We start from the raw sequence: 115343 nt of genomic DNA on the forward strand, positions 1-115343 counted from the left end.
GAAAGAAATGAACAAACAAGGCGGGAACAACTAAAACAAAGGGTGTCCCGTCGACAATGATTGCAACCCGGCCTTCCAGCAGTGCCGCGGACACGGTATCGGGTCGTTCGCTATTATATACTGTTGGGAAAATGGTCCTTGTCTTATCCTGAACCAGCTCTTCGATGTATCCTCCCTCAAGAATGCTATCGATATCAATCTCATCCAGTCTTCGCCTTAGTTCCTGCACAATCTCCTGATCCACGACATGTTCCAGATAGAGCACTGCAACGCGAGTCTTGGTGACTCGACCGATCTCTCTTTCTTCGATCCAGAGATGAGGATCTCGGATTCGTTTGCGAATTAATGAAGTGTTGGTACGCAGATTCTCATTAAAGCCTTCCATCGGACCCCGAACGACAGTCTGAGAGACTGGTTCCCCGATGGACCGGTCTTCCCAACCGGCTGCACCGATTTTCAACCCTCGTACAGAACCTTCAAGCAGAAGTACGGCTGATCCCGACAGCAGGGCATTCAGCACTTCATCTATATCATTGACGAGCAGGACATCACTTGCGATCAGAACATCATTTTGGAGGTAACTAAGATGTTCAGCATCCGCTGAAAAATCTGGAAGATCACGTTTATGTAATAAGGATTCCATGATGGAGTGATTTAGAATTTGTACATCGACCATTCCATCAATGTACAGCATGACGGCAGGCCATTTATGCAAACATTGCAAAGGACGAATCATCAAGTCATTACTGTGTCCCATGACTTGCTTGCAGTACGTTGTATTTTCATTCAGATCTGGAGAGATTCTCTTCAGACCTTGACCGTCCTGTACCGATGCACTCATCATGTATCCTCCTTATACATCCTATATTTGCAAGTTAGTATGACCTGGATGAATTCGGATTATCACAAAAAAGAATGAAAGGTTCTCCTTCCGTTTGGATAACACAAAAAAGGAGCCGCGATGACACGCAGCTCCTTACTTGAAATTATAGATAGACGTTCGTTCGAATTTACTTTTGTCTTTGTCGAACAGTGGTAGGCTTGGACACGGATCTTGCTGCCCATGCTTTGCGGTAACGGTAGAGCACAGCCACGATAAGTAACAGGCCGATTCCTCCCACGATATATGCTGCATATTGATGAGCCAGATGGAATACGGCATTCCACTGGGGGCCAAATATTTTGCCAATGCCCAGAAATAGCACAACCCAGAACAGCGCGCCTGAATAGGCGTAGAGAGCGAATTTGCGAAAAGGAACCGCGGCTATGCCCGCGAAATATCCGGTGAAATGTCTTACCCCCGGAATGAAATAACCGATGAATATCAAGGCATTCCCATACTTGGCAAACCACTTTTGTGTTTTATCGAGCTTGTCCTGTTTCAGCAGAAACCATTTTCCGTACCGAGTTATGAAGGGCAGACCTGCTTTGGCTCCAATAAAATAAGTAATTGTCATGCCAATCGTCGTTCCCAGAAAAGCCAGTATGGTGAGGATACCGAAATCAAGATGTCCCTTATAGGAGAGAAACCCTGCGTAAGCCATCGTTGTTTCACCAGGAAAGGGAAGTGCGATGAATTCAAGCAACAAGCCAAAAAACAATACGCTGTATCCGTAGGACCCAAACAGATGTTGGATCTTCTCAAGCAATTCCAATAGATTTCACTCTCCTGAATACGGGGTGGGAGCAAGAATACTCTCCAAGGTGTTTTAATGTGTTCTGCCTGTTCATTATGCTACCTAATCTGAAGCGAAGAATCAATCAGGCTACATAGCAAATTGTGAAAAAATATTAAACAAAATCGCGTCTTTTTTCCATGTAGTCTCCATATAATTCTAACAAATCTGCTGAAGTCTATCAGCAAATTACTAGAGACGGTGGAGGTCGATTCGTAAATGGTACAGAGACCGGAATTCAGAATCAAGGAATTAGGGGGAAACTCTGCAACAACCATACATATGTTTTTATCTGGACAATGGTATGTCATTCTCATGCGTATTGCGATATTGTTATGTGTATTTGCTGTATATGCAGGCACGGCTTATGCATCTTCTGCTTCCGGCTCAGGTGATCCAATCTCGGAAGATAAGAATACTCAAGACAAGGTAGTCTATCTGAGTTTTGACGATGGACCGGGTAACCATACCCGTGAAGTATTGGATATTTTGCGTAAGGAGAAGGTTTTGGCTACATTTTTTGTGCTGGGTGAGCAGGCAGAGCGTTATCCCGAGTTAATCCGGGGACTTGTCGAGGATGGACATGCTTTGGGCAATCATACTTTTAATCATCAATACGAACAGCTGTATAGTGATTTTAAAGTGTTCTGGAAACAGATTAAGCAGACAGAGGAAGTGCTGGAGCGTATAACCGGTTTCCGTCCGAATCTGGTGCGAGCACCAGGTGGTACCTATGGGCATTTTGACCAGAGTTATTTTGATTTGCTGCAATTGGGCGGGTACACCGTCATGGACTGGAACGTCGATAGTGGGGATTCCAAACGTAAAGGTGTTCCGGCCAAAGAGATCCTCAGCAATTCGACCAAAGTACCTGCGGGAGCACGTTCGGTCATTGTCCTGATGCATGACGGTGGTGCACATGCGGAAACGGTAAAGGCACTCCCGGGTATTATCAAATATTATCGTGATCATGGATATCGTTTTGACACCATAAAAAGTACAGATCAACCAGTTCAATTCCGTGTACATCCAGATGGTAAGTATAAGGCCCGCAAGGCGCCGGGAAAGGCCTGGATCGCGGAACATGTGGAAGTGAACGCGACGTTATGGCTTGCAAGCAAGAAGCTGAAGGTAGAGGTGGGATTGACTGCGGCTACCTTGCAACCGGGTGAGTTCCGCATGGAGGGTCAGCGAATCATGGTGCCTTTGCGTACTTTCATGAAAAAATTCGGGGGCAGCACTCGCTGGGACTCTGAAACAAGGACAGCTATAGCAGTATGGAAAGAAAGAACGATTCAGGCAGACAGTGTGAGCGGGACACTGACAACAACAGGGGCAACTGAAACGGGAGCCGTACAGAGTCAGGGGGGAACCATCTGGGTTCCGTTACGTGAGTTGCTGGAGCAGATGGGGTTGAGGGTGAATTCCTTAACCAGTAATGAAGCAGAGTGGACGGTGAAGGCAGGCACTTCCAGATCCATTTCGGCAATGAACAGTATATTTGAGTATAAAATGATCTGAAGAAAGTCATTCTTGCAGGACTATTCTCTCTACTTCCGGGCAACACTGAATCATAGATTACTATGGTTCAGGAATGCTGATGAACGGAAGGAGATCAGGAGAAATGTCTTATATCCGAATGGAACATGAACATGCTGTTGAATTGTTAAACAGGGTCATGAAGCGTGTTGAGAGTGTGATTATTGGCAAAAAAACAGAGATTCGTTATGTCCTTACGGCAATGCTTAGTGGAGGTCATGTACTTCTGGAAGATGTGCCCGGTACCGGGAAAACGATGCTGGTTCGTGCCGTTGCTTCTGCACTGGACTGCTCCATGGGTCGGATTCAATTCACGTCCGATGTCATGCCGGCAGATGTTACGGGGACTTCAATCTATCATCCACATACAGCTGAATTCAAGTTTCGGCCCGGACCCGTCATGTCCAACGTTGTCCTGGCTGATGAAATAAATCGCGCTTCACCACGCACTCAGTCTGCCCTGCTGGAGGCAATGGAGGAACGACGTATTACGGTTGATGGCACAACCTATGCCTTGCCACGCCCGTTCTTTCTGCTGGCGACACAGAATCCGTTACAGTTCGAAGGAACGTACCGTCTGCCTGAAGCGCAGCTGGATCGATTTATCATGAAAATTGGACTGGGGTATCCCGATCCGGAACAGGAATTGGAATTGTTAACCCGCATGCAAGGTAGAGAAGCGCTTGATGAACTTCGCCCTGTCTTGCTTGCTGAAGAGGTCGTAGCCATGCAGCGTGAAGTCAAACAGGTACATGTTGATCCGGTCGTCAAACAGTATTTGGTGGCCGTTGCTGTAGCCTCTCGCAGCCTTCCTGCGGTCAGATTGGGCATCAGTCCGCGTGGAACACTGGCCTGGATGGCTGCGGCGCAGTCATTTGCCTATCTTCAAGGACGCAGTTATGTCATTCCGGATGATGTGAAAGAGGTAGCTGTGCCTGTCCTTTCCCACCGTATTCAATTGAAGGCCCAGAACAGAGCGGAGGTTTGGGGGCAAGTACAAGTCATTGAAGAAGCATTGTCATCGGTCCCGGTACCTGTACAAATGACATCACAGGGAAGGGGACAGAGGCAATGACTGCGCTGGGACAACGGATTGTGAGTGCAGTCTTGGTGGTGGCTTTTGCTTCCTTGTATCAGTGGCATGGGGGCAAAGCGGCGTTGTTTCTATCCGTTATAGCTTTCTTGATGTTCACAGGAGGTCTGCTTCTCCATTGGTTCGGACCCCGGCGTATTCATATCCGTCGGAAAATACACACGAACCGGATTGAGGCAGGCGAGCAGGTACGGGTTCTGGTCGAGCTGGAATTCAATTGTCGTATTCCATTGTTATGGATCGTACTGTGTGAGAACACACCTGCAGGTGTTCATCGCAAATTGATTTTCCCGGGAACACGGCGACAATTTTCCTATCAATATGAATGTTCCGGGTTACGCAGAGGAGTCTACAGATGGGATACGGGCAGATTGTATTGGGGGGATATGTTTGGCTGGAATACCCTCTCCGCAGAGACCGCAGGAGGTACACCCCTGATTGTTGTTCCTCAAGCAACGGCTTGGGGGAAGGGAGATTCGGTAGAATTAACAGCGATGATCGAAGGGACTCTGTCAGAGCGAAGAAATAGCCAGGGTAACCGTAGTCCTGAGTTCCGTGAATATCAGCAGGGTGACCCACTGGGACGTGTCCATTGGAAAAGTACAGCCAAAACGGGAAAACTTCAAACCTTCCTGCCTGATACCACGGATTTAGCTTCGCTCGGCATCCTTGTGTATGAAGGCGCGTCGGGGTATGACTTGAAACAGCGGGAGAACTTGGATGCACCTGCTTTTGAACGAGTGGTTCGTGCAGCTGCCCGCTGGATTCATACCGCTGAGCGGGATGACATTCCTTATCATCTGTGGATGGAAGGTGGCGATAAGAGCTATGATACACGAAATCAATGGCAACATGGGCCGTTCCATGCAGATGATGAGGATCATGGACTGGACAAGCTAGCGGGGGCGCGAATATCCAAAGCACAATCAGGTTCTGTTTCGCTCCGAACGGAGATGCTGGATGGACTGGCGAGCGGGTCGCGAATTGTGGTTCTCACAGGTAAGCTGGATCCGATTCTGGCCGAATGGATCATAACTGCAATCGGGTCGGGTTATCGTGTCGAGGTGCAATTGACTGAAGCGAACCAGAACCAGTTAGAATCAACAGATAGATTGATGAATGGATTGGGATATGACAGCTTAAGTTTGGAACGGCTTCGTCACAGCGGGGTGCCGATCCACGCGGTTACAGACGTTGCGTTATCTTCATTGGGAAAGGTGGAGGTAACGGATGTGGGAGCGTAATGGTAACCAGCAACCCAATTTCACTGTGGCCGACTTAAAGTCAACGGACCATACGAGAATAGAATCGGCCCATTCTGTATATAAAGCTGTGAACCAGAATTCTGTGACGGACATAAAGGATGAGGGATATGTTAGCGTACCTGTCCTGTACAAAATTGTTATTTCGGCCATTTTACTTATACTGTCTCTGGAGTGGATATATCCTGTTACATCATCAGGTCAGCAGGGCAGTGAACGGTTCTTGTCCGTAATGACGGGATTAACGGGAGCGTTGTTGCTCGCGGGGTTAATTCGTACAGGATGGATCACCGGAGTGCTGATCCGATTATTCATTGCACTCGCTGCTTTATGTCTGATGTACGGAGGAAGTGATCCTGTCCGTTGGGCGGTCGCTTATCCGGGGATATTTTCAGCGGATATGGACACTTTTATAAATAACTGGCGATTTCACTCGATTAGTACAGAAACGAGAGGTTTGTTCATGATGTGCGGCTGGAGTATGCTCATGGCTTCTGTGCAATCTCTCGTATTGTTACGTCGAAGCGTTATGCTGTTTGGCAGTGCAACGCTGCTCTATTTGCTTTTGCTTGAATCCTTTGCGGGGCTGGATGTGTATGCTTCTGTAATACGGTCTGTCCTATGGACTTTTCTTATTCAGGCTCTGCTCCAGCTATTACGTCTCAATGCAGGAGTCACTACTCCGAGTTATCGCGGTAGCCCCTATGGCCGTTGGAGTGCAGTAACTATCGCTGTTTCCGCAGGTATGGTGCTTCTCTCCGCGTTACCTGGCCAGTTGGCTTCCATTCCTCAGCCGGAACGCATATCTTTGGAGCAGATGGGTGAACGCCTAGCTCGCTGGGCAGGTTATACACAGCACAGTAGTATCCCTGCTGCAACGGCAGTCACGGGATATAGCACAGCGGACGCGCCTATGGGAGCACCGTTGGTGCAGGGGAATTCCATCTTTTTTGTCGCAAAGAGTCCGAAAGTAACGTATTGGCGAGGGGAGACCCGTTCATATTATAACGGTAGTACTTGGAGTGACCCGGGTCAAAGCTTCGAAACGGCAAGTCCATCCGGAATGCTGCGTGCTGATGGTTGGGAGAATCCAACCTATTGGAGTCGCATTCGCCAAACCGTTACGATGCAGCGAGAGTGGAAAGGGCCAAATCCACTCTTTACCGGGGGCATACCGGTCAACGTATCGTTCCAGGATAAGAACAAGGATAATCAGGAAAATATGTTTTCTTTGCTGTCTAATCGCGATTCGGCAACATTGTGGCTCGCAGGCTCCGGAAACGATAAGATAGTTAAACATTATTCGACTGACGTCATGGTTCCTGTCGCATCACCTGAACAGTTACGTCTGCTTGAGGAAACGAATAAAGGGAAAGATCCGGCATCCATTCGGAGGGACTATCTGCAATTACCTACAACACTCCCTGATCGAGTGCAGACGCTCGCCAAGAAAATCATTCAAGGCAGTGAGACCCGGTATGACGCTGTGCAAGCTGTAAAGACTTATCTGGCTGCTCATGCCGAGTATACGTTGGATACCCGCATGCCACCGCGAGGAACAGATTTTGTGGACGATTTTCTATTCGTCACCCGGCAAGGGTATTGCAATCATTTCTCCACAGCCATGATTGTGTTGCTGCGTGCAGAAGGCATCCCCGCACGCTGGGTTAAAGGTTTTGGCCCCGGAGTTGCTGACCCGGATGTGCCCAGTCAGTATGTGATTTCACAGGGAGATGCACATTCCTGGGTAGAGGTGTATTTTCCGGGTGCAGGCTGGATGCCGTTCGAGGCCACGCCAGGCTTCACCATGGCGCAAGGCGCAGGCGAAGATGCCGCAGCACTCGCCGGGCCGCATCCTGTTGCGGAGAGTCCGCCGTATATGAGCGGCGGATTGGGTTACGCGGGCGCATGGCTGCTCGCCCGCGCACGGGCCATTGCCGCGGAGCCATGGCTCGCGGCAGCCCTTGTGGCAGCGGCCCTGCTGGGCGCCGCTGCTCTGGTCCGCATGCGGCGGCTACGCCCCGCGCTGCGGTTAGGGCTGCTGCTGGCGTGGCCACGCAGCAGCTTTCCAGACCGCGAGCGGCTGCTGCGCGCTGCCGCTCCGGTCTGGGCCGCGCTCGCGCGCCGGTACGGCCCGCGGCCGCCGGGTATGACGCTGCGTGAATATGCAGCATCACCGGCTTTAGCCGCAGGCGCGGACGGCGCGGACATCGCGCGGTTTGCAGCCGACTGGGAACGGCTGCTGTATGGGCCAGACCGTCCGCTGCGCGCGGACAGTCTGGACTTCCTTCGCCGGGCACTTCGTTTGGCCCGGCGGTTGCAGGCGTTGTAACACAAGGATGTTACAACGTTACACCAGAGATGCGAAGCAGCTGCCATACAATCGCTATCGCTTTCCAATAGAGCTTGGCCACTTGTGGGCAGATGAAGATCGCCATTGGCTGGCGCATTGTTATTTAAATGCAGCGTTTGGTTCATCGCTGCATGCCATACATAAGACGCCTTTCGCGCTTCGCTGCGAACGAGGCGTCTTTCCACGATCATACACTTGAACCAGCATCTTGCTGCCAAGCTTTTCTAATCGAAAATTCATATTTAGAGGCAATTGGTAATCCTGTTTTGATATGTCGAAAAAAGGAGTTTCGCCTTTCCTTGACGGTATGTTTTGTCGTTGCGTATAATTAGTTTCATTGAATTGAGGGAGGCACGGTAATGAATAAACCAAATGAAATTGTGGTTGTCCTTGACTTTGGGGGCCAATACAACCAGTTAATCGCCAGAAGAATTCGGGATCTCGGCGTATACAGCGAGCTTTTGCCGTATAACACACCGGCAGAGAAGATCGCAGAAATGTCACCACGAGGAATCATTTTCTCTGGCGGACCATCCAGTGTGTACGCAGAAAATGCACCACATGTGGACCCGGCTATCTATGATCTTGGACTTCCCATCTTCGGAATCTGTTACGGGATGCAACTTATGGCCCAGCAGCTTGAAGGTAAAGTAGAACGCTCCGAGAAGCGTGAGTACGGTAAAGCCGACATCGAGTTCGCAGCAGGTGCTGCTCTTGCACAAGGTATCGACGGTGAGCACACAGTATGGATGAGTCACGGTGACCACGTGGTTACACTCCCTCCGGGTTTCAAACTGGATGCAGGCACGGAAAGTGCGCCAATCGCTGCAATGAGTAACGACGAGCGCAAATTATATGCTGTTCAGTTCCACCCGGAAGTACGTCACTCTGTTCGTGGTAACGATATGATTCGTAACTTCCTGTTCGAAATCTGTGGTTGCGAAGGCAACTGGAGCATGGAGACATTCATTGAAGATACGATCAAAGATATTCGTGAAAAAGTGGGCGACGGTAAAGTTCTGTGTGCACTGAGCGGTGGCGTGGATTCTTCTGTTGTTGCTGCACTGCTACACAAAGCCATTGGCGACCAACTGACATGTATGTTTATCGACCATGGTCTGCTGCGCAAAGGCGAAGCAGAAAGTGTAATGGAGACATTTGTCGGCAAATTCGACATGAAAGTTGTCAAAATTGATGCACAGGAACGCTTCCTGTCCAAACTGGTAGGCGTCGATGATCCGGAACAAAAACGTAAAATCATCGGTAACGAGTTTATTTACGTATTTGATGAAGAATCCAAGCAATTTGATGATTTTGAATTCCTGGCGCAAGGTACACTGTACACAGATATCGTGGAAAGTGGTACAGCAACTGCACAGACCATCAAATCCCACCACAACGTGGGCGGTCTGCCTGAGGACATGAACTTCAAACTGATTGAGCCACTGAGTGCTCTGTTCAAAGACGAAGTGCGTAAAGTCGGCGAAGAGTGCGGTCTGCCTGAAGCTATCGTATGGCGTCAGCCTTTCCCAGGTCCGGGTCTCGCGATTCGTGTGCTTGGCGAAGTAACAGAGGACAAGCTCAAAATTGTTCGTGATTCGGATTACATTCTGCGTGAAGAAATTATCAAAGCCGGCCTTGATCGTGAGATCTGGCAGTACTTCACAGCCCTGCCGAACATGAAGAGTGTTGGTGTTATGGGTGATGCGCGTACGTATTCCTACACTGTAGGTATTCGTGCCGTAACGTCCATCGACGGTATGACAGCTGACTGGGCACGTATCCCTTGGGATGTGCTGGAGAAAATCTCCGTACGGATTGTTAACGAAGTTGATAACGTAAACCGTATCGTCTATGACGTAACATCCAAACCACCTGCAACGATCGAGTGGGAATGATCTGGGTATTTTTTAATTGATTATTGACTGAGAACCTTGCTGTATAAGGATTTTCAGACAACGATTGAAGAGCACATTTCATTCACCTGCAACTATTGGTCTTCAAAAATTACTCTCTTTTATTTGTGTTATTTAACAAATAGAGGGGAGTTTTTTTGTGTCAAAAATCAATGAATTAATTACTGACTTTAAGCTAAGCCAAGAAATCCAAGGAAGAAAAAAAGAATATATTACTGGCTGTATGTATCGCTTGCATCGTTGGATGGAATTTACTAAGGAGCAACTAGAAATTGAAGAAGTGGAAGAAGTGACTTCAATGCATATTAAGAAATACATTCAGCATTGTCAGAGTAGAGGTAAAGAAGCCAACATTACAATCAATGGTCATATCGCTACGATTAAAGTTTTCTTCCAGACTCTTGTTGATGAGGAATATATAGATGAGAAGGATAATCCTATGCGAAGAATTAAGAACCTAAAGGAAGATAAGAGGGTTATCATCACATTTAATGATGAAGAAGTAAGGCGCATCATTAATGATGTGAATGAAGAGACCTACTCTAATCTAAGGGATAAATTAATGCTTATTATGCTATTTGATACTGGGATACGTGTTTCAGAACTGTGTAACATCAAGAATGATGATATATCAAGAGCGCACATTCTAATCCATGGTAAAGGCTCTAAGGAGCGTCTAATCTACATTAGCAAGATAATGAGAAAGTATATGCGGAAGTATGAGAAAGCGAAGCAGGAACGCTTTAAGCACAGACTAGGTGACGAGATAGAGGATTATTATTTCCTAGACCAATCTGCTGAGCGTTTATCACGTTCACGTATCAATAAGATATTGAAAGAGCATTGCAAAAAAGCAGGAGTAAGAAAGGAGGTAAGGTGTTCACCGCATGATTGCCGTCATTATTTTGCTCAGAAACAATTAAAGAACGGAATCGATGTATACAGCCTAAGCCGCCTCATGGGGCATTTTGATACTCAGATTACTTCTAAATATTTAAGAGGATTAGAACAGCACGATATATTAGAAATAGGTAGAGTGTATAGTCCACTGAATAGAATGCGAATATAAGCACAGTAAACAGTATTATTAAAAAAAGATAAGGGTAGCGGTTTGCTATCCCTTTTTTATTATTCTCAAATGTTCATATCTTGTGCTATTACTAAGTTGTACATTAGCGGTCATCAGAAATTTTTGGAACGCATGGTCTGATTCATCGAATATGCAAATCAGAAGGAGAGAATAAGCTCTGTGATGAATTGAATGGCTTATATTGAGAAGTAGGAAGGGTTAAAGTGGAAGTTGCTCTGTAGTACCGTAGAATGCGTTAAAAATGATATGTTTTTATGGTGCAATTATTAATACAACCTGCTTCCATGGACACCCACTGTGAACTGTTCCGAGAAAAATTGCGTGTCAATTATTATGCGATACGAGAGAGGGGGAATTACACTCTTAGATTGAAATATATGATTAAGCACTAAAACTAACTGGAGCTGGTTAATATTATTTAAAGCTAAGTTGTCTGAGAGTTATTCTATAATTCTTTTCATATAACTACAATTATGTGGAAATGTTCGAAAGTGAGAGGGGATGATTTACAGATGAAAACTAATTTATTTCAAGAATTAGTTCCCGTACACATCCTCTCAGTAATCCGACCTTGATCTGAGAACGAAGGGATATACTGCCACTCACGATAAGTCTCTATCGCAGTGACGAAAAAGCTTCTTGTTAATTCAAAGTGAGCTATGGAAATCATATAATCTATTTGTTTAAAAGGTTTGAAAATCTATAAGATAGATAAGAATATTCGAAAATTCTTGGTTGGCGGGTTATATTTAAGGCTTTTTAGTCAGTTAAGTACGTGAAATGCGCGAAATAAAAGATTAAGCGGATAGAGGTATTGAGGATTTGACCATCATGATCATTCCAATACAATTGAAATGCTGAGAATCAAGTGAAAGGAATGGTCATCTATGGCAAGAAGCCATGATCAAATTGTACACAAATTGAGCGTAAAGAATATAAAGATGCATATAGTCGCTATAGAAGCAAAAAGAAGTAAAGGCTATCCAAATGTAATAATACTTAAAAATGAAATGAACTAAATACTTGGCAAGATTATTGAAAAACAAAGCGAATGCGTGAGCATTCGCTTTGTCATTAACAATCCCTTTAGCAAAAGTTACATAAGCATTTATTTTTGCTTAAATCCTTATGTTCTTGGCTATATATTTATCTTAAAATATTCAAGTATTTTCGCCTTATAGTTTTTTGTCATTATAAAATAATTACATTTATCAATTAACATATTATATTTATCAAAATAATCATTCAATTCACCTTCTTTATTGAGGTCTTCTAATTTTTTCTTTATTTTTGTTTTTATAATATCGTCTGTGTTAAATATCCTATGAAACTGTGTATCTTCAAAAGCAAGAAGAATAAAATCAATAAAGAAATCCTCAATATCAATATAAATGTCTTCACCAAAATGGGACTTGGAAATGAACTTTTTGGATAATAGATATTCTTTAACTTTTGGAACATCTTTAAGAAGATACAAGATAACATGTTTGTTTGCGTAGTTGTAATATTTTAATTTATTCTCAATGAAACTTACGAAGTCATCTTCAAACTTTTTTGTAAATACCTTGTGATGTTCGATCATAAAGGAGTAATTTAGTGACCCAATATTAGATGAGATATACGCAAAATAGCTACTAATAATTTCATCAATATTATCTTGTTCTAGTTTCTTCACTTCTACACGATCAAAATAGTCAAAGGGGAAACGACCTTCACGAGTAAAAGTATTTGAAAAAATAAACCTAATTTTTAAAAATTTAGAATAATTTAAATAGGTGAAATTGCATATATCTTCAAGTATTTGATTGTTAAGATCTTTATTCATATTGGTTAGTAACCAACTTATTAATTCACCATCTACCCTATGCCCAATATTTGTTCCTTCAACTAAGTTACAGATTTTTTTATTATCAATTACACTAAGTTCTGAGTTTGAAAAATATAGATCTCTAAAAAAATCTAACTCTTCTTGCAATGCAGTTTCACTACTACTCCCATAATGTAGTACACAATAAAATATGAAGGCATAAACATAATTTAAATCTAGTGTATTAAGGATAAACTTAATAATTTTTTTTTCAACCTCATTATTCTCATATCCATGAGAGTAGCAAAATTCAAAAATATTGTTAGCTATTGCTCTATTATTAATGTTTAATTCTCTTAAATCAGATCTAACATTATCGTTAGTTATATGAGGAAAATTATCTTTTATTGAATAGGATAATTCATATGAGATTTTATTTAATTCACTTTCATTCTTAATAAAATCAAAATAGTTGCGATTATTCATAACCTTGAGAAATAGTTGCAAGTTCTCAGCTGATTTAATCTCTGATAGAATATCATGAAAAGGTACTAGCAAATTTTCATTATTTATTAAACACTCTTTAAATATGGTATTATTTTCATGGAATATTGAAAAAGAATTTAACTGATCAATCTCATTTTTTAGAATGGTTATTTTCTCTCTTGTAGACAATTCTTTGACATGTTCCCATCGATTATTTAAAAAACTATAAAGCGATAATTTGCTTTTTTTGTGGTAAGAGTAAAAATCTTGTCTTGCTTTTGGTATCTTACTGAGTATGTGTTTTAATACCCCATTAAATATAAATTTTGTAAAGTCAAATAATTGGTCTTTCTCAATATATTTTTTGTGGTAATCAAAGTATGCCCAAAAATATCTTTTTTTCAGATTCAATAAGGCTTGTTTCAGAATATAATTTTTAATTTTATTTCTGATCTTCCAATCAGAATTGTTTTCTATTGCAAAAACTAAAAATAATCCAATAAGTGATTGTGTTAATAGAAAACCAAACATAATAATCAAATATAAAAAGCTAACTTCCCACACACTATTCAAAATTGGAGTTATGTCCGACGAGAAGTTCGATTCCAAATTATCTATTAAAGTTATAATTATTGGAATTAATATTAGAGTTATTAATGCTACTCTAGTTACAAACAAATTAACTAAGCGATAAATTAATTTATTTAAAATAGAGAATTGTATCTTGTTTATTCCCCAAAATGAGAATTTTTCTGTTTTATTGCCGATTAAAAATTGTAGAAAAGCAAAGAAAATTCCGTATAATGTTAACAGATAAATTGTTAATGAAATGATACTTTGAAAATCTTTTACATCTACATGGAAATCTATATTATTTTTTTGTATTAAATATACACAATAAGATAATACCAAAAATATAAAAGTATTAATGAAAAAAGCAAAAGTATTAAATTCATATATTAAATATAATTTAAATTTATCCAACAGGAATAAAGGTCTTTTTCTCAACTTAATCGCCCCTTAAAAACACTAATAAAGACATTTTTCACTTTTAATATTAACTCAGTGGATTATTGTAATATTGCTAATATAATCGTATTTCAAAAACATATACAAAAAGTGACAATATCAGAATAATCACTTTTCTAGCTATTGGCAAGAATTCTTATAGCAAGGGAAATACGTATGTATATTTTTATTTACTAATAGTAAGGAAAAATGTATACCTTTTTTAACTGCATAATCTATAAAACAACTCCCACCCGTTGAATACGAATGGGAGTTGTGCTAGTTTAGGTTGTCATATGTGCCTAAAACATCTTTAGCAAGACGAAGCACAAGTTTTACCTCCTCAATATTTCTGCCTAATAAGAACGAGTTAAGAGCATCAGTCAATTCTCGTCTACTAGATCTTTCTTCTAGACCTTCAATTCCCTCTATCCTGAACAGTTCAACTGGATTAACATCCAATGCATTTATTATCTTTTCGAGTGTTTCCATTGAAATATTTCTTTCACCCCGCTCAATGTCGGATATATAAGTAGAATGGATGTCTGCTTTTTCAGCGAGAGATTCCTGTGTAATGTTTCGTTCTTTTCTCAAAGTTCTAATGCGGTAACCAACCATCTTCATGAAATCTGAAGTCACTAGCGCTCACTTCCCTTCTATACAAGCGTATGGAAGGGGATGTTCGGTTTACAGGGGTTCGAACTAGAATTTTATCCTAAAACTTATACAGGATTAGGGATTTTGTGATAGAATATAATAGAGTGAAACTAGGGAGGTTCGAACGCTTGAAAATAAAGAATTACATAGTAGGTTTTACATGTATTTGTTTTATTCTAATGGGTACAGCTTGTGAATCGGAGAGCGATAAAAGAAAGGCGAGACTGAAAGAGTTGGATAAAGAAATAAATTTTTTAAAGGAAGAAAACAATTTACTAAATGAATATCTTGATGTTTGTGAAAAGGTAAGCAAATGTTAAGTATACAGCTTAGGGGGAAATGCAAATGTATCTCGGTTTTGGAGGTGTACTAGCAGTTATTTCTTTTTTGATGCTCATCTTCGCCCTTAGTGGTGGTGGTGATTATCCATTTTTAATATGGGTTTTACTAGTTGTATCTGGGCTTGGTTCGTGGCACTGCTTTCAGAGACATAAACAACTTGAAGAAGAGAGAATGATACAGAAGCAAGATGAAATGGATCATAGATTAAAGCAAATTCCTAATTATAAACCATCTCAAAGGTACACCTCACTAAATGGAAATGATACATTATCAATAGACGAGAAGAACAAGCGGATATCATTTATATCCCTAACTACATCCGAAAATAGAGTATATAGCTATCACGACATTTTAAAATCAGAAATTTTGACTGATGGCATTAGTGTTACTTCTACAAATAGAGCGAGTCAATTGGGTGGTGCATTGTTAGGTGGTTTACTTGCTGGCGGTGTTGGGGCAATAATAGGAGGACTTTCTGGCTCTACGACAAGTAAAGATAAAGTGAAAAAGATCGAGCTAAATGTAATCGTTAATGATACTGTGAACCCAGTACATAAAATTACCTTCTTAGATTCAGAGTTTTCTACATTTTCAAAGGACAGTCAAGAGTATAAAGATGGTTACAATACAGCGTATCACTGTCATCAGCTAATTGGGGTTCTTATTAAACAAGCTGATAATGAAGATAAGCGAAAAGAGCAAATTAATAAGCAATCACAAGATTTTTCGGTTGCTGATGAATTGAGAAAACTACAACAACTAAAAAATGAAGGTATACTGACTGAAAGTGAATTTGATATGCAAAAGAAAAAGCTAATTGGAGGTTGAGGATGGAACAGATAATTCAAGATAAAGCATATGGCATTGATAAATCCTATACATATCATTGCTTTCAGAAAGAGCGAAGTGGCTAATAGAGCCGCCTCGCTCTTTTTTTTAATAATTTTAAGTCTGTACTTTATTCAGTTTCTATAAGAGGAGGTGAGTCTTGTGTGAGTATTGTTGGTTGCATTGTGTTGGAATATCGCAATTGTTAATTAAACAATTATATATGAGAGGATGTTTAGAATGATTAGAAATGAAGATCAGAACAGAAAAAGAAGACAAGGTTCTAATATGCTTCTTATGAAGCCCAAAGAATTTGAAGAATATACTCAGCAGTTAAATGAAAAGTTCCAAAACAATTATGTTAATTTGAAGATCAATAATTGCGTATATTGCAATAATGGTGATGTACCTAATATGGAAATAGATGTTCCGCTGTTTTCAGAGATGAAAACAGTAATTAGCCTTAAGGTTAAGGGTGCAAAGTGCTCAGCTTGCCAAAGAGAATACTTCAGTAAAGGAAGCGAGATACTAATTGCTAGAGTAAAGGCGGCAATGGATGAACCTTTGCCCCAAGTAACTGAAACTCACATTGTATAGTATTGCATACTCAGTTATGAGTATATGAAACGCTGTTTTAGAGACTCCTTATATAAACAGAATAGGGGTACTCATTGTGGGTGCTCTAATCTATTCGCTGTAAGGATAATGCTCATTTGAGCATAATTGACGACATTTAACTTTTGTTGAATGTGAAAATCACAAGTTGAATAAAGTGAAAATATGAAATTGGAGGTAAGAACCTTGATTAATTTTCCATGTTCAATTGAAGGCATTCCACTTTTCGAGTTAATTGGTAAAGAAGTTATTGTGAACTACGTTAATAATAAAAAACCAGCATATTTCAAGACAAAAAATGATTCTAAACGTATATCTGGTGATCGAAAGCCTGAGATCCTTTTAGACATTGAAAGTATTCCACAAACTAATGACTACAAAATCATTATCCTTATTCTACATCAACATAAAAAGTATGATGATGGTACTATCTGCAATCCATCCAGATATGAGTCCCGAAGGTATGTATGCAACAGCTCGAATGTGAAAATCAGCCAAGTTGAAGGTGGCAGAATCCTTAATATATGCACACCTGATTGGCATGAAGTGATTAATTTTTTTCGCTATTACACAGAGGAATCACAAACGAAACTTGATGAACTTTTGGAATCAGAATTAGCAGAAGAGTAATTTAATGAATACACTCAATGGAATCGATATTTTATTGACAGTAATAATGAATGATGAGGTGGAAAATTGAATATAGATGATAAACTTGAAAATAAGATTAACCAACTTACTGAAGAGATTAAGATTCTCTCTCAAAATGTGAATTCAACTTCTTCAACTATGAATGAGAGAATTATTGCCGTAGAGAAATTGATGTGGAAAATTGAAAGAAAACTGGTAGATCAGGATAGATTCTTAAATTTATTATCAAGAAACGAACTTATAGATAGATTGGTAACGATGAAGTATTACGATAGCAAGATAAAGCCTTTCCATTTACAAAGCGAAGAATATCAAAGGTCAAGTGCTGAGGCTATGCACGACAATGAGGATGATTAAGCCAGTTTTAAAGCTATAGTATTGATTGATATTAAGTAGGCACTCTGAGACTCCACTAATTGGAGTGCCTATTTTTGTATGAATAGGGTACAGAGGTAGAAATGACAGCAAAATTGCTGTTAGAGCATAACGCGCAAAAGTTTCACAATTTTTTGTTCAATAAAATTGTGTAATCTTCAAAATATATGAACAAATTTAAGTGGAAGTAGTTTTCGGGAATTTTCTATTCTGATACAATATTATTCTAACTGATAGAAAGGAGGTCATATTTTTGGGAATACTGTATTGATTCGTACATTTCTTTGATAAAGAGTGTAGGGATTTATACAAAATGCAATTGAAATTCAAATAATATGTATGCTCACGTACAATTTCTTTAAAGTAGATACCATAAAAAGAAATAACATAAAAACATAAACTAACATAAGAACATGAGAAGGAGTGGTGCTGTGCGCAATAAGGAGTGCGATGTTATTAATGAAAGAACCCTATGTCCCTATACCCATGAAGATGTTTGCCTATGAAACTCACTACTTTGCTTCTGACGATGAGTTCCTTGTTTTTTTTCATATTGGCAGATTAGTCAGTGCTAGGAATCCACTAGTTGCAATTGTGAATGTTGAATTACTCCATTCTATAATTCAATTCGATAAAACAAACGACTCTCGAAACAAAAAGCGAATTGTAAACGCAATACTTGGTTTACAATCTAAAGGTTATATTAACATTGATCCTATAAGTGATTTGAAATATACAACATACTTGGAAATCACTCTGCCGCATCTTGATAATAACATTTATACTACTCCAGTTTATAGCGGTGGATCTAATTACAGAGGTTACTTATCTGCAACAGATACGATGTTTACTAAAACCGATTCAGCCAGAGAATTTAAAGTTTTAATATACACCGCTTGGCGACAGAATATTAAATATAGTATTCCATTCAGTGAATGGGCAAGTGTACTTGGGATTTCAAGTCAAACTGCTGTTACTTTAATTGAAACATGCAGAGAAAAAGGAATTATTTCAAAGCAAAGAGGAGAATATTATACTAAACCAGACGGTTCAATACGACAGGAAACGAATAGGTATTCTGTTCAAACTAAAAATAAGGACGAATGGAATTCTAACAAAGAGATGAACAAAGCATTGAAATCTATGTCCTCAGAACAGAAATCATTTGAAACAAGAACGCACAATTGGTTTACTGATAAATACCTAGACAAAGATGATATGTATGTATATCTGACTACCAAGTGTGAGATTCTTGAAGAACATGCGTTAGCAAGAATTAAAGGGATTTCAAAATCCCCATCAGGTAAAGCAAAAATGGATAAACTTTATAGTTTGGGTATGCAGAAAATTCAACAAGAACAACAGGCTATGTTCGTGCAAGATGCTGTAAGCACAGAACAAATTAGATATATTCTTGATAGTGAGATAGATGATAGGCATGTGCAAAGTTGGAGAGAAAACAAGGAGAGACATGGTACCACAGATTATAGCTACCTGCTAGGAAATGATTAAATTCTCTTTACATAAGCAGTTTTTCAGGGGAAAGATCAAATTAGGTTAATGGAAAAAAGAATTAATTTGTAGTGCGTAATTAACAAGCAAGGGGTAGAAATTTTGGATTTCAATAGTATCAAATTTTTCCACTCACAGAGCGAAGAATATCAAGGGTCAAGTGCTGAGACTATGTCCGACTAGGATGATGATTAAGTGATTGAAATATTTATTTCCAGATACATGTGTGTGTAAATAAAGTAATAACAAACAAAGATGAGTCCATCTCTTAGATCTAGGGGGTGGACTCATCTTTGTTTGTGCTTATGCAGTCTCGAATATATTCATTTTTAATGAAAAGAGTAACCCTCGTACTACGTACATCATCAGAACAACAGTGCATCGATTTAGTATCCAGCATCTTATGAAATGCTAAACTGAGAATGCTCAGTTTTGTTATTATCAAAGGAAATTGTTTGATAAAAACAAATTTTTATTATAAATTAACAGGTGGATATAAGCGATGAATATGTTAATAATATAAGTAGTATAAGTGGTAAAGAAAGTGTGATAAATATGGATTATAGTTATTTAAATAAATTTTTCACAAGGAAGGCTCTTTTTGATGCAGTTTTATCGGTTAATTTTGATTCTAACACTTATTTAAATGACGTAGAAAGAAATTATCAAGTATTAAGTGAAAGTTATAGGAATGAATTTTTCTTTAAGAATGTTTTATTTAACAAGCTAGTTTTAGGTAAGTACAGTCTAAATACATCTGCGGCTTTTAGCGAGATGGTTATTAACAATTCCAAAGCCGATTTCGTGTTAATCAATCATTCTAATGGAACTGTTTTTGAAATAAAAACTGATCTAGATAATTTGGATAGATTGATTTATCAGATTAATGACTATTATACTGTATTTAGCGAAGTGTATGTTGTAACATCAGAGAAAAACTATTATCCAGTTTACAGGCTCTTAAAAGAAGTCTGTCCAAATGTAGGAATTATTGTGTTAAATAAGAGGAAGTATTTAAGTGTTAGAAAAAAGGCTATTATGGATGATTCATTATTAAATTATGAATCGATCTTCAAGTTACTACGTAAAAAAGAGTATGAAACTATACTACTAAACCAGTTTAAGTTTCTGCCTGAAACAAAGCCAGTGTATCACTTTAGAGCATGTCTTACACAATTCAAAAAGTTAGATATTGGTACAGCTCAAAAATCGACATTTCAACAATTAAATAATAGAAATAAAATGCTTGATTACGGAATGTTAAAAAAATTGCCCGATTCACTCAGGTGGCTGATTTATTCAGGCAATTTTTCTATACAACAAATAAATGAAATACTTATTAAACTAGATCGTGAGGGGGGCTAGGTATGTATTATCCGATTATTAGAGGTAGACAGTATGATTTACTTGCACTTAGAGAATTAAAAAGTAAAGGAAGGTTGAGTAATAAAATAATACCCATTATTGAACCGATTAAATTAAGTCCCACTCTAGTATCAACTGTTAATATTTTTGTGGAACAAGGAGATAAGATTATTGTAATAAGTAATCCTAAAGTAGGCTCACTATTAGGAGAATTAGAGTTATCTACTAGCAAAGTCAATTTTGAAAACATACTAAGAAGTGAAGGGGTTGTTGTAGCCCATCACTTTAATAAGAATTCTGATAGTCAACTAAGTTCATTAATTCATAATTTGGATATAGGTTTGAATAGTATTGTTATTATTCATTCAGAAAAGAACCTTGTTAACTTATACAAAGATAAGTTTGCTGATAACAAACCATTTTTAAATTTGATCCCGACTGATAATGCCTTTAAAAGACAATTAAATAATGTAAATATAGTCGGGTTAGATGATAAGTTTAACAAACTTACACGAAATGTGGATTATTTAGAAGTGGAAAATGAGTTTTTTTCTGAAGAACATTTGTACTTCCATGAGGAAGGATATATAGGATTTTCAGATTACTCAGTTGTTGGAGCGGAATATAACGAGGGTGGGTTTGCTCCATATGCAGTAGCAATTCATATTGTATACCCTAACCAAGAGAATGCGTTAGAAATAAGACATTTTGTCTCTGATTCTAACGATGATACTAGTGATCCAGCGGGGAAATTTTCTGAAGCATTAGAGAAATTGATAGCATGGTATTCTAAGTATCTAGAGGATTCTAGAATGAATACCATAGCGATGGGTATTTTCAGTGAACATTATAAAAATGGAACATACCCGGGCTTACCCACTTTAAAAAAGTTATCTATTATGCACCACTTAGAATTGATAGGGAACCTTCTTGAGGAGGGGGACTAATGAATTGTTGCGAAAATTGTTTCTTGTCTGAAGAGATAAAAAGCATTATTAAAAGTTTGAAGAATATAGGAAATTGCCATTTTTGCAATAGTGTAGAAGTACACGTATATAATATCCCACAAGACTCAGGTCTTGATGAAAGATTTAACGATATAATCAGCATATTTAAACTTGCATCTGAGCTAACTACATACGATTATTCACAATATAAACTGATTAGTATTAAAGATGATTTCGAAAAGAACTGGAGTATATTTAATAATTTGAGTAGTACTAAGATTCATGAGTTTTTACATGTTTTATTGGAGGCAAATTATCCCGATAAACTACCCTTTTTAAGTAATCAAGTTGGGATACTAGAATGGAAGAATGAACAGTATCTTAATGATTATGCAGTTTTAAAAGGGAAGTCGTGGAATGAGTTTGTTCAATATATCAAACATGAGAACAGGTTCCATTCAAAACATATAAATTACAATGTGTTAGAGGAGTATTTGAGAAGACTAACTTCAACTTTAGATGATGATGTTTTCTTTCGTGCGAGAATTTCTAATAGGTCGGAGCTAACACTTGATAAAATGGGAGCTCCTCCAAAAGAATTTGCTACTGCTGGTCGAGCAAATTCAGAAGGTATAAGTCATTTATACCTTGCAAGTGATACTTCAACAGCAATTTCCGAAATCAGACCTAGCAAGGGTGACACAATATATTTAGGTAAATTTCCTATAAGGAAACCTTTAAAAGTAGTAGATTTTAGAATTTTAAAGAAATTAGATGTATTTGTATTTCAAGATCCTGTTATATATGCAATTAATCTTGAAACTTTTATTCTAATGAATAAAGATATTTCGAAGCCTGTGAGAAGTGGTGACAGCAAATTGGATTACCTCCCTACACAATTTATTGTAGACTTTATCAAAAGTCTCAATGAGACAACAGGGGTAGGGTACGATGGAATTGTCTTTGAAAGTACTGTGAGTACCACAGGATATAATCTTATGCTATTCGATCCTGAAATACTTAGTTGTAACCGTGTAGAAAAACGAATTATTGAATCTTTAAGCTACAGTCATGTGGAGGTACAAAGATAACCAATGTTTTGCAAACAACAAAGTTGAATTCGTATCATATACATCACGCATGAATGTCTGTAATAACGGACGATTGTTTCAAAGTTTCGAACAGTATTTTTATTTACATGAGAAGAAATCTCTAGAGGGAGGAGGGGATCTGATGTTGTTGAGTTGCTCAACTTCAGCAGTAAGCTCTCACTAAAATTCACCTAAACTATTGATATTGACGATCGCAATAGTAGATTTCACCATTGATTCGTTATATTCTCGAAATAGAATACTTCTTGACTTTGATTCGTAACCATCTAACCGTAACCTGAGACTGACAAGTATAGCATCGCCGTAATTTCCTTTACCGCCATGAGCTGTCTAAGGTCTTTTTCAAACATCACTGCTCATCAGTCATTTATCACCAATTTATTTTCTACTTTTATTTCTAATCTATTGGGATATGTTAGTTCTTTATGATTACACATAAAAAGGGGGAAACGTTATGTCGAATTTTGAGGATATTGATATTGAAGATACTTCTGGAGAACGCTTATTGTTTAAACTTCCTAAACAAGGGGAGAGGCTATTCAAAGGAACAAGCGAGTATTATCACTTCTCTCATTTTGGATGGGGCTTGAAATCTCAGTTCTATGGCTATATTAAAGGTTATAAATCGGTTAGTGATGCCGCTGTGGAATTGGCGGTCACTTCAAAAGATATAGCTAAACTGGATACATACGTCTTTCCAATAATATTTAATTATAGGCAGTTCTTAGAATTATCGTTGAAATCACTTTATTTGGACTATTCGGATGACGAACCGAAAAAGAGGTTGGAGACAATTAATAAAGTAAGCCATAATTTAATTAAAATATGGAATAAGGTTGAGCCAATCTTATTGAGCACAAGTAATACTGTCCATCATAAAGAACTGGTTAGCACAGTTAAATCCTATGTTAAAGAATATCACGATATGGACGAGGGTTCTTTCAACTTTAGGTATCCTATCACTAAACATTTGAATCCAGTATTCAATAAAGAAGAACGAATTGATATTGTGAATCTAAAACAACGTATGGAAGAACTGAGTAACTTTTTTGATGGCATGGATGGGGCATTAGATGACTTGAAGCAACAGAAGGCTGAATGGAAAGAAATTCAAAGAGAGATGGAAGCTGAATGGCTTGCTGAAGCAAGAGCTAATATGGAACGTGAATATGAATAAGTGTTGAACTGTCTGATACTTGATGGGGTGGTTTCTAGTGGATGGACAAAAATGAAATTCTGAGTGAAAATGGGCAGATTAGCAGTTGATTTTACCGTGTTCACCCGCTACAATTGATCTATAAAATAACACAATAATAGACATGTAATGACCAAATATTGAAGCTGGTTATGGGTGATGCGCGTACGTACTCCTACACTGTAGGTATCCGTGCTGTAACATCCATCGACGGTATGACAGCTGACTGGGCACGTATCCCTTGGGATGTGCTGGAGAAAATCTCCGTACGGATCGTTAACGAAGTTGATAACGTAAACCGTATTGTGTATGACGTAACATCCAAACCACCTGCAACAATCGAGTGGGAGTAGGGTATACACCAAACAATATTTTTTAAAAAGCTCTCTTTTATCTGCGGCCTATCGTAGATAGAAGGGAGTTTTTTATTGCATATATTATGATTAAACTTTTATCAGGGGACTGTTCTCACTAGTAATAAACTCTCGAATTTCATCCCATTTTAAAGTTCACTTCATGATCCTTTCAGGTCGGGCCTGTACAATAGGTATATACTAAGAGCTATATGGCTACTGAAAGGAGATTGAATGTATGCGTAAAACCGACTATATGAGCAAATGGAAGATGGGCATTGGAAGTGCGTTTCTGATGGTGATGCTGGCAGGATGCGGTTCAGGTATGCAAGATCTGGCTTCCGGTTCGGGGGACTTTCCATTTGTGAATTTAGAGGCAGCGGATGCTTCTTCCGATCAGACCAGAAACCAGGAGTTATCCTCTGACTTAACAACAAACACGAATCAGGAACAACAAGAGATACAGGATGATGCTCCGCAGACAGAGATATAATTAACATAGGACTGATCCGGTAAAAAAATGCTCCGGAACATGTCGCAATTTGCTCCATATACCTAATGAGTATATGCCTTCGGAATACGAGACATCGTTATTCCTAGATCATCATTCACCTGATTGCTAAAACACATCAGAAACATAAGCTAGCCTGATTAGAGTGCTTCTCGCCCTCTGATCAGGCTAGCTTTTTATGTTATCCTGCGGAACTTTCAGTCTGAAAGAATGGACATATCCCATTGAGATTACACCGAAAAAAGCGTATTCAATTGGGTTGTAAACCGCTGAACTGGTTCAATCTGTTAAATAATACGAACGATATTCTTTAAGCGTGATATTAATATTCGTTTTTCTCATTGACAAAAACATACTGCCCTCCTAAAATAGTGATGGGAAACAAACAAATAGCGCATACTTATTCGTATAATCCTGGGGATTGGCCCGGGAGTCTCTACGAGATCACCCTAATGATCTGGCTACGAAGAGGAGAAGGCTAAGCACATGAATTCTACATGATTGCGGGGACATCACGCACATTAGAATTTTTTTTGTTCTTAGTAAAGGCGTCATGCCACTCCTTGTCAGCTGAACCCTGGGTGAAGAATCTTCATCAGGGTCATTTGTCGTTTTTCAATATGGCTTCAACATCTCTAAGGGGGAGTTAGTAATTATGGATCGTTTCTTTAAATTAAAAGAAAACGGAACAAACGTTAGAACGGAGATTGTTGCGGGTCTCACTACGTTTATGACAATGGCTTACATTCTTTTTGTAAATACGTTGTTCTTGGGACAAGCCGGTGCGGGGATGTCGGATAATGCAGTATTCTTTGCGACAGCCGTCGGCGCTGGATTAATGACTATTATTATGGGATTGTTCGTGAATATTCCGATCGCACTTGCACCAGGTATGGGATTGAATGCGTACTTCATGACTGTCGTTCTAAGTTCGAATGGAGCGATTACTTGGCAGGCTGCTCTCGGAGCGGTATTCCTTTCCGGTATCGTGTTCATTATTTTGACCGTGACAAAGATTCGGCAAATGCTGCTTGTAGCAGTTCCGGAGTCGATCAAAATGGCCATAACGGTGGGTATCGGTCTCTTTATTACCATTATTGGTTTCAAACTTGCTAATCTCGTGGCTGTAACAGTTAATGTTGCACCAGACGCAGATCTGAGTCAGCCGATTCCAGGTAGTAGTTTTAACCTGTCATTGGGTAACTTTATAACACATCACGATGCATTGCTGGCTCTGATTGGTTTGCTCCTTATTGCTATACTGATGGTTATGCGTGTCAAAGGCGCTCTGCTGATCGGGATCGTAGCAACAACGCTGATTGGTATTCCGATGGGCGTTACGAATCTGAGCGGTCTTTCGGGCGCAAGCTGGTTACCTAACTTCAGTGATTTGGCGGTTGGACAGCTGGATTTGAAAGGTGCCATTAGTCTCGGATTGTTCGAGATCATCTTCATCTTTACCTTCGTTGAATTGTTCGACACGTTTGGTACGATGGTAGGTACTGCAACACGTATGGGGATTATGAAGGATAAGAAAAAAGGCGAGAAAACAATCGGTAAAGCAATGCTCGTCGATGCAGTTGGTGTCAGCGCAGGTGCTGCACTGGGTACAAGTACCATTACAGCATACGTTGAAAGTGCTTCAGGCGTTGAGGCGGGTGGACGTACAGGACTTACTTCGGTAACGACAGGTTTGTTGTTCATTTTGGCCCTGTTTATCGCACCGCTTGCGCTTGTTGTTCCATCCGCAGCGACGGCTCCGGCATTGATCATCGTGGGTGTGCTTATGATGAGTCAAGTGCGCAGCATTGAGTGGGATGATTTCCTGCAAGCTTTCCCTGCGTTCCTTACGATTGTATTGATGCCTTTCACAGGTGGAATCGCGAACGGAATCTCGGCAGGTATCGTATCTTATGTGATTCTGGCGGTATTCAGCAACTTGGTTACAGAACGCAAAGTGAAAATTCACTGGCTCATGTGGATCTTGGCGCTCATCGTAGTCTGCCGATACGTATTTATTGGCGGGGAGTAAACTTAATTTAGTTTTATGAAGAGTACGGAGATAAGTTTTTATCTTATAAAATGAAAGGAAGCGGAAGCTACGGGATTCAAACCCGGAGCTTTCGCTTTTTTTTGTTTTCCTTCTTGAGTAAAATGAATCTCAAAAATGTTTACCTTCTATAATAGAAGGAATGAGTATAATGTTCTAAGATCTGTTGGTTGTTTAACCGATGAAATCATCGGTTTATAAGTTCTATAGCGTGTTGAGTCTGTACTGTATACAACATGAGTTTCTATATAAGTTGGATTAAGGATCATGCGGGAAACCTTTTGCGTATGTAAGTTAATTACTTCGATCATTAAAGTTAGTGCGGAGATGTATCAATTAGCTGGTTATAAGGAGATACTTGTTAAAAGGTCTATAGGGTGCTCATTTTATAAGAATTAAATGTTTATCGAAAAAAGACTTGCGTTCCATAACTGTACATGGTATATTATATTTCTGGCCAAAAAAACACGAGATACACGGTGCGGCAAGCGATTGAAATAAGCTTCGAAAGAAACTTAAAAAAATAGCTTGCAAAGTTGGTTCGGACATGATATTATATAAGAGTTGCTGAAGAGAACGACATTCGGTAACGAAACAAGTTTGATCTTTGAAAACTGAACAACGAGTGAGTAAACATTCTGCTTGCAGAATGAACGCAAAAGTTGAAGACAAGCCTTGGCTTGAATCGACTGGAGCACAAATGAGATTTTTAATCTCGTCAGATTCAAAATGAGCTTATCGCTCTTTTCAATACTTTATTGGAGAGTTTGATCCTGGCTCAGGACGAACGCTGGCGGCATGCCTAATACATGCAAGTCGAGCGGAGTTGATAGGAAGCTTGCTTCCTTGATACTTAGCGGCGGACGGGTGAGTAACACGTAGGCAACCTGCCCTCAAGTTTGGGACAACTACCGGAAACGGTAGCTAATACCGAATAGTTGTTTTCTTCGCCTGAAGGAAACTGGAAAGACGGAGCAATCTGTCACTTGGGGATGGGCCTGCGGCGCATTAGCTAGTTGGTGGGGTAACGGCTCACCAAGGCGACGATGCGTAGCCGACCTGAGAGGGTGATCGGCCACACTGGGACTGAGACACGGCCCAGACTCCTACGGGAGGCAGCAGTAGGGAATCTTCCGCAATGGGCGAAAGCCTGACGGAGCAATGCCGCGTGAGTGATGAAGGTTTTCGGATCGTAAAGCTCTGTTGCCAGGGAAGAACGCTTGGGAGAGTAACTGCTCTCAAGGTGACGGTACCTGAGAAGAAAGCCCCGGCTAACTACGTGCCAGCAGCCGCGGTAATACGTAGGGGGCAAGCGTTGTCCGGAATTATTGGGCGTAAAGCGCGCGCAGGCGGTCATTTAAGTCTGGTGTTTAATCCCGGGGCTCAACCCCGGATCGCACTGGAAACTGGGTGACTTGAGTGCAGAAGAGGAGAGTGGAATTCCACGTGTAGCGGTGAAATGCGTAGATATGTGGAGGAACACCAGTGGCGAAGGCGACTCTCTGGGCTGTAACTGACGCTGAGGCGCGAAAGCGTGGGGAGCAAACAGGATTAGATACCCTGGTAGTCCACGCCGTAAACGATGAGTGCTAGGTGTTAGGGGTTTCGATACCCTTGGTGCCGAAGTTAACACATTAAGCACTCCGCCTGGGGAGTACGGTCGCAAGACTGAAACTCAAAGGAATTGACGGGGACCCGCACAAGCAGTGGAGTATGTGGTTTAATTCGAAGCAACGCGAAGAACCTTACCAGGTCTTGACATCTGAATGACCGGTGCAGAGATGTACCTTTTCTTCGGAACATTCAAGACAGGTGGTGCATGGTTGTCGTCAGCTCGTGTCGTGAGATGTTGGGTTAAGTCCCGCAACGAGCGCAACCCTTATATTTAGTTGCCAGCACTTCGGGTGGGCACTCTAGATAGACTGCCGGTGACAAACCGGAGGAAGGTGGGGATGACGTCAAATCATCATGCCCCTTATGACCTGGGCTACACACGTACTACAATGGCCGGTACAACGGGCTGCGAAATCGCGAGATGGAGCCAATCCCAACAAAGCCGGTCTCAGTTCGGATTGCAGGCTGCAACTCGCCTGCATGAAGTCGGAATTGCTAGTAATCGCGGATCAGCATGCCGCGGTGAATACGTTCCCGGGTCTTGTACACACCGCCCGTCACACCACGAGAGTTTATAACACCCGAAGTCGGTGGGGTAACCGCAAGGAGCCAGCCGCCGAAGGTGGGATAGATGATTGGGGTGAAGTCGTAACAAGGTAGCCGTATCGGAAGGTGCGGCTGGATCACCTCCTTTCTATGGAGAATCGTTTCCTGCAACGGAAACATTCAAATCGCAGACTAGATCTGCACAAACTACTCACTCGTTGCTCAGTTTTGAGAGCTCAAACTCTCAAACAGCTTGCTTTTGCATGGAGCTTGTTCTTTGAAAACTAGATATCGAAACGAAACAAACGCGAATTAGAACATTCCTTTTTAGCTGAACTTGTGTTAAACAAGTCAAGTGTATAAAGGTAGTTAAATTGCTTTTGTGATGGTATCGGGTGAGAGCGACTTTTGGCTTTGCGCAAGCAAAACAAGGGAAGCGAGCGGCCGAAACCGGAACAAAATGGTTAAGCTACTAAGAGCACACGGAGGATGCCTAGGCGCTAGGAGCCGATGAAGGACGTGGCGAACAACGAAACTGCCTCGGGGAGCTGTAAGCAAGCTTTGATCCGGGGGTGTCCGAATGGGGAAACCCAGCTGGGGTAATTTCCAGTTACACCTAACTGAATACATAGGTTAGTGTGAGGCATACCAGGGGAACTGAAACATCTAAGTACCCTGAGGAAGAGAAAACAATAGTGATTCCGTCAGTAGCGGCGAGCGAACGCGGAGAAGCCCAAACCAGAGAGCTTGCTCTTTGGGGTTGTGGGACGTCTCACATGGAGTTACAAAGGAACCGGTTAAGCGAAGAGGTCTGGAAAGGCCCGCCAAAGAAGGTAAAAGCCCTGTAGTTGAAAGTCTGTTCCCTCCGAGACGGATCCCGAGTAGTGCGGGGCACGTGAAACCCCGTATGAATCCGGCAGGACCATCTGCCAAGGCTAAATACTTCCTAGCGACCGATAGTGAAGCAGTACCGTGAGGGAAAGGTGAAAAGCACCCCGGAAGGGGAGTGAAATAGAACCTGAAACCGTGTGCTTACAAAAAGTCAGAGCCCGTTTTAGGGGTGATGGCGTGCCTTTTGTAGAATGAACCGGCGAGTTACGTTCCCGTGCAAGGTTAAGGTGAAGAGCCGGAGCCGCAGCGAAAGCGAGTCTGAATAGGGCGACTTAGTACGTGGACGTAGACCCGAAACCGGGTGATCTACCCCTGTCCAGGGTGAAGGTGCGGTAACACGCACTGGAGGCCCGAACCCACGCATGTTGAAAAATGCGGGGATGAGGTGGGGGTAGCGGAGAAATTCCAATCGAACTCGGAGATAGCTGGTTCTCCCCGAAATAGCTTTAGGGCTAGCCTCGGAAAACAGAGTCGTGGAGGTAGAGCACTGATTGGGTGCGGGGCCCGCAAGGGTTACCAAGCTCAGTCAAACTCCGAATGCCATAGACTTACTTCCGGGAGTCAGACAGTGAGTGCTAAGATCCATTGTCAAAAGGGAAACAGCCCAGACCATCAGCTAAGGTCCCCAAGTGTGTGTTAAGTGGGAAAGGATGTGGAGTTGCACAGACAACCAGGATGTTGGCTTAGAAGCAGCCATCATTGAAAGAGTGCGTAATAGCTCACTGGTCGAGTGACTCTGCGCCGAAAATGTAACGGGGCTAAACACACCACCGAAGCTATGGCTTGATGCTTTGCATCAGGGGTAGGGGAGCGTTGTATAAGGGTTGAAGGTGTACCGTAAGGAGCGCTGGACATTATACAAGTGAGAATGCCGGTATGAGTAACGAAAAGATCAGTGAGAATCTGATCCGCCGAAAGCCTAAGGGTTCCTGAGGAAGGCTCGTCCGCTCAGGGTAAGTCGGGACCTAAGGCGAGGCCGAAAGGCGTAGTCGAAGGACAACAGGTCGAAATTCCTGTACCACCGTAAGCCGTTATGAGCAATGGGGGGACGCAGTAGGGTAGTGACGCGGACTGATGGATGTCCGTCTAAGCAGTGAGGCTGATGTGTAGGCAAATCCGCACATTGTAAGGCTGAGCTGTGATGGGGAGCGAAAATTATAGTAGCGAAGGTCATGATCTCACACTGCCAAGAAAAGCCTCTAGCCAGGTGATGGTGCCCGTACCGCAAACCGACACAGGTAGGCGAGAAGAGTATTCTAAGGCGCGCGGAAGAACTCTCGTTAAGGAACTCGGCAAAATGACCCCGTAACTTCGGGAGAAGGGGTGCCCCGGTAGTGTGAATAGCACGAGGGGGCCGCAGTGAAAAGGCCCAAGCGACTGTTTAGCAAAAACACAGGTCTGTGCGAAGCCGTAAGGCGAAGTATACGGGCTGACGCCTGCCCGGTGCTGGAAGGTTAAGGGGAGTGGTTAGGGAGTAATCCCGAAGCTGTGAACCGAAGCCCCAGTAAACGGCGGCCGTAACTATAACGGTCCTAAGGTAGCGAAATTCCTTGTCAGGTAAATTCTGACCCGCACGAATGGCGTAACGACTTGGGCGCTGTCTCAACGAGAGATCCGGTGAAATTTTAATACCTGTGAAGATGCAGGTTACCCGCGACAAGACGGAAAGACCCCATGGAGCTTTACTGCAGCTTGATATTGAATTTGGGTACGATCTGTACAGGATAGGTGGGAGCCTTTGAAGCATGAGCGCCAGCTTGTGTGGAGGCAACGTTGGGATACCACCCTGATCGTATCTAGGTTCTAACCTGGTACCGTAATCCGGTGCGGGGACAGTGTCAGGTGGGCAGTTTGACTGGGGCGGTCGCCTCCTAAAGAGTAACGGAGGCGCCCAAAGGTTCCCTCAGAATGGTTGGAAATCATTCGAAGAGTGCAAAGGCATAAGGGAGCTTGACTGCGAGACCTACAAGTCGAGCAGGGACGAAAGTCGGGCTTAGTGATCCGGTGGTACCGCATGGAAGGGCCATCGCTCAACGGATAAAAGCTACCCTGGGGATAACAGGCTTATCTCCCCCAAGAGTCCACATCGACGGGGAGGTTTGGCACCTCGATGTCGGCTCATCGCATCCTGGGGCTGAAGTAGGTCCCAAGGGTTGGGCTGTTCGCCCATTAAAGCGGTACGCGAGCTGGGTTCAGAACGTCGTGAGACAGTTCGGTCCCTATCTGTCGTGGGCGTAGGAAATTTGAGAGGAGCTGTCCTTAGTACGAGAGGACCGGGATGGACGTACCGCTGGTGTACCAGTTGTTCCGCCAGGAGCACCGCTGGGTAGCTATGTACGGACGGGATAAACGCTGAAAGCATCTAAGCGTGAAGCCCCCCTCAAGATGAGATTTCCCAGTATGTAAGACCCCTTGAAGACGACGAGGTAGATAGGCTGGGGGTGGAAGTGCAGCAATGCATGGAGCTGACCAGTACTAATCGGTCGAGGGCTTATCCAATAGCAAGTGATAATTCGCATGTTTCGTTTCGAATCTAGTTTTCAGAGAACAACACTCTGAAATGTAAGCTACGCGTTTGGTGGCGATGGCGGAGGGGTTCCACACGTACCCATCCCGAACACGACCGTTAAGCCCTCTAGCGCCGATGGTACTTGGACCGCAGGGTCCTGGGAGAGTAGGACGCCGCCAAGCAATAGAAGACACACTTGAGGATATCGAGTGTGTCTTTTTTATTTTATCTAATCTGATCTATGAAAGAGGAACAGCTCACATTTGTTGGGCTTTTTCTTATTATTGCCCTCTCACTTAACTTACACGGTTGTAAGGCAATTGTAAGTTAGATCAATACAATCAATCTAGTGGCTCCTGTATACTAACCCTATCCATCGATGAGGTTGATTTTCAGGGGGAGTTGGCGTGAGATTTATTGAAATTTTATTATTCTTCTCAAGTGTTTGTTTATTGGCATTTTTGTTCATTCCCAATGAACGTATACGAAGAATTGCTGTGCTCCTGACAAGCGGAGCAGGCTCCATTTTTTTAGTGATACATCTTCTTGTCGAAAGATACAGAATTCAGCTTTTATTTTTATACGGATTTACGACCCTGATGTTCATGTTTTCTCTTATAAAAGTGGTTCGAACGCACAAAGGCGTGTGGCCAGTCTCCCGAATTCTTAGAGTGCTTGGTCCCATTTTCATTGCAATTGGGCTGATCGCAACAGTCTGTTTCCACTATGTGTTTCCGGTTTTTGACCCTCCAGCACCAACTGGCAAGTTAAAAGTAGGCACACAAGTCTTTCATTTCATCGATCCAAACCGGGAGGAGACATTCGGGAAATCAGAGACAGGCAAGAGAGAATTAATGGTTCAGGTATGGTATCCGGCTGAAGCTGGTACTGGGAAGTATACTCCATTTATACCTAATCCCCGAATTTTATCTTATATGGCGGAGAGTTATGGCCTTCCTGGGTTTACTTTTCAACACCTGAAGTATGTATCCAGTCATGCTTACTTGGCGACTGAAGTCTCTTCAGCTCAGGACTCATACCCATTGGTTCTTGCAAATCCCGGCTTTGGTTCCTCCAGGTTTCTTCACACGTCACAAGCCGAAAATTTGGCGAGTCACGGATATATCGTGGCAGTGATCGACCACACCTATAATACATTTGCAACCGAGTTTCCGGACGGTCAAATCACGACCAATACAACCAGCGATTTGTTTTCACCCGAACATGATTACAGAACAGAAAGAGAAAAACGTGACGAGTTGGGAAAAGTGTTAACCGCCGATGTGGTGTTTGCGCTGGACCAATTCGAACTGATTCAATCGGGGAAAATTCCAAGTCAGCTAAAAGGGAGGGTGGATCTGGTTCATATCGGAGTGTTCGGTCATTCCATTGGAGGAGCGACGGCCTATGATGCTTCTTACGATCCACGAATAAAAGCTGGGATAGACCTTGATGGAGGACTTTATGGTCTGCATGACAAAGAGGGCCTGCGGAAGCGGATTTTGTTCATGAACTCGGAAAGTGGATACGAAAAATTAAAAATGTTGATCGATCACCGAGTCTACACGGACGCTGAACTTAAGCGTATGGGTAATACAAGAGAGTGGGTGGATCAAGAAAAGAAAGACAAACAGTTGGAGCTTGATCGGATGCGTAAAACAGTTGCCGAAGGGGGACAAGTTCTATATATCGATAATGCGGAGCATTTAAATTTTGCAGACGTGCAGTTCATTTCTCCAATTTTCAAAATTCTGGGCATTACAGGGAAGATTGCGCCCGATAGAGCGAATTTCATTATTAATTCCTATATGTTGGATTTCTTTGACATGTATCTGAAAGAAAAGGACGGAATCTTAATGAACGGACCGAATAGTCGGTTCCCGGAAGTGAAGTTCATAACCCCGTTATTATAATTATGGAACAGGTTGTCGATATTGCGACAACCTGTTTTTTTATGTGATTTTGTATCCGTTTCTTCAAACGTAGCTAGCAGAAATGTCAATTCCCCGTCCCCTTTATTGAGGTTGACCTTAACCTGTAATTTTTAATTCGATTGATGTAACCCTTTTATAAGGACAAAGTGTCTATAGAAAGCTCGTAAATAGGGTAATGGTTCAGTAACTTCTCTTCACTCGGATAAAAGTAATGCGGATTCCGAGTATAAATTGAGTAAAGATTATAAAAAAATTAGTACCAAGTACTAAGACTTAGTGCTATAATAGAAAAAAACAAGTGAGGTGACTACCGGTATGAATCATCAATCAAAGGCAACCATCACGGCAATGGGGACGTATGTACCGGATCGAATATTAACGAATGCTGATCTGGAGAAATTAGTCGAGACAAGTGACGAATGGATTGTGCAGCGTACTGGGATGAGAGAACGGCGAATTGCAGCTGAAGATCAATTTGTATCTGACCTGGCTACGAAGGCTGTAGAAGATATGATACGTCGTTATGATGTAAGTGTGGAAGATGTGGATATGATCCTTGTGGCTACAAGTACACCTGAATATGCTTTTCCAAGTACGGCATCCCGGGTACAGGCTAACCTTAAAATCCCACACACGGGCGTACTGGATTTAAATGCTGCATGCGCAGGTTTTACTTACGGGCTACAGCTAGCCGACAGTCTGGTGACCAGTGGAATGTACCACAAAGTACTGGTTATTGGAGCAGAGACATTATCCAAAATTACGGATTACACAGACCGCACGACTTGTGTACTGTTTGGTGATGGAGCGGGGGCCTTCTTGGTGGAGAGATCATCGGGTGCTGAAGGTGACTTTATGGCAGCCATATCAGGTACACATGGAGAAGGCGGTCTACATCTCTATAAGAGCGGTCTTTCTTCGGAGATGAATGGTGTGCCTTTACAGGGAGAAGGTTGTTTAGTTCAGAATGGGCGAGAGATCTATAAGTGGGCTGTACGGACGATTCCAGAGCAATTGGGTAAACTTATAACGAAAGCTGAATTAAGCCCTGACCAGATTGACTGGTTTGTCCCGCATAGTGCCAACATGAGAATGATTGAAGCTGTTTGTGAACGTGGTCCGGTTCCTTTGGAACGTACTTTAACCAGTGTCGAGTATCGTGGGAACACATCTGCTGCTTCCATTCCGCTTGCTTTACAGCTTGCAGTGGATGAAGGGAAATTGAAAGAAGGACAGAGCGTAGCTCTCTTTGGCTTTGGCGGTGGTCTGACGTACGCAGGTCTGGTGCTGAAATGGGGCGTGCCGGACAAGGTTCAGGAATGAGTAACATACGACTGTATGCAACAAAAAAATAAATAGAGAAAATAAAAGAGACCACCCAAACTTCATGTAGTCATGAAGAGGGTGGTCTCTTTAGTGGGTTAACTCGTTTCAAAAAAGTGATATGATTGCATCTGTTTTTTGAAACGAGTTAACCGGAATTGCTTAATCCCATAAATATTTTACGGCGTAAGCTTAGGGGCTTGGCGGTGATGAGTTCCTTGTTCGTAGCTGTAAGCAAGCTTGATCAAGGTACCCTCATCAAAGGCACGACCCAGGAACTCCATGCCTACTGGCAGACCTTCTGTTGTGAAACCAGCAGGGACCGTGATCGCCGGGAAGCCGGAGAAAGGACTCAATCGGTTGTTACCCCCAGAGTTTTGTCCTTCGCCAATAACACCAGCGGCTTGTGTGGACGTAGGATAGATGATGGCATCCAGATTATTATCTGCCATAACTTTCAGCAGGGACTCACGTGTAACTTGGGTACGTTTCAGGACGATGTCCTTGTACTCTGTAGTCTCCAACGTTTGGCGTGCATCCCGAGTTTTCATGGATTGCTCCTGAGACTTGTCGAACTCTCCGGAAGCGATGATCTCGGACAGACTGTGATATGGAGCATCTGCGCCCAATGAGTCCAGATAGTCATTCAGTTGGAACTTGAATTCATATCCGCTGAGACTTGGGTATTTATTGATCTCAGTCAAGTTCGGGATAGAAATGGGGACTGCGGTAGCACCCAGTGACTTCAATTCTTCCACAGCCGTGTTGATCACGTCAGCAACGGCTTTTTCTTCAGCTTTGGTACTTGGGATGAGTTCTGTGGCCACACCGATGCGTGCACCTTTCAACCCGTTTACATCCAAGAAATCAGTGTAGCTGGAAGGGATTTTTCCAACCGCATAAGCTGTAGCGACATCCTTTTTATCATAGCCGGCTGTAGCATCCAGCATGATTGCAGCATCACTTACTGTACGAGCCATAGGTCCACCGACATCCTGTGTCAAAGCCAATGGGATAATACCTTCACGGCTGGACAGTCCAATGGTTGGACGGATACCCACAAGGCTGTTGAAGCTGGAAGGGATTCGGATCGAACCGCCAGTGTCTGTACCCATACCGGCTGCGGCAAAGTTAGATGCAATGGCTGCACCTGTTCCACCGCTTGATCCACCTGGATAGTGGTCCAGGGCGTAAGGGTTCAATGTTTGTCCACCCAATGAGCTGGATGTCGTGATGCCAAATGCGAATTCATGCAGGTTTGTTTTGCCCAAAATAATGGCGCCAGCTGCTTTGAGTTTCTTCACTTGTTCAGCATCGTGAACAGGGACGGAATCTTTCAGACAGATACAGCCTGCGGTTGTTGGCATGTCATTGGTATCGAAATTGTCTTTCACCAAAACCGGAACGCCATGCAGAGGTCCACGAGAACCTTGAGCTGCACGTTCTTCGTCCAATTGCTCCGCAATTTGGAGTGCATCCGGGTTCAGGGTTAATACGGCGTTGATGCTTACACCTTGATCATCGTATTTCTCAATGCGGTCCAGATATTTCTGAACTAGCTCTTTTGATGTCAGTTTTCCTTGCGTCATTGCGGCCTGGAGATCCATAATGGTTGCTTCCTCCAGCACAAACGGTTTTATGTAGTTATAAATGCGGTCTTTCAGTATGGAGAGGTCATTCTCGGTAAGTACAGCGTTTGGAAGGAAGAGGGAATCGGTATAACCTTTCATTAGCCCTGCGGTATTCAATGCACCAACAGCACCTGCGAAAGTGGCTTCATCCGGGACATCCTTGAATGATTCGGAAGTCGAATCAAGTTCGAGCCATTGTTGCAAGGCGATCGCAGCATCTTTACGTTGTACGGTTGTGCCGGAGAGTTTGTCCATGGTAAAAGGAACACCTGCAAGTGTAGCCGCTTCTTCCATGGCCTGAACAAATGCGGCCGGAGTAACAGGCGCTTTTCCTTTGGATACCGCAGCTACTGTTGTTTTACTCGTAGGCGTTGCCGTTGCGGCTGATGCCGAAGGAACCGTTCCTCCCCAAGTTGTGGCAACAACAGCTCCCGCCAGTAACAAAGCCCCACTTTTTTTCAATACAGATCCATGATAAGTCATGCATCCACGCTCCCTTCTGTGTCTCATTGATGTGTGTAGCAGCGATTCTGTTTCTATGCTTTGACACATTGTATAGTTATGTCAGATAATCTTACAAGGTTTATATTTATCCAAAATAACGTATACATCAATACATTACAGTGTTAATACTTATTCATACTTCTGTTTACACGTACTCAGAAAAACTATTACATATTATAATGTAAAGAAATATAACATATGTTTGATATGTTGATTAAACATGAGGTTACAGGATGCGAGCAGATTAGGAAGTAGAGATGACAGAGCATACCTTTAGTGTGAAATGATATAATGAAAAGATAGGAATAAAAGAGACATAACGTTCTACCAGAGAGGAAGAGATATGAAGTGAAGACATTGGTACTCGCAGAAAAACCATCTGTAGCACGCGAAATAGCCAGAGTTATGGGTGCGCGTGATAAACATAAAAGTTATATGGAAGGCCCGAAATATATCGTTACCTGGGCGCTTGGACATCTGGTTGGATTAGCTGAACCCGAGGATTACGACAAAAAGTATGCAACATGGAATCTGGAGGACCTGCCCATTCTGCCAGATCGTACGAAATTGAAAGTACTTAAAGAGACCAACCATCAATATAAAGCCGTGCAGCAGTTGATGAAACGTCAGGATGTAGGCGAACTGGTCATTGCGACCGATGCAGCACGTGAGGGAGAATTGCTGGCTCGTTGGATCATGCAGATGGCGGGGTGGAAAAAACCTTTTAAACGCCTGTGGATCTCATCCCAGACAGATAAGGCGATCAAAGACGGATTTGCTTCGCTGAAGCCAGGCAGTCAGTTCGACCGCCTCTATGAATCTGCACGTTGCCGGGCGGAGGCTGACTGGATGATCGGACTTAACGTGACCCGTGCATTAACCGTTCGTTTCAATGCCCAGTTGTCTGCTGGACGTGTACAAACTCCGACCTTGGGCATGATTATGGACAGGGAAAATGAAATTAATGGTTTCCGCTCGCAGGAGTATGAGACGTTAACGGCGGATTTGGGAGGTTTTCAGGCTGTGTGGCGGGCAGCTGGGGGAGATTCACGAATTTTCGACCCTCAGGAAACGCAAGAATTGAAGAAACGGGTGGACGGGCGCAAGGGCACGATTGCCCAAGTGAAGAAAAGCGAGAAAGTAGAGCCACATCCACTGGCATATGATCTGACGGAACTGCAACGGGATGCCAACCGGAAATATGGTTTCTCGGCGAAGCAAACATCAAATGTCCTGCAACGTCTGTACGAGCAACACAAGCTTGTGACATATCCGCGTACAGACAGTCGATACCTGACTTCGGACATGACAGCTACATTGAAAGAACGTCTGGACAGTGTAGCCATTGGACCTTATGCGTCTTTGGCACGTCCATTACTGCGCAAAAATCTGAATATCACCAAACGTATTGTGGATGACAGCAAAGTTACGGATCACCATGCGATTATCCCCACGGAGCAGACGGTGCTCCTGAATCAATTGAATCCAGAGGAACGCAAACTGTACGATCTGATCGTACGTCGTTTTATCAGCCTGTTCTACTCGGCAGCGAAGTACGATTCGGTTGCGATCACGGTTCAGGTGGGGAATGACTCCTTCCATGTTAAAGGTACAACAGTGAAAGAAAGTGGATGGCGTGAAGTATACGGCGGTGATTACAGCGATGATGACGATGACCGTGCTGATGATGCAGCAGACCATGAGCGTGCGCTTTTGCCAGATGTGCAGCAAGGACAGTCCGTGACGGTTCAGCGTTGCCATATCAAAAGTGGACGGACGATGCCGCCCAAACGGTATACCGAAGCCGCTTTGCTTTCCCAGATGGAAAAGCATGGACTCGGAACTCCGGCTACACGTGCGGATATTATCGAGAAGCTGGTCAGTTCCGATACAATAGATCGTCAAGGCAACAGCATGCACCCGACTGGCAAAGGAAAACAGTTGATTGAACTGGCTGCTCCGCAGCTTCGTACACCGGATCTGACTGCTCGCTGGGAAGCTGAACTGGAACGCATCGCTCGTGGGCAAGGGAAACCGGGGCCGTTTCTGGATAGTATCCGATCCATGGCAAAAGAGCTGGTGTCTACGGTAAAAGGCAGCAAAGCAGAGTACAAGCCGCATAATGTGTCCAATAGCCATTGTCCGGACTGTAACGCACGGTTGTTGGAGAAGAAAGGCAAGCGCGGTAAGTTTCTTGTATGTCCTACCGAGGACTGTGGATTTCGTCGTTCGGCAGAGAAAAGATTGTCCAATCGTCGTTGTGCGCAGTGCCACAAAAAGATGGAAATTAAAGAAGGCAAGGCGGGGTTATATGTACAATGTCTGCCTTGCGGCATTACAGAAACGCTGGATAAGGACAAACAGCATGTGAACAAACGCGATCAGCAAAAGCTGGTGAAACAGTATGCGAAGCAGGAGTCCATTGGGTCAAACCTTGGAGATCTGCTGAAGGCGGCTATGGAGAAAAAGGGAGAGTAGAGCAAGCTCTGAGTTAGCGTATCACGCATGTAATGCTAGTTGTGAATAACTGACGTTATGGAGAGGGATTGCTGCGCGTATCCCTAATCATACATGTGATGCGGTATAAGATCCTCTGTTTTCAGGCAACGTAAGCCAAGGAGGTGATACCCACATGCCGCATAACAAACCCGAAAAGATCCATAACCAGCAGAACAAAGATAGCATTCGGGAAGAAAACATCGCTGTTCGTCCAGCCAAAGCAGCCAAAAGAGTACCAAGTCTGAACGGTATTCCCAAGCAGGAGTCCTAGGTCAGAGTGAGTTAGCGTTTATACACCAATTTCCGGTTCCCTACCCGGTGCGTTGAACATGTCTCGAATGAGGACTATAATGGAGACAGGGAGATGTCCCGGGACAGGGGGATCGCTAGAATTATATGCAAACCGGACTTATATTGTGGTTTTTATTTATTAATGTAGTTGGTTATCTGGTGATGTCGGATGATAAGAGGCGTGCACAACAGCGTCGTGACCGTACACCCGAACGGACGTTATTCTTATTAGCCTTTATAGGCGGTGCTTTGGGAGTCTGGATCGCAATGTATCGGAAAAGGCATAAGACTAAACATCCCAGCTTCACCATTGGTATTCCATTGTTGTTATTCTTGAATGCGGTAATCTACGGTTACTTTATTCAATGAACACATGCGTAACCGTTCATACTGTGGTCTCATATGTAAATTCATTCTTATAAATGGTTCATTGTGGCTCTGGAACGTTTAAGGAGTTACATGGTTCTGTTATTTAACTGTTAGTTTATTACATGTCAGACCGAAGCTTGCTTCGCGTGCTCTACATATAAAGGAAGGGACGGGATTCACATGTTATTTTCCAAAATATTAGTGGCTTATGATGGTTCCAAAGCTTCAAATAAAGCACTTGATCGTGCGATTGAGCTAGCGAAAGTGTCCCCGAATGCAGTGCTGGATGTCATTCATGCTTTTGATTTCCCGCGTGTATTCATCGGTGAGGGGTTGGCTCCACTGCCACCTTCCCTTAATAATGACTATTACAATCTGGCAGTACAGACGACAGATGAAGCGAAAGAACGAATTCAGGCTGCGGGTGTAACGGCCAATGTGGATCTGATTCAAGGAGCGGCTGCGGAAGTATTGCTTGATTTTGCCAAAGAAAATGATTCTGATATCATTATTATTGGTAGCCGCGGACTGGGTGGTATTCGGGAATTTGTTCTGGGTAGTGTCAGTCACAATGTGGTGCAGCATGCGCAGGTTCCAGTACTGGTCGTAAAATAATAATGGATGAAGTGTGTACGCACTGAAAAGCAGGAAGCCGGTTGTCTTCGAGAGATTGAAGAGGAGCCGGCTTTCTTTTATGGGATGAAATGGATGACTAAGCGAATCTAAAGAAGCAATTCCCGAACATTATATTTGTCAATATGTTAAATGTTCGTCTTTAAGTTGACATTAGCTGTAGGGGATTGTTAGAATGTTAGATGTGTCGATCAGGTAAGAATAAGGTCGAGTAGGAACGAAATATGTAATAAGAGATAACAAAAATGAACGATGATAGTTTGATAGATATTTGCTCGTATAACGCCGGGAATAGGGCCCGGAAGTATCTACCCGGGAACCGTAAATTTCCGGACTACGAGGAGATACGGCTGAGAGTCGCATGCAACCAGATGCGGACAGCAAGCCCCCTTTTGGCATGCCCAAATGAGGGATACGTATTTCTTGGAGTCCGGTGTCCGGAGAAAATGTGATGTTTTCGCGGGTAGCGGATTTTTTCATTTCACACGTAATAAGAGTCACTTAATAGTCAGATGTAATCAAAAAAGCTCAGACGGGAGTTGGATGTATTCATGTCACTGCAAGTCGCTGTAATTATGGGCAGCAAGTCGGATTGGGAAACGATGAAACATGCGTGCGAGGTGCTGGACGAGCTGGAGATTGGGTATGAGAAAAAGGTGGTCTCCGCCCATCGTACACCGGATTTGATGTTTGAATACGCAGAGCAAGCAATTGATCGAGGATTCAAGGTGATCATTGCAGGGGCAGGCGGGGCAGCACATCTACCCGGTATGGTTGCCGCCAAAACGATGCTTCCGGTCATTGGCGTTCCGGTTCAGTCCAAAGCATTGAACGGTCTCGATTCCTTGTTGTCCATTGTTCAGATGCCTGGTGGTATTCCCGTCGCAACTGTGGCGATTGGCAAGGCAGGGGCAACGAATGCAGGATTGCTGGCAGCTCAAATGATCGGTGCTTTTGACCCGGATGTCCAACGTCGCTCTGAAGCTCGCCGAGAGCGCATCAAACAAGAAGTACTCGAAAGTAGTGAAGAACTATGAATAGAGTCGGGAACCAATCCGGTATAGCAGGAGAGCTAAAAAAAGTCCTGTTGCCCGGGAAAACAACCATCGGCATTCTTGGAGGCGGACAGCTCGGACGTATGATGACGCTCGCAGGAACGGCAATGGGTTATCGATTCGTTACTCTTGATCCGGCTGCGGATGCACCTTGTGGTCAAGTTGCTCGTCAGATTGAAGCTGGTTATGACGATGCCAAAGCTGCACTTGAACTGGCTCGGCAATGCGATGTCATTACGTATGAATTCGAAAATGTGGATGCAGAAGTAGCTGGGCTGCTTGAACGTGAGTCTTACGTTCCGCAAGGAAGTGCGTTACTGTACACCACACAACATCGGTTGCGTGAAAAACGTGCGATCGAAGCCGCCGGAGTAAGGGTAGCGCCTTATCGGGAAATCACAAGTGCGGATACAATGCTTGCAGCTGTAAGCGAACTTGGTGTTCCATGTGTACTGAAGACGGTGACTGGAGGCTACGATGGCAAAGGCCAACGGGTCATCCGGGAAGCGAGTCAGGCTGTTGCGGCATACGAAGAACTTGTAGCTACAGGTGCGGAACTGGTACTGGAACAATTCATCAAGTTTGAATGCGAGATTTCGGTCGTTGTAGCGCGTAGCACAAATGGGGAGATCAAGACGTTCCCGCCAGCGGAGAACATTCATGTGAACAACATTTTGCATGCGTCAATCGTGCCGGCTAGAGTCGCAGCAGACGTCCAGATAGAAGCACAGAAACTGGCAGCTGCGGTGGCGGAATCGATGAAGGCTGTTGGACTGCTGGCTGTGGAACTGTTTGTAGCGGCGGATGGAAGGCTGTACGTCAACGAGTTGGCACCAAGACCTCACAATTCTGGACACTATACGATGGAAGCCTGTGCAACATCACAGTTCGAACAACATATCCGTGCCATCTGCGGGTTACCACTTGGGGACACTTCGTTATTGAGTCCGGTCGTTATGGTCAATGTGCTTGGAGAACATCTGGAAGGCATTATCGCCAGAACAGGGCAACCTGATGCAGAAGCGATAGAACTCGGTGTGATTCCCAAGCTTCACATATATGGTAAAACTGAAGCAAAAACAGGACGGAAGATGGGGCATGTGAATCTGCTCTGTCAGGATGTTGAAGAAGGATTGCAATGGATTGAACAAACTAACCTCTGGAGGAATACAAATTCATGATTGAACGTTATAGCAGACCCGAAATGAGAGCCATCTGGACCGAAGAGAACAAATTCCAATCGTGGCTGGAAGTTGAAATTTGTGCATGTGAGGCGTGGGCTGAACTGGGTGTAATTCCTAAGGAAGAAGCAGCATTGCTTCGTCAGAACGCATCTTTTGACATCGACCGGATCTATGAGATTGAACAGGAAACACGTCATGACGTTATCGCATTTACACGTACAGTATCTGAAAGTCTGGGTGCGGAGCGGAAATGGGTGCACTACGGACTGACTTCCACAGATGTCGTGGATACGGCTCTGGGTTATGTACTGCGTCAAGCGAATGAGATTCTGGAAAAGGATATCGTGAACTTCATTGAAATTCTTCGTGAAAAAGCTCTGGCTTATCAGCACACACCAATGATGGGACGTACGCACGGGGTGCATGCGGAGCCAACGACATTTGGACTGAAAATGGCATTGTGGCATGAAGAGATGAAACGGAACCTGGAGCGTTTCCGTCATGCGGCAGACAATGTACAGTACGGCAAAATCTCTGGCGCAGTAGGAACATACGCGAACATCGATCCGTTTGTCGAAGAGTTTGTCTGTGAGAAGCTGGGCACGAAACCTGCGCCGATCTCGACTCAAACATTGCAACGTGACCGTCACGCAGAATATATGGCTACACTGGCATTGATCGCAACGTCCCTGGACAAGTTTGCTACAGAGGTACGTGCACTGCAGAAGAGTGAATTCCGTGAAGTGGAAGAAGCTTTTGCTAAAGGTCAAAAAGGATCTTCTGCAATGCCGCACAAACGTAACCCAATTGGTAGTGAAAACATCTCAGGTCTGTCCCGCGTTATTCGCGGACACATGGTATCGGCATACGAGAACGTAACGCTCTGGCATGAACGCGACATCTCGCACTCTTCCGTAGAACGTATCATTCTACCGGATGCAACGATGCTGCTGAACTACATGCTGAACCGTTTTGGTAACATCGTGAAGAACCTGACGGTTTTCCCTGAGAACATGAAACGCAACATGGAGCGCACCTACGGGGTACCGTTCTCCGGTCGCATCATGACAAAACTGATCGACAAAGGCTTCAGCCGCGAGCAAGCGTACGATACCGTTCAACCACGTGCGATGCAAGCATGGGAAGAACAACGCCAGTTCCAGGATATCGTGAAATCCACACCGGAAATCACAGAAGTGCTGAACGAAGAGGAAATCGCAGATGCATTCAACCCGTCATGGCACCTGAAGCACGTAGACACCATCTTCAAAAAGCTCGGCTTGAACGACTAATATAATAAAGTTTTGTATTATTCTACTCCCTAAAAGTATAGGTTGATTATGTGTTTACGCTGGAACGGAGAAGGCAGGAAAAACCTGAAGAAGCAAAGCGCTCGCCTTTATCCCCGGATTTTCACTTTGCAAAAGTGGAATCAAAAAATCTGGGGATAACAGCGATCGGAAGGTTGTTCTGCATTCGTAGTGGCCCCGCGTGAAGAGGGGAATTGGACGTATACTTTACATCTCCTGAAAGAAGGTGAGCCCATGGCACTGTCCACTGCGGCAGATCTCGTTAAAGCACCTCTGTTATATAAAGGAAAAGTACGTGAATTGTACGATCTGGGTGAACATTTTCTGATCGTGGTTACCGACCGAATCTCGGCATTTGATTACGTGCTGGACCCGGCAGTTCCCGAGAAAGGAAACGTATTGAATAAACTCAGCAGCTTCTGGTTCGAACTGACGGGTGACATGATGGAGAATCACGTCGTTCATACCGATGTGAATCAACTGGGTGATCTCATCACAGACCCTGAATTGCTCAAAGACCGCATCATGGTAACCCGCAAAGCAGAACGCATTGATATTGAATGTGTCGTGCGTGGATACATCACTGGTGGAGGATGGAGACAATACGAGACGAGTGGTGAAGTGAATGGCATTAAACTGCCTGATGGACTTCGCAAAAACGCCAAGCTTGAAGTTCCCATTTTCACACCGGCAGCCAAAAACGATGTTGGTCACGATGAGGACATCCCAATGGATCGCATGAAAGAACTGGTGGGAGACGCACTCGCAGTGGAGCTTCAGGAAAAAAGCTTGCGCCTGTATGAATTCGCCCGCGATTACTGTGATCAACGTGGCATCATTCTGGCAGACTGCAAATTCGAGTTTGGCATCGTGGATGGCAAGGTCATCCTGATTGACGAAATCTTCACCCCAGATGCTTCTCGCTTCTGGGCCAAAGAGAATTATGAACTCGACATCGAGATCGACAGCATGGATAAAGAGCCAGTGCGCACCTATCTTGCCGGAACCGATTGGGACAAGAACAGCAAACCCGATCCACTCCCACAAGCGGTAGTTGAAGCAACAACCGCTAGATACGTCGATATTTATAACCGTTTAACGAAATAATAACGTTTGAGGAGACTAACGTTTGAGCGGGCTACGAGAAAGTTTGGCTTTCGATCGCTGTTGCCCCCGGAATGTTTTGATTGGAATCCTTTTTTTAAAAGGAAACATTCCGGTTGCAAAGGCGAGCACTTCGTTTCTCTAGCTCAAATCTTTCCCTCCGCCAGTGTTAAAACTGGTGGGTGAGGCAATTAAAGACAAAGACTTCTCTTCACATACAGGAAGTCTACAAATATAAAAATAATAAGGTTACTAAAGTAACTTAAAGACCATTCACCATTCACTGTTTTGAAGGAATGGTCAGGCTAGACCATTACCCACCGTGCAACGTAAAAGGTTTAGGCCTTTAAGAAACGTCGCATGGACTAGCGGAGGGGCGGAATTGTTCTTAAAGGAGCGATAGCGCTCGCCTTTGTCCCCGGGTTTTGACCGCACAGTGGGCCAAAACAATCAAAAAACCTGGGGACAACAAGCGACCGGAAGAACAATCCGCCCCGGAGCAAGCGCCCCAAGTCACCTTTTTTAACAGCGTAAAGCATTTATCCCGTTCATTACTGAGGAGGAACATAAGGATCATGATCAAAGCAACCGTATATGTCACTATTAAGCAAAGCGTACTCGACCCGCAAGGCGTAGCTGTTCAAGGAGCCCTGCATTCCATGGGATTCAACGAAGTGGAAAGTGTACGGATCGGTAAAGTCATGGAATTGAACCTGGATACAACAGATCGTGCGGAAGCGGAGAAACGATTGAAAGTCATGTGTGAAAAGCTGCTGGCCAACACCGTTGTTGAAGATTACCGCTACGAATTGGAGGGTTAATCTCATGAAATTTGCAGTTCTTGTGTTCCCTGGCTCCAACTGCGACATCGACTGTTATAAGGCAGTGGAAGATGCCATTGGGCAAGAGGTTGATTATGTATGGCACACGGCTACAGATCTATCGGCTTATGATTGTATTTTAGTTCCGGGTGGTTTCTCTTATGGTGACTACTTGCGTTGCGGAGCGATTTCCCGCTTTGCACCGGTAATGAACGAGGTAGCGAAAGCTGCTGAACAAGGTAAATATATTTTGGGTATTTGCAACGGATTCCAGATCTTGACGGAAGCGGGATTGCTTCCAGGCGCATTGATCCGTAACACTTCCCTGAAATTCCGTTGTCACGATACGGTATTGAAAGTGGCAAACGCAGATACACCATTTACACGTGACTATGCACCGGGCGAAGAGATTATCATCCCGATTGCTCACGGTGAAGGAAACTATTATTGCGACGAGGAGACGCTCGCGAGTCTGCAAGCGAACAACCAGATCGTATTTACGTACGGGACCAACCCGAACGGTTCTCTGGGTGATATTGCAGGAGTCTGTAACGAGGCTGGAAACGTGGTCGGCATGATGCCGCATCCAGAGCGTGCAGTGGACTCACTGTTTGGTTCGGAAGACGGCAAACGTATGTTTACATCTATTTTGAAAGCATGGAGGGATCGGCATGACGCAGCAGCTATCCGCTAAGGAACCAACAGCAGAACAGGTCGCAGAACATAAACTTTACGCACAAATGGGCGTATCTGACAGCGAGTATGAGCTGATCTGTGAGTTCATGGGGCGCAAGCCAAACTACACGGAAATTGGTGTGTTCAGTGTAATGTGGTCCGAGCATTGTGCTTATAAAAACTCCAAGCCATTGCTGCGCCGTTTCCCAACCACTGGACCACGTGTCCTGATGGGACCTGGTGAAGGTGCCGGTATCGTGGATATCGGTGATAACCAGGCCGTTGTATTCAAAATTGAAAGCCATAACCATCCTTCCGCGGTTGAGCCTTATCAAGGTGCGGCAACAGGTGTGGGCGGCATTATCCGTGATATTTTCTCCATGGGCGCAAGACCGGTAGCCTTGCTGAACTCCCTTCGTTTCGGCAAGCTGGAGAGCGATCGCGTTAAATATTTGTTCGAACATGTTGTAGCGGGTATTGCTGGATACGGTAACTGTATCGGTATTCCTACGGTTGCAGGCGAAGTGATGTTTGATGAGAGCTACGAAGGTAATCCACTGGTTAACGCCATGTGTGTGGGTCTGATTGATCATGACAAGATTCAGCGCGGTGTAGCTAAAGGTGTAGGTAACCCGGTTTACTATGTGGGCCCACCAACAGGCCGGGATGGTATTCATGGAGCAACCTTTGCATCGGTTGAACTGACGGAAGAATCCGAGTCCCAACGGACAGCGGTTCAGGTCGGTGACCCGTTTATGGAAAAACTCGTCATGGAATCCTGTCTGGAATTGATCGACACGGGCATCGTGCTCGGTATTCAGGATATGGGTGCTGCGGGTCTGACATGTTCAAGTGCAGAGATGGCAAGTAAAGCGGGTAACGGTCTGGAACTGTATCTGGATCAGGTGCCACAGCGTGAAGAAGGCATGACGCCTTACGAGATGATGTTGTCCGAGTCCCAAGAACGCATGTTGTTCGTTGTTGAGCCGAAGGATGAGGCGCAGGCGATGGAAATCTTTGAACGTTGGGGCGTAATCTGTGCCAAAGTCGGTAAAGTAACGGATGATGGACGTCTGAAATTGATCCACCACGGCGAAGTTGTGGGAGATATGCCGGTAACGGCTTTGGTTGACGAATGCCCAGTGTATGACAAACCTTCTTCTGTACCTGCATACTACGAGCAAAGTGCTTCCATCGACACGCTTCGTTACGACGAAGTGTCGGATCTCGGCGGAGCGTTGAAACAAGTATTGGCTTCACCAACAGTAGCTAGTAAAAAATGGGTGTATGATCAATATGACTATATGGTGCGTACAAGCACTGCCGTTCGTCCGGGTTCGGATGCAGCTGTAGTTACGATTCGTGGCACACGCAAAGGTCTCGCGATGACAACCGACTGTAATGGACGTTATGTGTATCTTGATCCTGAAGTTGGTGGACGGATTGCCGTAAGTGAAGCAGCGCGTAACATTGTATGTTCCGGTGCTGAGCCGCTGGCGATTACCGACAACTTGAACTTCGGTAACCCGGAGAAGCCGGATATTTTCTGGCAAATGGAGAAAGCGGTAGACGGTATGGCGGAAGCTTGTCGTGTGCTGGATACGCCGGTTATCGGTGGTAACGTAAGTCTGTATAACGAAAACGCCAAAGGCTCCATCTATCCAACGCCAGTTGTCGGTATGGTAGGTCTCGTTCATGATACGGATCATATCACGACACAAGCATTCAAGTCCGAAGGTGATGTTATCATCCTCCTCGGTGAGACAAAAGCTGAACTGGGTGGCAGCGAGCTGCAATATGCGATTCATGGTCAGACGGAAGGTCGTCCACCAGAACTGAACTTGCAAACGGAAAAAGCGTTGCTCAGCACGGTGCTGGAAGCTATTCAATCCGGTCTCGTTCGCTCGGCACATGACTTGTCTGAAGGCGGCTTGGCTGTTGCACTCGCAGAGTCTTGTATCGGCGGTAACGTAGGAGCACAGGTGAATGTGGAGACTGCACTGCGTGCAGATCACGCCCTGTTCAGTGAGAGCCAATCCCGTATCTTGTTGTCGGCTACGCCAGAGCAAGCGGGTAAACTTGAAGCATTTGTACGTGAGCGCGGTGTACCTGTAGCTGTGATTGGACGTGTAGAAGGAAGTAACCTGACGATTGAATTGAACGGAACATCAGCCGTGAGCGAACCTGTAGGAGGTTTGGCTCAGGTCTGGGAGGATGCGATTCCATGTCTCATGAACTGACGACAGGACCGTTGTGGACAGGCGATTATTATAATGAAGGGTCCGGCAAGGAAGGACTCGACAAATTGAAGGAAGAATGTGGCGTGTTCGGGGTGTTCAGACACCCTGACGCGGCTTCACTCTCCTATTATGGACTGCATGCGCTGCAACATCGGGGCGAAGAAAGTGCAGGCATGTGTGTGAGTGATGGCAGCCAGTTTAACTATCATCGCGGCATGGGTCTGGTGAAGGAAGTATTCACCAAAGACCTGATGCAGACGTTGACCGGGGATATTTCCATTGGACATGTCCGTTATTCAACAAGTGGTGACAGTAAACTGACGAACGCACAGCCATTGGTATTCAAATACCGTGATGGTGATCTGGCAGTAGCAACCAACGGAAACATTGTGAATGCACCAACGATTCGGCGTGAGCTGGAGCAGAGCGGGTCCATTTTCCAAACAACAAGTGATACCGAGGTTATTGCGCATCTGATTGCACGATCCTCCAAAGGGCTTGTGGAAGCGGCAAAAGAGGCATTCCAGCGCATTGTGGGTGGTTATGCGTTTCTGATCATGACCAATGACAAGCTGCTTGTGGCTTCCGATCCACACGGACTTCGTCCGCTGACGATGGGTAAGCTGGGAGATGCGTATCTGTTTGCATCCGAGACGTGTGCACTGGAAACAATCGGCGCAGAGTTAATCCGTGACATTGAACCGGGTGAACTGCTTGTGCTTGATGCAGATGGTCTGCACGAGGATCGCTTTGATCATCACAAACACCGCAAGGCATTATGCGCGATGGAATATATTTATTTTGCCCGTCCGGATAGTGATATGAATGGTACGAACCAGCATGCTGCCCGTAAACGGATGGGAAGCCGGATGGCGATTGAGTCGTTTGTGGATGCGGACTTGGTTACGGGGGTACCAGATTCCAGCATCTCGGCGGCCATTGGATACGCTGAACAGACAGGCATTCCTTATGAGATGGGTATGATCAAGAACAAATACACTGGACGTACGTTTATCCAGCCAAGCCAGGAATTGCGGGAGCAGGGCGTGAAGATGAAGCTGAGCGCTGTACGTCGCGTTGTGGAAGGCAAACGTGTGGTCATGATTGATGACTCCATCGTACGGGGAACAACCTCCCGTCGGATCGTTAACATGCTGCGTGATGCAGGAGCTACCGAGGTTCATGTGCGAATTACATCACCACCTTTCAAAAACCCGTGTTTCTACGGTATTGATACGCCTGACAGCCGCGAATTAATTGCTTCACAGTTGTCGGTGGAAGAAATTTGCCGTGAAATTAATGCGGACTCCCTGGAGTTCCTCAGTCCCGATGGACTGATTGCATCGATACAGGGAGATAATCAGGGTGATCCCAAGGGCGGGCTTTGCCTCGCATGTTTTGATCATGATTACCCAACCCGCCTCGACTTTGGCGGCGAGGAAAAATTCGGCTGCAGCTGTTAGCCCCAAGCCCCGCTTTGCGGAGCAACAGGGGCCCAGGTAGCGGTGCGAAGCCAGCTGCCCCCGGGCCAAGCCCGAACCCTTAAGCCCCGCCTTGCGGAGCAACAGGGGCTAGGGCAGCCAGGCGAAGCAGCTGCCACCCGGGCCAAGCCCGAGCCCTTAAGCCCCGCTTTGCGGAGCAACAGGGGCCTGGCAGCCGAGCGAAGCAGCTGCCCAGCGGGCTTGCCCCGCAGCGTAGCTGAGCGGGGTTCGCCGACCGATGGCTTGCAGCCAACGGAATCGGCGAACAATCCCGCGAGATCACGCACGAATCAACCATAGCAAGATCACACCAGCCACCTCTGCACCGCTTTTTTGGCGGGTGTCCAGAGGGCCTGCCAAGGTCCTATGGGGTCCTCCCGGGCGGGAGGATTTAGGTGGGGCGAAAAAAAAGGAGATGATTCCACTTGTCCGAAGCATATAAAAAGGCCGGCGTTGATATCGCGGCAGGTAATGAAGCGGTTGAACGGATGAAAAAACACGTGAAGCGTACCTTCCGTCCGGAAGTGATGACGGATCTGGGTGGATTCGGTGCCCTGTTCGGTTTGAACAAAGATAAATACGATGAGCCGGTGCTTGTATCCGGTACGGATGGCGTAGGTACCAAGCTGAAAATTGCATTTGCCATGGACCGTCACGATACCATCGGAATCGACGCGGTAGCGATGTGTGTGAACGACATTGTGGTACAGGGTGCAGAACCACTCTTCTTCCTTGACTATCTGGCATGTGACAAAGTCATTCCAGAGAAGATCGAAGCTATTGTTGCGGGAATCGCTGAAGGCTGTCATCAATCTGGATGTGCGCTGATCGGTGGCGAGACGGCGGAGATGCCAGGCATGTACAGTGAAGGCGAATACGATATTGCAGGATTCACGGTGGGTATTGTGGACAAAGCGAAGATCATCAATGGTACAACCATCGCATCTGGCGACACAGTGATTGGATTGGCCTCTAGTGGTGTGCATAGTAACGGATTCTCGCTGGTACGCCGACTTTTGTTGGAAGAAGCGGGACTTGATCTGCATGATGAAGTAGCGGAACTGGGCGGTAAGCTGGGTGATTCCCTGCTGGAACCTACAAAGATCTATGTTAAACCTCTGTTGTCCCTGCTGGAAAAAGTAAAAGTAAAAGGCATGGCACACATTACAGGTGGTGGCTTCATCGAGAATATCCCACGTATGCTGCCTAGCAACGTGAACGTGGATATTGACTACGGCTCTTGGCCAATCCTGCCAATCTTCAACCTGTTACAGGAAAAGGGTGCTGTCTCGAACCGTGACATGTTCACCACATTTAACATGGGTGTTGGGCTTGTACTTGTCGTTAATGAAGCAGATGCAACAGAAGCACTGCAACAACTGAAAGCATCTGGTGAAGAAGCGTACATCATTGGCCGAGTTACTGAAGGAGATGCGCGAGTAACCTTCACGGGAGCGGATGTTTAATGGGGAACTACCGCATAGCTGTATTTGCCTCGGGTGAAGGGACTAACTTTCAGTCATTGGTCGATGCAGTACGAAACGGTGGGCTGAATGCATCCGTAGATCTGCTCGTGTGTGATAAACCGGCTGCACGTGTTGTGCAGCGGGCACAGGATGCAGGCGTGGATTGTCACCTGTTTACTCCGAAAAATTACGCTTCCCGTGAAGCCTATGAGGCAGAGATCGTGGAAGTGCTTGAATCCAAAGAGATCGACTTGGTTGTTCTTGCGGGATATATGAGATTGTTGACTTCGGTTGTGGTGGATCGTTACGCAGGTCGGTTGATTAACATTCATCCGTCCTTGCTGCCGGCATTTGCAGGTAAGGATGCGATTGGACAGGCTCTCGAATATGGCGTGAAAGTTACGGGTGTGACCGTGCATTTTGTAGACGGAGGCATGGATACCGGACCGATTATTGCCCAGCATCCGGTTCCCATTTTGCCAGAAGATACGCCTGAATCCATTAGCCATTCCATTCATGCGGCTGAACAGCAGTTATATCCTGAAGTTGTTTCCTGGTTCGCGCAAGGTCTGGTTCAGTTAGACGGACGTCATGTTACTATTAACAAACCGGTTTGATATAGTTTTAAACTTTTTCACACATTAACGGAGAGGACAGAAAAAACCTGAAAAAGCGAAGCGTTCGCCTTTATCACCGGATTTTCCCTTTAAGAAAAGGGAATCAAAAAATCTGGGGATAACAGCGATTGGAAGGTTGTTCTGTCATCGGAGTGTCCCGTGTAAACATCTTGGTTCCACTTATATAACAGAAGTCGAATATTGGTACGCATTTTGTGATATTTCTCGGGAAATAAATCGGCTGTGTTTCGTCAGGAAACGCGAAGCCATGGGACATTAAAGGAGGAGCATATTGTGAGTATCAAAAGAGCGCTGGTTAGCGTATCGGATAAAACGGGCATCGTGGACTTTTGCCGCGAGCTGTCGCAAATGGGTGTGGAGATTATTTCGACAGGAGGTACAAGCAGCCTGTTGTCGAAGGAAGGCGTACCTGTCATCGGAATTTCGGATGTGACCGGATTTCCGGAAATCATGGACGGACGTGTCAAAACATTGCATCCGGCAGTTCATAGTGGGTTGTTGGCTGTGCGTGATAACGAAGAGCACACACGCCAGATGGAAGAACTCGGTCTCGGCTATATCGATCTGGTTGTCGTGAACCTATATCCATTCCAAGAGACTATTGCGAAACCGGACGTGGCATACGAAGATGCCATCGAGAACATCGATATCGGTGGTCCAACGATGCTTCGCTCGGCAGCCAAAAACCATGCCTTTGTCAGTGTCGTTGTAGACGCATCTGATTACAGCCAAGTGCTGGAGGAAGTGCGCAACGATGGAGATACCACTCTCGAAACTCGCAAACGGCTTGCGGCAAAAGTGTTCCGCCATACAGCGGCTTACGATGCACTCATCTCCGACTACCTGTCCAACGTAAATGGTGATCCACTGCCAGAGCGTCTGACGGTTACTTACGAAAAACTCCAGGATTTGCGTTATGGCGAAAATCCACACCAGCAGGCGGCATTTTACCGCAAACCGCTGGCTGCTCAAGATACGTTGACAACAGCCGAGCAATTGCACGGCAAAGAGTTGTCTTATAATAACATCAACGATGCGAACGCAGCATTGCAGATTGTCAAAGAGTTTGAAGAACCAGCCGTTGTCGCGGTTAAACATATGAACCCATGCGGCGTGGGCATTGGCGCAAGTATCTATGAAGCTTACAGCAAGGCATATGCTGCAGATCCAACGTCTATCTTTGGTGGCATTGTGGCAGCAAACCGCATTATCGACAGCGATACAGCAGGCAAATTGAGCGAGATTTTCCTGGAAATCGTACTTGCTCCTGACTTTACGCAAGAGGCTCTCGATATCCTGACGAAGAAGAAAAACATTCGTTTGCTCAAAACGGGCGAACTGAATGCTGCTCGTAAACGGGAGAGCCAATTCGTGGTTACGTCCATCGACGGCGGTATGATCGTGCAACAGTCCGATGTGCACTCCATTGAAGCGAGCGAGCTGAACGTGGTAACGGATCGTGCGCCATCGGAAGAAGAACTGAAACAGCTGTTGTTTGGCTGGAAAGTAGTTAAACATGTGAAATCGAACGCGATCGTACTTGCTGCGAATGATATGACGGTAGGTGTGGGCGCTGGACAAATGAATCGTGTGGGTGCAGCCAAAATTGCAATTGAGCAAGCTGGCGAGCAAGCAAAAGGTGCTATTCTAGCATCTGATGCGTTCTTCCCAATGGGTGATACGCTGGAACTGGCAGCAAAAGCCGGAATTACAGCAGTGATTCAACCTGGTGGTTCGATCAAAGATGAAGAATCCATCAAAGTAGCGAATGAATACGGAATTGCCATGGTCTTCACAGGCGTTCGTCACTTCAAGCACTAGAGCGAAAAAGGTTTAATAAGGGGTGTCGCCAGTCATATTTATGACTTATGGTACACCCCCTCTTTTTTAGGCTTATCAACACGCAATAACGTAACAAATCCAGTTATGCACGGAGGGGGAACAGAACGAATGGATATTCTGGTAGTAGGCGGCGGTGGCCGGGAGCATGCAATCATCTGGGCGCTGGCAAAGAGTCCAAAGGTAGACAAGATTCACTGTGCACCGGGAAATGCAGGCATTGCTCAGCTCGCTGAGTGTCATGCCATTGCGGTAAATGAATTCGATAAACTAACGGCTCTTGCTGTAGAGCTTAAAGTGGGTTTAGTGGTTATTGGTCCGGATGATCCACTTGCGGATGGGATCGTGGATGCATTTGACGTGACAGGTATTCCGGTATTCGGACCCCGTCGTAATGCAGCAGAGATCGAGGGAAGTAAAACGTTCATGAAGGATCTGCTACACAAATACAACATTCCAACCGCAGCCTATGAGAAATTCGACAACTACGAACAGGCTCAATCATATCTGAATGAGCAAGCAATTCCGGTTGTCATCAAGGCAGATGGACTGGCAGCGGGCAAAGGTGTTACGGTAGCTTATTCGCGTGAAGAGGCTGATCAGGCACTTCACAGTATCATGGTGGATAAAGTGTTTGGTGAAGCAGGAGCCAAAGTGATCATCGAGGAATTCCTCGCAGGTCAGGAAATGTCGATTCTGGCTTTTGTCGATGGGGAGACGGTTCGTCCAATGGCGGCAGCACAGGATCACAAACCTGTATTCGACAACGACCAAGGGCCAAACACCGGCGGTATGGGTACATATTCACCTTTGCCACACATTCCTGCATCCATTATTGAAGAAGCCGTAGAGACGATCATCAAACCAACAGCCAAGGCCATGGTATCCGAAGGGCGTCCGTTCCAAGGCGTGTTGTTTGCTGGACTGATGATTTCACCAGATGGTAAACCCAAAACGATTGAGTTCAATGCACGTTTCGGTGATCCCGAGACACAGGTTGTTTTGCCACGATTGAAGAGTGACCTGTTCGATATCTTCTGGGCAACTGTTCATGGTAAGCTGGCAGACATTGAAATTGAATGGAGCGATGAAGCCGCAGTATGTGTGGTGCTTGCTTCAGGAGGTTATCCGGGTCCTTATGCCAAAGGCGTAGTCATTGAAGGTCTCGAACAAGTGCAAGATGCCGTGGTATTCCACGCAGGTACAGCGCGTAGTGAAGCAGGAGACTGGGTCACGAATGGTGGACGGATCCTTGGCGTAGTTGGCCTTGGCGCGGATATTGCAGAAGCTAGAAACAAAGCCTATGCACAGGCGGAATGTATCCATTTTGATGGCAAACATCAGCGGACGGATATTGCTGCCAAAGCACTGGTGTAGAATGAATATTAAGAGCCCGTAAAGATGTGCGCCGTAAGGTTGTTGCATCCTGCGGGCTCTTTACTACGTATATAGATGTATCTTGTGCAAATGGCCGGACTTGTCCATATGGGGAAAGAACATGGGAAAGATACAAAACAGGATTAAATTAGGGAAATCAGGCATGTTTAATGCCCTAAAGTAAGGGGTAGTATTTTTATAAATTGGACTATACTAAACATGTGAAGATTATCACATTATAAGGTAATATCAATCATATTATATAGAGCACGTAACATACATAGAGACTAATTTGTGAACATTAAACTGTAAGCTTGTGCCAAACCATAACGTGCAACTGGATGGTTGTGCTGGAATCATGGTATACTTTTTGGAAACAGGAATGCGTATGAGGGGAGGTGGATATCTATTGGGTAGGCGATATTGTAAATTGTCCAAATGGCGAATCTAGGTGGAGTTAAGCGAGGAACAATTGACAGCATGAGGGGTAACCCGATTTGAATGAAGAAGTTTCTGCAAGTCATTGACTTCATCTTGAATTCCTGTTTTGTATTTTACAAGGTCAAACCGTATGACATATACAAATATGATCATTATTCGATTTCATATAAGGCATAAGCCATGATGAACGACAAACAGCGGATGAATGGTTAACGTAGTTAACGGATCACGCTGTAACTATCTCTGGAGGTGAATCCCTGAGAACCGGGGAAATCATTGGACATAATTACCATATTGAATATCGCTTTACTTATTATCTTGATTGCATTGACTGCATTTTTCGTAGCATCTGAATTTGCTGTAGTCAAAATTCGTACATCAAGAGTGGATCAACTGGTCGCGGAAGGCAATAAAAAGGCTGTACTCGCCAAAAAAGTTGTCTCGGACCTGGATTATTATCTGTCAGCCTGTCAGCTCGGTATTACGGTCACCGCACTGGGACTGGGTGCACTCGGAAAACCGACGGTTGAGAGATTGTTATATCCGGTATTCAATTATTTAGACATACCTGCTTCAATCTCGTCGATTGCTTCTTATGCGATCGCCTTTATACTCGTCACGTTCTTGCATGTGGTTGTAGGTGAGATGGCGCCCAAAACGCTGGCGATTCAGTTTTCGGAAAAACTGACGTTGATGCTCTCCCCATCGCTATACTGGTTTGGTAAAGTCATGTACCCATTCATCTGGGCGCTTAATGGAGCCTCCCGTGTTCTTCTACGGGGATTCGGTGTGAAGCCTGCTGAACATGATCAAGCCTACTCGGAGGACGAGATTAAAATCATCATGAACCAGAGTTATGAAGGGGACGAGAACAACAAGACCAAGCTTTCGTATCTGGAAAATGTATTTGTGTTCGACGAACGTGATGCCAAAGACATCATGGTACCACGTACGGAACTGGTGACATTAGATCAGGATATGACCTATGACGATATTATTCCTATATTGGATGAACATAACTATTCACGTTACCCTGTCATCGAGGATGGGGACAAGGACCGCATTATCGGCGTTGTGAATGTGAAAAAGATTTTGCCTGACATGGTAGCCGCAAGATCGTATCAACTAAGCGAGTTCGTTCGTGAGATCCCATTTGTTTCCGAAGTTACAAGTATCCAGGATGCGATGATTAAAATGCAGCAGGAACGTGTACACATGGCTGTAGTCGTGGATGAATACGGCGGCACCTCGGGAATCATTACGATGGAGGATATTCTGGAGGAACTGGTCGGTGAGATTCGTGATGAATTCGATGCCGATGAGGTGGCGGATATCCAGGAAACCGGAGAGAATCAATATCTCATTAATGGCCGGGTACTTTTGGATGAAGTGGAGCGGCAGTTCGGACTTAGCTTTGAAGGTAATGAAGAGATGGATACCGTTGCTGGATGGATTCAATACCAGAAGGGTGTAGGTGTGGAAAAAGGAGACACGGTAGAACACGGTGATTATGTCTGGACCGTTGTGGACACCGAAAATTATCACATCAAGCAAGTTCTTCTGGAACGAGTGAGCGGCGCGCATGTTGAGGAAGCTACAAGCGATCTGGCGTGATCTTGGTTGGTTCGATCTGACTGTAATCTAGGGTTTGACTGCCTATTTGGCTACTGCCCTAAGAATTTGAAACGTTTTGGCAACGTAACAGTGTAGGAGACGGAATCGATTCTGAAGAAGCGTAGCGTTCGCGTTTGCAAACCAATTTTAAACCCTTGAAAACAACAATCAGGAAAATTTGGAGGCAATGGCGATCGGAAGAACGAGCCGTCACCGGAACATCACTCGTGCAACCTTAATATAAATTTTACTTGGAGGTGAATCCCTCAACCTGAGGGAAATCATTGGACGGAATAATAGCCTTGAATTTATTTTTAGTAGCCGTATTTATAGGTCTGACAGCCTTTTTTGTTGGAGCCGAATTTGCAATTCTTAAAGTACGGATGTCCCGAATCGATCAATTGATCTCGGAAGGGAACAAAAAGGCAGTACTGGCCAAAAAAGTGGCGCACAACCTGGATTATTATCTGTCGGCATGTCAATTGGGTATTACCATCACGGCGCTGGTATTGGGAGCCTTGGGTGAACCTACCGTTGAGAAAATGCTGCATCCGCTGTTTGAGCGCATGGAAGTGCCGGCGGCATTGTCTACCGTTCTTTCCTACGGTATCGCTCTGGCGATCATTACGTTCCTGCACGTGGTTATTGGTGAATTGGCACCAAAAACCCTGGCGATCCAGTTTGCAGAGAGAATGACGTTGTTGTTGGCACCACCACTGTACTGGTTCGGTAAAATCATGAATCCGTTCATTTATGCATTAAATGGAGCTGCTCGTCTGTTGCTTGGCATATTTGGTGTAAAACCTGCCGGGCATGATACCGTTCACTCGGAGGAAGAGTTGAAACTGATTATGGCAAAGAGTTATGAGAGTGGCGAGATCAATCAGACGGAGCTGGACTATCTCAAAAACATTTTTGCTTTTGATGAGCGTCTGCTTCAGGAGATCATGATTCCACGTGATAAAATTGTTACGTTGAATAAGGAAATGCCGCTTGATCAGATCATTGAGACGTTGAATCGACATGAATACACGCGATACCCTGTTATTGCAAATGGGGATCAGGCGCATTTTGTGGGCTTTATCAACACCAAAGAAATGCTGACGAGTGTAGCTGCGGGCAGAGACTTCAATATGGAGACATTTGTTCACAATACGCCAAGTTTCTCCGAACGTTCTCCAATCAAGGATGTACTGATCCAGATGCAGCAAAGCCGTGTACACATTGCAACCGTGAAAAACGAGGCAGGTGCTACGGTAGGTATGGTTACGATGGAGGATATTCTTGAAGAGATTGTCGGAGATATCAAGGATGAATACGAGCATAAAGATTTGGTGAATCCACCAAAAAGAATGAAACTGGTTTAACAAGCAGTAATACAAAAGTAATACAGAAATACGAAGCAACCTAATCAATCGTTATAACGATATGCAGGTTCCCGGAGTGATCGGGGCCTGCTTTTTGTATTAAATCTTAATTTTAAAATAAAAGCTTGCATATTGAGGTCCAATGGATTAATATAAATTTAAAGAATCTTAATTTAAAGATAAATAACGAAAAGCAATAATAAAAGAAGCAAAAACAACCTATGATACAACTAAAACCAAGGGAGTGGAGATTATGTTCAGAACTTCAGGAATTCATCATATTACAGCTTTTGTTGACGATGCGCAGAAAAACGTTGATTTTTATGCAGGTGTGTTGGCGCTCAGACTGGTGAAAAAAACAATTAACTTTGATGCACCGGACGTGTATCACTTGTATTACGGGAATGAGCAGGGTGCACCGGGCACAATCATTACCTTTTTCCCACAGCAAAATTCAAGAAGAGGTGTCATTGGTTCCGGTCAGACTGGAGTTACCGTATATGCGGTTCCGGTAGGAAGCCTGCCTTTCTGGAAAGAACGTCTTGCTTCCTTCGATATTCCATATGAAAATAAAACCAGATTCGGTGAGCAATACATTCGTTTCTTCGACAAAGGCGGTCTGTTGCTTGAACTGGTTGAGCGTGAAGGTGGTCAGCCAAGAAGCTGGACTTTCAACGGTGTGACACCGGAGCATGCCATCAAAGGATTTGGCGGAGCCGTATTGTTCAGCCACGTTCCTGAGAAAACCATGGACGTCTTGGTGAGTAAACTGGGTCTGGAGCAAGTCGGTGAAGAGAACGGACTCCTTCGTCTTCAGGCAAGCGGCGATATCGGTCAGATCATCGATATTCAGTCCACAGGCATCCAGCGCGGGATTGGTGGAGCCGGAACGGTCCACCATATTGCATGGCGTGCCAAAGATTACGTGGAACATGAACAAATTCAGCAGGATCTTGAACAATCCGGATATCATCCAACGCCAGTCATTGACCGTCAATACTTCAACGCTGTGTATTTCCGGGAGCCGGGTGGTATACTGTTCGAACTGGCTACGGATCCTCCAGGATTTTCACGGGATGAACCAGCAGAGAGCATGGGTGAGAAACTGATGCTGCCTGAATGGTATGAACCACAGCGTGAGCAGATTGAACAATTGTTGCCACGAATTGAAGTACGTGAATGGAAAGGAGAGTCCAAATCATGACCACAACCAATACAATGAAACATATCTATAAAGCAGGTGCTCAGCCGGATGCGCCAACAATCCTGTTACTTCACGGTACAGGCGGAACCGAGAACGATCTGATCGGTCTGGCGGAGATGATCGCACCAGGAGCTGGCATACTTGGGGTGCGGGGTAATGTATCGGAGAACGGGATGCCCCGTTTCTTCCGCCGCCTGGCCGAAGGCATTTTTGATGAAGAAGATCTGATTGCTCGTACGGCAGAGCTGGGATCTTTTGTCGATGCAGCTGCGGTGGAATACGGTTTTGATCGGTCCAACGTGTATGCACTGGGTTACTCTAACGGTGCCAACATTGCGGCAAGTTTGATCTTCCATCAAGCAGATGTATTCAAAGGTGCAATTCTGCATCACCCGATGGTACCGCTGCGCGGACTGGAACTGCCGGATCTGAAAGGTCTGCCTGTGTTCATTGGTGCGGGCGAGAACGATCCGATTGTACCCAGACGTGAAACGGAGGAACTTGCTTCGCTGCTGAGCGGTGCAGGTGCCGATGTAAACACACATTGGGAGCGTCAAGGTCATCAGTTGACTCATACCGAAGCAGAAGCTGCGGCAACTTGGTTTAAGACACAGGCATAAATTGTTGTTTCCTTATAAATGAGCGATATGTTTAATCCTGGGTATCGTGAAGCTCAAGCAGTTAAAAACAGCCCTGATGGAAATTGAAATCGGGCTGTTTTTTATATATGATGGCCAGCCGCATAGTGGCTGGGGCAGTTACCCGATCTGATCATGGATCGGGTCTTCTTTTTTCATAAGGAAAAAGGAGGCTTAGCAGAACGGCGGGGCAGGGAATGATCCTTGAAACGTGATAGAAGCGACAGAACGGCTGTATCTTGCTGAAGCAACATGGTTGTCGTAAAGCATGGATTATTCTATAATGAAGTAATTGATAATCATTTTCAATTAGATTCGGTGAAAGATGACTATGCACGTAATCAGGAGGGGAATATGAATCCTAACCCTAGCTCACATACATTTGGTTCAAGTGAGTTTGTTCAGACCCGCGATGGTCGCAAACTACATTATATGTCCAGGGGAACAGGAGAACTGACAGTTGTATTTGAGTCCGGTATGGGCGCCTCCAGATCGAACTGGGGACTGGTTGCACCAGCCATTGCTGAGCATGCACGTGCTGTTGTGTATGATAGGGCAGGCGCAGGACGAAGTGACGTCGACTCGGCTCCGCGCAGTCTTGAACGTATTGCAGGAGATCTAGGGGATCTGCTGACAGCTCTTGGTTCGGGCCCATTCATTCTGGTTGGACATAGCTGGGGAGGTCCGATTGTACGGGCTGCGGCAGCTGCACATCTATCTCGATTACGTGGCATTATTCTGGTAGATCCATCAGACGAGCATTGCGAAATGTATTTCTCCAAGCTTACTAGAAAGAGCTTTGCCATCAATGGTTTCATTATTCCAATCATGGCGCGGACTGGCTTATATAAGAAACTTGGCAGCAAAGCTGGAAGTGTTCAGCCTGACGATGTGGCAGCGGATCACCTCAAGGAGGATTTCACTGTACGGGCAGCCAGCACGATGCTTGCGGAAGGTAAAACATTTCTGGATGACATGGCAGCGCTGCTGGAACATCCTCCGGCTCTGGGTGATCTGGAAGTTAGCGTGATCTCGGGTACGAACCCGGGCAAGGGAGAGGGGAAAATCAGACCTGCCCTCATCACGGCGCATCGCCAGACGGTGAGCCAGCTATCCAATGCGAGATGGATTGGGGCCGATCAATCGGGACATTTGGTTATGTATACAGACCCTCAGGTCATTATTGATGAGATTGTACGAATGATAAATGACGTGAGCTCAGGCGCAAGAACAGAGCAAAAGTGATACAATACAAAGAAAAGCAGTGCGCGACATTGCTAGACCATAAAAGCGGAGTGTGGAGACAACATGAAACCAGTTGAACAAGAACCAACGGGAACCACAAGTCCCGGTCGTGCCAGTGTTGGCATGGAAGATATCGTACGCGCACATCATGTGCTGCGTGAGGTCATTGTAAGAACGCCGTTACAGCGGGATGCTGTATTGTCGGCCAAATATAACTGTAATGTGTATCTGAAAAGGGAAGACCTTCAAGTGGTGCGTTCGTTCAAAATTCGAGGCGCCTATAATATGATTCGCAGTCTGACACCAGCCGAGATGGAGAAGGGTATTGTCTGTGCAAGTGCGGGTAACCACGCTCAGGGTGTTGCTTTTAGCTGTAATGCCCTTGGAATTAACGGCAAAATCTTCATGCCGAGTACAACACCGAACCAGAAGGTGAAGCAAGTGAGACGTTTTGGCGGCAGCAACGTTGAAGTGGTGCTGATCGGAGATACGTATGATGATGCTTATGCTGAAGCGATGCGTGCATGTGACGAACAGGGCATGACGTTTATCCATCCTTTTGATCAACCCAAGATTATTGCAGGTAATGGTACGGTAGCGATGGAAATCATGGAAAGTCTCGATGAGAATGCCGACTATGTATTCGTGACGATTGGTGGCGGAGGGCTGGCAGCCGGCGTGGGAACCTACATGAAGACCGTGAGTCCAGAGACACGCATCATTGGAGTTGAGCCACTTGGTGCAGCTTCCATGAGTGAGGCGATGTTCCGCAAACAGGTTGTGACGTTGGATGATATTGATAAATTCGTGGATGGCGCAGCGGTGAAACGTGTTGGCGATCTCACCTTTGATATCTGCAATAGTATACTTGATGACATTGTGAAAGTACCAGAAGGCAAAGCCTGCACAACTATTCTGGAGTTATATAATGAAAATGCGATCGTTGTGGAGCCTGCCGGTTCCTTGGCTGTTGCGGCGCTTGAGCAGTATCGTGAGCAAATCGTGGGCAAGACGGTGGTTTGCGTAATTAGTGGCGGGAACAACGATATCGACCGGATGCAGGAGATCAAGGAACGTTCCCTGATCTATGAAGGTCTGAAGTATTATTTCATGGTTAATTTCCCGCAGCGTGCAGGAGCTTTACGTGAATTCCTGGAGGAAGTTCTAGGGAAGAATGATGATATCACCCGGTTCGAATATACGAAAAAGCATGATAAGGAAAATGGCCCTGCCTTGGTGGGCATTGAGCTGATGTACAAGGAAGACTACCACCCGCTCATTGAACGCATGAACCGCAAAGGTATCGCCTATACCGAACTGAACAAAAATCTAAATCTGTTCAACATGTTAATCTGATGAGACATTCTAGTATGCAATCAGATCACCACGAAACATCTTCTCTGATCAGACCTGCGCGCATAGAAGATGAAGATCAGGTCATTCCGTTATTGTATCAGGCGATCGGGGACATTGCTTACTCGCTAGCGGGTGAGGCGGATCATGAGAAGGCGATGCAGATTTTGCAGGCGTTCTATGTACAGGAAGACAACCGGATTAGCTATCGTCATGTGACAGTGATGGAGCAGGATGGGCTGATTGCGGGGATTCTGGTAGCCTATGATGGCGGAGAAGCAGATCGTCTGGACCAGCCGATTCTGGATCGACCTGGACGAAGCCAGGAAAAGAAGTATGCTTTGGTTAAAGAAACCCGTCCGGGGGAGTATTATCTGGATACTCTCTCGGTAAGTGAAGCTTATCAGGGGCAGGGCATCGGCCGGGCACTGATGGCTGCTTTAGAGCAGCAGGGCAGAGATCTGGGTCACTCACAGGTATCCCTGATTGTAGAACGAGACAACGGCCGTGCGCTAATGCTGTACGAACGGCAGGGATATGTCAAAGACGATGTGATTGTCATCGCTGGACACGAGTATAATCATATGGTCAAACCGATTCAATAGCACAGGCGCTGACGGGTCAAGTCAGTTTTGATTATAGAAGCAAAAAGAAACCGCGACAGGAGCAAACCCTGTCGCGGTTTCTTTTGTGGTTATCTGTTGGGAATTTAGCCTGATTTCGAACAGGATATTAACCATGGAAGCGGATTAACTCAATAATTCGCGTAGTCGCTGACCGGCACATTCTGCTCCAGCCATTTCTCGACAGCAGCCGTTTTTTCATACTGCGCTTCCTTAACCACGTCCATAAAGGCATCCAGCTTGGTGAGGAATTCACTATCGACGGATGCAAGACGCTGCAAGACGCCGTTGTAGCCTCTTTGGGCGTTCGCAACCATTTTGTTCGTGTCATAATCAAACAGCGGTGTATTGTTCAGTCCATAAAAGGTATACAGGGTATAACTGTTTAACAGATTCTGCACCTGCTTGGCCCGATTTGATTTTGAATGCAGCTCCAGGAATCTTTCCTGGCTCAGTGCTCGAAGGAGAATTTCCTGATAGCCAATGACCAGAGCACCGTCATCCGCAGGCAAGTTTTTTGTTTCCTTTGTCATGATACTGATGTAGCTAGAGATGTCCTCTTTAATTACAGAGGTATATTTCACGAATGCCGCATAATTCATTATGGGATAGAGAGAGCCTTCGAGCATGACGAGGCGGTAGCCGCTGTCACGGGCTTCTTTTAACAGTGCACGCAGATCGGAGTCCTGGGTACGCTCCATGAGTTTGGTGAAGCTATCATTCAACTTGTAAGCCTTGATCATCTTGTCCTGAACGTTAGGAACGAGCAGGCGGTCTGTCATGGCGCTTAGCGCCTTCAGGCGAGCATTCTCCAATTGAAGCACCATCAGGGTGGCGTGATGCTTTGTTACTTTTTTGATATGAGATTCGAGATAAGTATCCGCGGCAGGCAAGCCGTTCTTTTTGTAGAGCATGGACTGAAATGTTTTATATATCGTTGTTGAACTGGCAGTTGTGACTTTGGTATCTGTACTGGAAGAAGCGGCAGCAGCGACTCCGGATAATGGAGCGACAGCCGTTTGGAGCAGCATGAGGATGGCGGTGGCTGTAATGAAGGTGCGCATGCCTTTACGATTGGCAGATTGGAACAATGATGTCATAGATATGAACCTCCCGTAGTTGAGAAAATGATAGGTGTTGTTCACTAGTCACTATACCTTAACCCAATTGGTGCAGGATGTGGTTGCGGAATGGTGACAAATTCTTCTGTTATTTTTAACTTTTGGAGGGTGGAAGATAGAGGAAGTTTTCTGCGAAAATATTTTTTGTACAACTGGAAACTTTTGAGCCGATCGGAACGTCTTAGTTGTGCATAGGAAAATACAGGAATTAATGAAAAGAACAGCGAATCTATTTCGATGTTAACTAAATGCGAGAATGGGGATATGGGATATGAGGAAAGCGGGAGGAAAACAAGTGAAGAAGGTAATGTCAGCGCTGGCTGTATCGGCCATGCTGATGTCCGCACTTCCAACATCGGTCATGGATGCAGCCGCGAGGATCAGTATATATATTAATGATGCAGAGTTATCATCTGCTCAGGCACCTGTGATGAAAGGTGGACGGGTACTCGTTCCACTTCGGTCCATTTTTGAAGGATTGGATGCGAAGGTATCGTACACCAACAGAACCAAAACGATTGTTGCAACTCGCGATGATCAGGAAGTTAAATTGACACTCGGTTCCAAAACGGCATACATCAACGGGGAAGCGATCTCGCTGGATGTACCTGCAAACACGATTAAGGGTAACACGATGGTTCCAATTCGTTTTGTCAGTGAAGCTTTTGGAGAGAAAGTGTTCTGGAACTCACGCAATCAGCGTGTAGATATCAAAACAACGGCAACGCCTCCAGTGGATGAGACACAATATGCTGCATGGAACATCTACGGTTCGGTATCCGGAAGTAACGGAGATGGTCGTGACCTGACCGTGAGCTTCACACGTCCAACTTCAGAGAAGGCGGTATCTGCTTACCGGATTATGCTGGTGAAAACACGCGATGTGAATAGCTTTACGGAGTCCTCAGCAACTGCCGTACCTTCTGCGAACTATACATCGGTTACACCAAATGGCAGCAACCCGAAACTGACACTTAATGCACAGACGCGTGACGTAAACGGGGATTTGCTTAACAGCAATGAAACGTATCGCCTGTATGTACTGACTGTTGGAAACAGCAGCAATAATTATAAAAATGCATTGAACTGGTCTTCCCAAGCATTGAAGCTCAATAATGTGAAATCCACAGTACAGGCGGTTACAAGTCTGCGTGCCGCAGATATTAGTGACTATGGCGATGGCCGCGATCTGGAGATTAACTTCACGCAGCCGAGCACAACATCGAATATTACGTATTATCGTGCTTTTGTTGTTAAAGCGAAGGACTCTTCTGCATTTAATCTGGCTGCAGCGAACAAAGTTTCCAGTGCCAACTCCACGATCATATACAAAGGAAACAGTACCGCAGTGAAAAGCCAGTTGACTTCTTCGACACGGGATACGTCCGGCGAATTGATCAAAAGCGGTACAGCGTATGTGGTCTACATCTTGTCGGTAAGCACGAATACAACAACAGACAGCAAGCTGTCCGCAGCATCATCTTCACTTACGCTGTCCGTGAACACAGCAACGTCTCCGGTAATTACCCAGGTGAAGGATAACTCGGATTATGGAGATGGTCGTGATATTCAGGTGAGCTTCAACCGTTCATCGGATGAGTCCAAGGTGGCGAATTATCGCGTCTTCGTGGTACGCAACTCGGTTGCCAGCAGCTTCAATCTGACAACGGCGAGTAACCTATCCTCCAGTCTGTACTATACGGTGAATAAAACAGGTAACAACATTACAACGACTTTGCCTTCATCCATGAAGGACACAAGTGGTTATAACGTAACGAATCTGCAAGATTATCGCATCTTTGTGATGGCGGTGGGCAATCAGCAAAATGGATACACCAATGCGCTGTCAGCTTCCTCCACAGCTCTGAGACTGACAACGACCGGTAACGCGGGAGTCATTAGCAACCTGGCTGTTGCGGATATTGGTGACAACGGTGATGGGCGTGATCTACGGGTTTCTTTCAACAAAGCCGCGGATGAGTCCAGAATCTCTGCCTATAGAGTGTATGTAGTCCGTTCCGCTAATGTGGGCAGCTTCACACTAAGCGCAGCTAATGCGTCAAACAACTATACGCAGGTGAACAAAACGGGTGGTAACTTGTCCGTTACGCTTCCTAATGCATATGATACAAGCGGTTCCCTTATTTCCAATAACGTTTCCTATCGTGTATTCGTTATGTCAGTAAGCAATAGCGGAAACTCAAGTCAAAATGCGTTGTCTTCATATTCTTCTCAGATCACACTGACTGCGAACACGGCTGTTACCGCTCCGACCAGTGTGACTGCGAAGGACATCGCGGATAACGGAGATGGACGTGATTTGCGTGTGACATTTAATCGATCGTCGAATGAGACGAACGTGTACCATTACCGTGTATTTGTAGTCAAAACTTCCAACTTGAGTGGATTTGATTTGTCGGAAGCTAATCGGAACTCCAACTTTAAGGTGGTAAATAAAGCTGGAGGAAGCGGAGATTACACGGTGACTTTAGACGATACCAAGGCAACAGATAGTACAACTATTCGCAATGATGAGAACTATCGCATATTTGTACTTGCGGTAAGTAATACAGGTAATTCATCTAATGTGCTGTCAACAGCTTATGCAGATGTTAAATTGTCAGTAACTAGTGCAGTAGGAGCAGTTACCATTACTAAAATTGATTTCAAGAACGAAGATCAAGCAGCTGGTGATGTAACGGATGTGACTTTGAGATATACCGAACCAGCTTCCAAAGCAGGCATTGGACGTTATGTTGTTATGATTGCTCCGACAGGAAGCGCATTTGGGCTCAATGTAGCGAAGAATATAGCAAAAGAAAACAATTCCACTACAATAAAATCTGTGGAAACATCTGGTGGAAATGCCACACTTCCGGGTGTACTGTCTGATATCAATGGTCAAAAAATTGAAGCAGGCAAATCATACACAGTGTATATTTTATCTGAATCAAACGACAATAATCGTGAATCAAGTTTGGCTTCATATACATTCACGATTAATGCGAAGAAACAGACAGTGACACCAGTGCAAACGGTAACTGCTTTAGATGCAAAAGTAACTGATAATTTAATCAATGTAAGTTTCGATAAGCCAAATGAATTAGGGATTATTCGTTACGATGTGTACATTGTTAAAGAAGGAAGCGGTTCAGGAACTGCTGGGAAAGCTTTAAAAACTGTTGATACGGGTGGTACTTCTTCAGGGACAGCAATAGTGGATATTGGAAATTCCGCCAATGATTCAAATAATATGGCTTTTGGAGCGGGCAAATACAAAGTTTTGGTAGTCTCAGTGGTGAGTGAATCGACGAAATATACATCTGTCAGTGCAGAAAGAACATTTGATATTCCGCCAGCTTCTTCTGGCAATGGTCAGGGAACTGACAATAAGGGTGCGGGAACTTCAGGTGGTAATGGCACTCAATCATCTGCTGCAGACCCCTCTACGCCAGGTTCATGAATCCAGATAGACAAATGCGGTTGAAACGCATACTGGGTAATTAATTTTTAGGAATGACAGATTGTCAAACCAAGTGCGACAGTTCCTCTGTGAAAGATTCGTGAGCGGTTCTCCAACCCAAGCATTTTCGTGGTCTGTGGTTTATTAGATCTAGTGAACTGGCAAGATCTTCATCCTCGACTTGAGCGAGATCGGTGCCTTTCGGGAAAAACTCTCGAAGCAATCCATTCGCATTCTCATTGGAACCGCGTTGCCAAGACGAATATGGATCAGCAAAATAAACGTGCAGGTCATGGCTTGTTTCCAGATTGGCATAGCATGCAAACTCCTTTCCCCGGTCAGCCGTGGCTGTGAGGAAAGTGCCTGTGGGATACTGTGAGATGGCTACACAAGCGCAATTTCCATAGACAGAGCAGTGCGATCAGGCATGAGAATGGCGGTATATAGACGGGTTTTGCGTTCAATGAGCGTGGCTATGCATCCTTTACTTTTCCCACGACTAGATACGACGGTATCCAGTTCCCAGTGCCCAAACGTTTCACGAGAACGAACCTCTTGGGGACGATCCGAAATGGATCTGCCAATGGCAAATTTACCGCGAGTTTCTGCGGGTTTCTGACGCTTTCCTTTGTGCCGAAGAACCTGTAACGTGCCTTGAACCAGTCGACCTGCGTAGATCCAGCGATAGATCGTTTTGAAGGATACTGCTTGCAAGCCTTCGGTACGGAAGCGTTGATTGATCTGTTCCGGAGACCACGTTGCCTTCAGTTTTTCCTCCAGTGAAGCAGCTAAGGTGCTTGACCATTTACCTGAAGAAACAGAGGATTGACGACGCTTCTCATAAGCGTTCTGAGCGTGTTCTGCCTGATAGGGATACGATGAATTAGCACGATCTAGTTCGCGGCAAATCGTGGACGAATGTCTCCCCAGTTCTTTTGCAATAGCTCTTGAGCTTTTGCCTTGTCTGTGGAGGATTTCTAGCTTGCTGCGTTCGATTATGCTAAGATGTGAATAACTCATGGACTGATTCTCCTTGTGTGAATGCTGGTGTGGTAACTTTCATTCTACACGAATCAGGCTGTGAGCCATTTTTTTATTTCAGTAGGGTGTCGCACTTCATATTACAATCCGTCGAATTTAAAGCCATTAACTCCCTTTCCAACCGGAAAGGGAGTTTTTAATATTCCCGCGTAGACACCGCTTAACATCCTCGCGGCAATTCACTTGATAAAAAATTTGTCGTCAGAACGGTTCCTTAGACCAATGTTGCATTTGAACCAATTATTGGATAATAAAGGGAAGTTGGCTATATAGATTGAACTAACATTTACATGAAACGGAGTGGCCAGTGTAAATATCTTTAGTTCACCTTATGTAGAAGCCTATGAGCCGAAAGGAATGATGGAATGCTTGCATTTCGTTTGACGGGCCTGCCGGATTCCCGGTTGCCGCTGTACCTGTATTGTGTGGGCACGCAGGAAGAGAAAGTTCTGAATAGACCGAATGGATTTCCGGTGTATCAGTTGTTTTTGTCACACGGTGGGGGAGGGCAGTTCAAGATAACGGGAAAAGGGACATGGACGATGGGAGCAGGGCAGTTATTCATCGTGGAACCCGATATTGCGCATGAGTATGTGCCTCATACCAAATCCAAAGGGGAACTTGGTTATATCGGTATTGGCGGTACATCGGCTGGATCGGTACTACAATCCACGGGTTTGCTTCAGAACGAACCGTACCATATCTCGGGTTTTGAAATCATCTGGTCACGGATGACCAATCTCTGGCATGCGCTGGATCAAGGAGCAACGGAGATGTGGAACACATCAGCCCTTATCTACCAGCTTATTTTGGATATAGCACAATCGAAAATTCCATCTGATGTCGGCATAGGAGGTATTGGATCATCTAGGGCACAGGATGGCACTGTAAAACACTCTAATCGGGAGTCCGATCCGAGCAAGGATGCACTCATCCGAGCAGTAGCATTGATGCATACGCACTACCAGGATGACCTGTTATTGAAGCATGTTGCTGACGCAGTGGGTTATTCGGTGCAGCATCTCAACCGACTATTTCACCAGCATTATGGCGTGACAGGGCATCAATATATGCAGCGATTACGTTTGCAGAAGGCTTCGGACTGGATGGACAAGCATCCACGAGCAAGTGTGCGAGAGGCGGCAGAGACCGTGGGGATGGAAGTGAACTATTTCATTCGGATGTTCAAGCGGGAGTTTGGAGAGACACCTGGCAAAGGAATCAAACATCGGAACCAGCTCCAAATGGAAAAAGACCTCACGAATTCGTGAGCGTTCCCGTGCCCATGTCACGTGTACCTAATATCAGAAGGGTTTAAATTCGTCAGAACATGAAAAAGGGACCCTCAAGGCCCCTTAATCGCTTATATAACGTGTTATGCAGTTTTCTTTTGTCCAAATAAAGGTCTTAACGTTGCAAGCCCCACAACTCCAATCACCGCACTCACCCACGGAGCCAGTGCAAATACCGGCAGTTTATCACGCAGTGGATAACCTACAAAGAGCACAAGGACCACGATGACGATGTAGATGATGATTCCCTTAAGGTTAACCTTAGGTACGGTGTTCTTGTCCGCTCCTTCATCGTCGGGTCGCTCAGCAAGGCGGCGAAGCATCTCCACCAATGCGATCCCGCCAACTGCCGCAATGATCAGAGAGAACAGACTGATGTGTTGGAAAGGCTCCGTATCTCCGCCAGTCCAACCCACGAACAATCCCACACATCCTTGAATCAACATGACAAAAGACAAAGCCGCCCAAGCGATCATGGCATACCACTTTGGTGTCCGTTTCACAGGCTCTGGATTCTCGGTTGGCTGTGGTTCTACAGCGTTGGCATTCTTTTTCGATGAAGCTGTTGGACTATTACCGCGGGTTGGGCTGGATTCGCCCACCTCAACGGCAGCCGTCTTCTCCGGTGCTGTATTTGTAATCCCGAGCTGTGCATGGATGTCTTGTTCCAGATCAGGTCCGTATAACTCGCGAGCGGATTTGTTATCCAGCTGAGCCTGTACGATTGCTTTTCCTGCGGAGAGTATCCACTCTTCCTGTGTTCTCTCGTCCGCTGGCGCATGACGCGCAATTGTGCTGATCTGGTCATACAATTTCACATGTTCAGGTGTCATTCGACTCATCTCGGTTATTTGCCGATTCTGTATTTCTTTAAGCTTCTTATAGGAAATCCCCAATGATTGCTCCCCCTGTCTACACACGTTCTGATCTTCCAATGGTCTGAAGACCCTGACGGTATTTTAGTATACGGGAAGGGCTCTCGTTTCGCAAAGTTATTCCTTATAAAAAAGCTGCTCATGGTGGACCCATATCCATACACAGGCCAGTATAACACAGGTGCATAACAGCACCAGTTTACCGTGATGTTGAATCCATTCCAGTAGATGTTCCATGAATTCATTCCTTTCGGCAGAAGGATTCCGAGGCATATGCTGCCTATGTTTGTTCGTTTATTTTCCCCTGTTCATGTAAAAAAATACCCTCACGCCTCCCAGATCTAACGATTGTGTGAAGGATGCATAAAGAGCAGCCGATTCCATCACAATAGTAGCATTTCCAACAGAAATCCAAGATTGGAGTGTGCTTGTTATGGATAAACAAACAGAATTGACGCGGAAGCTGCTACTGAACAGCAACTCCCGTGGAGTCGTGGACGAAGTTGTATCCTTTGAAGAGAACCTGGAGGATACGGAGTATGCAGAAGAACTGACAGATGGCAATTTGAAGGGAAGAAGTTTCTGGGACAATAGTGATTCGGGTCATGAGCATGAGTGGAATGGGCGGGTGGAGACCCACGAGATGTTCCGTAGAAGCTACGAATAACGATCCTGCAACACTTGTTAGAATTCCAAATGATATCCGGGCCAGCTGTTATCAGCGTGGCTCATTTTTTTGCGGTCATCAACCGATAAAATGTAGAATAACAGTCGACGTAGAAAGGATTCTTACGTACGTTGACTTGAAGGTTACGGGATGATAATATATGAATAACATCTTAATACACACTAAACTTATCGGATTATATATATTTAATAAATGAAGCTCAACAGGCTAAGCGTGAAAGGGGAAATCGGTATGGAACGTCAGATCAGTATCCGTCATGGGCAGGAAGAATTAACAGCCACGATTCATTATCCGGTTGTGAAAGATATCAAGGAGGAGAAGAGCCAGCAACGGGTCCCTCTGGCGGTCATCTGCCACGGCTTTGTTGGTAGCCGGATCGGCGTGGATCGTTTGTTTGTAAAGACTGCACGGGAGCTGGCTGAAGACGGTTATCTGGTCCTGCGTTTCGATTATATCGGTTGCGGAGAGAGCAGTGGGGAGTACGGAGCGGAGGGACTGGAGTCCATGGTGCTGCAGACCCGATCGGTGCTGGATTACGCGGTGAATTGCAGTGATGTAGATCCTACGCGTGTTACGCTGATTGGTCATAGTCTGGGTGGTGCCGTTGCATTACTAACTGCTGTACGTGACAAACGTGTCAAAAACCTGGTTATGTGGTCCTCCGTGGGTTATCCATTCAATGATATCGTGAAGATTACGGGACGGGAAGTATACGATGAAGGCGTGAAACTGGGTGCGGCTGATTATCTGGGATACAAATTCACACCGACGTTCTTCGAGTCCCTAGCTGAACAACAGCCATTCCAGGAAGCAGTTAAGTTTAGCGGAGATGTACTCGTCGTGCATGGCACGTCAGATGAGATTATTCCTGTAGACTACGCATTCCTGTATCAAAAGGTATTCTGGATGCGCCAAGAGGGCCGCTGTGACAAGGAGATCATCTTCCAGGGCGATCACACCTTCTCTTCAGGTAAAGAGCGGGAACAGCTGATTACGCGTACCAGAGAGTGGCTTGGCGAACGTCAGAAGATCGAGCAGGATTGGCAGCACTGGATGATATAAGTGGCAGGATTACAACTGTTTGGGATGTCAGCTTGGAAAAGCGCCTTCTTAAGGGTAAAATAGAGGAGTAAGCATTCTATCCGTGTCTGGAGGTTGGCAGCAATGACATTACCCGCACTTTTCATTGCGCATGGTTCTCCCGCTCTGGCGGTGGAGAGCAATGACTACACTCACTTCTTGAACCAGCTTGGAGACAGGCTGCCGGCTCCGAAAGCCATTGTCGTATTTACGGCGCATTGGGATTGTCCTGAACCGTCCGTGACGATGGATGATACACATCAGACCTTGCATGATTTTTACGGATTTCCTTCTACGATGTATACGATGGAATACCCTGCATCTGGGCAGCCAGATTTAGCGAACGAGATATGTGCTTTGTTCACCCGCAGCAATCTGGCACATCAGCCGATTCGAGGCCGAGGGCTGGATCATGGCGTATGGGTACCGTTGCTCCATATGTATCCCGAGGCTAACATTCCTGTGATTGCTGTATCTGTAGACTCACTGCGTACGCCGCAGGAACAGTATGATATTGGCCGAATGCTGGAACAGCTGCGGCATGATGATGTGTTAATCATTGGCAGCGGTGGAACGGTTCACAATTTGCGATTGCTGGGCAATACGGATGAACCGCAAGAGTGGGCGGTGGAGTTTGATAACTGGATCGGGGAGCGCTTGCAGCAGTGGAACACAAGAGAACTGTTTCAATATGAGAAAAAAGCCCCTCATGCACGTACGGCGGTTCCGTCGTATGGTACAGAACACATTGCACCTTTGTTCTACGCCATGGGTACAGCGGATATGTCCCGATCAGCGAAGCGTCTATTCCAGTCTTACCCTTATGGAACGCTCAGTTTGAACTGCTGGCAGTTTGGAGACGGCGTGTAACTTGGAACAGACAACAGCCTGATTATGGTGCTTGAAGCCAGTTTCGTACGAATAACGTGTATTAATGCATACAATTACAATATATAAACAAAAAAGAAGGTTACTGTACACCCTTGATGGGCTACAGTAACCTTTTTTCAATACAAGGACTTATTCATGCAATAGATCTTTATTTGCGGATTTCGAACAATTCACAGTCTGTACGCGAATGATAAGCGAGCTCACTGACACTGGATTGTACCACTACGGTGTTGCTGTCAAAACGGATAATGATGCCACCGGAGTCAATCTGGTGATTATCTTTAAAAACTCGAACCTTATACTTCATATTCATGGCTTCCTGGAAGTCCGCATCGGTCTCGAGACGTCGCTGGGTCGGCATATCCTGTACTCCTTTGAAGTTCAACTTTATTTCATCATAATACGATTTTCTGTGGATGGGCAAGTCAGTCAGGCATTCGGGCTGATTTTGAAAAGTAAAAAGCCCTGCTCTCCAGGGGGATTGGGAGCAGGGCCGAGAATTCTATGAATGATTGCTTAAGCTGTTTTTTGAGTAGGGCTAATCGTTGGTGTGTCTTTAGGAAGATTTCCTTTGTTGTTACGAGTGAACAATCCGCGAAGGTAAGGCAGTACCCAGTGATCCAGACCAATTTTACCTGCATTTGCACCAGCAACGACAAGGAAGATTTCCATTACAACCAGTTGAGCATTCGTGCTTACTGTTCCCGAGAAGAGGAACGCGAAGTTCATGACCATAGCCATCAGTGCTGCTAGTGTAGTGAAGCAACCGAGGATGAGACCCAAACCTACAAGGAATTCACCCAGTGGGATAACGAAGTCGAACAGTCCTGCGTTTGGTACTGCGAATTTCTCAAGGAACGTTGCCCACCAAGCTTGGACAGCCGGGTGATCACCTGTTGCTTTTTCTACCGCACCGGCCAAGAACCCGCCAGCTTCGAATCCGCCGGTCAATTTGCTCCATCCGTGAGTCATCCAATCATAACCGATATACACCCGAAGTACTGTCAAAATCCACATTGCCACTTTGTTTTCTCTAAGCCATTGGTTGAAGCTGAACATATGAACCACTCCTTCATGGAATTTAGTGTGTGTTGTTTTTTTCTTTTTCTAAGTGATCACCTTTGATGTCTTTATTGTATAGTTCAAAAGTCGTTTTGTTTGTGATTAAAATCACAATCTAGTTCAAATTTTAAGTAAGGTTTGAGAAGTTCACATTTAGGACATATTTTTCTCGCAATACACTGTTTCAAATGTGAATTACACGCTGTATCAAGGCCTTCTAGGCGCAGACAAATCGGATGGGGTGTGATTAAATGGAAAGAAATACGTGAAATGGTTGCCCACATGAGACATATATCACAACTTAGAACCAGGCCATATCGTTCAGGAGGTCCTATATTGAAGCTTTTTAAATGGAACAAAGCAGCATCGGCTGCATCTCTCTTTATTCTCTCATTGAGTCTTGTTGCCTGCCAAAACCAGGAGGCGACCCATATGCCACTTCAGCCAGAACCGACACCCGCACCTGTTCAAGAAGAACAGAACGTGGAGGAATCCAACACGTCTCTCTATACAGCACCTCTGACGGGTCTGCCTGTAGATGAAGCGATTACGCGTCGACCACTCGCCGTAATGATTAATAATGCACCAGCAGCTCGGCCCCAATCGGGTCTTAGTTCAGCCGATATCATTCTTGAAGTCCTCGCTGAGGGAGGCATTACCCGTTTCATAGCCATCTTCCAGAGTGAAGGCGGTGCGGAGACGGTTGGACCTGTCCGCAGTATACGTCCATATCTGATTGAGCTGGGCGAGAGTTATGATGGGGTACTTGTTCACGCCGGAGGCAGTCCGGAGGCGTATTCCATTTTGCAAAGGCAGCAGAAACAGCATATGGATGAAATTTCGAATGGTGGACCATATTTCTGGCGTTCCTCTGATCGTAAAGCTCCGCATAATCTATATACTTCAGCGGACAAGCTGAGAGAAGGATCAGATATCAAGGGTTATAGCCATGACTTCAAGTCTCCCGTATACATCTATAACGAAGAAGGCGCGACATCCGCAGGAGAGGCAGTGAAGCAATTCGATATCCATTATTTATTGGATAGTTACCGGGTGACGTATGATTATGATGAAGTTAGCGGACGATATATGAGAATGGTGAATGGCAAGGCAGATCAGGATCTGGATAATGGCACTCAACTTGGCGCAGCGAACATCATTGTGGCAGGTGCAGATCACAAGGTGCTCGATAGTGTAGGTCGGTTGTCCGTTAATTTGGAACAGGGCGGGGAAGCCATGTTGTTTCAGAAGGGCAAGATGATTCGTGGGCAGTGGGTGAAGAAGCAGGGGGATATTATACGATTTGCTCAGGGTGGTAATGAAGTTGCTCTTGTGCCGGGTAAAACCTTTATCAGCATTGTTCCCAATCAACCGGAATTTTCCAGTCACGTGAAGCTGGCTGTGCACCAATAAAAGGATGTAATGAAAGAAAACAATGAAACATGTATCCATTTTGTTGTCAAAAAGGCATTATAACTTACCTTATCGTGAAAAGTAGAATCGTGTCGATTCTGTATTTTGATGTCGAATTGTAAACGCAGTGTAAAATCTTGACTTGAATTTACCATTATTCCAAATAATTAAGATTCATTTCAGATTAATGTGATAAGAATATAAAAAAGGATCACACCTTTTGTACAAACCATGAAACAAATATGATAAGATATCAAAGGTTGTCATTTCATGTTTCATCGGTTATCAGCAATTTTTCTCGTAAAGGGGATAGAGCTATGAAGCTTAAGAAGAAGAAGGATATATTTTTTGAGACACTGGAGAACATGGCAGATACGGTTGTTCAAGCGGCGGATTATTTCTCCCAGCATGTTTCCAACCTTCAGGATGTGACTCTTTTCGCTAATGAAATGAAGAAGTACGAGTCGAAATGTGATGATTTCGTGCATACGATTATTACAGAACTCAACAAAACATTTATCACGCCGATCGAACGCGATGACATCATGGAGCTGACAACAACACTTGATGACGTATTGGACGGACTCGAAGCAACGGCTTCCCGTTTCTATATGTACCAATTGACTGAACCGGATGAATTTATCGTTCAGTTCTCTGAAATTTTGCGCCAATCGGCTTACGAAATTCAGAAGGCGATCCATCTGCTGTCCCAGAAAAAATTGCTGGCTATTCGTGAGTACACCATTCGTTTGAATGATCTGGAAAACCAGGGCGACGAAGTGCTTCGCATGTGTATCAAACATCTCTTCGCTACCGTGTCTGATCCGATTGAACTGATCAAGCGTAAGGAAATTTACGAGCGTCTTGAGACAACAACGGATGCTTGTGAAGACGTAGCGAATGTGCTTGAATCCATCATTATGCGTAATTCTTAAGGAGCCAGAGAATAATGGAAACAACGATTTGGGTATTAGGTATAGTCGTCTTCCTTGCACTGGCGTTTGACTTCATCAACGGTTTTCACGACACGGCCAATGCCATTGCGACTTCGGTCTCAACCCGAGCGCTGACGCCACGTCGAGCTATTCTTATGGCAGCGGTGATGAACTTTGTCGGTGCGATGATGTTCACAGGTGTTGCGAAGACGATTGGGGGGAGTGTGACCGACCCCACCACGCTGGATAACGGGATAGAGGTCGTCATAGTCACCTTGATATCAGCGATTATCTGGAACCTGGTTACATGGTGGTTCGGTATTCCGTCCTCATCCTCACATGCACTTATTGGAGCCCTTGCAGGTGCCGTACTCGTTGGCGCAGGATCTGATAAAGTGAAATGGAGCGGATTCATTGATATCGTCGGTGGTTTGTTATTATCACCTCTGATCGCATTTGCGATAGGTTATGTGGTCATGACGATTCTCAAATATATTTTCGCCAAACGCAGTCCGCATAACGTGAACAAAGGTTTCCGTACGGTACAGATTTTCACGGCAGCACTGCAAGCATTCACGCATGGTACGAATGATGCACAGAAAGCGATGGGGATTATTACGTTTGCTCTGGTTGCAGCAGGTGTGCAGGATAATCTGGATGTTCCGCTGTGGGTTAAAATCTCAGCAGCAACTGCGATGGCTCTGGGTACATCCATTGGTGGTTGGAAAATCATCAAAACGATGGGTACCAAAATCTTTAAAATTGAACCGATCAACGGTTTTGCCGCGGATCTGTCAGCTGCATCCGTTATTTTCACAGCAACGTTGCTTCACCTTCCAGTTAGTACAACGCACGCGATCACATCAGCTATTCTGGGTGTGGGCTCCGCGAAACGTTTCTCTGCGGTGAAATGGGGACTTGCTGGACGTATTATTATTACGTGGTTCATTACGATTCCGATTACTGGGGCACTGGCAGGATTATTGTACTGGATTATTTTCTAAAAAGAGAAGTTATCCCGAACAAATTCGGAGTTACCAGACAATCTGTTCATAACTGTGTGAATATCGGGATATGTGGATAAATATACAACCAAAATCAAGAGACGCCTGTGCATGAACGTGTGGACAGGCTGGATATGTGGATAGCCATCCGTGGAATGATAAACCAAAAGAAGATATTCCTGTGGATACAGGGAACTGTGGATAGGGAAATGAGAGAAGCCAACAGGGTTGGCTTTTTTTGTTGTCGAGTTTGAATGCGTCTGTGGATATTTTGGACACGTGGGAGACGTACCTATGGTTAAAGTTGTACAATGACGTAAAGATACAGGACAAGGACGTGGTCTAATTTATGATTCGTACACTCGCCATTACACGAGAACATCAAGTCTCCGTTAACGTACCACTTACACAGCTGGATCTGAACGATTACGCCTGGGTATGGGCCGATTTTAACCAGCCAACGGAAGAGGAAAGCCGTTTGCTGGATACATATTTTCATTTTCACCCTTTAGCTATTGAGGACTGTCTGCATGTATTGCAGCGGCCTAAGCTTGATTATTATGATAATCTGCAGTTTCTTGTGCTCCATGCATTGAACCCGTCCACACTGGAAGCCGAGGAGGTTGACTTGTTTCTCGGATCAAACTTCCTAGTGTCTTTTCATCATGGCGTATTGGAGGAAGTGGATGAAGCGTGGGAGCGCTTGTTGCACCATGCACATGAACGAACCATCTGGGCGCGAGGTCCGGTGGCAGCAGCCTATACGGTGATGGACAAGCTGGTCGATCATTATTTTCCGTCTTTATTTGCGATTGAGGATGAACTGGCTGAACTGGAGAACCGGGGTGGACAGGAGTCAGTTGAAGACTTGATGAACCAGGTGTTTGATCTGCGGACTCGATTGCTGAAGCTGAGACGAACGGTAGTACCGATGCGGGATCTGCTCTATCGGGTGGTCAATTCCCAGCATGTACAGCGAACAGGTGAACATACGGCTTATTTTACCGATATCTATGACCATTTATTGAAGCTGACGGATATGATTGAAGCTGATCGGGAGATGACCGCTGACCTGCGCGACAGTTATATTTCCCTGAACTCCAACCGGATGAATCAGATCATGAAGACACTCACGGTGATTACGACCGTATTTATGCCACTCACACTGATCGCGGGTATTTATGGCATGAACTTTGCCTATATGCCTGAGCTTCAATGGAAGTTTGGGTATGGTGCGGTGCTGCTGTTAATGTTTGTGCTTGGCGGGAGCATGGTGGCCTGGTTTGTAAAACGGGGCTGGTTTAAGTAGGAACAAGTGTAATCAGATGTTAGTAACATGAACTTGTAATAACGTGTATCCACAGGTAAAATATAACGATATGTGAATAGATTCTGAATGAATTATCCATACATATCATTGTGGAAGGATGGGATACGATGAGATTGGCAGAGGCTCTTGTACTGCGAGCAGATGAGCAGAAGAAGATAGCTCAACTCAAGCAACGTCTGGAACGCGTAGTTAAAGTTCAGGAAGGTGAACAGCCAGCAGAGGACCCGCAGTTGCTTATGATCGACCTGGAGAATACGATCAGGAACCTGACGGTATTGGTTAAGAAAATTAATAAGACCAATGCACAGACTGACTTCACAGCTGGAGTTACGCTTGCAGATGCCCTTGCAGAGCGGGATGGAATCATGCAAGAAAGAGCATCGTTTAACGAAGTTTTGCAGAATGCGTCCATTCGCCAGGATCGGTACAGTCGTTCTGAAGTGAAGTATGAGCGAACCGTGAACATAGCAGATATTCAACATAAAGTGGATAGTCTTTCGAAATCCTACCGGGAACTGGATTTTAAAATTCAGGAGAAGAACTGGACCATAGACTTAATCGAGGAATAAAACTGCGTCGGTAACCCTATCCAAATGAAGCGAGCATAACCCACCAACGGGAAGTTGGAAACCTGGTAGACGCTGGGCCATGTCTAACCCACATCATCATTTAGCCCAATATTGTTACAAGAATGCGCAGCATGGATGTATCGTGTATCTTTCTAATTGTTACGACCATATGCAGGTCTTTGGATAGCGGTGAGGGTGGGTAAGGGGATTTGCAGTTGAACTACATATGAAGAAGGCCACTGGGCCATGATCTCGGGCAGAAATAACTGTCGGGAGATGATGCTTGCCAGGTGGCCTTTCTGATTCTTCTATTAGAAGTTTTGAAAAAAAAGTATCCACATGTGAATAAGTTTTTGCTGAAACGAACTGTGTATAACTTATGATGTCTTCCTGTTACTCCACTTCAAGAACAAAAGAAGTCGTTGCTGCCTCTTTACCATTCACAACAATCGTTAGTGTATGTAGTCCAGCATAATATTTTCTTGTTGTAATGATTTTGAACGATTGTTTAGTGGCTACCTTGGTTCTGTCTGTCGGGTACATTTTATCGGAGCATTTGAATCGTTTGGGAGCCTGCTTGCCGTTTGCCTTCATATAACCCATCTCATATTCAATTCGCAGCATCTGTGACTCGCCGCTCTCATTAACGACATCAAACGAAAAGTGAAGATCCTCGCCAATGCTAATCGTATCCTGGACAAGCTGAAGCTGCTCAATGTGAATCGAATCCTGCTCGTTATAACCAAAAAGACTTAGTGCTTTACTATGTCCTTTCTTCAGCAATGACCTGCTGGCATGCCGGACAATCCAGTCTGTGTGTACATGTTGTCCGTACCAGGTCGTGGCCAGATCCATAACCAGTTCAGGGTGGTCCTTGGAGATGTCATTTAGATGATTGGCGACACTTTTGCGAACATAGAGGGACTCGTCCTGTTTCAATGCATGCAGAATCGGAAGTACAGGTGTTGGATCAGTGATAAAGTTCTGGAGTTTCGCACCCCATGGCAAACGTGGCCGGCTGCCCTCACTGGCAAGTCTGCGGATATGCTCGTTGTTGCTCTCTGCCCACGCCATCATATGTTTCATCGTTTGGATTGGATAAAGTTCAATAAACGGGCGTACCGCGAACTCCGAGCTGGAATAAGGTGTGAAGAGGGTCAGATACTTCATGGATAACTCGTAATCCTCTGGGTCAAGTCCGTTCACTTCGATAAAATCCGGTACAAACAGATATTCAACGCCTCTCATCGTAGGGGCGGCTTGTTCGATAATATGTAATGCTTCCTCATAATTGTCCGGCAGTACCTGGGTCAAAGCCAGTGTGATTCTGCGAATGCGCGCTTTGAATTCCAACTGTTCCCAGCCTTCGGCGAAAACCAATTCATGAAATTGCTGTGTATCCAGCTTAGGGTAGAATTGACGCATCTGTTCGCCGGTCCGATCGATTAATGCGGGAGTGTATTTGTCTTTGATAAGTTCCATGGTCCGCCTCCTTTAGTTACTATCCAGTATACCTCAAATTACAGAAATAAGAACGTAAGTTCCTGAAATTTATTTGTATACGGATGAACGGTGTTAAGGCACCCGCCTTCTGTAAGGGGGTGCCTGAATTTTTTTTAACCTTTGCGACTTTTGGGACGGCGCTTTGTGGAATTGGATTTGCGACGGACTGGAGTTGGATTGCGGCGACGTGTAGCATTCGTTGTTTTGTTCCGACGTTTGTTTTTGCGTTTGCGGGACGGCTTATATTCTTCATAGTCTGCATCGGCCGCGCTGCTATCCGTTTTTCCTTTTCCAAAAGGCAGAATGCCCATAACGAGTTTCATCATCGGAGCCATCTGCTGGATCCCACCGACGACCTTTTGCATTTTGCCTATTCCACTCATGATTCCATCAATACCGCCGAAGCGGTCGATCATTCCTTTTAACTCACCGATGTTGGCTAATGAAAAGCCGGAACTGCCAGTAGCAGGCGCCGGTACCGGAGCTGGGGGAAGAACCTGAGCTGCACCTCCATAAAAGTTTCCGCCAGCCACACCCTGCCCATAGGGTACGACTGCAGAAGCTTCGACTTCACCAAAGCCCGGGTAGTGTGGTTCTACGCCAGGATACATCGGTTGAATCTGAGTTTCATTTAAAGACCGTGGAACCACACCGGGCGGCATATAGGCAGAAGTATGCGCCTGCCGATGAGCATGAGAAGACGGACGCTGCCCTGGTGCTGGCTGGCGGTGATAATAATGCTGTGGCATGAACAATCACGTTCCTTCTATTGGATTTCGGAATTGCGTTCCATGAGTTGCATGACAGATGTACATCATAGACCCTTGTGGAACTCCCTTTTGTTATACTGTATGTCATTCGCGGAGAGACGGCGTAGGCGGGTATCCCGGAAAACGGGATATTTGCGGATTTGGGCGCATGTAAGATGGCAGGTTCACGAAGAGTAAAATGAAGTTTAGACACAAAATTGTAACATTTAGGAGGATTGAAATCCTACATAAGTAATCGGATATATACAGGTGAAAACTGGGAAAAAGCGCGGAAATTTCGCCCGATGTACACGAGGGGAGGACAATAGTACCTTTTGTAAGCGGTAACATGTATTTTTATTCTGTAGTGCGTGAAATCGGTAACGCTTGAAATACCAACTCAGGGTGAGTACAATGTAGGTACACAGTAACCGCTAGGGGATGATGATGAAATGCAGCTGAAAAAGCTAAATGATAAAAGCATTGAACAACTATTCGAGGCTATTTTGACGCTAAAAGATATTGAAGAGTGTTATGTTTTCTTTGATGACCTCTGCACAGTTAACGAGATCCAATCCATGTCCCAGCGGCTGGAAGTGGCTCGTATGTTGGGTAAAGGCAATACGTATAACCAGATTGAAGCAGAGACAGGTGCGAGTACAGCTACAATTTCACGTGTGAAACGCTGCCTGAATTACGGTAATGATGGTTATAAAATGACGCTGGAACGCCTGGGACGCTAACATGAAGAAGCCGGGTGTACTCATCATCAGTCACGGTTCACAGGAGCAGACCTGGGTGGAATCCGTCGATGACGCGATCTCCCGGTTGAATCTGCCTGTTCCATTACCGGTTGAAGCCGGTTTTCTTGAACTTGTGGAAGGACGCCTGATCCAGGACGGTATCGACCGACTGGAAGCACAAGGCGTAACCGATATTCTGGTCGTACCTCTATTTGTTTCGTCCGGCAGTACACATGTGGATGAAATTGAATATGCCATTGGTGCAAAGGAAACACCTGATCGCGAAACGGATCTGGAACCGTTCGATGTGAAGGCTCGGGTTCACTTCGGTTATCCGGTGGATAACGATCCGGATATTGCCGTGATGGTGTGGGACAAAGTCCGAGTACTGTCGCAGCAACCGGAGGAAGAAACGATTCTGCTGGTTGGCCATGGGAGTATTCATGATGGTTTTCGCGAGCGTTGGGAAGCCGGAATTTCTTCCCTTGCAGAGCGTGTGCAGGAAGTTAGTGATGTAGCCCATACGGATTATGCATTGCTGAATCCGGAGAGTGTGTACGACAAAGTGAAGTATTGGAGCGAAGAGCGGGGGAACCGAGTCATTGTGGCGCCGCTGTTTTTGAGTGCCGGTTATTTCACGAGGAACGTTATCCCGGGTCGGTTGCAAGAACTGAACTATGTGTACAGCGGTGAGACACTGTTGCCACATCCATTGCTTGGGCAGTGGCTGGAGCGCCAGATCCAGATTTTGCTGGAGAGATGTAATGAAGTTAAAGCTTCTTCTTGAAGTGATCGCTTTGGCATAGGTGTGTGATCGCATCGCTCGTAGTAATGCAGTATCAATTGATTTGAACTCCATAGCTTCATAAACAATCAAACCACGTCGAAGGACGTGGTTTTTGTTTGTTGTAGATCACTTGAAAGAGATTGGGTTATCCATTAATGGGTGCGTGCAATTGCAGATGTAGCTCCAGTAAATTTATTAATTGGTCAACGATCTCCTCGGCCGGATAAGGCATGGAATTCATAATCCACCACTCCAGGAGGCCCACAGCAGCGGAAGCAAGAAACTGTATGGTGATCTCTTTTTTCATACCTTCCTGGATGCCACAGGCATCCATCTGTTCCTCCACTCCCTGGACCAACAATGTCATCAACTTACTACGGAACGCTGGAATACCTTTTTTAGTTAGAAGTGTGGTATAGGTAGAGGCATGCTGTTCCAGATAACTGAAGGTTCGGAGCAACGCATCCTTGGCCGTAACGGGTGTTGTAGTAGGGCTTTCGATCATACAGGCATCCAACAACCGCTGCAAATAGGTCTCAATGCATTGATCCAACAGGTCGAACTTGTCAGCGTAATGCAAATAGATGGTTCCTCGGTTTACATTAGCCCGATCAGCAATATCGTTTATCGTAATTTGCTCAAAATCCTGTTCCTCCAGTAACCCCACAAAAGCTTCAATTATTGCCTTTCGTGTCTTGAGTACTCGTCTGTCCATGGCCCCTCCTATGATGGTTTTCAACAATAAGGAATCATTCGTTGATTATTCAACAAAAACGGATATTTTAACGATTGAAGCACAGTAGGTGCTTTGTTACTCTTATTTTATCAACAAATGTTGATAAAACAACGATTATTTATAAACTATGAAATTGAGGGATAACCAATGAAGATATTAGTGTATGGTGCGGGGGTTTTGGGCAGTCAACTGACGCATGTTCTGGTGCGCGGCGGCAATGAAGTCACCATTCTGGCCAGAGGGAAGCGGGCAGAGGAGCTGGAGAAGGATGGACTCGTCATCCGGCATTTTTTTCAGTTCAAAACGACAGTTGATCAGGTTCGGGTAGCCAGAACGTTGGAAGTGGATGACCAATATGATCTGATTTTTGTTGTCATGAAGTATAACGATTTTCCTTCAGTGTTACCTATTCTGGCAGACAATCAGAGCAGCAATATTGTGATTGTGGGAAACAACGCAGATGCACGAAGCATGCAAAACTTTTTGGAGGAAAACAGCAGGGTAGCAAAACAGGTCGCGTTTGGATTTCATGTGAGTGCAGGGAAGCGGGAAAAGGACCGCATGTTATCGGTCGGTGGAGGCAGCGGACAAATGGTAATCGGCAGTCTGGACGGAGAGATAGGCTTTAAACCTTTGCTGGACCAAGCTTTCCAACATGTGAAATACAAGTTGAATGTTCTGAGTGATATTGATGCCTGGCTGAAAAGTCATATCATCCCGATTCTGATGCTTAATGCGGTGAGCTTTAATGAGAAGCGTGAGTTGATCAAGTTGGACGGGAACAGAAAGCAAATCCAACATATGATTAGGGCGATGGATGAGGGCTTCAGCGTGCTTGAGGCTATGGGCATAACGATTATACCGGAGATTCAGGCTAAAATGATTCGCAAGCATCAACGGATGTTGCACCTTCTGTTGAAGATCTATAGTGTGCTTCCAATTCATAAGCTGATTGCGGGTTCTTTTGGAGAGATTGAGGCGTTAAATAATGCATTTAACGATTGGAAAAAGACAACAGGCACCCCGACTCCCCATTGGGATGTATTGAAAAGAGATTTTACTCCCCTTAAATGAAGTGTTGCTCATTCCCTGCATACCGACTACAATAAAACCAACTAATAAAATGGGGATAAGGAGATATACAGATGCGGGAAGTACCTATGCGCTATGTGAAAGCGAATCAGGTCGGTATTGTATTGTTTGTTTTACTCTCGTTTGTGTTTAATCCGCTGGTAGTTCTGGGCTTGCTGTGGATCATTCAGGTGGTGGGGCTGGTTTCCAGTGGCAAATTGAATCTGTTTGTGCAAATTGGCAAAGTCGTGCTGACTGGTAAAGGTACAGAGACGCAGGCGGTGGAGCTGCAGCGATTCAACAATATTCTGGCTGTACTCTTCCTGTCTCTGGCACTCATCTCGTTCTCGCTTGGCTGGGTAGCTGCAGGGTATGTATTCTCCGTCATGCTTCTCGCGGCTGCAAGTGCGGCCCTGCTGGGTTATTGTGTAGGCTGCACCATCTATTTCTGGTATAAACAGCTGCGTGCAGGCAGAAAAATCGGGTTTTGAGGGTTGGCTGAAGAGCGATACGATGACAGAATAACTTATTCTTCGAGTAAGGATAAAGACGAGTCATGATCCGAGGAGCTTTCTGGCGGGAAGCTTTTAGCTGGACCTATATGGCGATCGGAATACGATCGCATTATAATGAAATCCCCCTCAAGTGAACTGTTCACTCGAAGAGGATTTTCTTTTTTTATCTAAACCAGGCCTTGTTCAAATTGTTCGTGAAATTGTTATCGTTCATAGGCACGTTGGCACTGCCAAAGTCCGTGGTGTTGAGCGCATTACGGGCTGCTGGAGTCAGGTCATCCCATCCGATTAAAGGCTGAGTTCCGCCAACAGCATTAGTAACGCCAAGCTCATGGTTTAGCGGCCATGTACTATTATAGGAAATCAACGGATGGTTACCTTGTGTATTGTTATTGCTCGGTGTAACTTTGGTAAACTGGCCGTGACCGGAATAGGCGATGGAGAGGATTTGTGGATTGGCAGCTGCCGGATTATCGACCCACACGACGATTCCTTCCCAATCATGACGATGGCCGAGTCCAGAGGAAGGGGAGTCTTTGGGGAAATACCACGAATACATGATAGCCCACACCCCATTGTGCCATGCGGAGCGGGAGTAGATCTGCCCTGTATTTGAGCTACAGTTCCCATTCGATGACCCGGACGTATTCAAGCCAGCGCTGGTATTGCCCTGTTGATCCACTGCGGGATGCTTCAACAACGGTGACCCAAGGAATACAGGCCATAAGCGAAACCATGAGCATTAACACGATTTTTTTCATTTACAATTCTCCTTCAAGGGTATGATATGGTGCTAAGTTGAGGTGCACTAAAACTATATTGGAAAAAGGTTTATGTTATTTATCTTTTTATCTTAAGATTTGTAAATTTGTAGCATATCTATGTCATAATCATATGAAGATCATCGAAATCGAAGACTAATTCCTGTCCGAGCGGGCAGAATGGTTGATTAATGAGACTATTTTACATAAAAGGTAGTGGGGAAGATTCAGGAGCGGTGCGTGAGGTTTATTGGGTAATGGATGGATTAGTAGGTACCTATATGAAAAAATATACTTATGGATTACAGGCTAGGACATCTTTACATTTGATGATATGATAGGAGTTAAAGGCTTTGGAATGAGACGGAATTCCTGATGCATAGATATAGGTAAGACGAAAGATTAGAGCAGAATGAACACAATTTCATTATTGTGTAAAAAATATGCCCTTTTGTGGACTGATGCAACGTAAGAATATGAGGTCGTTTAGACTCATGGATAATGTGGAATAGGTGGCGTATGAGATGAAAAAAGCTCGCTTAATATATAATCCGACCTCAGGCCGGGAAGAAATGAAGAAACGTCTGGCTGATATTTTGCAGCGTTTGGATCAAGGTGGTATTGAAGCTTCATGTCACGCAACAACGGGTGAAGGTGACGCAACCCGGGAAGCTGAACTAGCAATTGAGCGCGGATATGACATGATTATTGCTGCTGGTGGCGATGGCACGTTGTATGAAGTGATTAACGGTATGGCTGAGCGGGAGAACCGTCCTCCGCTGGGTGTGTTTCCTTTGGGAACGACGAATGATTTTGCGCGTGCTCTAGGCATTCCGAGACAGTGGGAAGACTACGTGGATCTGGTCATTAACCAGCAGCTTCGTCCATTAGATCTGGGCAAAGCGAATGATAAATATTTTATCAACATCGCCGGCGGTGGATCACTGACTGAACTGACCTATGAGGTACCGAGTCGTCTGAAAACGATGATTGGGCAACTGGCCTATTATATGAAGGGTATTGAGAAAATGGCGAGTCTGTCTCCACAGGAGCTGATTATTCGTGCTGACGGTCAGGAAGAAATCCATGATGAATTCATGTTATTCCTCATCGCCAATACCAATTCGGTCGGGGGATTTGAGAAGTTGGCTCCAGGTGCAACCATTGATGATGGTCTGTTCGATGTGATCGGAGTCCGCAAGTGTAATCTGGCCGATATGATCCGCCTCGTAACGCTCGCGCTGCGTGGGGAGCATCTGAACGACAAGAAAGTGGTTCATTTCCAGACGAGTCATATGGAAGTTACGTCCCCGGGATATGTACAATTGAACCTCGATGGAGAGTTGGGTGGCACATTGCCAGCTACATTTACGAATTTGCGTCATCATCTGATGTTGTATCGCTAAATACTAAAAAGAAAGAAGTGAATGTACGTTGTCTAATACGAACCGCAGCGGTCGTGGAAAAAACCGCCGGAATTCGGCTGCCTCTCAGGGGCAAGGGAACGCTTCAGCGTCCCGTCAGCCAAGTCAATCATCTCGTCCATCTACACGTCAGCAGGGAAAAGAGGTGCGACCACAAGGCGCATCTCTTTCTGCCGTTCGTCCAAAGGGAAGAACGCGTGAATCTGCACCAATCGAAGGACTGCCCGTTAGCAAAAATGAAGAGACCGTCATCGACATCATTGGCATGAACCATGACGGTGAGGGTGTAGGTCGTGCCAACGGATACACGCTCTTTGTGCAGGGGGCGCTTCCAGGTGAAACCGTTCGTGTGCGTGTGTTGAAAACCAAGAAGCAGTATGGCTACGCCAAATTGCTGGAGATCGTGAAAGCAAGCCCAGATCGTGTGTCCGCGCCTTGCCCGATCTACGATCAGTGCGGCGGCTGCCAGATCCAGCATATGAGTTATGCCGGACAGCTTGCGTGGAAACGCCAGTTGGTAGTCGATAATTTGCAGCGGATTGGCAAGTTGAACGTGATGGTGGAGGATGCAGAGACGTTGGCATCCAACGTGCAGGATGATAATGAGGGCGCCGAACAGCACGTGCAAGATGACGTTTCAGTTGGTGAGGCGAAGCTGGAGGAGCGGTTGGTACAGGAAGAGAATGAGCCAACTCAACCTGGACAAGCATCTTCTAAAGCACAAATGATTGGAAGCAATCGTATTCGTTTTCGTCTCGAAGGTGTCATGAACGAAGAGGATACGGAGCAGGGCATTCGTGTACTGCCTACGATGGGAATGGACGAGCCATGGCGCTATCGGAATAAGGCACAGGTGCCGATTGGCGTTACCGAGGGTGGTCTGGTAGGTGGTTTTTACGCTAAAGGAAGCCACCGGATCATTGACATGGAGACTTGTCTCATTCAGCACGAACATAATGATGAAGTGGTTGCGAAGGTGAAGGAGATCGGCAGTCATTTTGGAATTAGTGCCTATAACGAAGAGACAGGTCGCGGCTTATTGCGCCATGTGGTTGTGAAGAAGGCATTCCGTACTGGCGAGATGATGCTCGTACTGGTCACGAATGGTCGAGACATTCCGTACAAGAATGAATGGATTGGCAGTATCCGTGAAGCAATTCCGCATGTGACGAGCATCTGCCAGAATGTGAACAAGAAACAGACCAACGTCATCTTTGGCGATGAGACCCGCGTACTGTGGGGCCGTGATGTAATCTATGATTATATTGGTGATGTGCAGTTTGCAATCTCAGCGCGTTCATTCTATCAGGTGAATCCGGTACAGACGGAAGTCCTGTATGGGAAGACGGTAGAGTACGCAGGACTGAGTGGCAAAGAGACAGTCATTGATGCCTATTGCGGCATCGGTACGATCTCTCTTTTCCTCGCGCAACATGCGGATCAGGTGTACGGGGTTGAGATTGTGCCTGAAGCGATCGAGGACGCGCGTAGTAACGCGATGTTGAACGAGATGCGTAACGTGAAGTTCGAAGTTGGTGCGTCCGAGGACGTTATTCCACGCTGGAAAGAACAAGGTATCGAAGCCGACGTGATCGTTGTCGATCCACCGCGGAAGGGCTGTGATCCACGTTTGCTGGAAACGATTCTGGAGATGAAGCCGGAGCGAGTGGTGTATGTGAGCTGTAATCCGAGTACGCTGGCACGTGATCTGCGTGTGCTGGAGGATGGCGGATATCGCACGGTTGAGGTAACGCCGGTGGACATGTTCCCGCATACAGTGCATGTGGAGAGTGTAGCGATGTTGGTTAGAGTGTAGTGTTTTGAAGCTACATTTACCTTTTTAATAAATAGCTACTTTGCCCGAAGCTTCTAAAGCTCGGGCTATAGTTGTTATAACCATTAGTAGAGTTGATGTTGGTCTGAACAATATCCAGTTTTCAGTTTATCATTTCTCAATAGCTTTGTGTTGTTGCTCAGTGTTTGCAAATTCCGCAGTAAGCCGTGGTGAAGGCATACCTAACTTTTTTGCTTCTCTCACAACTTCTTGTACTGCAAAGCCGGCTTTACTATTGTTGTATTCAATGAAAAGTCGCGGCAAGCTGCCCTTTGCAAAAATAACCTTGTTAAACAGCGTGCCGAGAAGTGCTGATGGAATTTTGGTCAACAGTAGAGTAATAGCGTCCATCTTTGCGCCTCTTGCTTTAAGTACAGGTGCCATTTCACGCATATTCTTACCAACATTTGCGAATGATTCACGATGATTCATAAGTGCTGGAAAACTTCCCCGTTTTAACACCTCGGTCTCCATCGCCGCATTCATGGCAAAGTGATTCCATAGCCAGCTTTGCATATCCTGTATCCAATTGATTTTAAAATGGGCGCTTTCAAATAGTTCTTTGACCTTGTTGTTTATCTGTTCCGTGCCTACCCGTGGTTTTTCCAGAAATATCATTTTTAAAAAGCCGCCCCTAAGCTTATTGTCCTCAATGCCGCCTCCTGCTCCTGGGAACCCAAAGACAACATTGTTCATAGACAAGGGCAAGATCGATGATTTTAAATTTTGCCAAATATTATTGAATATTAGGATCGGGGTGTTACCAGCGGTAGTCGATAGTAATTGTGCTGCTTCGGGAAGTTGTTTCGTGTTGACACTCGCAATAATGAGATCGTAATTTGGGCTTACCTCCTCATGCAACTTGACTTTCCAGCTTTCCTGGATTAACTGTTTCCCTCTTCGCGCATCCCACATTTCAAGCGTTATATGACTTCCGAAGGTTTCTTTTCTCCCTTTTCTAACGTAAAACTCAACGGTATGCCCTGCCTTTTCGAAAGCCCATGCGTATTGGGTCGATATTACACCTCTACCGAAAAATAAAATTCTCATCTTAGCCTCCTAATAATCCATATTCATCCTTGTTGATGATCCAACAACGTGTTGTATAATGTTATTGTATTGATTCACTATACGCTCATCAACCATCAGATTTTTAATATCTGTCGGATAATTGATCGAACAGCAAACGGAGGCAAATAATGAAAAAGCAACCCGAAATTACGGACAAAACAAGGCAGACATTCATAAATGTATTCTGCGATTTATATAGCCAAAAACCCATCGAAAAAATATCCATTCAAGAGATTGCTAACCAATCAGGATATAATCGAAGTACATTTTATCAATACTTTACAGATATCTATGAGTTGTTGGACTGCATTGAAGAGCGTGTTTTGAAATCCATTAACGAGGAAATGGCAGGCAGAGAGTTTTCTACACATACGTTCCAGGATGCACTTCAATGCTTGGAAAATGCAGAGGACATTTCAGTTCTGAAAGCGCTCTTGGGCGACTATGGTTCTGTTCATTTTGTGGAACGCTTGAAAAGAGAAATTCCCTTTGAGCGATTGATTGTGGATTTACCAACAGATGATGTCTTGGCACCATATATCATTGAGTTTTACATTTCAACATTAATATCTATGTTTCGTCTTTGGATACGCAACGACAAAGATCTATCGTCAGAAGAATTGGTCAAGCTGATCGATAGTCTATTTGCAAAGGGGATAACACCGTATCATATTTTTGGCACGGTCAATCCGCGTTCTGATTCGAATTAAAAGTAAAGGGACGAGGAGAAAGAAAATGAGGGACTTACTGTAACAGAATTCCTGATTCTAGGGTCGCTTCCCTAATCATTTTGTAAGAGCCTTTTCTGGTGCGACATCTAAGGATAGGGTAAAGTATTCAACAATCGGAAGACTGAGTGAAAGCGGCTGATATAAGATTGCTTGAATAGGTGGATTCAGCCACATCGTATTAGTTTATTGCACCGTCAGCATGCATCCCATGTGGAGAGTATAGCGATGTTGGTTAGAAGCTAAACATAAACAGAAGGGGTTTGAGAATTTATACATAATTCTCGAACCCCATCTTGTCTTTGTTTTAATACCATCCATTAACTATGGTATTCTAAAACTCCCCCATCATCCCAGCCGGTAATTAATATACGTGCACACCCGTACCAAGCACGGATTTGTTTTGTACGGCATTGCCGGATAGATATACCTTTTGCAGATTAGGCAGCTGGCTTAGGGTCTCTATATTGGAAATGGCATTGTTCTCGAGATGAAGCTCTTCTATGGCCTGCCAGTTACTCATAAATTCGAGAGAAGCCAAATTGCTGTCTTGTAGAGTGAAGGAACGTAGAGCGGACATTTTGGCAAAGTAAGGCATCATCTGGTCAACTTCAGTAACTGAGGTGTTGTTTATGCTGAAATATGGCTGCTCTAAGGTCAAATGTTCAAGTACGCTGTTCTCCGCGGCCGCTTTTTGTTCAAAATTCAGCCTACACTCGGAGCACACCAAAGATTTCACCTGCTTCAAACGAAATAAGGCATCGCTTTCTTTGAACAGTGACGAGTCGTAAATGTTTAAGGTCTCTAGGCGGGACAAGGCGTCCAGGGCGGCAAGACGGGTTATTTCATCGATCTCCCAGAGCGAGAGTTGCTCCAGTTTCGGGAATTTCCCCAGCGCAGCCAAGTTCAATTCCCCACTTCCGCCACGGAGCGTCAGACTGGTTGTAGCCGGGGCCTTTAGCCCGGGGAGAAAGGAGCTTGGAATTTCCACTCGCTCTACTTTAGGCAGTGTCAGCGCTTCTGCATTCTCGTAGTAGCCGGACAACGTTAATTCCCGCAAAGAGGACAGGCTATTGATGGCTTTTACCGAACCAAGTTGACTTAGAGAAGCCAGGCGTAGTGTAGTAATAGAGTTTTTGCCGGTCAAGCGCTCCAGGCTCGAGATGTTTACATTTTCAATATCTAGCGTTTGTAGAGCAGGCATATTTTGCACAAAGTCGATGGACTTTACGTTCGTTAAATAGGACAACTGAAGCTCCTGAAGCTGGGTCAAGGCATACAGCGGCTGCAGGACTGTGGTTTCACTGTACTGTATAGACAAGGATGATAGCCCGGTCATGGACGACAACCATCCGAGTTCATTGACAAAGGTGAGCGACAGGGACTTGATTGGCAATTGGTTTAACAAGTGAAGATCTGTTACGGACTCATCCACATAGGTAATGGATAAAGAGTTCAGATTGGGGAATTCCAGTAGTAGGGCCAACTCCTGATTGCTGCGAAGCTGAGTGGAAAGCTCCGTAATTTTAGACTTGTCGCCAAAGTAGCCCGAAAATGTACTAAAGGATTCGTTAAAAGCGCCACCATAACTTTTTAATCCGGGCATATGGGCCAAAGTGGTTTGGTCCGTCTGGGATATTTCATAGGTATTCGTCAGGTCCAATGCCGTCAGTCCCTTAAAAGCTTCAAAATCTCGCTGATCAATCCGCTGGCTATTCAGTTTCTTGTCCTGAGTAATATAAGTGATCTTCTCGGCCTGTTCATCGCTGAAGGGATCGGAGAGGCTATATGTAAACTTCCACTGATCATTCTCCGAATGCTCTACGGTTAAATAGCGAATACGAGCCAATTCCTCCTCTGTTGGCAAGGCGGACCCTTTATCAAAGATATCTCGCAAAAATGAGAGCAGAACCTCGCTTTCAGGCATCTTTCGTACAGGCAGATTGGCTTCTGTTTTTGGATAGGTGGAGCTGTTGCTATAATAAAAATATGTACCGATCGCGCCAGTTAGGACTAACATCAGTATCAGCATTACCTTTACGGAGGCAGTCTGCTTCGGTGGTACTTTAGGGGGCGTTCCATGGTAATGATTAATAGTCTGGTCTACGTAATAGACATGATTTTGCTTCAATAAAAGCTCTGTTTCACAATAGGGACACTTTAAAACTTCATCTTTCTTGTATTCAATTCTTCCGTTGCAATTGGGGCAGTTTAGCGGGATAAACGCCACGAATGTCCCCTCCTTCATTATGATGGTCATAAGATCATGCTGAACGGTCATCTGATTTCATTATACCTTGTGAATTTACGTTTGATGAGAGAAAGAAGTTTCACATAACGAAGGAGCAGGGAAATCCTGCTCCTTTTTGACCTTTTTTAAGTATGGTCTGTGTGGCAGATCTTAATAAATAAATCATCAAGCAATAGATGTAATCGGATGTTTAACGTGCACAGGGTAGAGGTGTTCACCATAGGTTCTTACAAATAAACCTTCATTGATGATCGAACTTTTTAGAACGATATCATCTGTTGCATCTGGAGTGAAATGAAAGGTTACTTTTTCCGTATCCTCATCTGCAATCTTATCCAAAATATCTTTCATATTCATTTCGTTTAAGCTAACAACGTCGAAGAGCTCAATATGATTGTCTTCTTTCTGATAAATAACAATGACGTTTTCGTTTTCCAAGTAATAAATATCATCACTAAAGACATTCAGGCAATAAAACATGAGTATTCCTTGAGCATGATGGGTTGCGAAATGGCGAGAAACAGGCAATCTTTCCGATGCCAATTTTTGAATAAGACGTAAATCATCCGCGTTAGTAACATCGAGTTTCTGAATGTTCGCAGGCTTGGATGATTTTTTTGCCGTATAATTCATTGAAAAAAGATGTTCTTCCACAGGCTTGAACCCAAACTTGGGGTAAAAATCAAGCACCGATTCATTGGCAAAAAGGTACATGTAATCGTACTTGTTCTCGTATTCCTCTAAAACTTTGTTCATTAAATCTGTAGAGAGTCCTTTCCCCCGATAATCAGGATGTGTCATCACCGTGCCGATTTGAATCGCTTTTTTCTTCTCACCGTGAATGATGAGCTCAAGGATGTTAACAGAAACGTTGGCAATAACCTGGTCTCCATCGACATATGAATAAGGGATGTAACGCTCGCCCCAGTATCCTTGTTGATACCAATCTTCAAAATTGATCTCAAACGTGTTGACAGCAAGCTCGAAAAAACTCTTGCGCAGTACTTCATTGTTTTTATAATTCTTCATAAATATTAATTCTTGCATGGTATACTCCTCTGCTCTCGATAAGTTTAATATTAAGTGATCTAACTTACAATTCTACCAGATATTATTCGACAAAAGTTTCTGATCCCCCTTTTGAAGATATGAATCTTTCAGTCAATAAATGTTGAGAGTAAAATCAGATAGAACGCTTGCTCCCAGAGCAAACCATTAGCATATACAAAGTCCCTGGCTTTATCTATGGATGCTGGCATATAATGACCTCCATTTCTGACTCGCAATAGGTGATCGTTAATGCATTAATTGTATAAGTTTCTGTGAATCCCGTTAAGCTGCTCCTTTGTAGTGAATGTAATTTATAAAAATTACGAAATTATAGTATTGATTTTCTAATTTGAATTTGGTAAAGTGTACACATTCAATAAAACTTAATTTAAGAAAGGCAAGAATACATATGATAAGACTGGATCATATAGTTAAGTTCATAACTGGATCTCCGCAGTTCAGGATTGCCGAGGCAATCGATTATAAAGCACCACTTTATACGTATTACAGGCAATCTGAGATTGAAAATGATCTTGTTGGTATGGATTCTAATCCTGGTGATCGGAAACAAGTACGAACCTTTGATCAGCTGAACACGTTATGTCAGGGCGATCTTGTGTTTAGTTTAGTATCGGGAAAATCTACAATCGTTAGTGCAAGACACGAGGGTTATCTATACACACAAAACTACGTTAAGCTAGTAACGGGTGAGAACGTGGACTCCAAATATCTTGCTTACTTGCTTAATGAAGATAAATTCGTAAGAAAGCAGTTACTATTGGGTTTACAAGGTTCTCAAGTTCTAAAATACACGCTAAAACAATTGAAAGAGCTTGAATTATTTAATATTCCTAAATTAGAAAAGCAGCAAATGATTGGTGAGCTTTATTTCAATCAATTACGGTTGGAAGCGTTACGAAATCGTAACTCAAAATTGGAAACGATCCTGGTATTAGAGGGACTTGAGGAGGCAAATAATAAATGAACGAGACTCAGTTTGAGACTGAATTAATTCAATACCTTACAAGCGGAACAATTACACAACCCGAATATCTAGAAGGAATAAGTGACTTTGTTGTAAAGGAATCCAATACGGATTACATAGTGAAGACGAAACGGTGGAAATATGAATCGAAGATTAAAACGAACGAACAACTCTGGGACAACTTCAAAGGCATTCTGGAACAACACAATCAGAATACACTTGAACGTCCCCTGAGTGTTGTGGAGTTTAATCAGGTTAAGAAAATTATCTCTGACATTCAATCCCCTTACGAAGCAGGACAGTTTTTATATGGTTTAAACGGAGTTTCGCAAATTGAGATTGACTTGGACGATGGACGTCATGTGTTCCTTACTGTATTTGATCAAAAACAAATCGGAGCTGGGGATACCATATATCAAGTGGTCAATCAGATTGAACGACCAGCCGTTATTGCTGGGAAACAAACTCGATATTTTGACACGACTCTGTTAATTAATGGTCTGCCTATCATTCAAATTGAAGAAAAGCGTGATACACGTGATGTCAATGAAGCGCTTAATCAAATGAATCAATATGCTGATGAAAATCAATATCGTGATATTTTCTCAACATTGCAAATTCTGGTTGCCATAACACCTAGCAATGTGAAGTATATGGCGAACACAACGTCAGATAAATTTAATAAGGATTTTGCTTTTAACTGGCAACGTAAGAGTGACAATACGATTGTACGTAACTGGAAAGAGTTCGCAGATTCTATGCTTTCAATTCCAATGGCACACCAAATGGCCACCAATTATATGATTTTGGACGGAACAAAGAATAAACAGATGTTGAAAGTCATGCGTCCGTATCAAGTGTATGCTACTCAGAATGTGATTGAGGGCTTGAAACGTTCAGATTTTGAGCTTGGCACACATAAGATCGGCTACATATGGCACACGACTGGAGCGGGCAAGACCATCACAAGTTTCAAAACAGCATGGCTGGCAAGTCGTATGCCAAAGGTGGACAAGGTGGTCTTTGTTGTGGACCGCATTGCGTTAACCAAGCAAACCAATGAAAATTACAAAGCCTATGATCCTGATGCTACAGAAGATACCTTTGGCAGCGTTCAAAACACGAACAATACAACTGATTTGAGCAGAAAGCTTAAAAGTAAAGACAATAACATCATTGTGACTTCTGTCCAGAAACTGGACACATTGGTGAAACGCAAAACATTTACAGCTCCAGATAAAAATATTGTGTTTATTGTGGATGAAGCTCATCGCTCAACAGGTGGTGACTCGTTCAATAATATTCAAAAAGCATTTAAGAAGTCAGCTTGGGTAGGGTACACAGGAACGCCTATGTTTGATGAAACGACAACGGGTCTTCGAACAGAAGATATTTTTGGGCCCCTATTACATGCCTATACGATTCGTGAAGCCATTGCTGATCGCAATGTACTAGGGTTTAAAGTAGATTTTGAGACCACTATTGATGAAAAACAAATGAAGGAAAAATATCTTCCTGCATTCTACAGTGAACGTTATCCCAAGTGGAGTGAAGAACGAATTCAGGAGAAAATCGACAATCTCTCCCAGGAAGATATGGATGATGCGGTTGAACCGAGTTTCTACGACGAGAATGTGGATCATGTCAGATTGGTAGTCGAAGACATCTTTAAGAACTGGCGCAATCGTTCGAATGAAGGGAAGTACAATGCTTTATTTACGACTCATGTGGGTGGTGGTAAAGCGAGTACGCCAATGGCAATGATGTATTTTGATGAGTTTCAGCGTGTTAATGAAGAACATAAAAAGAATAGTGGACAAACACTAAAAGTTGCTGTGACATTCAGCCTAAATACAACGAATAATGACGGTATGCTTGCCTCCAATCAAGGTTTGTTCAGGGCGATTACTGCGTACAATGCTGAATTTGGTACGTCATTTGGTATGGATGATATCTCTGGTTATACGCAAGATGTGGCTTCACGCTTGAATAAATCTTCCTATGATCGTAATTATCTTGATCTTGTTATTGTGGTTGACCAATTGTTAACTGGTTTCGATGCGCCTGAGCTGAATACGCTATATGTGGATCGAACACTAAAAGGTGCAGGGTTGATTCAAGCTTATTCAAGAACAAACCGGATTTCGGATATGCAATTGAAACCATGGGGACGTGTGGTGAACTATCGCTGGCCTGCTCAGAATGAAAAGCTGATGAATAAAGCTCTTGCGATTTATGCTAATAAAGACTCAGCGATTTTATCCGATGAACTAATGCGTGAATTTAATCAGCAAGATGGAATTATTGCCGAACCATTTGAAAATGTATTTAATGAAGTGGAAAAAGTAGTTAATAAGTTGAGTGACCTAACATTTGATTTTCAACAGCTGCCTCCATCGGAAAAGAAAAAGGAAGAAATGCTTGATTTGCTTCGAGAATATAACAAAGGTATGGCCAAATTAAAACAATATGATCCAGATGAAGTTGATGGTGAAACAGTTGGATTTAATTATGATGATCCCGAGGAGCTACTAGAGAAGCTAGGAATGACGTCAGAGCAAGAAGTCATGCTAACAACGGTCTTAACGAATGAACTCAAGTCGCATATTGCAAAAGAAAAGAAAATCCCTGTATATCAGATCGAGCTGAGAATGACACATGTGAAGGATGTTAAAGTGGATTATGATTATCTCACTGAACTCGTTGAAAAACTACTAAATCAGGTTCACGAAGGTAAAGATCAGGAAGCCAAAGAGACACAAGAAAAAATCAATCAATTTGCCAATGGATTGGATGACCGTAACTATGCTACCCAGATTATGAATGCGGCTTCGGCTATTGTTGAAGGGTATTTCCCCCCTGCCGGTGCTAACTTCAAATATCCTGCGGATCTAAACGGAAATAGTGAACAAATTATCCAGCAAGCGAGCAACATCAGCTTGGATCGTATGTTTCTTGATTTTCGAGTGAAGTGGGGAATCACGGATATAATTACGAGCGCTCAAATGCGGGAATTGTTCAGCCGACATCGCTATGGTGTGCAGGACTTGGATGATACAGGGCAGATACGTGACATTATTGTTCAAGCCGCTTCTAACTATACAACACTCGCTCATGATGAACATATACAGTCCTTGTCCAAAATGAAATATCGCAATGGTTTGCGTGACGCAATTTATGAATTGGCAGATACTTTGGTGGAGAATTAAAGTTAATAAAGTCTAACAGGTTTAATCACGTGCATAGATGGGAGATCCTGATGAAAGAAATCCAATTTTTGATGTATGATGGGGATGAGAAAGTAGAAGTTCTTGTGCAAGATGATACGATCTGGGCAACGCAGAAGATTATTTCACAGCTTTTTGATGTTGGAATCCCGGCAATCAGTAAACATCTGAAAAATATTTTTCAAACTGGGGAACTAGATGAGAAAGTGGTTGTTTCCATTTTGGAAATAACCACTCAACATGGAGCAATAGACGAAAAAACTCAAACCAAACCAGTGAAATATTATAATCTGGATGCTATTATTTCAATTGGCTATCGTGTCAATTCACAAAAGGCTACGAAGTTCCGAATCTGGGCAACAGATATCTTGAAAGATTACATTCTTAAAGGGTTTAAAATTGATGTTGAACGCATGAAACAAGGGGAGCATGTTTTTCGCAAGGACTACTTCCGTGAGTTGATTGAAACAGTCCGTTCCATTCGCGCAAGTGAACGGCGGATATGGCAACAAATATCAGATGTATTTGCAGAAATTTCATACGACTATGACAAGAACGCAGACGTCACTAAGAAGTTTTATGCGACCGTTCAGAACAAGTTTCATTATGCGATTACAGGCAAAACTGCGGCGGAAATTGTGTATAACAGTGCCGATAAAGATAAAGAGCATATGGGGCTTACGTCATGGAAGAATTCACCTGATGGCCGAATCTTACAATCCGATGTAACTGTTGCGAAGAATTATTTAACGGAAAAACAAATTCGCAGTCTGGAGCGTAACGTATCCGCTTATTTTGATTATGTAGAACGATTGCTCGAAGATGAGGTTTTATTGGGTATGCAGGACTTTGCCAAGAGCATTGATGAATTTCTAACATTCAATCGCTATGAAGTATTAGATGGTACCGGACGTATTTCACAAAGTTCGGCTAAAGAGAAGGCGATTGGGGAGTATAGAGAATTTAACAAACACCAAAAAATAGTGTCAGATTTTGATCGAGTCATTAAGACGATACAGGGAGAGCAGCAATGAGTGAGCATAAAGAAAATGTACCTAAATTAAGATTTCCTGAGTTTAGCGGAGCGTGGGAAGAACGTAGGTTGGGGGATGTTACAACGAAAATCGGAAGTGGAAAAACCCCAAAGGGAGGAAATTCTTCGTATGTAAGTACAGGAGTTCCTCTTATACGTTCTCAAAATATTTATGACAATTGTATTCATTCAGATAATGTAGTGTATATTTCTTCAGAAACTGATGAAGACATGAAGAATAGTAGAGTGAAAAAAAATGATGTATTGTTGAACATAACAGGTGCTTCAATCGGAAGAAGTGCAGTATATAAACACAGTGATCCAGCTAATGTAAATCAGCATGTTTGTATTATAAGACCAGATGATGGTGTAGAAGCAGACTTTATTCAATTGAATTTGTCGTCCAGTAAAGGACAAAAGGAAATTGAGCTAAATCAAGCAGGCGGAGGAAGGGAAGGCTTAAACTTTCAACAGATTTCGAAAATATCCTTTTTTTATCCGCCGAAAAATGAACAACGAGTTATAAGCCGTTTTTTCAAACAATTTGATCAGCTCATTACCTTTCATCAACATAAATTAATTAACGTGAAAAGTTTAAAGGCTGGATTGCTTCAAAAAATGTTTCCGAAAAATGGTGAAGATTTTCCTGAGGTTCGGTTTCCTGGATTCACTGACGCTTGGGAACAGCGTGAGTATGGCGAGGTTATAGATTTATTGTCGGGACAGGACTTTTCGCCTTCAGAATATAACGATAGGTGTAATGGTATACCTTACATGACAGGGGCTAGTTGTATAGTTGGGAGAGAGACTATCGTTAACCGTTGGACAACAGTTGCTAGATGTATAGCAGAAAAGGGTGACGTTTTGCTTGTCTGTAAGGGATCTGGTTATGGAGCAATCGCTGTATTGGCACAAGATAAAGCACATATTGCTAGGCAATTTATGGCTTTGAAAAATCTACCTAATCTTGATAAAGTGTTTAATTTATACCTATTGAATTCAGTAATAGAAAATATTAAAAAAGATGCTAGAGGTTTAATAGCCGGGATTGCACGGGATGCCGTTTTAAAACAAGAAATTTCTATTCCATTATTAGAGGAACAATCCCAAATTGGTAAATTTTTTAGCAATCTCGACAACCTTATCACCCTACATCAACGCAAGCTAGAACATTTGCAAGAACAGAAGAAAGTATTGCTTATACAAATGTTTGTATGATCGGAGGTTTAAGTGATGGCTATGGAAAACAAGTTAGGCATTACTAATTCTGCAGAACTTGCTCGTGTTGAAGAAAAGCTCAGCAAGAAAAAAGCGCTGGAAATGTTCGAGACGGGCTTGCTGGATACATTAGAAGTTGGCACATTTAAGGCATTATCCTATATTCACAAATGTCTTTTCGAAGAAATATATGATTTTGCTGGAAAAGTACGTGATGTTAATATAGCCAAGGGTGGTTTTCGATTCGCACCTGTGATGTACCTTGAAGTTGCACTGGAGAATATTTCAAAGCTACCACAATCCACTTTTGACGAAATCATCGAAAAGTATGTTGAGATGAACGTGGCTCATCCTTTTCGAGAGGGAAACGGGAGAAGTGCAAGAATATGGCTTGATTGCATCTTGAAAAAGGAAATCAGGCAAGTTATCGATTGGAGTAAGGTTGATAAAGAAGACTATTTGCTTGCCATGGAAAGAAGTCCTATTAAAGACGTCGAGATTAAGTTTCTTCTTCAAGCAGCTCTTACGGATCAGATCAATGACCGTGAGATTTATATGAAAGGCATCGATGCGAGCTACCATTACGAGGGTTACTACGTGTATAAGACAGAAGATCTCCATAAGGAACAGTAAATGGAGCGATTGTATATCTGGGAGGAAGTAAAAAAAATGAGCAACAATCTACAAAGCATAACAACAAAACTGTGGGCGATGGCGAACGAGCTACGCGGAAGCATGGATGCGGCAGAATATAAGAACTACATTCTAGCCTTTATGTTCTATCGCTATCTGTCCGAGCATCAAGAACAATATCTGGTTGAGAACAATATTCTTGAAGTTGCTGAGGGGGAATCAATTAATAAAGCTTATTTAGAACAAGCATCTGGCGACGATTTGAAAGATTATTTGCAGGATATTTCTTCTAGTTTAGGCTATGCCATTGCTCCACTGGATACTTGGGAATCGTTGGTTCATAAGATCGAGAATAGTATGGTGATTCCAAGTGATTATCAAACACTTTTTGATAACTTCAATAAGAATGCTGAATTAAACCAAGAAGCGGCGAAAGATTTCCGTGGGGTCTTTAACGACATCAATCTTGGAGATTCGCGCCTGGGTTCTTCTACTAATGAACGTGCAAAATCACTTAACCGCATTGTGAAGCTCGTTGATGGCATCAGTTACAAAGGTGAAGATAACAAAGATATTCTTGGTGCAATCTACGAATACCTAATCGGCCAATTTGCAGCAAGTGCAGGTAAAAAAGGTGGAGAGTTCTACACACCTCATGAAGTGTCTAAAGTGTTGGCTAAAATTGTAACGGACGGTGTTGAAGCTTCAGGTAATACATTCTCTGTTTATGACCCGACTTGTGGATCAGGATCACTACTGTTAACAGTAAAAGGTGAGTTGCCTGGTGGAGATCGACCAGGAGCTATTAAGTTTTATGGCCAAGAAAAGAACACAACTACTTACAACTTGGCCCGGATGAATCTGATGATGCACGGTGTTTCATTTAACAATATAACCCTCTCTAATGCGGATACACTTGAAAGCGATTGGCCTGATGGAGTAGACGCCCAAGGTAACGATCATCCACGTTCTTTTGATGCCGTGGTTGCGAATCCTCCTTATTCTGCTCATTGGGATAACAGTGAAACAAAACTCAAAGATCCACGCTTTAGAGAGTATGGCAAACTTGCTCCTAGAACAAAGGCAGATTATGCATTCATTTTACACAGTGTGTATCATCTTCTGAATGATAAGGGAACAATGGCGATTGTATTGCCGCATGGTGTATTGTTCCGTGGCGCAGCAGAAGGTGTGATTCGTCAAACTTTAATTGAGAAAAACTATCTTGATACAGTTATAGGCTTGCCTGCTAACTTATTTTACGGCGTATCAATTCCAACCACAATTTTGGTGTTTAAAAAAAATCGTAAAGCAAAAGATATTTTGTTTATTGATGCAAGCCACGAGTTTGAAAAGGGTAAGAATCAAAACAAACTTACGAATGAGAACATTAATAAAATTGTTGAAACTTACCGAAATCGTGTAGATGTCGATAAATACGCTCATGTGGCGTCACTTGAAGAAATTAAAGCCAATGAGTATAACTTAAATATTCCTCGTTACGTGGATACGTTTGAAGAAGAGCAAACGATAGATCTTGCTGAAGTGAATAAGCTATTAGAGCAAGATCGAAAAGAAATTGCTGAACTTGAAGCTAAGATCAATGAACAGCTGAAAATATTAGGTATTCATATGTAAATGTAAGAGGCGGGTTAGAAGGGTCAGGGATATTATTTCTTGACTCTTTAACCTTACATATCAGAAAGCTAGTGGCTCATGAGTGGAATGGTTATATCAATAGAAAATAAGTGAGGTAAATATGGGGAAAAACCAAAAAAATAATAATCAAAACAACTTTAGGGGAAAAGTAAACTTTCATGGGCCGGCACAAATTGCTGCTGGAGATATAAATAATCATTATGTACCAAATACCAATAATCAAGAGGCTAATTATACGCCTGAACCAGTATGGCGAAGCCCATTTACTTTGGCTATTTTAACGTGGATTAGCTTTGTTATAACAGTTGGTGGATTGATTCCTATTGTTGTTAAAATGGTGAAAAATAGTTTAGATATTTTCAATGGAGAATTGAAGCCAGTAGTAGGGTTTGAATTTTCAATATATTTAATGGCATTTGTAATTCTGATTATCTTACTTGTGATACTTCTTAGTCTTAGAAGAATTGCTAAAACCGAAACGAGGCATCCCTTATTTTTCAATTTTGCAATTAATGGATACGATAATAGGTTGACATTGGAAAAAATACATTCGCACAAATGTCCTAAATGTGGTGGGGAGATGAAATATTATAATAAACCAGTGGAATGGATAAATAGACCCAACAATGATGGCAGTATTAAGCGCAAAGTTACAAAAAAGGTTCCTGCATTAGAGTGTAAGCGAAATCCAAATGAGCATTGGTATAAGGTTGACCCTGCAGAAGATATGTTGTAATTCTGTAGTTGGGTTAGGTAATCAACATTGTAAAATACAAGATTGAAAAGAGCATATTACGAAACAGAGGAAACCCGGATTGAGTATAGATCAATCCGTTTTTTCTGTTTCCCTTGACTGTTCTATGTTCCATTAATCTACGGCGAAATGTACGACTGCACTATATAACATTTTGTTGCGAAAAGGGTCAAACGTCACTTGATGCTGAACTTGCTTCACCCGCAACATTAGCGCTTTGTTCATTCCGATTCGTTCTTCAATGGCTCGTTCCAATTCACGGAAGTCATAAGCCTGCAAGCATTCGACTTTGTCTCTGATCATATCAAGTGAAATTTCCATATATCATTCAGGCCTCCTTAAAATCTCGATATTTGCAGGTTAAAAGCCTGTCGAGCTTCATTTTAGAGGAGCTTTTCCAGTTCGGCAAGAGCAATCGGGCTGAAAATCTAATAAAGACGTGATAAAATCGGGAAAGGGCAATTTTGAGATCATCGAACTTTCAATAATTTGAAGATCTAATGGAAGTAATAACAGATGCTGCTGTTTGAAGGAAGTTCATTTGCATGGTATAAGTGAAGAAGCTAGGACACCATAAAGTGAATTGCAACGAAAAACGAATGATCATGTAAATGATAGCAAGCAGATGTATGAGTTACGTGTTTTATTATGTTTACTATTAATGAGGATAAAGACTGTCCTGGAATGTATAGAGGAGCTTTTGGAGATGACAAAGGAAAACTTTTGGCGTGAATTGCCACGACCATTTTTTATACTGGCACCCATGGAAGATGTGACGGATGTTGTGTTTCGGCATGTCGTAGGTGAGGCGGGCAGACCGGATGTGTTTTTTACGGAGTTTGCGAATACAGAGAGTTATTGTCACCCGGAGGGGCACCATAGTGTGCGCGGGCGTCTGACGTTTACAGCGGATGAACAGCCGATTGTGGCTCATATCTGGGGAGATAAACCGGAATTCTTTCGTGAGATGAGTATCGGTATGGCGAAAGAAGGCTTTAAAGGCATCGATATCAATATGGGTTGTCCGGTAGCGAATGTAGCTGAGAATGGAAAAGGAAGTGGATTGATCTGCCGGCCAGCCCTTGCGGCAGAGATCATTCAGGCGGCGAAAGCCGGGGGGCTGCCGGTCAGTGTAAAAACGCGTCTTGGATTTACTGAGGTCGACGAATGGCGCGACTGGTTGACCCATATTTTGCAACAGGACATCGTGAATCTGTCCATTCACTTGCGTACGAGAGAAGAAATGAGCAAAGTAGATGCTCACTGGGAATTGATTCCTGAGATTAAGAAGCTTCGTGATGAGATAGCTCCTAATACACTGCTGACGATTAACGGGGATATTCCTGACCGTGAGACAGGCCTTAGACTCGTGGAGCAATATGGCGTGGATGGTATTATGATTGGACGTGGTATCTTCCAGAATCCGTTTGCTTTTGAGAAGGAGCCGAAGGAACACAGCAGCACGGAATTGCTTGATTTGCTACGGCTGCATTTGGATCTCCATGATCAATATTCCGAGCTTGACCCACGTTCGTTCAGCCCGCTGGCCCGTTTTTTCAAAATCTATGTTCGTGGCTTCCGCGGTGCTAGTGAGCTGAGAAACAGCTTGATGAACGCCAAAACCACTTCTAAAGTACGCGAACTGCTCATTGATTTTGAAAGTAATGAACAGGTGGAGTAGAGTAAGACGTAATCATGGATACGGAGTATGATTCAGGTAGATTTAATAGCAAAAAAGAAGCGGTAACTCTTCCGCTTCTTTTTTTTGCTTTGCTGTTTAACGCGTATACGCAGGCTTCTCCATAGCGACCGGTTGAGGATTGGCAAGCACCCATAACACAGCCAACTCGGATAACCTTGCAGGCGCATCAAAATCGTATCCATTGTGAAGTCTGCTGACCAAGTCTGCTGCCTCTTGGAGCAGGGCCGGGGCGAGTGGCGTACCAGAGCCCAGGTGACGAATCAGTGCATCCAGCATCTTACGATACTCCGCGTCCCAGTTTCCACCGCCATTATCCAATACTTCATGAGACACACGTCCTGTGATGCGGATGACCTCTCCCTGCACCGTTTGAGCGTGACCTTGGGCCGGAATGAGATATTCCCACAGCTCTTGGTGCTGTTTGGTCCAAGTGGTTGCCTTTACCTGAATGGGGGTGGTCCCATCGTGCATGACCCGATTCTCTACCGTTTCGACATCAAATAACTGGTACAGTTTGATCAGTGCGTCTGAAACCTCATCGACCTTGTCCTTATTAAACTTCTCACGGACGAATTCAAAATCCTTACCGATCCGCTTCACCGATTCTTTCATATCGGGGGTGACCGATGCTCCGGCATCCAGCAGAATTGCGGCAATCTCTGCCAGACTGACTATATCGCTATTCCTGCAATTGGCTAACCCCTTAGCTAATGGCGTATTTCCCTGTTTATTTTCTACGTTAATAGTAGCGCCTTGGTTTACCAACTCTTGAACCACTTTGGTTCGATACCCATTGACCGCTGCATGTAACGGAGTTTCATTTTGGTAATCCACAGCGTCCAGATCCGCACCTAATTCAAGGAACAGGGGTACATTTCCTGACCAGTGTGAGGCATGGGCATGTAAAGGTGTGCGTTGATATTTGTCACGTGCATTAATATCTGCCCCTTGCTCTACCAGCCAGCGGACCAATTCATCCGATATTTGACGAAAGCTGAGGGTCGTACCTTTGCTGTAGCCCCCTCGGGCATCGCATTCGCATTGCTCGAAAACCTCTTTTACGGTAGCGATATCATTATCTTTAACGAGTTTTTCCATATGAGCAGGTAAGGTTGCTTTCTTCGTAGCCATTACACTCTTCCTCTCCTTTGTGAATAACAACGTGTGTTCCAATGGTAGGCTATGACGATTTAATAGTAAGTAGATAATTTTCTGCAATTTTATCACATAGGGAAATTTAAAACCAATAACTGGGTTTCTTCCATCGTCAATTTGGTTTGCTATGTTATAATTTAGATGAATGTTGATACTGGAGACGGATTGAAAAATATTTGAAATGATCGCCGCAAATCGTGCGGTAGGCTTTTGATAATAGGAGGATTTATGTCCTGGAGCAAATTGAAGCAACAACTGGAGAGTTTTCTTAGTCCTGCGTTAGTTGGAAGTGTGGAGTACCGTGCTACCAGCTATCGCTATTCACCTGATAAATCAGGCAATTGTTATATTACTGTAGATAAAAAGAATGTACTCAACATGAACGATACAACAACCCCAATCCGATGGTATGAGACAGAGCAGGAGATCAAGAGCGACCCGGAGATCATGATTCCTGTGAGCGATGAAGAGATTGAAGCTATTCGAAAAGATTCCAAAGGACCCATTCCTGAGGATCGTCTTCAAGTCATGGCAAGAAGTAGAAAAATCTCCGTGCATGCCAAAGAGCTTTTGCTGGCTCAGACCGCACTCAGTAAATCAAATTTTACCGTTGCAGCTACGACGTATTTATCCACTTCTATAGAGGATAATCTGGAGAGCAAGGATATCTTGTTTAATATTCTGGCTTTAATGGACAGACGAGTTGGCAAAAAGCGAATTCTGAACATGTCGGAGCAGGTCAAATTAAAGCATCCAGCGGTACAATATTTTTATGAACTGCGTCGTCGTACGTTGTGAGATTGAATAACTTTTGATATAGCTTTTAACTATAACCAGTTATGGTTTTTAAGTATCCCTTCTAACTGCTCTCAGCGTGATATGATCATTGTATACAACGAGGGGGTTTTTTACATGACTGATAAGTTCCAGATCGTAGGAAGTTTATTGCGGCCGGATGAGCTGCTGAAATATAAAACGCAAATTGAACATAATGATGATATCCAATATCCGTTCTATGAAAACTACGAAGGATATGAGAAGTGTGAGACCGAGGCAATCAAACAAGTTGTCGCAAAGGAAATCGAACATAACTTGTCCGTGGTTACCGATGGCGAATTCTCCAAATCGATGTGGCATCTGGACTTTGTATGGGGATTTGGCGGAGTGAAGCGTTACATCGCGGATCATGGCTATTTTTTCAGAGATGTGGACGGAACTTCGAAGTATGAAACACGCAAAGATATTGGACTGCGCATCACTGATAAATTGAGTGGAAAGAACCATCATTTCATTCAACTGTTCCAACAACTGCAAGACACGGCTGGCGAGCAACAAACGAAACTTTGCGTACCGTCTCCTTCCCATATCTTCGGTGAGCTTTCCTGGTCGGATAACATTGGTGGAACGGATGCTGTATATCAAAACATACAGGAGCTCAAAGAGGGTCTTGTGATCGCGTATAAGGAATTCGTGGAGGAATTCGCTGCAGTGGGCGGCAAAATTCTGCAATTCGATGATTGCTTATGGGAACTGTTTGCAGACGACAACCCGAACTCACCGTTTACAGGGGAAAATATTAATCAAGATGAAGTAAAGGGTCTCGCTACCGAATTTATTGATATTAATAATACCGTGATTGACTTCGGACATAGCCTGGGCTTGAAAATGTGGACACATAACTGCCGCGGCAATTATGATTCCCGCAACATGGGTGGTGGATCGTATGCCAAAATTGCGAATCTGTTCCTGAAGCAATTGAAGTATGACCGTTTCTTCCTGGAGTGGGATGATGATCGTGCGGGTTCAATTGAAGCGTTGGAAGTGTTCAAAGACAGACCTGAAACGGAAATTGTACTGGGTCTGTTGTCATCCAAAACGAGTACACTCGATGATGAAGCGCGCGTTGTTCGTTTGCTGGACGAAGCATCCAAAATCATCGATAAGGATCGGCTGTTGTTGTCTCACCAATGCGGCTTTGCATCTTGTGATGGCGGTAACGAATTAAGCGAAGCTCAGCAATGGGCGAAGATTGATCAAGGCCAGAAGATTGCAAAGCAATATTGGGGCAGCACCGTCTAGAATTTAAGCTGAATGTATTGTGACCTTATAAAATCAATAGTGTTCTGTGCAATAATGAAACGGCGACTTTTCCTCTGGAATCTATCCAGGGAGAAGCCGCCGTATTTGTTGTGGAACGTACGTATACGTATAGGTACGTTCTCATTTCTATAATTTTTTTAAACTAATGATGAGGCATAGGTATGTCATTCTTTATTTCTGTGATTCACGCTGTGCCAGCCATTCCTTTTTCAACAAAGCATACTGATACGTATTCTCGTATTTCGGTGTGCCGTCCTCATTTTTGACAAATGAAATGAACTCCAAAAAAAGACCTTCCCGGCGCATGCCCAGCTTCTCACACAGTTTCTGAGAACGGAAGTTATCATCCTCGACATAGGCGTACAGTCTTCTTATTCCCTGTTCCATAAAGAGGTGCTCAATGAAAGCATTGGCGCTCTCACTGGCGTACCCTTTCCCTTCAAATCTGCCATTAAAATTCCAACCTATACTATACGTATCTGAATTCGAATCCTTATCCGTATCGGCATCCCGATCTTCCCTCATACCAAACAGCTCACCGATCAACTCGTTACTGTCTTTCAGGCAAACCGCGATGTGGGAATCGTCACTGCTTCTTTTTGCGACCTCTGCCGCAGCGTCTTCCAACGTTGAAATTCGTTGATCCATAAAACAATTTACTCTGGGATTTGCTGTGTATTCCAACAGTCCGGCTGCGTCCGTTAAGGTGAAATTTCTCAGGATTAATCGATTGGTTTTAAGTATTTGCATAAGATGATATACCTCCGGTCTTCATATCAATAGATTGGCTTTGTTCATGTTGTATCTCTTTTTATTTTACGAGACTCCCTATTCGTACTATAACTGGGTATAGCCTTGGGTTTGGCTTTGGCTTTGGTACTGTCTGACCGGGAGAACAATCCCACCAATTTCTCCCTATAGATATAACCGAGTACAAACCCGATTACAGCGATAACAGAAATAATAATGGCGATTGTGTATTGTTGCATATGAATTGTGGACCCTACAACGGTAGATGCGATGATCCATGGCAGACGACCGACGATAAGGATCGTGAAGAACCTAAACGAACTAATCGATGTAAGTGCGGCGACAAATACAAGCATGTCTTTGGGTAAGCCGGGAATTACGAAAAAGATGAATAAAAAAGCGGAGAACTTCTTCTCATCATGAATTAACGACATCCACTTATTACTTTTCTTTTGCATTAGCCGTGAAATATAAGCGCGACCGATAAAACGAGTGAAATAAAAAGCAATCGCTGAGCCTATAATCAAACCTATTGTAGTATACAAGGACCCAAGTGTAACCCCATAGATATAACCGCCTGCAATCTGTACCACTTCTCCTGGAATGGGTGCAACCACGATCTGAAGAATCTGGAATAAAATAAACATGACCGGACCCCAATGGCCTGTTGAGTGAATATACGCTCTGAAGTTGTCCATGGAAGACATGATTTTAATAAGGGCAGGAGAATAATACACCAGTAGACCAATGGACAACATGATGAACAGACCCAACAATATGTTAATCATTACTTTTTTCGAAGTTTGTGGCATTCCTGACGACCCCTTTGTGTAATAACTTCTACATATTTACAGTATAAGACGAAATTATTAAGAGATACCTACATAACTTCTGAAGAATTCTTAAGTCGATTGTATTTGCTGGTAGTCGCTAATAGCGCATATTATACTGAAATTAGACGGAGGGATCAGATGAGCAAGAAAATTCTAATTGCTGATGATAACAGTGAAATTCGTGAAATTGTAAGGATTTTGTTAGAGAGTGAGAATTATGAAGTGATTGAAGCGATAGATGGTCAAGATGCGATTGATAAAGTGAACGAAGAGACGGATCTCATTATTTTGGATATGATGATGCCCAATAAATCGGGGCTGAAGGCGTGTCTGGAGATTCGTGAAAAAACAAGCGCACCGATCCTGTTTCTCACGGCGAAAACGCAGGATTCTGACAAACAATTGGCCTTTTCCTCAGGCAGTGATGACTTTTTGTCCAAACCCTTTTCCTATACAGAACTTGTTTCGCGGGTGAAGGCCTTACTGCGGAGGTATTATGTTTATCGGGGCAAGGAGAAGACCGAAGAACAGGACCAGATTATCGTTAAGGATCTTACCGTCCATCAGGATTCAAAAACCGTGTTTGTTGGAGAGAAGGAGATTGCTCTAACTGAAATTGAATACCAGATTTTGCTGCTGTTGGCTAAGAAGCGACGAAAGGTATTCTCGGCAGAAAATATATATGAGAGTGTTTGGGGGCAACCCTATTTTTATACGTGTAATAACACGGTCATGGTTCATATTCGTAATTTGAGAGGCAAACTGGAGGATGACCCGCAGAACCCTAAATATGTGAAGACCGTTTGGGGGAAGGGGTACAAAATTGAATAGATTATTAATCGGAAAAAAGCTGAAGATTAAACTGGTTCTGGCGGTTATCATTTCTTTGGTCATTTCCATAAGTGCACTCGTTATTTTACAAGTTGTTGGCGAGACTGTATTGGATAGTTATTTAAGCAAATCCACTTTTGTAGAGAACAGGCAGCAAGATGCGCTCGATCGATTCGAAGCATTTGTGGATAACCAGAACGTGTCAACCCGTGATCATGAGGAATTGTCTGCTTGGATAAGACATGAGCGCTACTTAAATCTGTATATTTTTGCAAAAGACAAATTGATATTTTCCTCCAACACGGAGATTGATCCTGCCATTAATGAAGAGTTGTTAACTCAATTCGTGCCATCAAAAATACCTATCACCACCATCCATTTTGCGGATCAGGATGCCCAGATATACTTGGTTAGCTTTTATGAGTATCAATATTACAACCTCATTCTGATTATTGGTGTTTTCATAGCGGCGATTGTGTTTATTGTTTCCTTTCTACTGATGATTAATAAGAAAACATCTTATATTGGCGTGCTTGAACAAGAGATCAAAATACTCGAAGGTGGAAATTTGGACTATTCAATTACGATATCGGGAAAGGATGAACTGTCATCTCTGGCCCAGAGTATTGATGAGATGAGGAAATCATTTGTGGAACGGCTGGGCAGCGAGGAGAGGGTCAGGATGGCCAACCGTGAATTGATCACGGCGATTTCCCATGATTTGCGAACGCCACTCACGATTCTATTAGGATATATGGATATCATAGAGCTTAACAAATATAAGACACATGAGGATCTGTTGCAGTATATTCATAATAGCCGGGAGAAGGCCTATCAGATCAAAGTGTTGTCGGACAAACTATTCGAATATTTTACGGTATCCTCTGCCGCTGAAGAAGAGGAAGTAGAATTTGAAATGTATGAGGGCAGAGCGCTTATCGATCAACTCATAGATGAGCAATTAGTGGTTTTGGACGATATAGATGTGCAGGTTCAGACAGATGCTCATCATGAGGAGTTTTTGCTGGAAATCAATCTGGTCGCCATGCGTCGCGTAATGGATAACATATTTTCAAATATTCGAAAATACGCCGATCCAGGGCATCCCGTTCATATCCAGGTTTCTTTGAAGCAACAATGGGTCATTCTTGCGGTGGAGAATAAGATTAAACATGTTGGCAAAAAGAATGATAGCAACGAAATCGGGCTTGTTAGTTGTCAGAAAATGATCCAGCAGCACAACGGGACGTTGACGGTGTCGCAGGAAAAAGATATCTTCTCATTACAGATTACGCTACCTGTCATCTTCAATAA

Annotated in this window: 91 protein-coding genes, 3 rRNA genes, 3 pseudogenes and 2 riboswitches (2 of these 99 only partly in view); of the genes and pseudogenes, 75 read left to right on the forward strand and 22 right to left on the reverse strand. The window is 44.2% G+C overall.

Annotated elements, in window-relative coordinates:
• On the reverse strand, window positions 1-841 hold the 5' portion of the coding sequence (locus tag MKZ13_RS03535; protein ID WP_339181789.1) for a spore germination protein. It extends 674 nt beyond the left edge of the window; only the first 841 of its 1515 coding nucleotides appear in the window; it begins with the start codon at window positions 839-841; its stop codon lies beyond the left edge, outside the window.
• Window positions 842-1010: 169 nt separating this feature from the next.
• Window positions 1011-1655 carry a DedA family protein gene (locus MKZ13_RS03540; RefSeq protein ID WP_221825775.1) on the reverse strand — a complete coding sequence of 215 codons (645 nt, stop codon included), beginning with the start codon at window positions 1653-1655 and terminating at the stop codon, window positions 1011-1013.
• 240 nt (window positions 1656-1895) lie between these two features.
• Here MKZ13_RS03540 and MKZ13_RS03545 point away from each other — a divergent pair, with 240 nt between their 5' ends.
• The 6 genes from MKZ13_RS03545 to MKZ13_RS03570 all read left to right on the forward strand — a co-directional run bounded on the left by MKZ13_RS03545 (window position 1896) and on the right by MKZ13_RS03570 (window position 10908).
• Window positions 1896-3197: a polysaccharide deacetylase family protein gene (locus tag MKZ13_RS03545; protein WP_339181792.1), complete on the forward strand. Its 1302-nt coding sequence runs from the start codon at window positions 1896-1898 to the stop codon at window positions 3195-3197.
• A 118-nt stretch (window positions 3198-3315) separates the two neighbouring features.
• The gene (locus MKZ13_RS03550) at window positions 3316-4290 is read left to right on the forward strand and encodes a MoxR family ATPase (protein WP_339181794.1); all 975 of its coding nucleotides are present in this window, start codon (window positions 3316-3318) and stop codon (window positions 4288-4290) included.
• Window positions 4287-5552 (forward strand): DUF58 domain-containing protein, encoded by a 1266-nt coding sequence (locus MKZ13_RS03555; RefSeq protein WP_339181796.1) that lies wholly within the window; start codon window positions 4287-4289, stop codon window positions 5550-5552. The genes MKZ13_RS03550 and MKZ13_RS03555 overlap by 4 nt, the downstream gene beginning before the upstream one ends.
• Entirely contained in the window at window positions 5539-7902 is a 2364-nt protein-coding gene (locus tag MKZ13_RS03560; protein ID WP_339181799.1) for a transglutaminase-like domain-containing protein, read from the forward strand. Before MKZ13_RS03555 ends, MKZ13_RS03560 begins: the two co-directional genes overlap by 14 nt.
• A gap of 380 nt (window positions 7903-8282) precedes the next feature.
• A complete protein-coding gene (guaA, locus tag MKZ13_RS03565; RefSeq protein ID WP_339181802.1) occupies window positions 8283-9821 on the forward strand; it encodes a glutamine-hydrolyzing GMP synthase in 1539 nt (512 codons plus the stop codon).
• Between the two features lie 157 nt (window positions 9822-9978).
• Entirely contained in the window at window positions 9979-10908 is a 930-nt protein-coding gene (locus tag MKZ13_RS03570) for a tyrosine-type recombinase/integrase (protein WP_339181805.1), read from the forward strand.
• Window positions 10909-12067: 1159 nt separating this feature from the next.
• On the opposite strand, the gene MKZ13_RS03575 is transcribed toward MKZ13_RS03570, so the two are convergent.
• Both MKZ13_RS03575 and MKZ13_RS03580 read right to left on the reverse strand, forming a co-directional pair.
• Window positions 12068-14230, reverse strand: a complete 2163-nt coding sequence (locus MKZ13_RS03575; protein WP_339181808.1) for a hypothetical protein — start codon at window positions 14228-14230, stop codon at window positions 12068-12070.
• Between the two features lie 279 nt (window positions 14231-14509).
• On the reverse strand, window positions 14510-14854 hold the full coding sequence (locus tag MKZ13_RS03580) for a helix-turn-helix transcriptional regulator (RefSeq protein WP_339181811.1): 345 nt from the start codon (window positions 14852-14854) through the stop codon (window positions 14510-14512).
• A gap of 378 nt (window positions 14855-15232) precedes the next feature.
• On the opposite strand from MKZ13_RS03580, the gene MKZ13_RS03585 reads away from it, so the two are divergent.
• The 17 genes and pseudogenes from MKZ13_RS03585 (at window position 15233) to MKZ13_RS03665 (ending at window position 35560) form a co-directional block, all read left to right on the forward strand.
• Window positions 15233-16057, forward strand: coding sequence for an SHOCT domain-containing protein (locus MKZ13_RS03585; RefSeq protein ID WP_339181814.1), 825 nt, complete (start codon window positions 15233-15235; stop codon window positions 16055-16057).
• Window positions 16058-16297: 240 nt separating this feature from the next.
• Window positions 16298-16654, forward strand: coding sequence for a hypothetical protein (locus MKZ13_RS03590; protein ID WP_339181816.1), 357 nt, complete (start codon window positions 16298-16300; stop codon window positions 16652-16654).
• A gap of 204 nt (window positions 16655-16858) precedes the next feature.
• On the forward strand, window positions 16859-17302 hold the full coding sequence (locus MKZ13_RS03595; protein ID WP_339181819.1) for a hypothetical protein: 444 nt from the start codon (window positions 16859-16861) through the stop codon (window positions 17300-17302).
• Window positions 17303-17368: 66 nt separating this feature from the next.
• On the forward strand, window positions 17369-17680 hold the full coding sequence (locus MKZ13_RS03600; RefSeq protein WP_339181822.1) for a hypothetical protein: 312 nt from the start codon (window positions 17369-17371) through the stop codon (window positions 17678-17680).
• 477 nt (window positions 17681-18157) lie between these two features.
• On the forward strand, window positions 18158-19210 hold the full coding sequence (locus MKZ13_RS03605) for a hypothetical protein (RefSeq protein ID WP_339181825.1): 1053 nt from the start codon (window positions 18158-18160) through the stop codon (window positions 19208-19210).
• A gap of 489 nt (window positions 19211-19699) precedes the next feature.
• Window positions 19700-20575 carry a sce7726 family protein gene (locus tag MKZ13_RS03610; RefSeq protein ID WP_339181827.1) on the forward strand — a complete coding sequence of 292 codons (876 nt, stop codon included), beginning with the start codon at window positions 19700-19702 and terminating at the stop codon, window positions 20573-20575.
• A 2-nt stretch (window positions 20576-20577) separates the two neighbouring features.
• Complete coding sequence (locus MKZ13_RS03615; protein ID WP_339181830.1) at window positions 20578-21522, forward strand: sce7725 family protein; 945 nt, start codon at window positions 20578-20580, stop codon at window positions 21520-21522.
• A 23-nt stretch (window positions 21523-21545) separates the two neighbouring features.
• Complete coding sequence (locus MKZ13_RS03620; protein WP_339181832.1) at window positions 21546-22613, forward strand: RES family NAD+ phosphorylase; 1068 nt, start codon at window positions 21546-21548, stop codon at window positions 22611-22613.
• A 475-nt stretch (window positions 22614-23088) separates the two neighbouring features.
• The gene (locus tag MKZ13_RS03625; RefSeq protein WP_339181835.1) at window positions 23089-23811 is read left to right on the forward strand and encodes a hypothetical protein; all 723 of its coding nucleotides are present in this window, start codon (window positions 23089-23091) and stop codon (window positions 23809-23811) included.
• A 167-nt stretch (window positions 23812-23978) separates the two neighbouring features.
• A pseudogene (locus MKZ13_RS03630) lies at window positions 23979-24182 on the forward strand (GMP synthase (glutamine-hydrolyzing)); the annotation flags it as partial.
• A gap of 256 nt (window positions 24183-24438) precedes the next feature.
• Entirely contained in the window at window positions 24439-24675 is a 237-nt protein-coding gene (locus MKZ13_RS03635) for a hypothetical protein (RefSeq protein WP_339181837.1), read from the forward strand.
• 402 nt (window positions 24676-25077) lie between these two features.
• Window positions 25078-25177, forward strand: a riboswitch (purine riboswitch).
• A gap of 171 nt (window positions 25178-25348) precedes the next feature.
• Window positions 25349-26725, forward strand: a complete 1377-nt coding sequence (locus MKZ13_RS03640) for an NCS2 family permease (RefSeq protein ID WP_339181840.1) — start codon at window positions 25349-25351, stop codon at window positions 26723-26725.
• A 773-nt stretch (window positions 26726-27498) separates the two neighbouring features.
• Window positions 27499-29051, forward strand: a 16S ribosomal RNA gene (locus MKZ13_RS03645).
• Window positions 29052-29365: 314 nt separating this feature from the next.
• Window positions 29366-32293: ribosomal RNA gene (locus MKZ13_RS03650) — 23S ribosomal RNA — on the forward strand.
• A 75-nt stretch (window positions 32294-32368) separates the two neighbouring features.
• Window positions 32369-32485, forward strand: a 5S ribosomal RNA gene (gene rrf, locus MKZ13_RS03655).
• Together the 16S, 23S and 5S rRNA genes form the textbook arrangement of a ribosomal RNA operon.
• Before the next feature lie 225 nt (window positions 32486-32710).
• Window positions 32711-34216: a dienelactone hydrolase gene (locus tag MKZ13_RS03660; RefSeq protein WP_339181842.1), complete on the forward strand. Its 1506-nt coding sequence runs from the start codon at window positions 32711-32713 to the stop codon at window positions 34214-34216.
• A gap of 336 nt (window positions 34217-34552) precedes the next feature.
• A complete protein-coding gene (locus MKZ13_RS03665; protein WP_339181844.1) occupies window positions 34553-35560 on the forward strand; it encodes a ketoacyl-ACP synthase III in 1008 nt (335 codons plus the stop codon).
• A gap of 179 nt (window positions 35561-35739) precedes the next feature.
• Here the strand turns inward: MKZ13_RS03665 and MKZ13_RS03670 are convergent, their stop codons facing one another.
• Window positions 35740-37674 (reverse strand): amidase family protein, encoded by a 1935-nt coding sequence (locus MKZ13_RS03670; protein ID WP_339181845.1) that lies wholly within the window; start codon window positions 37672-37674, stop codon window positions 35740-35742.
• Window positions 37675-38043: 369 nt separating this feature from the next.
• Here MKZ13_RS03670 and MKZ13_RS03675 point away from each other — a divergent pair, with 369 nt between their 5' ends.
• The 23 genes from MKZ13_RS03675 (at window position 38044) to MKZ13_RS03785 (ending at window position 65144) form a co-directional block, all read left to right on the forward strand.
• On the forward strand, window positions 38044-40173 hold the full coding sequence (locus MKZ13_RS03675; RefSeq protein ID WP_339181848.1) for a DNA topoisomerase III: 2130 nt from the start codon (window positions 38044-38046) through the stop codon (window positions 40171-40173).
• A 154-nt stretch (window positions 40174-40327) separates the two neighbouring features.
• Entirely contained in the window at window positions 40328-40465 is a 138-nt protein-coding gene (locus MKZ13_RS03680) for a hypothetical protein (protein WP_186327993.1), read from the forward strand.
• Between the two features lie 125 nt (window positions 40466-40590).
• Complete coding sequence (locus tag MKZ13_RS03685) at window positions 40591-40854, forward strand: DUF1294 domain-containing protein (RefSeq protein WP_017690702.1); 264 nt, start codon at window positions 40591-40593, stop codon at window positions 40852-40854.
• A gap of 180 nt (window positions 40855-41034) precedes the next feature.
• The gene (locus MKZ13_RS03690) at window positions 41035-41469 is read left to right on the forward strand and encodes a universal stress protein (RefSeq protein WP_076215141.1); all 435 of its coding nucleotides are present in this window, start codon (window positions 41035-41037) and stop codon (window positions 41467-41469) included.
• 273 nt (window positions 41470-41742) lie between these two features.
• Window positions 41743-41844, forward strand: a riboswitch (purine riboswitch).
• A 194-nt stretch (window positions 41845-42038) separates the two neighbouring features.
• Window positions 42039-42524 (forward strand): 5-(carboxyamino)imidazole ribonucleotide mutase, encoded by a 486-nt coding sequence (gene purE / locus MKZ13_RS03695; protein WP_017690699.1) that lies wholly within the window; start codon window positions 42039-42041, stop codon window positions 42522-42524.
• A complete protein-coding gene (purK, locus tag MKZ13_RS03700; RefSeq protein WP_339181854.1) occupies window positions 42521-43723 on the forward strand; it encodes a 5-(carboxyamino)imidazole ribonucleotide synthase in 1203 nt (400 codons plus the stop codon). The genes purE and purK overlap by 4 nt, the downstream gene beginning before the upstream one ends.
• Window positions 43720-45018: an adenylosuccinate lyase gene (gene purB / locus MKZ13_RS03705; protein ID WP_047840491.1), complete on the forward strand. Its 1299-nt coding sequence runs from the start codon at window positions 43720-43722 to the stop codon at window positions 45016-45018. Before purK ends, purB begins: the two co-directional genes overlap by 4 nt.
• Window positions 45019-45270: 252 nt before the next feature.
• Window positions 45271-46143 (forward strand): phosphoribosylaminoimidazolesuccinocarboxamide synthase, encoded by an 873-nt coding sequence (locus MKZ13_RS03710; protein ID WP_105405779.1) that lies wholly within the window; start codon window positions 45271-45273, stop codon window positions 46141-46143.
• Between the two features lie 572 nt (window positions 46144-46715).
• Window positions 46716-46961, forward strand: a complete 246-nt coding sequence (gene purS / locus MKZ13_RS03715; protein WP_017690695.1) for a phosphoribosylformylglycinamidine synthase subunit PurS — start codon at window positions 46716-46718, stop codon at window positions 46959-46961.
• Window positions 46962-46965: 4 nt separating this feature from the next.
• Window positions 46966-47655, forward strand: a complete 690-nt coding sequence (gene purQ, locus MKZ13_RS03720; RefSeq protein ID WP_036606071.1) for a phosphoribosylformylglycinamidine synthase subunit PurQ — start codon at window positions 46966-46968, stop codon at window positions 47653-47655.
• Window positions 47633-49876 carry a phosphoribosylformylglycinamidine synthase subunit PurL gene (purL, locus tag MKZ13_RS03725; protein ID WP_339181857.1) on the forward strand — a complete coding sequence of 748 codons (2244 nt, stop codon included), beginning with the start codon at window positions 47633-47635 and terminating at the stop codon, window positions 49874-49876. The genes purQ and purL overlap by 23 nt, the downstream gene beginning before the upstream one ends.
• The gene (gene purF / locus MKZ13_RS03730; RefSeq protein WP_339181860.1) at window positions 49861-51339 is read left to right on the forward strand and encodes an amidophosphoribosyltransferase; all 1479 of its coding nucleotides are present in this window, start codon (window positions 49861-49863) and stop codon (window positions 51337-51339) included. Before purL ends, purF begins: the two co-directional genes overlap by 16 nt.
• A 443-nt stretch (window positions 51340-51782) precedes the next feature.
• Entirely contained in the window at window positions 51783-52823 is a 1041-nt protein-coding gene (gene purM, locus MKZ13_RS03735) for a phosphoribosylformylglycinamidine cyclo-ligase (RefSeq protein WP_339181862.1), read from the forward strand.
• Window positions 52823-53440: a phosphoribosylglycinamide formyltransferase gene (gene purN, locus MKZ13_RS03740; RefSeq protein WP_339181864.1), complete on the forward strand. Its 618-nt coding sequence runs from the start codon at window positions 52823-52825 to the stop codon at window positions 53438-53440. The genes purM and purN overlap by 1 nt, the downstream gene beginning before the upstream one ends.
• Window positions 53441-53734: 294 nt before the next feature.
• Window positions 53735-55282 carry a bifunctional phosphoribosylaminoimidazolecarboxamide formyltransferase/IMP cyclohydrolase gene (gene purH / locus MKZ13_RS03745; RefSeq protein WP_091019800.1) on the forward strand — a complete coding sequence of 516 codons (1548 nt, stop codon included), beginning with the start codon at window positions 53735-53737 and terminating at the stop codon, window positions 55280-55282.
• A 129-nt stretch (window positions 55283-55411) separates the two neighbouring features.
• Window positions 55412-56677, forward strand: a complete 1266-nt coding sequence (gene purD, locus MKZ13_RS03750; protein WP_339181869.1) for a phosphoribosylamine--glycine ligase — start codon at window positions 55412-55414, stop codon at window positions 56675-56677.
• A 717-nt stretch (window positions 56678-57394) separates the two neighbouring features.
• Window positions 57395-58732, forward strand: coding sequence for a hemolysin family protein (locus tag MKZ13_RS03755; RefSeq protein ID WP_339181871.1), 1338 nt, complete (start codon window positions 57395-57397; stop codon window positions 58730-58732).
• 284 nt (window positions 58733-59016) lie between these two features.
• Window positions 59017-60099, forward strand: coding sequence for a hemolysin family protein (locus MKZ13_RS03760; RefSeq protein ID WP_221818713.1), 1083 nt, complete (start codon window positions 59017-59019; stop codon window positions 60097-60099).
• 250 nt (window positions 60100-60349) lie between these two features.
• Entirely contained in the window at window positions 60350-61303 is a 954-nt protein-coding gene (locus MKZ13_RS03765) for a ring-cleaving dioxygenase (RefSeq protein WP_339185320.1), read from the forward strand.
• Between the two features lie 14 nt (window positions 61304-61317).
• Window positions 61318-61923 (forward strand): alpha/beta hydrolase, encoded by a 606-nt coding sequence (locus tag MKZ13_RS03770; RefSeq protein ID WP_339185322.1) that lies wholly within the window; start codon window positions 61318-61320, stop codon window positions 61921-61923.
• A gap of 270 nt (window positions 61924-62193) precedes the next feature.
• Window positions 62194-63186 (forward strand): alpha/beta hydrolase, encoded by a 993-nt coding sequence (locus tag MKZ13_RS03775; protein ID WP_339181873.1) that lies wholly within the window; start codon window positions 62194-62196, stop codon window positions 63184-63186.
• Window positions 63187-63249: 63 nt separating this feature from the next.
• Window positions 63250-64542 (forward strand): threonine ammonia-lyase IlvA, encoded by a 1293-nt coding sequence (gene ilvA, locus MKZ13_RS03780; RefSeq protein WP_017690682.1) that lies wholly within the window; start codon window positions 63250-63252, stop codon window positions 64540-64542.
• A 14-nt stretch (window positions 64543-64556) separates the two neighbouring features.
• Window positions 64557-65144 carry a GNAT family N-acetyltransferase gene (locus MKZ13_RS03785; RefSeq protein ID WP_339181876.1) on the forward strand — a complete coding sequence of 196 codons (588 nt, stop codon included), beginning with the start codon at window positions 64557-64559 and terminating at the stop codon, window positions 65142-65144.
• Window positions 65145-65293: 149 nt separating this feature from the next.
• On the opposite strand, the gene MKZ13_RS03790 is transcribed toward MKZ13_RS03785, so the two are convergent.
• Window positions 65294-66262 (reverse strand): hypothetical protein, encoded by a 969-nt coding sequence (locus MKZ13_RS03790; protein ID WP_339181879.1) that lies wholly within the window; start codon window positions 66260-66262, stop codon window positions 65294-65296.
• Between the two features lie 316 nt (window positions 66263-66578).
• On the opposite strand from MKZ13_RS03790, the gene MKZ13_RS03795 reads away from it, so the two are divergent.
• Window positions 66579-69746 carry a copper amine oxidase N-terminal domain-containing protein gene (locus MKZ13_RS03795; RefSeq protein ID WP_339181882.1) on the forward strand — a complete coding sequence of 1056 codons (3168 nt, stop codon included), beginning with the start codon at window positions 66579-66581 and terminating at the stop codon, window positions 69744-69746.
• Window positions 69747-69810: 64 nt separating this feature from the next.
• Here the strand turns inward: MKZ13_RS03795 and MKZ13_RS03800 are convergent.
• Window positions 69811-70766: pseudogene (locus MKZ13_RS03800) on the reverse strand (IS30 family transposase).
• 386 nt (window positions 70767-71152) lie between these two features.
• On the opposite strand from MKZ13_RS03800, the gene MKZ13_RS03805 reads away from it, so the two are divergent.
• Window positions 71153-72058, forward strand: coding sequence for an AraC family transcriptional regulator (locus tag MKZ13_RS03805; protein ID WP_339181885.1), 906 nt, complete (start codon window positions 71153-71155; stop codon window positions 72056-72058).
• 104 nt (window positions 72059-72162) lie between these two features.
• Here the strand turns inward: MKZ13_RS03805 and MKZ13_RS03810 are convergent, their stop codons facing one another.
• Window positions 72163-72975 (reverse strand): hypothetical protein, encoded by an 813-nt coding sequence (locus tag MKZ13_RS03810; protein ID WP_339181887.1) that lies wholly within the window; start codon window positions 72973-72975, stop codon window positions 72163-72165.
• A 412-nt stretch (window positions 72976-73387) separates the two neighbouring features.
• Between MKZ13_RS03810 and MKZ13_RS03815 the strand changes: the two genes are divergently transcribed.
• The 3 genes from MKZ13_RS03815 (at window position 73388) to MKZ13_RS03825 (ending at window position 75592) form a co-directional block, all read left to right on the forward strand.
• The gene (locus MKZ13_RS03815; RefSeq protein ID WP_047840502.1) at window positions 73388-73621 is read left to right on the forward strand and encodes a hypothetical protein; all 234 of its coding nucleotides are present in this window, start codon (window positions 73388-73390) and stop codon (window positions 73619-73621) included.
• 252 nt (window positions 73622-73873) lie between these two features.
• On the forward strand, window positions 73874-74704 hold the full coding sequence (locus MKZ13_RS03820; protein ID WP_036606057.1) for an alpha/beta fold hydrolase: 831 nt from the start codon (window positions 73874-73876) through the stop codon (window positions 74702-74704).
• 102 nt (window positions 74705-74806) lie between these two features.
• Window positions 74807-75592 carry a class III extradiol ring-cleavage dioxygenase gene (locus tag MKZ13_RS03825; RefSeq protein ID WP_017690674.1) on the forward strand — a complete coding sequence of 262 codons (786 nt, stop codon included), beginning with the start codon at window positions 74807-74809 and terminating at the stop codon, window positions 75590-75592.
• A gap of 169 nt (window positions 75593-75761) precedes the next feature.
• On the opposite strand, the gene MKZ13_RS03830 is transcribed toward MKZ13_RS03825, so the two are convergent.
• Complete coding sequence (locus MKZ13_RS03830) at window positions 75762-75974, reverse strand: hypothetical protein (RefSeq protein WP_017690673.1); 213 nt, start codon at window positions 75972-75974, stop codon at window positions 75762-75764.
• Window positions 75975-76129: 155 nt separating this feature from the next.
• Window positions 76130-76672, reverse strand: a complete 543-nt coding sequence (locus tag MKZ13_RS03835; protein WP_237178137.1) for a DoxX family protein — start codon at window positions 76670-76672, stop codon at window positions 76130-76132.
• Window positions 76673-77011: 339 nt separating this feature from the next.
• Between MKZ13_RS03835 and MKZ13_RS03840 the strand changes: the two genes are divergently transcribed.
• From MKZ13_RS03840 to MKZ13_RS03860, 5 genes are all read left to right on the forward strand, one after another.
• Window positions 77012-78088 (forward strand): DUF3048 domain-containing protein, encoded by a 1077-nt coding sequence (locus tag MKZ13_RS03840; RefSeq protein WP_339181893.1) that lies wholly within the window; start codon window positions 77012-77014, stop codon window positions 78086-78088.
• A gap of 317 nt (window positions 78089-78405) precedes the next feature.
• Window positions 78406-79023, forward strand: a complete 618-nt coding sequence (locus tag MKZ13_RS03845; RefSeq protein ID WP_221818723.1) for a DUF47 family protein — start codon at window positions 78406-78408, stop codon at window positions 79021-79023.
• 14 nt (window positions 79024-79037) lie between these two features.
• The gene (locus MKZ13_RS03850; protein ID WP_036668387.1) at window positions 79038-80027 is read left to right on the forward strand and encodes an inorganic phosphate transporter; all 990 of its coding nucleotides are present in this window, start codon (window positions 79038-79040) and stop codon (window positions 80025-80027) included.
• Window positions 80028-80376: 349 nt separating this feature from the next.
• Window positions 80377-81336 carry a magnesium/cobalt transporter CorA gene (corA, locus tag MKZ13_RS03855; protein WP_036668386.1) on the forward strand — a complete coding sequence of 320 codons (960 nt, stop codon included), beginning with the start codon at window positions 80377-80379 and terminating at the stop codon, window positions 81334-81336.
• A gap of 128 nt (window positions 81337-81464) precedes the next feature.
• Window positions 81465-81926: a DIP1984 family protein gene (locus tag MKZ13_RS03860; protein ID WP_339181898.1), complete on the forward strand. Its 462-nt coding sequence runs from the start codon at window positions 81465-81467 to the stop codon at window positions 81924-81926.
• 393 nt (window positions 81927-82319) lie between these two features.
• On the opposite strand, the gene MKZ13_RS03865 is transcribed toward MKZ13_RS03860, so the two are convergent.
• Window positions 82320-83408 (reverse strand): DNA alkylation repair protein, encoded by a 1089-nt coding sequence (locus MKZ13_RS03865; RefSeq protein WP_339181900.1) that lies wholly within the window; start codon window positions 83406-83408, stop codon window positions 82320-82322.
• Between the two features lie 134 nt (window positions 83409-83542).
• The gene (locus tag MKZ13_RS03870; protein ID WP_339181903.1) at window positions 83543-84178 is read right to left on the reverse strand and encodes a hypothetical protein; all 636 of its coding nucleotides are present in this window, start codon (window positions 84176-84178) and stop codon (window positions 83543-83545) included.
• 452 nt (window positions 84179-84630) lie between these two features.
• Between MKZ13_RS03870 and MKZ13_RS03875 the strand changes: the two genes are divergently transcribed.
• Complete coding sequence (locus MKZ13_RS03875) at window positions 84631-84921, forward strand: YerC/YecD family TrpR-related protein (RefSeq protein WP_017690665.1); 291 nt, start codon at window positions 84631-84633, stop codon at window positions 84919-84921.
• Between the two features lies 1 nt (window position 84922).
• Entirely contained in the window at window positions 84923-85708 is a 786-nt protein-coding gene (locus tag MKZ13_RS03880; RefSeq protein ID WP_036606050.1) for a CbiX/SirB N-terminal domain-containing protein, read from the forward strand.
• A 145-nt stretch (window positions 85709-85853) separates the two neighbouring features.
• Here the strand turns inward: MKZ13_RS03880 and MKZ13_RS03885 are convergent, their stop codons facing one another.
• On the reverse strand, window positions 85854-86423 hold the full coding sequence (locus MKZ13_RS03885) for a TetR/AcrR family transcriptional regulator (RefSeq protein ID WP_036606049.1): 570 nt from the start codon (window positions 86421-86423) through the stop codon (window positions 85854-85856).
• A gap of 168 nt (window positions 86424-86591) precedes the next feature.
• Here MKZ13_RS03885 and MKZ13_RS03890 point away from each other — a divergent pair, with 168 nt between their 5' ends.
• Together MKZ13_RS03890 and MKZ13_RS03895 are read left to right on the forward strand one after the other, a co-directional pair.
• Complete coding sequence (locus MKZ13_RS03890) at window positions 86592-87518, forward strand: 2-dehydropantoate 2-reductase N-terminal domain-containing protein (RefSeq protein WP_339181907.1); 927 nt, start codon at window positions 86592-86594, stop codon at window positions 87516-87518.
• Window positions 87519-87589: 71 nt separating this feature from the next.
• Entirely contained in the window at window positions 87590-88006 is a 417-nt protein-coding gene (locus tag MKZ13_RS03895; protein ID WP_339181910.1) for a DUF4395 domain-containing protein, read from the forward strand.
• A gap of 187 nt (window positions 88007-88193) precedes the next feature.
• On the opposite strand, the pseudogene MKZ13_RS03900 reads toward MKZ13_RS03895, so the two are convergent.
• Together MKZ13_RS03900 and MKZ13_RS03905 are read right to left on the reverse strand one after the other, a co-directional pair.
• Window positions 88194-88718 (reverse strand): annotated as a pseudogene (locus MKZ13_RS03900) (NPP1 family protein); the annotation flags it as partial.
• Window positions 88648-88791 (reverse strand): hypothetical protein, encoded by a 144-nt coding sequence (locus tag MKZ13_RS03905; protein WP_339181913.1) that lies wholly within the window; start codon window positions 88789-88791, stop codon window positions 88648-88650. The gene MKZ13_RS03905 and the pseudogene MKZ13_RS03900, both read right to left, overlap by 71 nt.
• Window positions 88792-89315: 524 nt before the next feature.
• Here MKZ13_RS03905 and MKZ13_RS03910 point away from each other — a divergent pair.
• Window positions 89316-90197: a diacylglycerol kinase gene (locus tag MKZ13_RS03910; RefSeq protein ID WP_017690659.1), complete on the forward strand. Its 882-nt coding sequence runs from the start codon at window positions 89316-89318 to the stop codon at window positions 90195-90197.
• A gap of 28 nt (window positions 90198-90225) precedes the next feature.
• A complete protein-coding gene (gene rlmD / locus MKZ13_RS03915; RefSeq protein WP_339181916.1) occupies window positions 90226-92031 on the forward strand; it encodes a 23S rRNA (uracil(1939)-C(5))-methyltransferase RlmD in 1806 nt (601 codons plus the stop codon).
• A gap of 129 nt (window positions 92032-92160) precedes the next feature.
• Here rlmD and MKZ13_RS03920 read toward each other — a convergent pair whose 3' ends face one another.
• Window positions 92161-93099, reverse strand: coding sequence for a 2-dehydropantoate 2-reductase N-terminal domain-containing protein (locus tag MKZ13_RS03920; protein ID WP_339181918.1), 939 nt, complete (start codon window positions 93097-93099; stop codon window positions 92161-92163).
• A 149-nt stretch (window positions 93100-93248) separates the two neighbouring features.
• Here MKZ13_RS03920 and MKZ13_RS03925 point away from each other — a divergent pair, with 149 nt between their 5' ends.
• Window positions 93249-93830 carry a TetR/AcrR family transcriptional regulator gene (locus MKZ13_RS03925; protein WP_237178126.1) on the forward strand — a complete coding sequence of 194 codons (582 nt, stop codon included), beginning with the start codon at window positions 93249-93251 and terminating at the stop codon, window positions 93828-93830.
• A 382-nt stretch (window positions 93831-94212) separates the two neighbouring features.
• Here the strand turns inward: MKZ13_RS03925 and MKZ13_RS03930 are convergent, their stop codons facing one another.
• Window positions 94213-95868, reverse strand: a complete 1656-nt coding sequence (locus MKZ13_RS03930) for a leucine-rich repeat domain-containing protein (protein WP_339181923.1) — start codon at window positions 95866-95868, stop codon at window positions 94213-94215.
• A gap of 396 nt (window positions 95869-96264) precedes the next feature.
• On the reverse strand, window positions 96265-97146 hold the full coding sequence (locus MKZ13_RS03935) for a GNAT family N-acetyltransferase (RefSeq protein WP_339181926.1): 882 nt from the start codon (window positions 97144-97146) through the stop codon (window positions 96265-96267).
• 412 nt (window positions 97147-97558) lie between these two features.
• Between MKZ13_RS03935 and MKZ13_RS03940 the strand changes: the two genes are divergently transcribed.
• The 7 genes from MKZ13_RS03940 (at window position 97559) to MKZ13_RS03970 (ending at window position 106640) form a co-directional block, all read left to right on the forward strand.
• Window positions 97559-98134, forward strand: a complete 576-nt coding sequence (locus MKZ13_RS03940; protein WP_339181929.1) for a restriction endonuclease subunit M — start codon at window positions 97559-97561, stop codon at window positions 98132-98134.
• Entirely contained in the window at window positions 98131-101343 is a 3213-nt protein-coding gene (locus tag MKZ13_RS03945) for an HsdR family type I site-specific deoxyribonuclease (RefSeq protein ID WP_339181932.1), read from the forward strand. The genes MKZ13_RS03940 and MKZ13_RS03945 overlap by 4 nt, the downstream gene beginning before the upstream one ends.
• 50 nt (window positions 101344-101393) lie before the next feature.
• Window positions 101394-102395, forward strand: a complete 1002-nt coding sequence (gene rhuM, locus MKZ13_RS03950) for a RhuM family protein (protein WP_339181935.1) — start codon at window positions 101394-101396, stop codon at window positions 102393-102395.
• Entirely contained in the window at window positions 102392-103612 is a 1221-nt protein-coding gene (locus MKZ13_RS03955; RefSeq protein WP_339181937.1) for a restriction endonuclease subunit S, read from the forward strand. Before rhuM ends, MKZ13_RS03955 begins: the two co-directional genes overlap by 4 nt.
• A 15-nt stretch (window positions 103613-103627) precedes the next feature.
• The gene (locus MKZ13_RS03960; protein WP_339181939.1) at window positions 103628-104245 is read left to right on the forward strand and encodes a Fic family protein; all 618 of its coding nucleotides are present in this window, start codon (window positions 103628-103630) and stop codon (window positions 104243-104245) included.
• A 36-nt stretch (window positions 104246-104281) separates the two neighbouring features.
• Entirely contained in the window at window positions 104282-105883 is a 1602-nt protein-coding gene (locus MKZ13_RS03965; protein ID WP_339181942.1) for a type I restriction-modification system subunit M, read from the forward strand.
• A 121-nt stretch (window positions 105884-106004) separates the two neighbouring features.
• On the forward strand, window positions 106005-106640 hold the full coding sequence (locus tag MKZ13_RS03970; protein WP_339181945.1) for a hypothetical protein: 636 nt from the start codon (window positions 106005-106007) through the stop codon (window positions 106638-106640).
• Between the two features lie 132 nt (window positions 106641-106772).
• Here the strand turns inward: MKZ13_RS03970 and MKZ13_RS03975 are convergent, their stop codons facing one another.
• Window positions 106773-106979, reverse strand: a complete 207-nt coding sequence (locus tag MKZ13_RS03975; RefSeq protein ID WP_339181947.1) for a DUF2536 family protein — start codon at window positions 106977-106979, stop codon at window positions 106773-106775.
• A 385-nt stretch (window positions 106980-107364) separates the two neighbouring features.
• Here MKZ13_RS03975 and MKZ13_RS03980 point away from each other — a divergent pair, with 385 nt between their 5' ends.
• Window positions 107365-108339 (forward strand): tRNA-dihydrouridine synthase, encoded by a 975-nt coding sequence (locus MKZ13_RS03980; RefSeq protein WP_339181949.1) that lies wholly within the window; start codon window positions 107365-107367, stop codon window positions 108337-108339.
• Between the two features lie 96 nt (window positions 108340-108435).
• Here the strand turns inward: MKZ13_RS03980 and MKZ13_RS03985 are convergent, their stop codons facing one another.
• Window positions 108436-109491, reverse strand: coding sequence for an ankyrin repeat domain-containing protein (locus tag MKZ13_RS03985; protein ID WP_339181952.1), 1056 nt, complete (start codon window positions 109489-109491; stop codon window positions 108436-108438).
• Between the two features lie 252 nt (window positions 109492-109743).
• Between MKZ13_RS03985 and MKZ13_RS03990 the strand changes: the two genes are divergently transcribed.
• Both MKZ13_RS03990 and MKZ13_RS03995 read left to right on the forward strand, forming a co-directional pair.
• Window positions 109744-110313 carry a hypothetical protein gene (locus MKZ13_RS03990; protein WP_339181955.1) on the forward strand — a complete coding sequence of 190 codons (570 nt, stop codon included), beginning with the start codon at window positions 109744-109746 and terminating at the stop codon, window positions 110311-110313.
• Between the two features lie 114 nt (window positions 110314-110427).
• Window positions 110428-111594, forward strand: coding sequence for a cobalamin-independent methionine synthase II family protein (locus MKZ13_RS03995; RefSeq protein WP_076253801.1), 1167 nt, complete (start codon window positions 110428-110430; stop codon window positions 111592-111594).
• A 192-nt stretch (window positions 111595-111786) separates the two neighbouring features.
• Here the strand turns inward: MKZ13_RS03995 and MKZ13_RS04000 are convergent, their stop codons facing one another.
• Both MKZ13_RS04000 and MKZ13_RS04005 read right to left on the reverse strand, forming a co-directional pair.
• Entirely contained in the window at window positions 111787-112365 is a 579-nt protein-coding gene (locus MKZ13_RS04000; RefSeq protein ID WP_339181958.1) for a GNAT family N-acetyltransferase, read from the reverse strand.
• A gap of 44 nt (window positions 112366-112409) precedes the next feature.
• Complete coding sequence (locus tag MKZ13_RS04005) at window positions 112410-113177, reverse strand: TVP38/TMEM64 family protein (protein WP_339181960.1); 768 nt, start codon at window positions 113175-113177, stop codon at window positions 112410-112412.
• Window positions 113178-113336: 159 nt separating this feature from the next.
• Here MKZ13_RS04005 and MKZ13_RS04010 point away from each other — a divergent pair, with 159 nt between their 5' ends.
• Both MKZ13_RS04010 and MKZ13_RS04015 read left to right on the forward strand, forming a co-directional pair.
• Entirely contained in the window at window positions 113337-114029 is a 693-nt protein-coding gene (locus MKZ13_RS04010; protein ID WP_076253798.1) for a response regulator transcription factor, read from the forward strand.
• Window positions 114022-115343, forward strand: the 5' portion of a protein-coding gene (locus MKZ13_RS04015) for a HAMP domain-containing sensor histidine kinase (protein ID WP_339181964.1). The gene runs 22 nt beyond the window's last position; the window shows 1322 of its 1344 coding nt (coding positions 1-1322); the start codon lies at window positions 114022-114024; the stop codon falls past the right edge of the window. Before MKZ13_RS04010 ends, MKZ13_RS04015 begins: the two co-directional genes overlap by 8 nt.

The organism is Paenibacillus sp. FSL R5-0701, assembly GCF_037973995.1.
Lineage (GTDB): Bacteria > Bacillota > Bacilli > Paenibacillales > Paenibacillaceae > Paenibacillus.

Coding starts and splice junctions, on each gene's coding strand:
- MKZ13_RS03785 (WP_339181876.1), top strand. CDS start 64,557: ATGCAATCAGATCACCACGAAACATCTTCTCTGATCAGACCTGCGCGC.
- MKZ13_RS03685 (WP_017690702.1), top strand. CDS start 40,591: ATGCAAACCGGACTTATATTGTGGTTTTTATTTATTAATGTAGTTGGT.
- MKZ13_RS03920 (WP_339181918.1), bottom strand. CDS start 93,099: ATGAGAATTTTATTTTTCGGTAGAGGTGTAATATCGACCCAATACGCA.
- MKZ13_RS03980 (WP_339181949.1), top strand. CDS start 107,365: ATGACAAAGGAAAACTTTTGGCGTGAATTGCCACGACCATTTTTTATA.
- MKZ13_RS03665 (WP_339181844.1), top strand. CDS start 34,553: ATGAATCATCAATCAAAGGCAACCATCACGGCAATGGGGACGTATGTA.
- MKZ13_RS03890 (WP_339181907.1), top strand. CDS start 86,592: ATGAAGATATTAGTGTATGGTGCGGGGGTTTTGGGCAGTCAACTGACG.
- purB (WP_047840491.1), top strand. CDS start 43,720: ATGATTGAACGTTATAGCAGACCCGAAATGAGAGCCATCTGGACCGAA.
- MKZ13_RS03850 (WP_036668387.1), top strand. CDS start 79,038: ATGGAAACAACGATTTGGGTATTAGGTATAGTCGTCTTCCTTGCACTG.
- MKZ13_RS03880 (WP_036606050.1), top strand. CDS start 84,923: ATGAAGAAGCCGGGTGTACTCATCATCAGTCACGGTTCACAGGAGCAG.
- MKZ13_RS03635 (WP_339181837.1), top strand. CDS start 24,439: ATGAGCAAATGGAAGATGGGCATTGGAAGTGCGTTTCTGATGGTGATG.
- MKZ13_RS03860 (WP_339181898.1), top strand. CDS start 81,465: ATGAGATTGGCAGAGGCTCTTGTACTGCGAGCAGATGAGCAGAAGAAG.
- MKZ13_RS03710 (WP_105405779.1), top strand. CDS start 45,271: ATGGCACTGTCCACTGCGGCAGATCTCGTTAAAGCACCTCTGTTATAT.
- MKZ13_RS03930 (WP_339181923.1), bottom strand. CDS start 95,868: ATGTTAGTCCTAACTGGCGCGATCGGTACATATTTTTATTATAGCAAC.
- MKZ13_RS03910 (WP_017690659.1), top strand. CDS start 89,316: ATGAAAAAAGCTCGCTTAATATATAATCCGACCTCAGGCCGGGAAGAA.
- MKZ13_RS03960 (WP_339181939.1), top strand. CDS start 103,628: ATGGCTATGGAAAACAAGTTAGGCATTACTAATTCTGCAGAACTTGCT.
- purE (WP_017690699.1), top strand. CDS start 42,039: ATGTCACTGCAAGTCGCTGTAATTATGGGCAGCAAGTCGGATTGGGAA.
- MKZ13_RS03975 (WP_339181947.1), bottom strand. CDS start 106,979: ATGGAAATTTCACTTGATATGATCAGAGACAAAGTCGAATGCTTGCAG.
- MKZ13_RS03805 (WP_339181885.1), top strand. CDS start 71,153: ATGCTTGCATTTCGTTTGACGGGCCTGCCGGATTCCCGGTTGCCGCTG.
- purK (WP_339181854.1), top strand. CDS start 42,521: ATGAATAGAGTCGGGAACCAATCCGGTATAGCAGGAGAGCTAAAAAAA.
- MKZ13_RS03825 (WP_017690674.1), top strand. CDS start 74,807: ATGACATTACCCGCACTTTTCATTGCGCATGGTTCTCCCGCTCTGGCG.
- MKZ13_RS04000 (WP_339181958.1), bottom strand. CDS start 112,365: ATGCAAATACTTAAAACCAATCGATTAATCCTGAGAAATTTCACCTTA.
- MKZ13_RS03770 (WP_339185322.1), top strand. CDS start 61,318: ATGAAACATATCTATAAAGCAGGTGCTCAGCCGGATGCGCCAACAATC.
- MKZ13_RS03865 (WP_339181900.1), bottom strand. CDS start 83,408: ATGGAACTTATCAAAGACAAATACACTCCCGCATTAATCGATCGGACC.
- MKZ13_RS04010 (WP_076253798.1), top strand. CDS start 113,337: ATGAGCAAGAAAATTCTAATTGCTGATGATAACAGTGAAATTCGTGAA.
- purS (WP_017690695.1), top strand. CDS start 46,716: ATGATCAAAGCAACCGTATATGTCACTATTAAGCAAAGCGTACTCGAC.
- MKZ13_RS03690 (WP_076215141.1), top strand. CDS start 41,035: ATGTTATTTTCCAAAATATTAGTGGCTTATGATGGTTCCAAAGCTTCA.
- MKZ13_RS03640 (WP_339181840.1), top strand. CDS start 25,349: ATGGATCGTTTCTTTAAATTAAAAGAAAACGGAACAAACGTTAGAACG.
- MKZ13_RS03555 (WP_339181796.1), top strand. CDS start 4,287: ATGACTGCGCTGGGACAACGGATTGTGAGTGCAGTCTTGGTGGTGGCT.
- MKZ13_RS03615 (WP_339181830.1), top strand. CDS start 20,578: ATGTATTATCCGATTATTAGAGGTAGACAGTATGATTTACTTGCACTT.
- MKZ13_RS03815 (WP_047840502.1), top strand. CDS start 73,388: ATGGATAAACAAACAGAATTGACGCGGAAGCTGCTACTGAACAGCAAC.
- MKZ13_RS03870 (WP_339181903.1), bottom strand. CDS start 84,178: ATGCCACAGCATTATTATCACCGCCAGCCAGCACCAGGGCAGCGTCCG.
- guaA (WP_339181802.1), top strand. CDS start 8,283: ATGAATAAACCAAATGAAATTGTGGTTGTCCTTGACTTTGGGGGCCAA.
- MKZ13_RS03925 (WP_237178126.1), top strand. CDS start 93,249: ATGAAAAAGCAACCCGAAATTACGGACAAAACAAGGCAGACATTCATA.
- MKZ13_RS03545 (WP_339181792.1), top strand. CDS start 1,896: ATGGTACAGAGACCGGAATTCAGAATCAAGGAATTAGGGGGAAACTCT.
- MKZ13_RS03965 (WP_339181942.1), top strand. CDS start 104,282: ATGAGCAACAATCTACAAAGCATAACAACAAAACTGTGGGCGATGGCG.
- purQ (WP_036606071.1), top strand. CDS start 46,966: ATGAAATTTGCAGTTCTTGTGTTCCCTGGCTCCAACTGCGACATCGAC.
- MKZ13_RS03590 (WP_339181816.1), top strand. CDS start 16,298: ATGATTAGAAATGAAGATCAGAACAGAAAAAGAAGACAAGGTTCTAAT.
- MKZ13_RS03970 (WP_339181945.1), top strand. CDS start 106,005: ATGGGGAAAAACCAAAAAAATAATAATCAAAACAACTTTAGGGGAAAA.
- ilvA (WP_017690682.1), top strand. CDS start 63,250: ATGAAACCAGTTGAACAAGAACCAACGGGAACCACAAGTCCCGGTCGT.
- MKZ13_RS03820 (WP_036606057.1), top strand. CDS start 73,874: ATGGAACGTCAGATCAGTATCCGTCATGGGCAGGAAGAATTAACAGCC.
- MKZ13_RS03895 (WP_339181910.1), top strand. CDS start 87,590: ATGCGGGAAGTACCTATGCGCTATGTGAAAGCGAATCAGGTCGGTATT.
- rhuM (WP_339181935.1), top strand. CDS start 101,394: ATGAAAGAAATCCAATTTTTGATGTATGATGGGGATGAGAAAGTAGAA.
- purL (WP_339181857.1), top strand. CDS start 47,633: ATGACGCAGCAGCTATCCGCTAAGGAACCAACAGCAGAACAGGTCGCA.
- MKZ13_RS03995 (WP_076253801.1), top strand. CDS start 110,428: ATGACTGATAAGTTCCAGATCGTAGGAAGTTTATTGCGGCCGGATGAG.
- corA (WP_036668386.1), top strand. CDS start 80,377: ATGATTCGTACACTCGCCATTACACGAGAACATCAAGTCTCCGTTAAC.
- MKZ13_RS03955 (WP_339181937.1), top strand. CDS start 102,392: ATGAGTGAGCATAAAGAAAATGTACCTAAATTAAGATTTCCTGAGTTT.
- MKZ13_RS03560 (WP_339181799.1), top strand. CDS start 5,539: ATGTGGGAGCGTAATGGTAACCAGCAACCCAATTTCACTGTGGCCGAC.
- MKZ13_RS03550 (WP_339181794.1), top strand. CDS start 3,316: ATGGAACATGAACATGCTGTTGAATTGTTAAACAGGGTCATGAAGCGT.
- MKZ13_RS03845 (WP_221818723.1), top strand. CDS start 78,406: ATGAAGCTTAAGAAGAAGAAGGATATATTTTTTGAGACACTGGAGAAC.
- MKZ13_RS03885 (WP_036606049.1), bottom strand. CDS start 86,423: ATGGACAGACGAGTACTCAAGACACGAAAGGCAATAATTGAAGCTTTT.
- MKZ13_RS03585 (WP_339181814.1), top strand. CDS start 15,233: ATGTATCTCGGTTTTGGAGGTGTACTAGCAGTTATTTCTTTTTTGATG.
- MKZ13_RS03940 (WP_339181929.1), top strand. CDS start 97,559: ATGATAAGACTGGATCATATAGTTAAGTTCATAACTGGATCTCCGCAG.
- MKZ13_RS03835 (WP_237178137.1), bottom strand. CDS start 76,672: ATGTTCAGCTTCAACCAATGGCTTAGAGAAAACAAAGTGGCAATGTGG.
- MKZ13_RS03790 (WP_339181879.1), bottom strand. CDS start 66,262: ATGACATCATTGTTCCAATCTGCCAATCGTAAAGGCATGCGCACCTTC.
- MKZ13_RS03775 (WP_339181873.1), top strand. CDS start 62,194: ATGGTTGTCGTAAAGCATGGATTATTCTATAATGAAGTAATTGATAAT.
- MKZ13_RS03990 (WP_339181955.1), top strand. CDS start 109,744: ATGTCCTGGAGCAAATTGAAGCAACAACTGGAGAGTTTTCTTAGTCCT.
- MKZ13_RS03830 (WP_017690673.1), bottom strand. CDS start 75,974: ATGCCGACCCAGCGACGTCTCGAGACCGATGCGGACTTCCAGGAAGCC.
- purN (WP_339181864.1), top strand. CDS start 52,823: ATGGGGAACTACCGCATAGCTGTATTTGCCTCGGGTGAAGGGACTAAC.
- purD (WP_339181869.1), top strand. CDS start 55,412: ATGGATATTCTGGTAGTAGGCGGCGGTGGCCGGGAGCATGCAATCATC.
- MKZ13_RS03605 (WP_339181825.1), top strand. CDS start 18,158: ATGAAAGAACCCTATGTCCCTATACCCATGAAGATGTTTGCCTATGAA.
- MKZ13_RS03985 (WP_339181952.1), bottom strand. CDS start 109,491: ATGGCTACGAAGAAAGCAACCTTACCTGCTCATATGGAAAAACTCGTT.
- MKZ13_RS04005 (WP_339181960.1), bottom strand. CDS start 113,177: ATGCCACAAACTTCGAAAAAAGTAATGATTAACATATTGTTGGGTCTG.
- MKZ13_RS03580 (WP_339181811.1), bottom strand. CDS start 14,854: ATGAAGATGGTTGGTTACCGCATTAGAACTTTGAGAAAAGAACGAAAC.
- MKZ13_RS03905 (WP_339181913.1), bottom strand. CDS start 88,791: ATGAAAAAAATCGTGTTAATGCTCATGGTTTCGCTTATGGCCTGTATT.
- MKZ13_RS03945 (WP_339181932.1), top strand. CDS start 98,131: ATGAACGAGACTCAGTTTGAGACTGAATTAATTCAATACCTTACAAGC.
- purF (WP_339181860.1), top strand. CDS start 49,861: ATGTCTCATGAACTGACGACAGGACCGTTGTGGACAGGCGATTATTAT.
- MKZ13_RS03875 (WP_017690665.1), top strand. CDS start 84,631: ATGCAGCTGAAAAAGCTAAATGATAAAAGCATTGAACAACTATTCGAG.
- MKZ13_RS03625 (WP_339181835.1), top strand. CDS start 23,089: ATGTCGAATTTTGAGGATATTGATATTGAAGATACTTCTGGAGAACGC.
- MKZ13_RS03935 (WP_339181926.1), bottom strand. CDS start 97,146: ATGCAAGAATTAATATTTATGAAGAATTATAAAAACAATGAAGTACTG.
- MKZ13_RS03680 (WP_186327993.1), top strand. CDS start 40,328: ATGCCGCATAACAAACCCGAAAAGATCCATAACCAGCAGAACAAAGAT.
- MKZ13_RS03670 (WP_339181845.1), bottom strand. CDS start 37,674: ATGACTTATCATGGATCTGTATTGAAAAAAAGTGGGGCTTTGTTACTG.